A 115,343-nucleotide genomic window follows, 5' to 3' on the forward strand; every position below is an offset into this window, starting at 1 on the left:
ATTCTACACACTGTATTGAAATATTTACTAGTCGCCGTCGCAATGATAGATAACGAAATACGCTTTCTTACATAGACTTATCCAGCGAAGGCGCGTCCAGTGTTAGCCGAAGCGATAAGACTGAAAGTGGTCTCCTTTCTGGCTTATCGCGGGAGGCATCCACAAAGCGCCGAAGCAGTATTAGCAGGATCTCTATCTCATTCTATAAAAAAACGAGCCTCTCGGGACTATCCCAGGAGGCTCGTTTTTTGCTTATACTGACTCGACAACGCCCCATTGGTCGATGGCGCGTTTCAAAGGTTCTGACGTTTTTGCTGCTTCTACGAGAGAGACTTGTTTGACACTTGCGTCAATCGCCGCCCGGAATGCCTTGGCACCTTGCGTCGGTCCATCTGGATGGCCAAATATTCCGCCCCCGGCATTGACGACTAGATTATCTCCGAAATCCTTCAGCAATTGCGGCACCATGCCTGGGTGAATTCCAGCAGATGGTACTGCAAATGTTTTTTCGAAGCCATTGTCTTCTATTAGCGCGTCATTGATTGCCAACGCATCGAATTTCGAAATTGCGACATTGCCATAGGGACTTGGGAACAAGGACAGATCTCCGCCAATAAGTCGCGTTAATTTCCCTACCAATAACGAGTAAGAGAATCCGCCACCTGCTTGTCCTGCTAGAACGCCCGATAATGCCGAATGCGCAACAATTGGCAAACCGATATTGTTATTTTCACGCAGCGTTTGAAGTGCATCTAGCCCATACGCATGGACGTTGAATAATAACGCGTTCGCGCCGAGCGCTGCCGCCTGTTCTGCCTTGTCATGAAGCTCATTCGTCCGTCCCGACAAGTTCACTGCATACAATGCCCGATTTCCTGTTTTATCATAATGCCGATCGATAATGTCTTTTGCTGTTGTAATTCGCTTGTGAAACGGTGTTAATTCATTCTCAAAAAGAATTTCATCGTCTTTGATGAGATCGACGCCGCCTGCTAGCAGTTCTTCTAGTTGAGCGGAGAAAAAGGACAGATCCCTTCCCATGACTCCTTTGAAGATGGCTTTCAGTAATGGGCGATCCATCACATTCAACTGCTCTCGAATCCCTTTTGTACCGAATCGTGGTCCTGGAAATTGTGCAAGCAATTGTTTGCCAAAATCCAAATCGATTAATTCATAGCCTTCAAAAAAAGAAAGCTTGCCGTAGACAGTCGTGAAGATCGCGGGAAGATCTGCCGAATAGTTAGCGGATGGGTAAAAGATTTTCACCGTATCCTTCACTTCCCCTTTTTCCACAGAAACGACTTCACCTTTATGGTGCTTCAATTGCTGCTGTTCAAGATGCGGAATGTCTGTCCAAGACCCGATTGTGAGCCCAAGTGCATGTTGCTCCGCTATTTTTTCTTGCTCTGGATGTGTCGGAAATAGATAAGTGGCTGTAACTCCCATTAAAATTCCTCCTTGTGACTACTGTCGATGAACCAGCTCTCCAATTCTTCAAGAGAGCGTATTGTATTGCGGTTAAGTATCAAATACTTCCCGAGCTCCAACACTTTTTTCCTTCTGGCCATACGTTTTCCTTCATCTTCTTCATAATTTAAATCGTCAATTTGTGCAATGCCGATAGAGCGGCGGACCAATTCGCAGCCTGCATACCCTAGCATATCGGTAAAGTTCTCATCCATTACATGCGTCAGGAAGCCGTCGAGTTGTGTATAAGGCTCATTGGATTCTTCTCTCCAAACTTGGGCGAATGTATCGGCGTATGCATACCATGCTTCCCGCGCTTGTTCATAGCGCTTCGTTTGAAATTCAGGGTGTCCGATTCCATTTAACAACAAGCTTGCGATAAAATGCCCCATGTCAAATCCGAACGGCCCAAAACAAGCAAACTCGGTATCGAATACAACTGTTTTATCTTCTCCCATGAAAATGGCACCACTATGTAAATCGCTATGGATGAGCGCATCCGCTTTCGTCATGAACTTATGTTTTAATTTCGCCACTTCCAGCTTTAACTGGTGGTCTTGACTTAGAAATAATACATCATTTTTCAAGCCTTCTTCAAAGAAATTGCTGTCATGCATATTGTATGGACAATCGAAAGAGAGTTCTTCCGTCATTTCCCGCATTGCCGGATTTGTAAAAGAAGCATTCAACTCTTTCTTTAGTTTTGGATCCAGGTAGAAATCGGACGTATAAAAAGTGGTTTTCGCACTGAATACACCTATGTCTTTCGCAAATACGGTAGATTCCGTCCCATTATTCAAAGCCGTGCGCCCCATTTCCATCGGATGCATGTCTTCCATCACAACAATTGCCATGATTTCATCCAAAAGATGCACTTTCGGAACAGAACCGGGAATGATGTTATCGTATTCCTGTAATACTTTCGCTTCGAGAACGACCCGATCGATTGGGATAGGCATTGACTCTCCTACAATCCTCGCGTAAGGTACAGCCTGCTTGAGTATCAAGCTCTTCTGTTCTCCCGTTAATCGATAAACATGATTGATCTTCCCATCACTTACTTCCGTCACAACAACTTGTTCTTGTTCACTAAAGAAGCCACGCTTTTTAACATACTTCACAATTTCATCTAATTCTAAGAATGCATAGGTTGCCAGTTCCTGTTGACTACTTGATATATTCATGTTTTATCCTCCTTCTGCATCGTCTATGATGATAAAAAAACCCCTTCAGTTAAGAAGAGGTTTTTCACACAACTTCTTATCTTTCAGCATAAATGCTGTAAGAATTAGCACCGTGCTCAATTGAGTCGGTTGCCGGGCTTCATCGGGCTTTTCCCTCCGCCTGCTCCTGATAAGAGTATATTTATTATTTTTAATTACCATTAGATTCGCACAATGTTATATGAAATTATAGCATGCCTCTTACTAATTGTCTATGTAATTGAAACCCATCAAATAGTTAAAACACTGGCTACATATTACTATTTTCTAAACGTTTTGTAAATCAAGAGATTCAGTTATCTAAATTGTAGTATAATTAATGAACGAATAAAATATGTGGAGGCTTTAACTATAATGAGTGAACAACCTAATGAGTTACATAAAAATGAAGAACTCTCAACATTACAAGCGGAAGAATTTGATGTATTAATCATCGGGGGCGGCATTACGGGGGCTGGAATTGCCTTGGATGCTGCGAGTCGCGGCATGAAAACAGTGCTTGTGGAAATGCAGGATTTTGCTGCTGGGACGTCCAGTCGTTCTACAAAAATGATTCATGGCGGCTTGCGTTACCTGAAAAACCTTGAAGTGAAGATCGTTGCGGAAACAGGCAAGGAACGGGCGGTCGTCTATGAAAATGGACCCCATGTGACGAAGCCTGAGTGGTTGCTTTTGCCGATTTATAAGGACGGCTCCATGGGTAAATTCAGTACCTCCATCGGATTGCGCGTCTATGACTTCTTGGCGGGCGTGAAAAAAGAAGAACGAAAGAGTATGTTGACCAGAGAAAGAGCGTTGCATGCGGAGCCTAAACTCAGGGCTGAAGGGTTACTTGGGGCTGGTCGTTTCGTTGAATACCGATCGGATGATGCGAGACTGACGATTGAAGTGATGAAAGAAGCTGTCAGTCAAGGTGCTACTGTATTCAATTATACAAAGGTGACTGATTTTATTTACAATGATGGAAAAGTTACAGGCGTATCCGTGGTTGACCAATTAAATGGAAAAACTAGTGAAATACGGGCAAAAACAATAGTAAACGCCGCCGGTCCATGGGTGGATACATTGAGGGAGAAAGACAACTCCTTGGATTCAAGGGAAATTCGTTTGACGAAGGGCATTCATCTCGTTTTTGACCAAAGTGTATTTCCTTTGAATCAGATTGTTTACTTTGATACGCCAGATGGTCGGATGGTGTTGGCGATCCCACGGGATGGGAAAACGTACGTCGGGACGACAGACACTGATTACAAAGGGGATATGGTTCATCCCCGAATGACCGTAAGCGACCGCGATTATTTGATGGACGCAATCGCTCTCATCTTTCCGAAATTAACCATTGCGGCGAGTGATATTGAATCCAGCTGGGTTGGGCTACGGCCTTTGATCAATGAAAAAGGCAAAGGGGCATCCGAAGTTTCGAGAAAAGATGAAATTTGGGAGTCCGCTTCGGGGTTAATCACCATCGCTGGAGGAAAACTGACGGGCTATCGAAAAATGGCGGAGACGATTGTAGATGTCGTCGCATCAAAACTCAAAACAGATACAGGAGTATTATTTTCTCCGTCCAGCACGAAGAATATGCCCATTTCAGGCGGACACGTCGGAGGTTCCCGAAACTTTGAAACGTTCATGTATCGGAAAATCAAACAAGGCATAAAACTCGGATTGGATCAGGAAAGAGCTCAGTCCCTCGTGAAAAAGTATGGCTCAAATGTAGATATCCTTTTTGATTTATTACAGAAAAACGAGCAGGCAGCGCAAGATTCTGGGCTACCCGTCTACCTCTTTACGCAAGTCCTTTACTCGATCACAGATGAATTCGTCCGTACACCCGTCGACTTTTTCTGGCGACGTACGGGCGCATTACTGTTTGACATTCAATGGGTGAACGAGTGGAAAGTGTCCGTCATCGAAATGATGAGCAAAGAGCTTGGTTGGAGTGACGCGCAGAAAGCAGATTTCCGTGCTGATCTTGAAAAGCATTTGCATGATGCGACTGTTCCGGTTGACGGGGAATAGTGTAAATCGGATAGTTCGATATTCTTTATTCGGCTCCATAGTTCGTCACCTGCCTTCCTAAGAATATTCTACCGAAAAGAACAGGTGTTCGCATGGCAATGTCGCTTTAAAACAAAAAAAAGAAAGCCAATTCATCCCACGACTGAAGTCACGGGTGTTCTTGGCTTAATCATAAAATGGTACAATCCTCGAAAGTTAGAGTGAAAAATTCTAACTCTCGGGGATCGATACAACCTCTGCGTTTTTCTGTACAATTTTATTGTCTAAAGGTATGCGATTTACCTATTCAGTTCTTCAACTTAACAACAGAACTACAATACCCCTACATACCAAAACCTAAGCCGGCCACACAAACAAATGAACAATCGTTACCATAATCGCACACGTAACGAACAGCAAGATGACTAGTGGAATCATAAATCTTGCCCATTTCAGCCAGGAGATTCCTGCAAGTGCCAACCCGGCCATCAATCCGCCGTTGGTAGGGTAGAAGGCATTCGTAAATCCATCGCCGAATTGGAAGGCAAGGACAGCAGTTTGTCTGCTGATTCCAACTAAGTCTGCGATTGGCGCCATGATTGGCATCGTTAATGCTGCTTGACCGCTCCCGGAGTTGACTGGCAGGTTGATCAGGAATTGAACAAAGAACATCCCGACAGCTGCCACGCTGGATGGGAATTGACTAGCTAGATTCGATAAGCCGAATACGATGGTGTCGATGATATTCCCGTCGTTCAGGATCACTACAATCGTATAAGCAAAGGACACAGCGAGCGCACCTTCCATTAAATCCTTACATCCGTCTGTAAAGGCGGACGCCATTTCACTCGGCTTCATCCTCGAAATGATTCCAACGACCACTCCCATTAATAAGAACAACCCTGTAATCTCTTTAAAGAACCAGCCATAATTGATAATGCCAAAAGGTAAGGCGACGAATGTGGCTGCCAGGACTAATAAAATGACAATATGCTTGTAAGATAAACGGTTTTCGATCGTCACTTCATCGAAATTTTTATGTTGGTCTTCAAAGTATACGAGACTTCTGGTTGGATCCTTCTGAACTTTTCTTGCATACAGCGTAAGGTAGGTAGCACCAACGATGGTAAGAATAATCCAGCAAACGATCCGTACCTCCATCCCTGAAAACAGTGGCAAACCGATAATTCCATGGGCGACCCCAACATTATACGGATTTAAAAATCCACCCGAGTATCCGATTCCGACACCTAGTATCGGCACTGCAACCGCAATAATGGAATCAAAACCTGCCCGTAAAAGCAGCGGGAGCAGGATAATAATATAAACCATTGCTTCGGAACCTAGTCCGAAACTCGCTCCGGCTAATGAAAAAATAGTGAATAGAATCGGAATCAGGATAATCTCTTTCCCGTGCATTTTTTTAATGAGATGATAGAGGGCCGTTTCAATCGCCCCCGTTTTGCCTAAAATACCGAATACGCCACCGGTAATAAACAGCAGGAATAGTATGCCTGATGCTTGGGTCATACCGTCATAAAGGGAATTGAAAAACTCCAAGAACCCTGTTGGATTCCCTTCTGTCTGTTGGTAGGTACCGTTCACGACAATCTCTCTACCATCCTCATTTGTCGTTCGTTCATATTGCCCGGCCGGCACAAGATATGTGATGAGCGCGGCAAAAATGACCATACAAAACAAAATCACAAGAATGTGTGGCGGTTTTTTAGGTTGTTTCTTTGTTTTTGCTGTATTTGTCTGAAGCTGTTTTTTCTCTGCCATATAACTAACTATCCCTTCTGACTGAAATATCTATGCTAGATTTTTGGCGTAAGCACCAAGGTCTTGAATCACATGACATGTACATACAATCCCGTTTAAAAAGTTATCGATTTTTATATTTTCATTTGGGGAATGATTTCGTTGGTCGAAATTCGCATAAGGCACGATAATCGACGGTATCTTCAAAATTTTGGTCCATACATAAACCGGAAGCGAACTCCCCAAACTTGGTTGGATAATCGGATCCTTCTCGTACGCATTCGCTACCGCATCCGTTACGACTTGGACAATCTCGAGGTCTGCAGGTGTCCTGGACGGTTCCATGGATACTAAATGTGTCACTTCAACACCTGGATCGTGCTTTTTGATGTGGTTTACGATTTTGTTGAACACATCAGCAGGATCCTGATCCACGACAAGACGGATATCTAACTTCACGGAAGCAGTAGAAGGGATGATGGTCTTCACGCCTTCACCAGAATACCCGCTGGAGATTCCTGCGATATTGAACGTCGGTTCCATTGTCAGTTTATGGTAATAGGTTTGTCCGTCCATATCAAGCTGCGGATAGCCGATTTTTTCACCGATATCTCCTGCGTCAAAAGGAATGATTTTAAGCAGCTCTTTTTCGGTAGCTGACGGCTTTCGGATGTTGTCGTAGAATCCTTCGATTAACACGGTTCCATCTTTATACCGCATCGTCTTCAGCAAATTTATTAATCTCCAGGCAGGGTTAGGCACGATATTGCCAGTATTGCCGGAATGATTATCCCATGCTGCTTCGCTCGCCTTTATTTCGAGTTGGAGTGAGCCTCTTGCACCTAATAAAACAAGCGGGGCACCACTGTTATGAGCAGAACCATCTGCTGTGTAAACGAGATCTGCGCTTAGAAGTTCTTGGTTTTCCTCGACAAACGCGGCTAAATGAGGACTTCCGTTCTCCTCTTCGCCTTCAAAGATAAATTTTATATTAATCGGTAATTCTTCAACTAGCTCCATATACGTCTTCACACCAAGCAGCGTAGCCATTAATTGCCCCTTGTTATCTCCAGTGCCCCGGCCAAAGATTCTTCCATCACGGATTGTCGGTTCAAAAGGTGGAGAAATCCAGTCTTCAATCGGGTCTGGAGGCTGGACGTCATAATGTCCATAAAAAAGGACGGTGAACGCATTTTCGTCCTTGATCATCTCGCCGTAAACAACCGGGTGTCCGTTTGTCTTCTTGATGGTGGTGTTGATCCCGATTTCCTCCATTATATTTTTAAGAAGTTCGGCACATTCAGTGATTCCGTCATTTTGCGTGCTGATGCTTCTTTGGCGTATAAGTGTAAATAGTTGTTCCAAATACTCCTCTCTTTTACTTTTCAGGAGTTGTGGAAGCTTTTCAAGTGACATTTGAAGTTCCTACTTTCTTGAATATAGCGATAATAAATTGATAGGTTTATTATCTGTTACTTTACTTTGCTAAAGTAATAAAATAATAAAGTAATTATATCGGAAGGTGTGCTTTTAGACAAGTGTTTTTAAAAGCCCTATGTCTGAAGCCTGCCGCTGTATTTGAGAAACGATTAATTTCCACTGAAACAGAGACATCCAATACCGATGCTTTAATGCAGGAATTCATAAGAGGAGATGGAAAAATTTACTTATAGAAACAAAACGCTGAATTATTTCCAGTCTTTTTTTTGTTGAATAAATACCATATCTTTCAACTCTAATTCCCTTCAATTTGACTTAGCAGCGGTTTTAACACGATATTTTCACCTTACAATAATTATTGTAGGTCGTGTAATTCGTGTGTCGATTTGGTTGTTGAAATAGTTGCGATTTGTTTTTAAACGTTGATGCATAGGCATTTTAAAGACCGCAAATTCATATGCGAATTAGCGGTCTATTTCGTGCTTTATTTTGAATTTCGCACCACAGAACTGAACGGGTTAGGGACATTCCGGAGAGGGCTATTTTTTGATTCGTTTCACAGGCAGTTATGCTTTAACCTACAACGCAAACTTGGTTTTTCCCATTCTCTTTTGCCTGATAAAGTGCGATATCTGCAGAATTGAATAATTCCTTAAATTCCACTACTGTCCCTTTTCCGTTATCAGCCACACCAATACTTGCAGTAATTGAAACGAACTTCCCTTCGTTTTCCACTTGAATCCTTCTAATCGTTTCCGATAGCTGTTCAGCTTTCTTTTTCCCGGCTTCCAGTGAAATGTTTTTCAGAATAACGACGAATTCGTCTCCGCCAAATCGACTCATTAAGTCCGTTTCTCTGAAAACCGTTGAGCTATATTGACTAATCTGCTTCATAACAGCGTCACCCACCAGATGTCCAAATTCATCATTAATGAGCTTAAAGTTATCGATATCAAATGCGATACATACGATGCTTTCATTGTTCCGTGATGCTTTTTCAAGCCACTCATTCGTAGTACTTTCCAAATAGCAGCGATTGTAAAGTCCTGTCAAATAGTCCGTGTTGGCTCTCTTTTCAGTGATGGAAAGACCATGTTTAACTTCAAGCTTAAGTGCCGCTAACGCTAGTCCACTCTTAGTGATTTCATTGAGCACGGTGATGTATTCTTTTTGAACTTCATAGCCAAGTAATTTGTCATCCATAAGCTCGCATAAGTCGCATCTTTGTTCTTGTATATCTTTCAATAAATTAAAATCATCATAGCTTGCTGCTAAATCCTTGGCAGTGGTGTATGCATCAAACGCTTCCCTTAATTGGTTTTGCGCAGCAAACCATTTACCAAGTAAATAATAACATTGGGCCTTTTCCCTGATAAACGAGTCTAAAATTGGATGGTTGATCATCTCATCTACCAGTAGTTTCGAAGTTGTTAAATCCCCCAGTCCAATATAAGCATTTGCCATGTTTAATGTGACCCTTAGTTCTAAAATTGGGCTTGCCGGTTGATGTAATTTCGCCATCTCAAGTCCGATTTCAGCCATTTCAAGCGCTTCTCTATAGTTTTCTTCGACGATGCATATATGACTGTAATTGCTATATCCGTTGCTAACTAGATTGTAATGTTTTAATTTCTTACCCAAATGAATGCTTTTTTCGAGTGTTGCTTTTGCATTACCGTAGTCTTTGTTATAGGCATGGAGTAAATAATACATATTATATGAATGCAGTTGGTCTGTTTCATTGCCATATTTAGTACATAGTTCTTCGTGAGCCTCGATACTGTTAAAAGCTTCGGTTAAATCGCCAATCGAGTAGTAGGCGGCGGCTGAATACGCATGAGCCGCGAGGACAAATTTAAATTCATTTAGCCTAAGCCCGTTTTCCAACAGATGGCGGCACCCCTCGATTGTTTCTTTGTACTTGCCTTCAGCCCTTAAAGTCGATACGTTTTCGAGTAGTAAATCTAAGTCTTTTTTCTCCATAGCCTTCTCCTACTTGTCGAATTTTATAGTTTTTTGTAGACTTTGTCCTAATTTATTTCATAGTTCCATCGTATCATATTGTGGGATATTTTAGTAGTCCGTTATAGTAGTTATTTTAATCTATTGAATAATCAAGTGACTGTTTCTTTAGATTAAAAACTCATTATTGAACACGGTATGGACAGTGGTGAATAAAAACAGCTCCATTCCACAATTAAAACTGTGAATGAAGCTGTTGTTATTGTTATTCTTATCGCTCACACGCGATTAAATCTTTATCGCGATCACTTTTTTTGTTCAGATCATATAAAGCTTTGGATACGAATGGAGCGTACTTTGTTTTGCCGCCTACATTTTTAACAGAGGCTGATTTTGCCACGCCGCCTTTATACACCTTGTTCAGTTCAGTGCAATTTTTGTAGCTCACTGCTTTCGGGCTAGCTGCATCTACTTGCAACGCTTTAAATGAGAAACTGATAGCAATTGCGAGTGTAAGTATTGCTGTGAGTATCTTCTTCAAACCATCGACCCCCTATTCCATAATTCTATATTATCAGCTTTCAAGGTATATAGAAACCCTGATAAAGGAAATTCGATATATTTCTGGAAATTCCCTACTTTTAACTATACTTTGACGTCCAATACCGTCTTAAAGCACGATTATAGAATTCCCGGTTTGTTGGACACTTCCCTGTTAGTTCGACACTTCACCAATCTCTAAACTCGCCTTGTCATCAAAAAAAGAGCTAGCGTCAAATACAAATTGTATTTGATGCTAGCTCTTTTGGATTAACGATTATATTTTCTTTTTCTCTGTTAATTCTTTGTCGTCTAATTTGAATTCATCAGCGACATCATCGACGATGTCTTTCGTTGAATTCTTGAATTCTTTTAGTGTTTGTCCAACAGCTCTTCCTAATTGAGGCAATTTAGCTGGTCCGAAGATGATTAACGCAATCACTAAAATTATAATTAAACCGGGTACACCGATGTTTGGCATGAGTTGTTCCTCCTTTGAGTTGTGGTGCATTTTATTCAGGTACGTACATCAGTATACCACTTTTTCCACCTCTTGAGCCTAAATTTCCTCTTCTTTCGCCCATTTTTTTAATGACCAGCTGAACAGCAGAGCACTGATTTCAAATAAATGGAGGAATGGAATAACAATTAGAAAAATGGAATTCGATTATCAGGGATACTATGAAGTTCACAGCCACACTATTTAGTCGCTTTCTCAACTCCGTTAAATGTTCAATAAGCGTATACTTTCTTGCACGCTTTTCATCATCCATCTAACCATTTCAAGGTTTAATGTTTTCAATATATGGTAACTATAGTTTTATTTCACAAAAAAGACTTGAATTCATACTAATTAGATACCAAGTGTAGTAGAATGAGAGTTGCTTAGACCCACCCGAATAGTATAATGCCAGTATTGATTTGTAAATAATACGACGCTTACTCGTAAAAAGTATAGAAGAATGTAATGACTACCTATATTGAAGGGCTACAATTGGGGATTCAGACATCTCATCTATTTTTTGTCGAGGTGCTTTATTATGATCTCTAGGACTGGGAAAAAGTACATAATTTGTGCTTCATTGTTTAGTTAGGTAAAAAATTAGTTGTCGTTTTAACACTTTGAATTTGGAGGTTTTATCATGTCAGAAAAAGAAAAAAAGTCCTTTGAAGGTAAAAAGTCTTCGAGACGCTCATTTTTAAAGAATTCAGGATTAACGGTAGGCGGACTTGTTTTGGGTGGTGCTGTTGGTACCCTGTTGAGCAGCGATACAACAACAACCACAACAGCAGTGAAAGACTCAAGCACGCCTAAGCAGGCAGAAAACCTACATGTCGCTTTAATGTACTTTACGCCTGAGCAATACCGAACTACGGAGGCCGCAGCGGAAAGAATTTTCCCTAAAGATAAAAACGGTCCTGGTGCTAAAGAATTATTAGTTGCTTATTACATTGACCATCAATTAGCAGGTGCTTGGGGAATGGGCGCAAAAGAATACACATCAGGCCCCTTTTACCCAGGAGAGCCGACTCAAGGTTATCAAGGTCGCCAAAACAGACAACAAATTTTTGAAGTAGGACTAAAAGGTCTTATGGATCAAAGTGTGAAAAAATACGAAAAAGCTTTCGAGAGACTTTCAGCTGAAGAGCAAGATGCAATTCTTACTGACTTTGCTGAAGGAAAAGTAGAGTTAAAAGGAACGACTTCTACTGCCTTTTTCAACACTTTACGGTCTGCAACAATTGAAGGTGCATACTCAGATCCTTTGTATGGCGGTAATGCAGGTATGGAAGGTTGGAAGATGAAAAACTTCCCTGGTCACCAAATGAGCTTCTTAAATATTATTGAAGAAGAATTTGTAGTAGTAGAACCGATGGCATTAAACTCTCAACATAATCACTAATCAGACGTACCCAAAGATAAATAGCCCAATTAGAAATTTGTGATCATTTAGAGCTTTACGATTGAGGAGGAAATAGTAATGGTGAAAAAATTACCTAAAACAGATGTAGTTATTATTGGTGTTGGTTGGTCCGGCGGTATTATCGCTTCCGAGCTAACAAAAAAAGGACTTAAAGTAGTTGGTTTAGAAAGAGGGAAAGACCGAAAAACAGAAGATTATTACATGGCGCATGACGAACTTAGATATGCGGTTCGCCATGAAATGATGCAAGACCTTTCAAAAGAAACAATCACTTTCCGTAATCATGACAAAATGCGTTCTCTACCGATGAGACAATATGGTTCGTTTTTACTTGGCGTAGGTGTTGGTGGTTCAGGAGCACACTGGAATGGTCAGAACTTCCGTTTTCTTCCTTATGATTTCGAACTGCGAAGCAAAACCATTGAAAAATATGGAGAAGGTAAAATTCCAGCTGACATGACGATTCAAGACTGGGGTATTACATATGATGAAATCGAGCCCTACTACGATCAATACGAAAAAATGGCAGGGATTTCAGGAGAAGACAATCCTTTAGGCGGGAAACGTTCAAATCCATTCCCGACTCCTGCGATGAAAAAAACACAAGCTATGCAATTGTTCGATAAAGCAACAAAAAACATGAAGCTTCATCCATATGTTCAACCGTCTGCCAACCTATCAGAAAACTATACAAACCCTGATGGAATTTCCAGAGTGGCTTGTCAATATTGTGGATTTTGTGAACGCTTCGGTTGTGAGTACGGTTCAAAGGCAGACCCTAACGTTACTGTAATACCGGTAGCAAAAGAAACAGGGAACTTTGAAATCCGAACGCATTCAGAAGTACGCCGTATTGTACACACAGGCGGTAAAGCGACTGGCGTAATCTATACAGATATGACAACTGGCGAAGAATTTGAACAGCCAGCAGATGTTGTTGTATTAACAGGCTATGTCTTTAGTAACGTTAGACTTCTTCTACTTTCAGAAATCGGCAGACCTTACAATGCAACTACGGGTACTGGCGTAATCGGTAAAAACTATGCCTACCAAATCAGAAAAGGACGCGCAACTGGATTCTTTGACGAACAAAAGTTCAATAACTTTGCAGGTGCAGGCGGCCTAGGGATGATTGTAGATGATTACAATGGCGATAATTTCGACCACACTGATTTGGACTTTATCCACGGCGGGATGATTATCCTTGGGCAAACAGGACAAAGACCTATTGCCAATAACCAAATCCCATCGGGTACTCCGACTTGGGGTGCAGAGTTTAAAGAAGCTTCGTTAAAATATACAAATGCGTCGTTAACGGTTAGTGGCGAAGGAGCTTCAATGGCTTACAAACAGCATTTCCTTGACCTCGATCCTACTTATAAAGATTCGTTTGGTGATCCATTGGTTAGAATTACCTTTGACTTTGAAGACCAAGACCGTGCGTTGACTAAGTTCTTAGCAGAGAAATGTGAAGCTATCTTAAAAGAAATGGGCGCAGATCATATAGATACGAGTAAAGAGCTTGGTCCATATAATGTTGCTGAATATCAGTCTACGCATAACACGGGCGGCGTAATCATGGGCGCGGATCCTGAAACTTCTGCGGTCAATAACTATTCTCAGATGTGGGATGTAGACAATCTATTCGTTGTCGGTGCTTCTTCATTCCCGCAAAATGCTGGATATAACCCAACAGGTACAGTAGGTGCTTTATCGTACCGTGCTGCGGAAGGGATTCTCGCGTTCTTCGAAAAAGGCGGTCAATTGGTCGAAGGTAAAAGCGAAAATCAATTAGTCTAATGTTATAATTGAATGAGGCATTTACGATTGTGATTGTATTGTTCAATTTTAATGGTTTGGCAAAACTCTATCTCATTTTCGTTCATCCTATCATCTAGATAAGGAGGAATTACCATGCCAAGTATCGGCTTACCGGGTTTAATACTCATTTTAATACTAGCTCTCGTCATCTTCGGTCCTTCCAAACTACCTCAATTGGGGAAAGCTGTTGGACAAACGCTAAAGGAATTTAAGACCTCTACTAGAGATATCATCAATGATGAAGAAAAAGACAAAACGAAGTTAGATGCTAGTGAAACAGACGTTGAAAAGAAAATCTAATATAAATGGCCAGCTATTCTTTGTGAATAACTGGCTTTTTTATATTTAATAAGGCGTGAAAATCTAATTGATGCTATAGGGTGTTCGCTGGAGTTTCCCATTATTGATGGAGTTGTAATTCAGAGTTTACATTTTAGATCGCTTGACGCTTTGGGGATGCCTCTCGCCATGAGCCTGGATTGGCGCTTCGCATCCAGTCTCATAGCTTCGGCTACCCCTTTGCCGCGCCGGCGCTGGAGTTTCCCATTATTGATGGAGTTGTAATTCAGAGTGTACATTTTAGATCGCTTGGCACTTTGGGGATGCCTCTCGCCATGAGCCTGGATTAACGCTTCGCATCCAGGCTCATGACTTCGGCTACCCCTTTGCCGCGCCGGCGCTGGAGTGTTCCATTATTGATAGAAATTTCATTGTAGAAAGATGCACTATGGGCTGCAGGTCTTATCCCTGATAACGAAATGTGCTTTTATATTAAGAACTAGTTGATTGTAGTGAAGAGCGGCGACTCCAGCGGGAACAGCGCGAGCTGAAGACCCCGCAGGAACGCAGTGACGAGGAGGCTGAAGCCGTGCCCGCGGAAAGCGTCCGCTCGGAACGGAAATCAACGGGATTGAAGGAAATCCGGCCTTTTCAGTGCCCCGGCTTAGCGCGGGAGGCATCCACAAAGCGCAGAAGCGGTATTAGCTGGATTTCTGATTCTATCCATTTCTCTTCAGGCTTTCGTTGAACACTTCGAAGTGTTGGTTGGAAACCTCCTTGTTGATTGGACACAAAAAAACCAGACAATCCCCAAATTGTCTGGTCTCCATTTAACGAATTACCCGATTCGTACCCCACACAGCCTACCTAACACTTAATCATCTACAGCTAATCTTACTTAATTTTAACTCCATCAAATTCATAAACCGCAACCGTTCCTGACATTTCGTGTGTGGCTGCTAGTAATGCGTTACCTGTTGGGCTTTTGGAAGCTGGGATGAATCTTAAGCCTTCTGGCGCTACATCTCCTGCAACCTCTTTCGTGAAGTCACGGCTTGTCATAAACGTTACATACTCAGGGCTTGATGGATTCGTAAGATCATAAACCATAATGCCGCTGATGCGTTCAAGCGCGATGAATGCATACATTTTTCCATTGATTTCTCCAGTTGTTACCGATTCCGGTTCTGGGCCTTTACTGTTACTGCGATCATCTACATCTACATTGCTATTACTTACGTTGAAGTATGGTTTTAATCTCGGGTCATTTGCGATGATTGATTCGAAATCACTTCCGCTATCAAATACGAGTTCCATTGTTTTTGCGTTAAAGATAGAGAAGCTACGTCCGCCGTACCCATAAAGCGCTTCGTATTCTCCAGCTGCATTTTTCCCATCTTCAGTCGTAATTTTAAAATCATTTAGTGTCGTTAGGTCAAATGCATCTAGCTCTGCTTGTGTATAGCCTGCATAATGCTCTGCTTTTAATTTAACTTTATCAATAATTTTATCTACTTTTTTATCTTCACTGAATCCTTCATAGTCACGTGCGTCCCCTTCGTTCGGTGTGATGATGTACGTATCTGCACCTACAGTGAACGTTTCAATGGCATCCGGCATATAGAAAGATAGGATTGGTTGTTTCTCGAGTTTTACTTTGCCATCTTTGAGCGCATCTAGTTCGTTTCCAGCTGCTGAATAATCTTTTACGCCTAACCCTTTAACATTTAGGATTTTTCCCGCTACAAGGTCAACTGTTGCAATTGCATTGTTTTCTTGTAGGGATACGTAAGCTGTTTTGCTGTCAGCAGAGACGGTTACATATTCAGGCTCTAATTGTGCCAAGTACGATTTGCCTTTTCCTTGATAAGACATCCGAACTTTATCATCTAACATGGCCTCTGTAAATTTTAGTTCTGTATGCGTATAAGTTGCTACATCAATGATCGAAATAGACCCTTCTGGATCAATTAAATCACTTGTTTTTTCTGCATTATCAGCTGGTTCTCCTTCATTTGCAACAATTGCTTTCGTCCCGTCAGGCGTGAATGTCACCATGTCTGGCAATGCGCCGACTTGAACAGATTTTACAAACTTCCCGTCTTTCGTTGCAAAGATGATGTAGCCTCGTTCTGTTTTCGGATCGCTTACTGCAGAAATCGCGATTAAATCTTTCGTTGGATGTGAAGCAATGCTCGTAATATCAGCTACACCCTCAACGCCAAAGCTTGATAGTAGAACTCTAGTCGTTTCTGTAATGCCTGTTAATGTACCCGATTTTAAATTTTCAAATGAAACAATGTCAAAACCTTTTACTGCACCATTTGTGACGAATGCTTTTTTCAGGTTTTCATCATAAGCTAAAATTTCTGTCCCACCTTCGCCTTTAAGGCTGTCATAACGGGCAACTTGAGAGACTGTTAACTTTTCAGGGTTCGTGTTATAAAAACTTGTGATTGCGTCTACAACTTGTCCCTTAACGTCTACTATTCGACCTTCACGTTCAGTTGGGATTTTGTCGCCTAGGGATACTAAGTGCTCCCTTAAGTTTTCCCAATCTGAAAGACCAAGATCCGTTACACGACCTGCTTCATAAGCTTTTTTAAGGACGTCATATCCGTCTCCACCTTTTGCTGTGAAGGCGTTTGTTGCTACTGTATATGTCTTAGTGTCTTCTAGTTTAGTGTACGTACCGTCTTCATTTTTATAGGCAATTGAAACGACACGTTCTCCAGCAGGTTTAGAAGAATCGAATTCTACTTTCGCACCTGATACATGAAGGAAACCGCCATTTTCTTTTGGATACTCTTTAAAACTAATTTCAAATGCCTCTTTTAATTCTGCACCCGTAACGTCCATAGTCGCTAGTGTATTACCAAATGGAAGCACAGTGATTACGTCCCCTACTGTGATTGGACCGGCATCTATCGCAGATCTAATTCCCCCACCATTTTGGAATGCCATAATTACTTTTTTATCTTTTACATAATCTTGCGCTTTTGCAAGCATGCCATCCGTAATTAAGTTCCCTAGAATCGTTTCACTCGCTCGTACACTTGTGCCCGGCACATAACCTTCATCAGATGTTCTTGGACTTATTAGTGCATTTTTAAGTGTTACGCCAATTTCCTCTTCATTTACAGCTGCAATTCGATCTTTATAAGGTTTTAAGAGCTTAACTGCCTCAGCATTCTCTTCTTTGTCTTTAGTCGCTATCAATTTACCTGCATGTCCCACTACGTCACCGTTTTTATCAAATTCAATATCTAACGTACCGAGGTAATCTGAATACTGATACGCTTGTACAATAATTGTTTTGTCTTTCGCTGCGCCTTTTTCATCTTTGTCCACAACGACAGGTTTGTCTAATTGCGTATGGCTATGTCCACCTACAATTACGTCAATCCCGTCGACATTTGCAGCTAGTTCTTGGTCATTGTCCATCGCGGCATTATCATCAAAACCAATATGTGTCAGTGCAACAATTTTGTCGATACCCATTTTTTCAAATTCAGCAACCATTTTTTCTGCATCCTCAATATAATTAGAGAATGTAATTTCTCCTGGACTTGCAAGATTTTTCGTTTCCGCAGTTGTCAGGCCAAAAATACCGACTTTTTCTCCGTCTACTTCTTTGACAATTCCTGCGTAGATATTGCTGTTTTCAGGAGTTGCTGAAACTTTCGTATTGAACAATCCATCAAACAATGGATCTTTTGAGAAATCTACGTTTGCGGATACAAACGGGAAGTTTGCCGCTTTAATGAAATCAGCCAATGCTTTATGGCCTTCCGCTGATGAACCAAGGTCAAATTCATGGTTACCGAATGTCATAGCATCGACTTTCATTAAATTCATAAACGCTAAGTCTGCTAAACCTTGGAATTCATTGAAATACAAAGTACCAGAGAATACATCTCCTGCATTTAACAACAATGCATCCGGTTTAGCTGCGCGTACTTCATTTACTGCTGTAACCAGTTTTGGTGCTTTGTCCGTATTCGCGTGTATATCATTCACGTGCATCAAAGAAAGGTTAAACGTTTTTCCATTGCCTCTAGTGGAAGCCGATTCACTTCGAACAATAAAGGAAGCCATTTGCCCTCTTGTAACGAATGCATTTGGTTCAAATCTAGTAGGAGTGGTTCCAACTGTGATTTTATTGTCGATCAATGCTTGGACATAATTTGCGTACCAGTTTTCAGCTCTGACATCTGTAAATGGGCTCTTCGTAAACTTGACGTCTTCTAGATTAAATCCAATACTAATCATCTTGGCGATATGCGCACGTGTCAGTGGCCCGCCAGGCTTAAATGTCTTATCGTTATACCCTTCTACAATGCCAGCTTCAACAAGTGCAGCAATTGCTCCGTAATACGTGTCAGTCACTTTAACGTCTTTGAATCCCGGGTTTTTCACATTCTTTGTATCCAATTCAAGGGTTTTCGCTAAAACGGTAGCGAGTTGTCCCCGCGTTACGGCCTGATTCGGTTTATAAGTGCCATCGCTGTATCCTTTTACGATCCCTCTAGAAGCCAAACTGATAACTGCGTCATAGGATCGATGACTTTTTATATCTTTTACATCAGAAAATGTGGGAATTTTCACCTCATCGGCTTGTGTGTATACCGGTGCAGCTACTGCAAGTGTTCCCGTTGCTACCGCTACAGCTAACGTCGCTCCGAATGCTTTTTGATATGAATTCAATTGAATAGCCTCCTAAAGTTCTATGTATTGTAAGGGTTGATTTAGTCCTTTTATTAAGGTTACCATTCTAAAACCTCTGAAATGTTAAGTGATTATTAATGTTTTGGTAGATTGTCAGTTTAGTGTAATGAGTGTTAGTTTTATGTAAATTTTTGCGGGTTTGGGGATTTTGTTGATCAGGGTTTGGGCGGTCGAGCGGTGGATTCGAGCGGGGCGCGAGAGGCTAGATAAAAAGCGTTGGCTTATAGAAATAATTTTTGGTATATTTAAAACAAACCGCTTGGTATGTTGACGGTAATACAACGAATCTACAGGTAAGCACCTTTCAAATAACTTCTTAAAGGGGGATTTGGCAGATGAAGCAATACAAAAGTATTTTAGTAGCTATAGACGGTTCAATTGAGGCCGACTATGCATTTCGTAAATCCATTGATATCGCCTATCGAAATGAAGGTTCACAATTACACATCGTTAACATTATAGATACAAAATATTTCGGAGCACTTGATAAAGATATCGCTGAGCAAGTCAGAGAAAAATCAAAGGAAATTTTAGATCGCTACAAAGCACGCGCTGCAGTTGCTGGTGTTAAAAATGCAACGTCCATTATTGAATATGGTTCACCTAAAACGGTAATAACAAAAGAGATTGCTAAAACAGTGAAGGCCGACTTAATTATTTGTGGCGCTACGGGGCATACGCCAGTAGAGCGCTACATAATCGGTTCGGTATCTGAAGCAATCGTCCGTTCAGCTAAATGCGATGTTTTAGTCGTACGTACACCTGCGAATTGAACAAAAAAATGGCTCAGACTTTTGATAAAAGTCTGAGCCATTTTTTTAAACGTTTTGTGTTTTCGCTTGAACTGCAGCTTTTCTATCCTGCGCTGCGTGCATTTTAACCATTACAAAGCGTGCAATTGGCTGGATAACTAAGCTCTCTAAAAATAGAGCGATTAAGAAGTTACGTGGCCAAGTTTGTAGGAAGTGAGCAACGAAATCATCTCTAAAACCATTTCCAACGATATCTCCAATAATTGTCATTGTGAATGACATACCCAATACTGTAAAAATCGTACGGAACATGATGCGAGCAGCAAAACCATCTGTTGGTGAAACGAATTTTGACGATAAAAATTCTGCAAAACGACCGATTGCGACAGGTTCAATAATCATAACGATCACCCAAATAATAGGTAACGTAACTAACATGCTCATTGCAACTTCTTTGTTGAATCCTCCAGCCGAAAGGATTATGTTGATTGATCCTATTAATAATACGGATAGTGTTACGATAATTGCGCCGAATAACGCGCCCTCTTTAGCGTTTTTGGGTAGTCTGTTTTCTTGATGCATAGTTTGATTTCTCTTCCTTTCAAAATTCGTATTGGACCTACTCTAAATACAAAAGCAAATACAGTTATGAACTTAACGCAAATCAATGAAGCTGCCGTAAATGCAATTTACACTAAACATGCACTCCGTTTAACAACCCAATCGTAAAGAGCTCTGTCTACTTTATCTGTTTACTTTTAAAATGCTCGGCAATAATGTCGCAATTGTTTTCAAAGGTATTGCGGATTTTTGCGTTAAACAAAGCATCATTGCACCCTCAATCGAAACTGTCAGCAACAACGCGCAAGCGGAAGCCGATTCATTCGAATAGCCTTCCGTTACAAGTTTCTCATAGTAAAGCTGTTGAATGTTTTCATATAGAGCACTACAAGCAGTGCGGACTGGCTCACTCATCGTTGCCATTTCACTGACAATGCTGCTAAATGTATAGGCGATAATGGTGCCGTCTCTTTCAAAGTTGTGAACTAACTTATCAATCATTGACAGTATCGCGTCCTCCGTTGCTTCATGCCTACTGAAAATAGCCTCAATATCTGTGGTAATGACTTCGTTTAAACCGTGTAAACAAGTAATCAATAATTCTTCTTTTCCATTTGGAAAATGATGATAGAGTGCTCCTTTTGTAACGTTACAGGCTGTTAAAATCTCATTAAGTCCGACACTTTTATACCCTTTTTGTTGAAAAAGGGTCGTCGCCGTATCAATTAATATCGATTTTGTATCCATAATTGATGTATTCCTCCCTACATACCAACTGGTCTGTTTTAATTATAACAAGTTTTCAACCTGAATAAAAGTTTTCAGTTTTATTAAATTTTAGAGCGCCTTATTTAGTGAATGTCGCTGCATCCCTGAAATTCCATACATCCAAAAAACCAGACAAATGCCACTTTGTCTGGATTCAACTTTTTCATTATTCAATTGCAGGCATAACCTTTTCTCTCCTAAAAATGAATACTACTCCTCGTCGAATACTTACCTTTTTCTCACGAAAAGCAAAAACAGGACAAGCGCACCACTGCTACAAGTCATAATTATTATGCCCATCGGCCACGCCGTTTGGTCCCCTGCTATTCCTACAAGTGGCGCAACGATCGCCCCACCGATAAATGGAAGCAGTCCCAGAAAGGCTGAAGCACTTCCAGCCGCTTTTTCTTGGCTTTGCATGCCGAGCGAAAATGCGGACGTTGATACCATTCCGACACTTGAAACGACGAGGAAAAGCGCTACGGTCATTGCGAATAAAGAAAGGTCATTTGACACAACGATAAAGAGTAATATACTTCCTGTGAATGACAATAAAACCCCTGTAAAAAGCAATTTCACTTCGTCAACGGTGCTTGCTAATCTACCTGTCACTTGTGCGGCGATGATAATGCCTAAACCATTTAGCGCAAACAACATGGAAAACTGTTGAGGTGTGACTTCGTAAATGTTTTGCAGGACAAAAGGAGACCCCGCTATGTATGCAAACATACTCGACATGATCAAGGCTAGTGTGCCCGATATCCCCAGAAACACACGGTCTTTAAACAAATTCCCGAATGTCTTGACGACCGCCAACATGCTTCCCTCAGACCTTTTTTCTTTAGGCAACGTCTCAGGGAGAAAGAGCGTAACTGCCAAAAACATAAGAAGACCAATTACACCTAATATGATAAACACGGCGTTCCATGATGCGAAATTTAAAACGAATCCACCTGAAATGGGCGCAAGAATCGGTGCTGCCCCGTTTACAAGTGCCAGTAATGCGATAAACTTCGTCAAGTCTTTACCAGAATACATATCCCGTGCAGACGCCCGTGCGATAACGATTCCCGCCGCACCTGATACCCCTTGGATAAATCGCAACCCGATAAAAACCCAAATCGTCGTACTGAATGCACACAAAACAGAGGCAGTCGCGTATACGATTAGCGTAAATATGAGCGGTTTGCGTCTCCCCCGAATATCACTCAATGGACCGAAGATCAGCTGTCCGACGGCAAGCCCTATTAAACACGCGGTCAAACTTAGTTGTGCAAGCGATGTTGAGGTATGTAAATCAGTTGCAACAATCGGAAGCGCCGGCAAATACATATCCATTGAAAGCGGTCCGATGGCAGTAAGGGATCCTAATAAAAGGACAATCCAAAACTTATGTAACTTTACTTCTTTTTTCACTTTCGCCATACGAGATTGACACTTCCTTCTTAATTCGATCTTTGTGGGATCCTATTTCTGTATTTCTAGTAGGCTTTTATTCACCTAGTTGATTAGTTGACTAGTAATCTAGCCATTATTCTGATTTTAATTAAGTATAGCATAAGTTGGAAGCCATGGATTTGGGTGGTTGGTGAGGGTTTTCGGGTGGTCGCGCGATAGATTCGAGCGGTACGCGTTGGGGTTCGGGCGATCCCACGGAGGATTTGGGCGAAAAAATAGAAAACCCTCTCAAGTCTCAAAGGACTCAAGAGGCATGTAGTTGTAATGAAGAGCTGAAATAAGTACCTGCTATTAAATCTCCTTCGTCGACACGAGCTCGTGGACGCGCCATTCGTCTTGAACTTTTTTCACTAGGGAGACCGTTGTAAACTTTTTACTTTTGGAGCCTGGATGACAAACTCCTCTGTTGTTGTAACCTGCCATGTGTCGATACCGGCTTCTTCCACCTTTTCCACGATGATTCCATTGGCCGCTTTTCGTTTTTTTGATACAGGTTGTTTAGGTACAACCGTATCTTTGTGAAGCCTTGTCCCGCAATTTATAATTTATCTACTTGCAAATCTATTCTTCAATAAACCACCAATTGCGAAGCAAATCGACGCCATCACAAATGTAATTAGGAAAGAAGGCAAGATTGAGGAATAGATGGTAATGATTGTACTTTCTTGCTCGGCAAGAACTTCAAGCTTGATTCTGCTAGCTACACTTAATACCGTCATGACAAGCGCATAAATTCCACCGAATAATAGGATTTGCTTTATTTGTGACTGGTTCGTTTTGAATAGACGGAAACCCACATAGATGAGCAATACAGCCGGCAAAAGGAAACTCAGTTTGATAAGCATCGGAAGCGTTCCATCCGTCAAAACCAATGTATTTAACATATCTCCAAGTTCATAATCGGCCGCAATCGACTTTTGAATGCTCTTTGCGCTACTGAATAGATTAATTGCGATGGAATGGGTTCCATTCAACAAGTCCAGCTGAAATGCTAGCGGGTTGAAATGAGCCAAGTGCATAATCCAAATGGATGCATGTGTTAGTACTAATGGTAATACCACTGCAATAATGGAGGCAGTTCCAATACCTTCGAGTTCACTCATATCCATTACGGAAATCCCAACTATTGAAACGACAACGAAAATGACTGCTAAAACCAGCATTGAATACACCGTATACTGTACATACTGCGGTTTCGCATGTAAAAACACGAAGATAGTCTTACCGTAATACGTCAAATAGGCCGATAATCCCGTAACGATCAGTGACAATAAAAGTCCGGTTAGTAAAGCATCAAAAAAGGAAAATTTCAATACAGCTTGGATTGACAGACTATCGTCGTAGATCCCATTTGCACCCATACGGAATTTCACTCTTGAGTTTATAGCGTTAGCCACTATAAAAATCGTGTAAATTCCTGAGAAAATAATAAGCGGTTCAACCAATGACGATTTCGATTTTCTTGACAAATACCCTAAAACTGCCCCTACAATGAGCAGAATCACAATTGGGACAATCAAACCGGCGAGCAACAGATTTTTCTGTTGGAAAAATACTAGCATTGATTCGCCAAACGAATTGGCTTCCAAATCAAACTTCGTATTTATATTATGAAGTAGCGTTACAAACGTTGTGATGCCGTAAATTGTAGGTATCGATACTGACGTACCTGATTCTGCCCTAATTTGCTCTTCAAGAAAACTTAAACTCCGCAACTCTTTTGCTGATACCACTTCGCCTTCTGTCTCTTCAATGAAGTCTATAAACTGTTGTTCAGCGAAGTTCATGACAGCCCCGGCACTTACAAGAACGAGAACAATCGCTAGAACCGCTGCAATCAAAGCATTCTTCACATTACTTTTCGATAAAAAACGGCTCGAATTGAACGTCGGTAAATCAAGCGTCCGCGTCGGATTTTGAATCGCTTGGATGACACTTTGCGTAGAGTTCAAACTAATACCTGATAAATCCCCCCCGCAATGAAGGCAATACTGTGCAGATGAAGCAACTTTTCCGCCGCAACCCGCACAAAACTCTACTTTCGACCGATTTGCTTTGCCGTTTAATTTTGTATCCAATATGGCTCCGTCTGCCGTACAATAATTATTGTAATTGGGATAATTTGTCCCACATTCATTACAAAACAATCCGTTTCCCCCTATCCTTGGATGACAGTCCCGCAGCATGGACAAAATGCTGCAGATTCCGGAATGTCCTCATTGCATCGCAAGCAGACCTTTGTCTCTTCTTCGACCTTTATTTCAATATTGACTGCATTTCCACAGGAGCCGCAAAACTTATCGCTTGGTTGAGCAGGGTTTTTACAATTCGAGCATAGATTTGATTGACTTGCTTCAACCTGGAGTTGTTCAAGATTTTTGGATAGCTCATAAATCTCTTTATCAACCTGTTCGATTTGCGAGGAAATTCCCGCGAAATCTTCATCGTGCACAAGACCGAATCGCACTTTTTTATGAATGCTGTTGCCAATTTCCACGATGCTCTCCAATCGTTTTTGTCGCAACTGATCGATTGCCTGACGGAGCTGGCTCGCTTCTTGCACTGTCTGCATCTTTTGTTTACCTTGTTGCAGCGTATCTTGTAGTTTGTTCAATCCGCCGCCGATTTTTGTTTGTATTGTACTCAACAAAACTTCCCCCTCGTTTAGTATTTATCTCGATTGGTGTCTTTGATATGGATTTCTACAATCTCAAATTGACCGGATGAAGTCTCCACCAGATCATATTCTTTGAGTCGATCATAGGCGGTCGTTTGGCTAAGGTGGTTTTCAAATAAGAACGTTTCACGGACTTGCAACTTTATAAGATCGCCTTCCACTATGCCACCTGTTACTTCATTCGTCATAAATTCATACCAATAATACGTACTATCCGCTCCCACAATAAATTCTTTCAACTCACCATACGCTTTCCCAGATGGTTGTAAATAGGATTCGATATAGCCGAAACTTCGGTTATTGAGTGCGTCTTCATAGGCATTTCGGAAATTGATATAACTCTCGGAAGCTTGGCCAATCAACTCTTTATTTTCTTCTTCTTTTTCTGCCTGTGCCGCTTTCACTTGTTCTTTTTCATGGGCTTGTTGTTCCGTTTTTATAAGCGAAGGAAAAGTGAAAGAAATCAAATCTCCAGGCTTTCCACTGACCTTTTCGGACGCTTCCGTTTTATCGCCTTCGATTTTCCGAACAGCATGGAACGTAGCCCCTTTTCCAAAAATCGGCCCAATTGTCCCTACCTCCTGAATTGACTTTTTTGTAGATTCCCCATTCACATATAGGATGCTGTCTGGCGATTGACCATCAAATTCGATGGAATAGGCTGTATTCAGTAAACTGAACGTCGCTGTTTCTGAAAATAGGGCACGGTCGATTTTAGCAGTACCTTGTGACGCAAAGAAGGTATTTTTCCCATTCAGTGTCACTGTGTACTCGTCCGGCAATACTTTATTGATGGTAATCGGTTTGCCATCAAGCGGAAACACCTCACCGGCAAGGGTCAACGTCGTATTCGTAAGATCCGTATCAATCACCAAAGACTGCGACACCGGTTCAATCAAAGCTCTCGGGTAAAAATAAAGCCATGTATCATGCTTGATGCGAAATACTTCGATTCCATGATCATCCAGCACAATTTCCGTCAACTCCGTGTCTTTCACTCGTTCAACAGCATCAGACAACTCCGCGTAAAATTCGGGCAAGGAGTCATTATTTAAATTCTTCGTAAAGCTTCCTTCTACATAAAGAACACCCTCAGGAACAGTCAATTCTGCAAATAAGACCTTACTATTTTCATCGATGATTGAATTGTAAATACTTTCCAATCGTTTCGCACTGTCAGTAACATGAGATAAAATAAAATGAGTGCCGATCGACAACGCACATACCACTGCAATGATTGAAAGCAGAACTTTCGTTTTCAATGACATGGGTTTCCGCCGTTTTACCTTGTGTTCTGTTGCTGTAACTGAAGTCGAATCTGATACAGGCGTCCCGCATGCTGAACAAAAAACAATGCCCGGAGAAAGCTCTTCCCCGCACTTCTTACAAAACTTTTGACTCACATACTTCCCTCCTTTCTTTATAGTAGTTATTGAATGATTACAATATTCACTATAGTCAAACTTTATAGTCTTGTGAAGTCAGTTATAAGAATATTTACCTATTACATTAGGAGCCTATAGTCTCCCTCTGACAATAGATTTTGTAATTGGATGACCATTGTTTTAAATAAGCTGAAGTAGAGAGGAAATAGTTGGGTACCGATTTGGGACAGTCACTCAGTCTATTCTGTAGCTATTGTGATAATACCCCTATTTGGACATCAAAAAAAAAACAGCTTCCATGACTTGTAAACCAGTGGAGCTTTATTTGCTATTATCAACTGAGGAAATGGAGTTTTCTAGTTTGTTTTCACAATTATTATAGAAATATTCACCTTCTAACTAATTACTCAAATGACTTAATATAATCAACATTATATTTTTCAACTCACCAAACATTTCAAAACAATGTCCACTTTCCCTCCCTTTTACTCTATATAGAGGATGAAAGGAGGTGATAACATGGCAGCAACAATCGAATTTCAACAGGCGTCAGGTCGCGTATTCTTCGACGGTGGTCTAACAGAGGACGGCAAGCTAATCCGCAAAGCGAAGACATACCGCTACATTAAGGTAAATGCGTCAGCGGAGAACTTGTACCAAGCGCTGGAGCAACTTGGTCGACTCTCAACTTTGCCGTTCATCGGAGCGGATATCGTGGAAACATCGAGTTTGATTAATTAATTTACCAATTAACTAATCGGGAAAGGAGGAATAAAACATGGCTAAAACACTACAATTGAACTTCAACACAGCAAGCGGAAAAAGGGTGAGTTTGTCGGTGGATGAACCCCGCGCAGATTTGACGCCACAAAGCATCGAGGCAGCGATGCAAGAGATCATTGCTGCGAACGTATTTGAAATTAACGGCGCTCCACTCGCAACAGTTGTTAGCGCTCGGGTTATCGAGCGTAATGTGACAGAACTTGTAAACGGCTAACAAGTAACAACGACCGGTTCACCAGTTTTCGGACTGGGGACCGGTTTTTTTTATGTTAAAAGAGGGGAGGAAACGAGATGGAACAATGGATGAGTCTCATACAGGAAGTCGGTTTCCCGATATTCGTATCATTCTATCTTTTGCACCGGCTCGAAACAAAACTCGTCGCGATCCATGATGTGTTGGTTTCATTAAAAATGCAGTGAAACTTAATCATCTCTCATCAATAGAAAATTGAGTTGGGCTACTTGCTCGTGCTGTAGAGTTTGGGCGGTTGTAAACCATATTCGGGCGGTCTGCCGTCCGGATTGAGCGGTTGCAATTTATATTCGGGCGGTCCGCCATAAGAGGTGGACCGTTGTTGACCATAATTTAAAAAAGGTGGGAATTAATGTTTATTAAACCATGCGAGGGGCGTGTCACATCTTCTTTCGGTTACCGCATCCATCCGATTACGCATTTTCGAACGATGCACTTTGGTGTGGATTACGGAAATACGCCATCAAACAATACAATTGTTGCAGCAGCTGCTGGGAAAGTTACTTTTTCTAAGTCTACAAATGGTTATGGAAACACGGTTATGATTGTCCACTCAATCGGTGGAAAGACGTTTGAAACCGTGTATGCACATCTTCGTTCAATTGGTGTCAGAGTCGGGCAGACAGTCAAACAGGGCGAACGTATTGGTGTGAAAGGGTCGACTGGGAATAGTACAGGAATCCATCTTCATTTCGAGGTCCACGTCGGTCGTTGGAATAATAAATTTACGAATGCCGTTGATCCGTTAAGTTATGTTTTGAATCATGAGGTGAAAAAAATACAAAGCTTGCTTGTCAAAGTAGGTTACAAGATTGCTGTGGATGGACTTAACGGGCCCACTACAAAGGCTGCGGTTATGTCGTTTCAGAAGACTTCCGGCCTTGTTGTAGACGGAATTATTGGGAAGTTGACGACAGCTGCACTTGCTAAAGCGGCGAATGATTATGTGGTGCCGAGGTAGAGTAAGCGTGAAAGAAGCCCGATTTCTCATTTAATGTGAAATCGGGTTTTTCGAGGATTCTGGGATATGTTTGTTGAATACTTTCATGGGTTGGTTGGACACTTGGCCGAGCTGGTTGGACCTTCACAGAGTTTGTTGGAAACTTCCCCTTATTGCTCCCGCGCTGTTTATTTCAACCGACTCACGCGACCAGTAACAAATTGCAACCAGCCATAAACCCCAATTTTGACTGTTTCCGAAACCGCGGAATCTTTGCTTGGATCCAAACAGACAAAGTCAATATGCTGAACGGCTTCATGCTTGCCGATTGTAAGCAAAGCATCAAACAGTTCTATCGCCGTCATCCCACCTGGTGTAGATGCCGGAACGCCCGGCGCAACGGATATATCCAGCACGTCCATGTCTACAGTGACATACACGCAATCTACTTCCGTAGACAGTTGTTGAAGTGATGCTTGAATTGTTTCAATTATGCCTTGCATGCGAGCTTGTTTGAGAGTCACCATTTGAATATGATGCTGCTTGGCATAGTCCACGAGCGGCTTTGCATTATAATAGCCGTGCAACCCGACGTTGATGATATGCTCTCCCTTAACTACGCCGCCCTCAATCAGTTGCCGAATTGGCGTTCCATTCGCTGGACCTAATTCTGCAGGATCCCGTACATCCAGATGCGTATCCAACTGTAAAATTCCGATTGTTCGCTCTGGATGAACATCCTTAATCCCTCGAATCGCGCATGCTGTCGTCGAATGATCTCCGCCAATCATGCAAGGCAACGTACCCGGATAGCTCGTTATAAGAGAGGCCGTTGCTTCTTGGATACGTTGGTGAGATAACAGGATATCCGTCGTATGCATCTCTACATCACCCGCATCTGCAACCCGAAAAGCACTTAAGTCGATATCTTCATCTAAATTATAAGTGGCGAAGCTTTTCCACATTTTTCGAAATTCATTTGGGTACAAAGAGGCACCCGAGACACTAATTGATGACCTAGAAAGCGGCGCACCATATAGAATGAGATCCGGTTTACCTTCTCCATCGTTTAGTGGCTGAACCCATTGATGAACATGTGTCACTTCTTGTCCTGCTACATTCCACGACCATTCTGGTGGTTGAAGCCATCTATTCATTCCCCCACCACCTGCACGCCTTTTTTCCATACGGACTTTACATGATTCACGCCAAAGAAGTACTGGATTTCTTGATAGTTTTTCGCATCCCATAGGACGATATCCGCTTGTTTACCCACTTCAAGAGAACCCACCTTGTCTTCACATCGAATGGCACAAGCTGCATTATACGTGGCCGCTGTCAATGCTTCAGCAGGCGTCAGTCGCATAGATATACAAGCTAAGTTCATGACAAGTGGCATGGACGTTGTTGGAGATGAACCGGGATTGCAGTCCGTAGAAATGGCGACAGCAACGCCTTCATCAATCATTTTTCGCCCGTCTGCTGCTTGCTCACGCAAATACAGCGCGGTTGCAGGAAGCAGGCAAGCAATCGTGCCCGCTTTCGCCATTGCCCGGATTCCTTCATCAGATGCTTTCAGTAAATGTTCCGCCGAAATGGCACCGACCTTTGCTGCAAGCTCTGCCCCACCGTATGATTCAATTTCATCGGCATGGATTTTTGGAATTAATCCCAAACGTTTACCGGCTTCCAATACGCGTTCTGATTGTTCAGGTGTATAAACGCCTTTTTCACAAAACACATCATTAAATACAGCAAGCTTTTCTTCGGCAATCACGGGCAACATTTCATTTATGATTACATCGACAAATTCGTCTTCCCGCCCTTTGTATTCAACCGGAACGGCATGCGCACCCATAAAGGTCGGCACGATATCGATGGCATGTGTTTCCTGCAATGTCTTCATGACACGGAGTTGTTTTAACTCCGTCTCCAAATCCATTCCATAACCGCTTTTCCCTTCGACTGTCGTAACCCCGTGTTCAAGGAACAAATCGAGGCGTCGAGTCGTTTGTTCGATTAAATCCGCTTCCGATGCAGCGCGCGTCATCCGCGTTGTCGCATGGATGCCGCCGCCTGCATTCATAATATCCATATATGTTGAACCTTCTAAACGCATCTCAAATTCACGTTCACGACTGCCTCCGTAAGCAACATGCGTATGGGGATCCACTAACCCAGGCGTCACTAGATGGCCCGTAGCATCTACAATTTCCGCCTCATGTAAACGGTCTGCATAGCGCTTTTCAAGATCGACTGTTAATCCAACCGCTTGAATAATTCCGTTTTCGATCCATAAACTACCGTCTTGCAGTATGCCAAGTTCGGACATCGCTTCTTTTGAGCGAGGTCCTTTCTCGGCGGAAGTGAGCGTCGCTAGCTGAGCTGCATGTTTAATAAATAGCGGTTTTGTCATTGTGGATCATTTCCTTTCGCAAGCATTGGAATGTTTACGCCTTTTTCACGAGCCGTTCGTTCAGCAATTTCATATCCAGCATCCGCATGGCGTGCAATGCCCATTCCTGGGTCTGTCGTCAATACGCGCTCAAGTCGAATTTCTGCTTCTTTCGTTCCATCTGCCACAATAACCATTCCTGAATGAATTGAATAGCCCATGCCAACACCACCACCGTGATGCAATGAAACCCATGTTGCGCCGCCCACTGCATTGATCATGGCATTTAAAATCGGCCAATCCGCAACGACATCTGATCCGTCTTTCATCGCTTCTGTTTCACGGTTCGGAGAAGCAACAGATCCTGAATCCAGATGGTCGCGACCGATGACGATCGGTGCACTTAATTCACCGCTTGCTACCATATCATTGATGATTTTCCCGAAGCGTGCGCGTTCTCCGTAACCAAACCAACAAATGCGAGCTGGTAGTCCTTGGAATTCAATTTTGTCCTGTGCCATTCGAATCCAGTTGCATAAGTGTTCGTTATAGCTGAACTCACGTAAAATCGCTTCATCTAATTTATAAATGTCTTCCGGATCACCTGATAACGCAACCCAGCGGAAAGGACCTTTCCCTTCGCAAAATTGCGGACGGATGTAAGCCGGAACAAACCCTGGGAAATCGAATGCATTTTCTATGCCTTCGTCTTTCGCCACTTGTCGGATGTTATTGCCATAGTCAAATGTGATTGCCCCTTTGTCCATCAAGTCAAGCATCGCCTGAACATGTACAGCCATTGATGCTTTTGACTTATTCACATATGCATCCGGATCATTTGTACGCAGGACCTCAGCGTCTTCTAAAGACATGTTTGTAGGGATGTAACCGTTTAATGGATCATGTGCGGACGTTTGGTCTGTCAGCACATCAGGCGTGAAATTGCGTGCAATCATTTCAGGTAAAATTTCTGATGCGTTGCCGAGCAAGCCAATGGATAATGCTTTTCCTGCTTTTTTAGCTTCCTCGGCCAGACGGATGGCTTCATCCAATGAATCCGTTTTCACATCTGTATAACGCGTTTCAATGCGGCGATCAATTCGAGTCTCATCCACTTCGATGCCGATACAAACGCCGCCCGCCATCGTCACTGCAAGCGGTTGTGCGCCACCCATGCCGCCAAGTCCTGCTGTTACAGTAATCGTTCCTGCCAAACTACCATTGAAATGCTTTTTCGCTAGCTCTATGAATGTCTCGTATGTGCCTTGCACAATGCCTTGTGAACCGATGTAAATCCAGCTTCCCGCTGTCATTTGCCCGTACATCATTAACCCTTTTTTATCGAGTTCATGGAACGTCTCCCAGTTGGCATACGCCGGAACGATGTTGGAATTGGCAATGAGAACGCGTGGTGCATCGGTATGTGATTTAAAAACAGCGACCGGTTTACCCGATTGAACAAGTAACGTTTCATCATTTTCTAGCGCTTTCAGTGATTTTACAATCGCATCAAAGCTTTCCCAGTTCCGAGCAGCTTTCCCGATCCCACCATAGACAACTAATTTATCGGGATGCTCTGCCACTTCCGGATCCAAGTTATTCATCAACATACGAAGAGCTGCTTCTTGTCCCCAACCCTTTGTATTCAATTCTGTCCCTCTGTAACGAATTACTTTTTCTGACGGAACCGCTTTCATAAATAACGCCCCCCTGTTCTGTTGTATTCATTATATACTAAAAGTTCAGTTATCTTTTATGGTATGTTAACTATTTTAAGTTTAATAGCTCAATAAGGGTTTGGTTGGACACTTTTTGGGGTTGGTTGGACATTTTACGAGGTTGGTTGCACACTTGCTGATCATTGTTGGACACTTCGATGGTTTCGTTGAACACTTTTAGGGGATGGTTAGACATTTTACGAAGTTGGTTGCACACTTGCTGATCATTGTTGGACACTTCGGAGAGTTTATTGGAAACCTCTCCGTTTGTTAGACACTTTCCAGGGGGGGGGCACACTTGCTGTGCTTTGAGTTCATAAAAATCTTTTGCTACACGTCATTTCATGTCTTGCATGGCTTGAAGATTGACTCGATCCATGAAGTCATGAATCACTTGATCACCATTTTTTCCACCACCAAGTTTTAGCATGGCACGCCCTACAAAATTGATGCCACGGTTCGAGCCCGAGTAAATCAAATTTGTCTGTGTTTCACTTACTTTTTCCAATGTAAATCCTAAAGTCATTTCAAATGCACGTGCCAGCTGAAATTGAATTCGCTTATGCTTTCGATTGACTGTGTCCTCAAATTCCGTAATTTCCACCACATACGTTTCTTTTCGTTTTCCTTCTTCATAGGTTTGATTGTAAGTTGAGCCTGTCATTTCAGGTTTTTTTTCAATCCAGCGATTCTCCAATACTTTTGGCATAATACGTGTTGCCTGTTCTTCTTCAAATAGAGCCCAAATCACGTCAATTGGTGCGTCAATCAGTCGTTCTTCTCTCCAAATCATTCGTCTTGCTCCTCTCTCCCAGTTCGGATAAATGCTTCAATATCCAAGATCTTTTGTTTTTTTAATTCCATCTCAATCTCTAAACTTTGTTTCTTTTTCAGTAAAAGTTCTTCCAAATGCTCAAACGACTCATCGCGCATGACATCTTTCATTTCCTGAATGGTACAGCCGAAACTTCGAAGTTTTTGCAACAACGCTGCCAGGAAAAATGAACCGTCGTCATAATAACGGTAGTTGTTGGATGCATCCACGAATGCAGGTTCCAGTAATTGTTCCTGCTCATAATAGCGTAGGGTTTCCTTGCTCAACCCTGTCATTTCGCTGAATTCGCTTATTTTATACATGTATTGCCTCCCCTACTAAAATCTTAAAGGATAGGGTGCACCACTGAGTCAATCGAAATATTGCAGAAAGTGTTTCCTGAACGAACATACAAGTTTGTCAGACAGACAATTATTTTGATTATTTTATAATGAAATTGTAGCGTATATACCAGGTTTTTTCACGCAGAGGTACCTAAAACACTTAAAATAATTGTTTATCTCCTTCGGAAGGGGTTGGACGCTAGCTGCTTTGTTGGATACTTCGACGGTTATGTTGGACACTCCCTTGTTGGTTGGACACTTTTCGGGTTGGTTGAAGACTTTACGAAGTTCGTTGGACACTTTCCGGGCTTGGTTGGACATCCTAGTGAGCTACCCTAAACTAATCCATTATCATTACTATTTCTTCCTGCCGCGCGGCTGCGCGCCTCCCTCAATCGCCACTTCATAAGGCTCCGGCATACCCTAAATCAGTACCATCTATGTCAAACAAAAAAAACGCCCCATGAGGACGTCCCTTCTAAACACTTTATGCCTACAGTGATTTGTTTTTGATATATTCCATACCTTGTGGTGTAATCGCTAAAACCAGATTATCCGAACCTTGCCCGCTATCCACGGCATATTCCTTTTCGATCAGTTGTTCAATCGCCAGTTTGCTATTGACATCTGCTTGTACCATTGCTCTGGGCAATGTATAACTTCCTCCATTATTCGCAAAGTGATAGTCGTAAAGACTCTGTAACAGTACATCCGCGAGTTTATTGCCTTCTTCATTCATCATGCTTAAATCCACTCCTTTCTATACACAATTCGTCAGAAGAGATAGGTATCCTTCACGCAGTATCCGCCTACTAAGCATGTGCGCGCTCCGCAAATCGCCACTTCATAAGAATAAGGCATACCCTAATCCTAATCTATTTCAATCAATGAAACAAAAAGAACGCCCCATGAGAATGTTCCTTTTAAATGTATACTGCCTCCAGTAAATTGTTTTTGATATAATCCATACCTTGCAGTGTAATCGCTAAAACCAGATTATCCGAACCTTGCCCGCTATCCTCGGCATATTCCTGTTCGATCAGGTATTCAATCGCCTGTTTGCTATTGACGTCTGCAAGTACAGTTCTGGGCAATGCATAACTTCCTCCATCATTCGCAAAGTGATAGTCGTAAAGACTGTGTAACAGTATATCCGCGATATCATTTCTTTCTTCATCCGTCATACATTAATCCCTCCTCTTTACATCATCAATTCGACAAAAGTAATCAGAATCCTTCTTTAATTAACTAATAAATTTCCGTTCTCTGTGTAGTTTTGATAATGAACTAGTTAAAATCATATCCTATTCATATAGATTAATTTTACAAAGGGGATATTCATGATGAGAAAAAGGAAAAGTAACAAGCTCTTACTTTTTGTTCTCATATCCATATGTTCTTTACTTGTGTTGATAGGCTCTATTAATTACCTGTTTTCGCCGAGCTACAAATCTAAAAAAGTAGTAGAAGCGTTTTATATGCATGAACAAGTAGGAGACTTTGGTGATTCATGGGAATTGCTTCACCCTTTGATGAAAGAGAGATGGAGCAAATCACAGTTCATGACTGACCGATTACATGTTTTCGTTGGCCATTTTGGTACCGAAACTTTTCAATTTACAATAAATGAAAATAGTAAAATCAAGGGTTGGACAATGACTGAAGAAGCACAACCATTTGATGTCGCTTATAAATTTATTGTCATTCAAACCTATGAAGGTAAATATGGAAAGTTCGGCTTCCTACAAGAAGTATATGTCGCAGAAGATGAAGGTGAGTGGAGGATACTGTGGGATTATCATTAACACACAGTTTCCGCCAACGCGGTAGTATGTCCCATTTCCCCGCTCTAAATTTCAAGTTTTTTAATGTGTTTGCCTACTTCTAACAAAATTAAATAAACTATTTTCAAATTCTTGTCCACTTTCCCCTACTTTTCTTCTATCTAAAGAATAAAGGGGACATTCTTTATGAAAACTTACCTTTCTGGGTACGCACACTTCACAAACAAACACGATTTAGATGCAGCAACTAGGTAACATGTACTCAATCACTGGAATGAAATGAACCAAACTGAGCGGGCTGTTCTCGATATGATCCGTCGTTACTCTGTTAAATATGGTGCTGCACATTTGAAACACGAAACCATCGAAAAGGCCATTAAGAAATCCAACGCAACTGTACGACGCGCCATTCGCAAGTTAGAAAAGCTTGAAATCATCGAACGTATTCACTATATCCGCCCTGTCATGAGCGGTCTAGGCGCTAACATTTATGTCATTAAACCTACTAATGACCAGTCGAAATTGAACACCCCGAAGGTTGACGAAAAGCCTTCTGTCAGTAAGGCGGAACCTGCTAAACCACAAAACGAAGCTTTTCTTTCTAAAGCGTTAAGTACTAAAGATCTTAAAAGAACGTCTCCTCCGGAAATTGTGCCCACTACACTTTTTGGGAAGATGAAATCTCTTCTTTCTTCAACAATCGGAGAGAGTAAATTGGCACGCAATTTTTATGGTATCTACCGAAAACAGTCCCTGCAAATGCTGAAATTCAGTATTCACGAAGACAAAGGGGATTTGTTCGAGCAATTGGCCATGCAAGCACTACGGATTTCGATTCAAACAACAAAGCTTAAAAACATTAGGAATCTACCTGGCTATTATTCAGGCGTCTTGCGCGAACTCATCGACAAGGCTTTGTTTAGTGAGGCATTTATGGATTATGACGTGCCATTTGAGGGGTTTTTCTATCGGTGAAATAAATAGTTGAGGTACGTTTTCTGAGAATTCAAAGTGCATCGGAAATTTGAGGAGATGAGTTGAACACAGGATGCGAATAGTTGGCATCTACGGGGTTTGGTTGGGAACTTAGCTGAGTTCGTTGGACAGCTCTGGGCTTTTGTTGGACAACTCCTAGATTTTTCTGGACCCACGGGGTATGCCCAATCAACCCTTGGATTCAACAACATAAAAGAGAATAGATACGTATCTATTCCCTAGTCTATACGTATTTAATTGTAGTGAATTGAATAAACAACATCACGCACAACTACCTAAATGATTCCCCCTCACTGATCACTATACAATTCTAGCGCTCTCACTTATTTTGCTTTTCTATCATTGAAACCATTTTCTCTATCATATAATTCCTTCTCCTGATTCTTCAAAGTGCTTACGCTCATCAGTGTGTGGAGGCGTTGGTATTGCTTTAGTATGATGTGTTTCGAGATTTTAACGGTAATGGAAATCCCCGGCATGAATGTGATTACTGATTGGCCTTTTGCCACTTCTTCTACGCTAATATGATGATTAAATATAAAGACACAATCCGGACATTCTGATGATTTTGTCGGAAATACACCAATTTCGTTAGGTACTATAATGAACGGCGGTTTCCTTGAATAATTCAACAAATCCTTTGCAAACTCTGTACGTCCCTGCCACGATGAAAAATTATTAATGCACGCCTTATTGAGTAGATCTAGTGGTTTTAACTTGGAGTAATATGTACCATGCGTTGTAATAATTTCACTTTTATTTTCCCCAATGAAAAATGATTTAACTGCCAATACTGTTCGGTTAATTAAAAAAGAATCACACATTCTCAAATAAGAATCCCCCTTTTTACCTGTTATATATGTATGATATCATTTACTCATAAAGATTCAAGCGCATTTATCTAAATATGATGAATAATGTAATTATTATGTGTTAAATGTCATTTTCCGCTAACGAAACATCACGTATGGTCCCCAAAACGTCCTAAACGCTCGTTGGATTCCCTATTTCAAATGAACTACGATGGACTCACCCGGGAATACAAAGCACCGTGCACGGTCTGGAAGGCCGCACAAATGATGACTTTTGAGGACGTTTTGGAGCAGTATGAACCGATGATTTCTGCATCTATCCGCAAATTGAATATTCAACGCAACCATGACATTTTCAGACAGGCGGGAAGAGTCGCTTTATGGCAAGCGTGGAACCGCTTTGACGAAGCGAAAGGGAATTTTACGCCATTTGCCTATCGAAGTATACGGGGTGCCATATTGGATGAATTAAAAATGGAAAACGTATTTGAAGAGAATACCATGCAGACAGAAGAAGAGCCCTTGGCCTATCTAAAGGCGTCCGAAATCGCTGTCCAGAAAGGAGCACTGGATAGACTTAAGGATGCACTGGACGAATTGCCCCCTGCCGAGCAGGAACTTATTCAATGGCTATTCATAGAAGGAGGTACGCTTACAGAATGTGCTGAGCGGTTTGGAATTTCGGTTGAAGGGGTTAAGAAACGAAGGCACCGAACGCTGGCGAAATTGAGACTTGTATTAGCATAGAAAAGTGCAAGGCGCCGCACAGCTCCGACAGGCATAAGACGGGTCGGCGGAGCGGCGTTCTTTGCCCGGGAAGGATGCAGTTCAATCCTTCCTTAGCCGAACCGACTTATGACCCGAGGAGTTTGCGCCTGGAGCTAGATCACAAGAAAAGCGGTAGGCGCTTTAAAAAGGATGGCAGTCAAAAAAATAATTTCATTTGTTGTCCACTTTCCCGTAGTTTTTGTCTATGTATAGGTGAAGGCATCGTTCGTCAAGGCAAGAGACGTCTTGCTGTCGCTAGAAAATACTCGTTAATAGGTAGAAATGTGTTTGTCGCCTAGGCAAGGCGCTTGCACATTTCTACTTCATTTACCAAAGGAGGATCCCTAATGAATTTATTAATCAATGAGGCATCGCTTCAGGTAATTCCGTCGCTTGCGATGCAAGTGGGATTAAACGCGGCTATTTTACTACAGCAACTGCATTTTAGATCGCTCATCTCGCCAAATGTGCGGGATGGGCATAAGTGGGTTTACAAAAGATACGAAGAGTGGAAAAACGACGAGTTCCCATTTTGGTCTGTAGATACGATTAAAAGAACGATTCATAGACTGGAAGACAGCGGCTATATTATTTCGACTGCATCGTACAATCGGAGATTCGAGCGGATTACAACCTTACACAGGCACCCGAAATTCATGAGATTAAATGTCGAGGAGGGTCGGTATTTCCCAGGAAATCATTTCATCTGTCACATTATCTGCAAGCCAATACATTATAAAGTCGGTACCTGTTATGTTAAATAATTGTTTGTGTGCAACAACCAACAATTCACCTAAAAACACAAAAGAGATTAGATAGTCAAGTACCTACCTAATCTCCCGTTCATAAATATGCAATTGCGGTGAATCCCCCGAATACCCCCTTGCATAGGTACCTGTAATTTATCGGGGAAACATCATCAAACAGATTGGACTTTTGAAGATAATGATGAGAACTTTCCTGAGAAGTATGTAAGTGCATCACATTCAGTGTATTCGAAGTTCAAAACCTCACCTACAAAAAGAACATGGTCGCCACCATCATATTCTTTCCACGGAGCACATTCAATATAAGCAAGTGATTCTTCAAGGCGTGCTGTATATTCTCCCTCAACCCATGTAAACGGCTCTTCTTCCTTTGGGCGTCCGGCAAAATGCATGGCCACATCTTCTTGTTGATCATTTAAAATATTTATGGTGAATGCATTATTTTTTAAGTGTTCCATTGCCTTCGTTTTTCGGTCAACAGACACTAACACTAAAGGCGGATCTAGTGATACCGAAGTAAATGAGTTCACAGTAAATCCATGATAACCATCTTCGGTTTTGCATGTGACTACGGTAACACCAGTTGCAAAACGTCCCATACAGTTTCGAAATTCTCTAACATCCATAAAAAACCCTCCTCTAATTTGTAAGTTCAATATATTAACTAAGTTAATCAAGTTTTAGCTAGGGCAAATTCATTTCTGCCTAACAAATCGTAAGCTTGCTTCGTTTCTTTATGCTCAAAAAGTTTTCGTATTCTTGTTGAAGAAATAACTTCTCCTTTTGGACAAGTAACGACAGGATGCTGATAGGCATTGAACGCATTATCCAAGTCTTCAATTGAACCGCTTTTGCCTTTGCCAAAGTTGAACCCTGGCCCAACCCAAATTTCCCTAGGATTCACATCATTTAGCTCATCAATAAAGTCCTGTGCGCTCCTCGCCGCATAAGCCTCATCGAACGAAGCAAAAACCGTATAAGAGACGCCTAATGCTTCAAGAAAGCGTTTCTTTTCCGACAATGAAGTTAGCATTGACTGATTTTGAAAATAGACCTTAGGCGGTGGATCAAACGTATAAACAACAAGGGGCACCCCGTAAAGATTTGCTTGTAACTTCGCTTTTTTTATTAACGCTTGATGCCCACGGTGAATACCATCAAAAGCCCCAATTGTGACAACGGAGTTTTCTAGTTTAAGCTGATTTTGTTGAAATATCCTCATTTAAGTACCTCACTTTCTATTAAATGTATTTATTCCTTTTCCGCAAATTATAAATAGATATAGGAGTAACTCTAAGAGGATAATCAACGAGAAATAAGAGGTAACCAGGAACATTCTACAATGCTCCTGATTATTTGCACTCTTTTTATTCCGTACGCATAACAAAGTTTAAAGATGCTTCAACATGACTACCTTTATCTTCAAATTTTGTTAGAAGGTCCAAGCGAACACCATCCGCTACGTCATTTTCGAGCCATTTATCATCTTCCGAGAACACCTGAGTAATAAGGGTTTCATGGCCCTCAGCTTCAAACATTAAGTGAAGATGTGCGGGACGCATCGGATGCTGGCCAGTGTAATCCAAGAATTCTCCTGTTGGACCGTTCGTTGGAATCGGGTAAGGTAATGGAACAATCGATTTTATTTCAAAATCTCCATTTTCATCCGAATAGAAATGGCCTCTTAAATTATATTTTGGTGCATCAGAATCGAAAGCAGAATAGGTTGCAGAAGCATCATTTTGCCACATTTCAACCCGCGCATTTGCAAGCTTCTTGCCGTCCACATTACTAACATTTCCCTTGAAGAGCAGGACTTCGCCTTCTTCGTTAGGACGCTGCGTCAAAACCAATGGCTGTCCGGCCTCTACTTCTAGTAAAGGTGATCCTTCAATGAAATAAGGCCCCAAGAGTGAAGGTTGTGTTCCCGGCTTCTCCGTGTACATCGCTCTCAACACATGGGTTTCTAGGAAAACATCCGCAAAAAGAGGAAGTTCCCCTGTCCGTCCGAGTCGATCAGCCCAATTTACGAAATTTGTGTATTCTTCGTGATTTAGTTTCGCTTCTTTCAAAAACGCTTGGACATGTTCAACAAACAAATCGAATATCTCTACTACACGTTCATTCTTTTTAGTCGCCTCTTTTTGCATGATTCGTCTCCCCCTAATTAGTATTGGAATAAATAGAAAGTATATTTATTTATTTATTTTTTATTATAAGCATGTACGTCATCAGGATTGATCCAAGTAGGATTTACCCAACCGTCTAAGTCATAATCGTCCATACATCGCTGAGCAAATTCCTCAAACTCTGCAGCTTGTCCGGATTTTTGAGCCATCGTTAAGTTTTCTATACGGATGTTTTCATTGTTTCCGGAATAGTTACGCTCATACAATTCGTGACGTCCTCCGTATTCGCTACCAATTGCATCCCAAAGCAATTTGATAACTTTAATTTTCTCTTCTGCTTCAATGCCATTCGAACCTCGGTAAAGCTTATCAATAATTGGACGCAATTCTGAGTTTTTAAAATCCTGTGCACTAGAAGGTTGGACAATAAGGCTTCCAGCCACTACTGTCTCGATAATGTCTTTCACCCTTGGCCAACCATCCGACATAAATACACGGTATGCCAGTCCATAATCTAAGTTAGGTAATTTAGAACCATTTGCACCTTCATCTGGATTTAAGGCCATCGCATCACTTATTGCCCAGAACATATTCCGATAAGCAAGTACTTCTCCGATATTGGCTTGGACACCGCGGAATTTATCCGTCCCGTTCCCTTTTAAAGCCTTGATTAATAAACCTGAGATGAAATCTAACTTTACAGCAAGTCTTGTCACACCATGAAACGATAGACGATGCAGGAATCCACTTTCCGGGAAGAAGCTATTTGCTTTTTCAATATCTTTGTAAACAAGTACATTTTCCCACGGAATGAGCGCATTCTCAAAAACAAGTACTGTATCATTTTCATCGAAACGGCTACTAAGCGGATAATCAAAAGGACTTCCTGTAACCGCTGCATTATTTTCATATGAAGGTCGGCAAATTACTTTAATTCCTGGTGTATCCATATCCGCAATGAAGACGAGCGCAAACTCTTCACTTGGAACCGCAAGTGCACCATAATGTGCAACAAAGTTATAGTTTACGAGTGCTGAACCAGTTGCTACCATCTTCGCACCGCTTACTAAGATGCCCTCTTCCGTTTCGCCAACACAATGGATAAATACATCCTTCACTTCATCCATCGGCTTGTCGCGATCAACCGGAGGATTTATAATTGCGTGGTTGAAGTACCAGTTTTTTTCTTGTGCTTCTTTATACCATCTTCTTGCATTGTCTGCATATTTACCGTAATACTCTGGATTAGAGCCAAGCGTTGCTAAAAACGCAGCTTTGTAATCTGGTGATCTACCCATTTGACCGAATGTCATTTTCGCCCATTGCGCGATTGCATCACGTGTTTTGAATAAATCTTCCGGTGTATAATCCGGTTGGAAGAATCGTTGCGTGAATCCACCATTTCCAGTATCAGTTTCTCTTGTTAATATATCTTTATATTCTGGGTCATGTAATGCGTCATATAAACTTGCAATTGAGCGAGCACTATTTCTAAATGCGGGATGTGTTGTAACATCGTCAACTTTTTCACCGTGGAGCCAAACTTCCCGTCCATCTCTTAAACTCTCCAAATACTCGGCGCCCGTCATAGGTAATTTTACTGCCTGTTCTTGTTTTGTAGTCATCTTTCATTCCTCCTCTTAAATAATGTAACCGCTTACTAACTACATCTTACAGCCTATTCCAAATACTCGGAACTGCAAAAATACATCAACATTAACGTTTCAACTAGCAGAATTTACTGAACACTGGTGAATTACGAGATATCAGATTTCCTTCTAAAAACAAAAGCGCAGGCACCATAGTCTGAATGCCGCCTTTCAATTTATCCGAAAAGTAGTATTTTATAATTTCTTAGGCCATAAAAAAAAAGACGAATCGGCAACCGATTCGTCCCTTAGACTTTATTCATTACTTGTAACACAAAATAAATCCTTATCGCAAGCTGACATTTAAATCGACCAGATCCCGTTTTCAAATCAACGCCACTCAGCAATTCAATTCTTTCAATCCGATAACGAACTCCCGCTATTGATAAATGCAATTCATCGGCTGTTTGCTGTAAATTCCCATTGTTGTCCAAATATGATTTTAGAGTGATGAGTAAACTTCCTTGGTTTTCATTGTCGTATTCCACTAATTCTGCGATTGTTTCCGAGTAAAACTTAATCAATTCTTGCTGATCGGACCCTTTGAGAAACATCATAATGGGTTCCAGTTCTTTATAAGCGGCCTGTCGACTACCGATCGGGTACGTTAATTGAACAAAATCGCATATATGAGTCGCATCCAAATAACTTTTACCCATCATTCGAATCGTATCAACAGGACGACCAGAACCGATATATACTTTTATGTCTGATAAACTTTCGCTGATTTCCTGAAGTAGATTGGAGGAAAATTCATCAATATGTTGTTCCTTAGACTCTGGAACAATCATAACGACATATCCATCTTTCTTAAATACATCAAAATGGGCATACCTTTTCGTGAGAAAACTTAGTATTTCCCTTACCTTTTCTTTTGGCAAAACGGTAATGGCAATAACCTGATTAGTCTCGCCCGGTTTAAAACCAAAAATAGAAGCTTGCCTTTCTAACGAAGCATCATCTATTAATTTATTATCAATAATTTCGGCAAAAAAATCTTCTCTTTTTCTCCATAAAGATTCTGTAATTTTACGCTGGTGATACATTTGAATTGTAAACACCATTAAGGAGCGGTTTATGATTAATTCTTCCCTTCGATCAAGCTTCTTATCACCGATGACAATCAGTTTACCTAATTCGACTTTTTGACTTTTCAAACCAAATGACTCGAAATAAAAGTTATCTTGCTTCATTGTAAAGGCCTTACTTTTTATCCAACTATCGTATGCTTCCTCATCCTCTTTACACATAAAGTATGATGAGTAAATCTCGGTTAAATGATTAATAACGATGCTACGCCCTAGGACATTTCCAATCATATCCGTGATATGATTGATATCTTTGTCTTCTAGAAAAAGATCTGTTAATTGATTTTGCACTTTTTCTGACTCGATGATATCTGCATTAAGCTGCTCAATTTCCTTATATATGTCTTCCAAGACCGCCTGCAAAGATTCTGTTTTATAATAGCGTAAGTCCTTCATGTGGACTTCATCGCAGTGTGCAACTGTTTGTGCAATGAAATAACAATCTGTGTCACCTTTCCCCCGGCATTTTTCCTCATAGGCGACAACTTCTTTTCCAAAAATCTTTGTAAGATAACCACTCGCGTAGCCCATTAGCGTCCAGCATATCGCCTCACTATCAACACCTTGTTGAGCAATATGATTTCCCACTTCAAACGAGTTTTTCCAATAACCTGTTAAGTATAATTTATCCTCTTCTATTTCCAAAACATCTGGCTCTACAGTTACAACTCCTTCTAATGTATGCATTGCTGGACCTGCCAACAATAATTCTTTTGTCGATTTCCAGTCATATTTTTCCCCAAGAGACTCTGCCGCCTTATTGCCACATGCCCAGCCATATCGCATGAGAAATCCTTTTGCGCGCTCTTTACCAAGTGTATTAATTAAATCCGTACGCAAAATTCCTAATGCCTCCACGGAGATTAATGCCATTCGTTTATCATGGAGATTAATGATGCCTGAACGTGGATTAACATCAAGTAAATTTTGCAAAAGTAACTGATTGGCTTTCATCGTCATCCTTTCCCCCTCCTTTTTTCAATCCCTTTGTTTTGATGGTCTGGATGCACCATCAATCTTTCAACATAACAATTCCCTTTTTCTTCGTATCCTCTGACCGAACCGACTATTTTATCGTTTATTGTAGCTTTTAAAATGGTCTTCCTCTGAAAGTCTTCTTCGATCTGATCAAATGTTTCCGTAAGTGGTGCAATTTGAGAATTATTATATATTTTGGCCTCGCGTAAATAAGCATTTTTTTGAATGTCTAGAATCTCTTGTGCATCAGCTTGAATCGCTTACAATAAGAAGATGATGATGATAATATACTAACAAGTTTAACATAATTTTAAAATCTTGTTTCTAATCAAAAAAATGATAATGTATATGGAATTCATATACATTATCTCAGTTATTTTGACACCAATTCCAACGGTAGGACAGTTTGTATTTCCAGTAGATACACTGCACAACGGAACCCCATATGGCTAGTTGAGCTGTCTAAAGTATTGTGTGACCGAGCCGCTACCCTGTATCGATTACAATAAGCTTTGTGACAGAGGTAACTTCCACCTCTAATAACTTTTTGATCATCTTTTTGGGCGACCCTTTGGATTGATTAGCACTTCCTGCATAGGTACCTGACACTAGTGCAGTTTAATTTAATAAGCACTAATTCAATGTTAAAATAAGTTAATTTTTACAGAGGGGGAGAAATTGTGAGATTACATTACAGTGAACGAACAATAGAATTTGAAACAGCTTATTTTAGAGATAAGACGCTTCTTCGTGGCAAATTCGATGCCCTGGATATTAACAAGATGTTCGGCTTGTCCAAATGAGATACAGTGAAGCTAAGGTCAAGAAGCTCACCAGCAAGAAATTGTATGAACGGCTAACGCTGCTGAACAACGAAAAGTCACTTGACACCAGATCAATCAACGTCATCCTGTCGGAGATTGCAAAGCGAAACCTTGCGGAGTACGAGGCGGGAAAGATCGAGGCAGAGGTGGAGAAGTCCAAACGCCACACCGTCATGGAAACGACGGACATTCTCTACCTCGAAATCAAGTACAACGAGGACTATCTCGCCAAGCCGGAATCCGAGACCGACCCGTACGAGCGCAAACTCCGGTCAGCCATGCTTGAAATGGTTCAGAAGGAACTAGGACGTCGGACAAACTAGGCCAATCGAGCAACGGAGGTTCCTGTCTCAAAGAGAAAGCCACCTTTGTGTTTGTGTGCATGTACAATAAAAAACAAATAGAGATTAGATAGTCAAGTACCGATCTAATCTCCCGTTCATAAATAGGTACTTGTAGTGAGTTGTCAGGGTATGACCTTGAACAGGTACGCGAAATTCAAACATGTAGCTGTTTTGTTATCAATCTTCTTTTAGTCCAAATCAATGTAAATATCAAAAATAGCTCAAATGCGTTCGTCACTGCTCCACTATCTACATTGATAGGTATCGCACTTCCAATAGTCATAACAACGGCACCTATGAAGAAAACTGGCCATTTCGTTTTTTTCCATAAGATCGCACTTGCCACAATGAGAATTAGTGTAACTAGCAACACCATAATAGGAGGACCTGTCGCTTCTTCTACATTTGAATAGCTGACGACGCCGTATTCTTTCACTACTTCAAGTTCCAACCCGATAACTTCTATCGAAAACTCTAATACGATTAAACCAATTGTATAAAGAATACCTACTAGTACTAGCCACTTTTTCTTTGCCCATTCAATTCCACTTTCCCGTAACGCACCGATTGAATACATAACAAGCAAGGGTGTTATTAAAGCATGTAAGCAAAAACGAGAGAAGTTTAAGCTTTCTAGTAACTCTCCTTCACCAATCCACTTACCTGTTGCCAGTAGCAAATTATCATAAATAAGCGGCAATATTACTATATAAATAACACTAGTCCATCTTGCTAAATCTTGTTTTCTAATGCCGTATAATCCCCAGATCAATAATATCGTGTATAAAGCTGCATAAAGAAAATATAAATATGTGTCCATTTAATTTACCTCCTATCTATTCCATTCCAAATCCCGATTGCTTTAACCAGAAAAGTAATAAGGGTACCCATTATGCAACAAACAACAATATACAATTCACCCAATCATATAAAAAGCCAAAAGAGATTAGATAGTCAAGTACCTATCTAATCTCCTGTTTATAAATATGTGTTGTAGTGAATTATTGGAATAGTTTCGTGCACAGGTACATGAAATTTATTGATTGTGATGAATGTAACGAGGTTGTTACGTAGCACGCGGAAACAGGAGACCCATCATATGCAGTAAATAAAAAGAGGACTAGGTATTATCAAGCCAGAATCAATTTCTTTTCCCAAGCACCCCGGTGATGGTGTTACCAAAATGAAGCAATCAAGCATGATAACTAACATATAGAAGCAGAACCTGGGAAAAAAACTGACTTTTAATTTAAAAGGGGATAATGTAACGGTTTACAATATACCTATTATTTTAAGCAGTATGACGATTACAAGAATTGTAATAATAAGACCTAGAATGTTTCTCAAGGATATCCCTCCTTTAGAAATATTGTACCATGGACATTATAACTATAAGTGTTTTTTATGGAACTTATTTCAAATTTAAATGCTAGTGTAATGAGTGTTAACACCCACTTCGGCCATAAGGCGAACATAGAATTAGGTGAATTATTGGTTGTTTTTTTGTTGCACACAAAAATTTCGAACGGCAGCTGTTTTGAGATCTAGATTATTTCCTGTACTGCGGTCACTTGGTTCTCTGGAGGAGAAAACTATTTTAATTATAAGCCTTAAAGTATACTACCAATCTTTTAGCAATATACTTACTTAACTTTTCAAAATGAGGGGGACTTAATATATTTGGCCTTTATCGTAAAAAAACGGCGGTTGTGGAAAATATTAAACTCGTTACATTATTAGACTTGGTGAAACATGGTGATAAAGTTAATTTAAATATTAAGAATGAAGATGCGTATGAAGGAGAAGTACTCTTAGCTAAAACAAGAATCCTTGTGTTTGAAGGTGTAAGTATTAAGTTTTCCGAATGGGCAGAATGGACTGTTACCATTGTTTTAAATCATGATAATAAGAATTTTACGGTGTATAAATCAGATGGTCTAAAAATAGATTGGAATAATGAAACGATTGATTATGCCCATAATCATTCTTATCAGGATATAGAAGTAGAATGGAATCACAAAGGGGAATGGTGTGATTATATTTCATCGACCGTCCATGATTTAAAGTTCAAATTAGAACAACACAGAGATGAAACCAAACTCCGAGCTAAACTTGAAAAGGATAGACAACATAAATTAAACGTAGCAATAGATAATGAACAAAAAGAATACTTCAAACGTGTTTTCGAAAGTAAGTGAATCAATTTCATTAGAAATAGTACCTGTGCATCAAATGAAGACGAACAATTCAACTAATTGTATAAAAGCCAATAGAGATTAGATAGTCAAGTACCTATCTAATCTCCTGTTCATAAGTATGTAATTGTGGTGAGTCGTCTGAATGGTTTCGTGCACAGGTACCTGAAATTAAGCGGTCGGACAAGAACTTCGGACGGTTTCACTCGATATATGGGCGGTCGGAAGCGACATTCGGGCGGTCCAACCCGATATATGGGCGGTCAGCCGCGAGATACGGGCGGTCCAACCCGATATATGAGCGGTCAGCCACGGGCTTCGGGCGGTCTCTCTCGATATATGGGCGGTCAGCCGCGACATTCGGGCGGTCCATATCCAATCTCCTGTTCATAAATATGTATTTGTAGTCCTGAACGGGTACCTGAAATTAAAATCCTCAATACCTCATATACTCTTATTACAAAGTATTTTTAACTAAGAGGAGGTACGACATGGACGTATTTGTGAGACCCGGAGATTCGATTTGGAATTTCAGCCAGCTATTCAAGATGCCTCTTCAACTGATTATCGACTCCAACCGAAACATCAATCCACTAATACTTACGGTAGGTCAGCAAATTCAAATTCCTGGATTTGTTGCTATCAATTATACAATCCAAACAGGAGATTCTCTATGGTTGATTGCCCAAAGACAAAATCTTCCTTTGTATACACTTTTTCTTGTCAACCCTAATCTTGAACCGAACCGCCTGCAAGTCGGACAGATAATTAAAATTCCTAAAAGGATTACCTGGAGGCTTATCAACGGGAAACAAAACTATGATTACGACATCATGATGAATCATATCAGAAGGTTACTAGCCGTTTATCCATTTTTGCAAACCCCTCCTATCGGGAATTCCGTTTTAGGACGAGAAATACCAGAAATCTTGGTAGGTAGTGGAACTAAACGAGTTCATTATAATGGTTCATTTCATGCGAATGAATGGATTACTACCCCTATCATTTTGACCTTTTTAAATGATTATCTGCTTTCCATAACGAACCAAACGCCTATCCGCGGCCTTAACACATTCCCTTTTTACCAGCAAACGACATTATCCATTGTTCCGATGGTCAACCCGGACGGCGTAAATTTGGTGTTAAATGGTCCGCCTGCAAATGAGCCATGGCGAAGCAGCGTTGTTGAATGGAATAATGGTAGCTTGGACTTTTCGGAGTGGAAAGCCAATATAAGGGGTGTGGATCTGAATGATCAATTTCCTGCCAATTGGGATTTGGAAAGAGCCCGTAATCCTAAGAATCCGGGTCCAAGAGATTATGGTGGTGAAAGTCCTTTGTCCGAACCTGAGGCTATTGCGATTGCGGACCTGACAAGAAGACGGGATTTTGCAAGAGTACTCGCTTTTCATACACAGGGAGAAGTAATTTTTTGGGGGTATGAGAACCTTGAACCTCCTGAATCTGAAGTTCTTGTTAACGAGTTCAGTAGGGTCAGCGGATACGAACCGGTTCAAACAATTGAAAGCTACGCTGGATATAAGGATTGGTATATTCAGGAATGGCGGAGACCTGGATTCACAGTTGAACTTGGTTCAGGAATAAATCCGCTTCCATTAGACCAGTTTGATGAAATTTATCAAGAGGCGTTAGGGATTTTTCTAGCAGGGTTATATGTATGATTAATTAATAAGTTTCGACCCTTATTAAAAATAAAAACACGCAAAGCAACCGGATTCCCGCTTGATTTACGTGTTTTTTAATCCATTTATTCAATTCCAAATATAACGATAAATTTTGCAGTATTATATTACACCGACTCATTTGTTTAACCAAAGTACTTTTACTTCTTCTATGACTCTTTCAAGTGAATAAATTCTTGTTAGTAGTAGCTAAATACTTAGCATATTGAATCGTGTTTATTGCTAAATCTAATTCACAATTAAATATTATTGGGGGCCCGGGCCGCCAATTCACTTCAAACAACCATAATCTCTGGTTTTCATCTATTCCAACGTCGATTCCTAGTTCATCGAATACAACACCATCGTATAAAGTGTCAAAATGGTTAGAAAAGCTTAATGAGAAGTTCTCAAGCGTTTTTTTAACATTGAACCAGTCATCATTAAACTCTTTTTGTAAAAAATGATCAAGATAAGCAGTATAACCGCCACTGCCTAAATTTGAAGTAATGCTTCCCAAAGGACCTATACGAGGAAAAATGGATGTTATGACCCATCTGCCTTCTCCATTTTTTTGGACATGCAAACGGAAATCGTATACTTGGCCAGATTTTATCTGACTTGAAATAAACTTTTGAACTAAATATTTTTGTTCCTGAATTTTAAATAATGCCAAGTCCAGCAACTCTTGTTTCTTATAAATCGAGATTTTTCCTGCTTCATTAATTTTGTATTTTTCATCATCTTCTTTTTCAATGAAAAGGATGCCTTCGCCTTGGTGTCCCGACAGAGGTTTCATGACGATTTTGGGATGTAGATCAATTATCTTCACTAACATTTCGACATCAGTCAATTCGAATGTTGGAATCAGATATTGTTTGAAATCCTTACCTTTCCTAACCCTTTTATAGACACCCATTTTATCGCCGACAGAATGACTAGTAAATGGAATCCTCTTAGACAAATAATCTACGGTTCGCTCCCCTTTTTCAGTCAAGGGATAACTTGCATTATATATGACGTCTGGAAATGGATATTCCTTGTCAATCCATTCGCCATTTTCATAATATTTCCCGATGATTGTTTGGTTTTTAATATTAACTTTAGCTGGAGTAAAGTAAAAAAACTCCACGCCTTCAGCCTTGGCCACAACTGAATAGGCATATGCCTTTTTTACTTTACGCGGATCTTTCCTATGATGCAGCATCCCAATTAATGTCATTTTTTTCAACTCCCCTTATAAAAGATGTCCCTTTAAGAAAATTAGTAGAAAGGACTATCAGTACTTCTCATTCCATTAACAAGTAAAATCCTTGTAAATCCTATAATATAATTTTCATTCTTTTTATATTGACAATACTGATATGACTTTCGTTTCTACCACTTATCTCCAACAGTGATACTTTGACGATTTACAAATTTAGGACTTATACACTGAATACTACAAAAACAGCGTATTGATACAATCACTTTACTATTTGTTCTTTCTAATCGATAAAGAGTGTCTATTGTGTCGTTACAATTTCCTTCTATATCTAGTGGACGTAATAGCGATAGTTGTGCAGAAGAGTTTGTCAAATCTTCAATTCGGAAAAAGCTAGTTCTAAATGGGATTTGTAAAGTTGAGGTAGTGCCAAAGGAAAAATACGGTTCAAAAGTTGCGGAGGAATATAAAATAATTGGGACAATTTCCGGAAGGATACCTTGAAATATTGGTAATTCAGCCTTGTTCTGAGTTTCAATAATCGCCTTCAAAGTAGATTTTACACAACAAACCAATTCACCTTCATTCTTTTTTCCATATTCATTATTAATCATAATTTATTCACTCCAATAGTTAAATTGGCTCTAAATAAAAACGGATTTCCTTTGCAGCTTCCTTAGCGATTCTCATTGCTTCTTCTTTATATTCTGAAGAAGCCAGCACATATCCATAGCGATCGCCCATGGATAAAGGCGGGTGTAAAACCTTCCCTTTTTTTGGTTTAATAAAAACTTCCTCTATTCCCGGCAGCCTGGAACAGCGTAGTTTTCCTGTCACCTTTATTAATGTCCCCGTTGAGTCACTCGTTAAATAATGCGCATAAACAAACCGAGCAAATTTTTTTTCAAGGTTGGGCTCTTGTCCTAAAAATATTTTTATTGTTTCTTCAACTAAATTAATTCCAAATCCAGTTTCAATTATTCGATTCATTGCCCCCCCTGATATCCGAGGGTTTATTTCAATTAGTTTCCAATCATTATTCATCAAACGCATTTCTATATGGCAGGATCCATTTTTAAAATCAAACTGTTCCAAAACCAAACAAACCGTTTCATAGATTTTATTGTAAAAGACTATATCCATATCTCCCAACAAACAATAACCGGTAACAATAAAATGATTGAAAAACGTTATTTCCTGTTCAACCACTGCCACGATATGTACTTTTCCATTGTACACACAGGCTTCAATTAAATATTGAGGACCTTCTAAATATTCCTCTATCAACACCTCATTACTACCTTTTTTTAATAACCTATCTATGGACTCTGCTAATTTTCTATCATCTTCGACAAATAGCACATCCTTAGAGCCAGATGAAACGGGTGTTTTTACAATCAAAGGATATAGCCCTTTTTGTTTATCGATAAAGTCTTCCAAGGAATCATTTTTTCCGTACCTTGTAAAATAGGGGGATACCGGAAGGTTTTTTAAAAGTTCACGCGTTAAAATCTTATCTTCCATCTTTACTAAAGGGTCGGGGGACACTGAGGTCAATCCAAATTCTTTTGATAACTTCGCAGCTACATGGACAAAAGGGTCTATAAAACTTAATATAGCCCCTACTATTTTTCCTTGTTCTTGTATTTCTCTTATTTTCTCCGTTACTAAATCGTAGTCTGATAACTCCATCAAAATCATTTGATGAACATCGGGAAAATCAAGTCTGTTCTCAAGGAAAGTTTCTCTGTCGGTTAATAACACAGTAAAAAAACCAAGCCTTTCAGCAGCTTTTATCGCTTCCCTGCTTGACCCTGATTTATTACCACCAATAAAAATAATTGTTTTCATAGCTGTTCCTCATCCTTCCAAGTGACTTTGGCGCCCTCTTTAGTCTCTGTAAATATATACTATTCAACAAAGACTTGATTTGTTTGGTCTACCTTCGACAACTTAGAAATTCATTAATGATATTGATTTACGTTCTTTAACTAAAACATCGCTATCGCAGAGCAAATCGGTAAGTAAGTCTGAAAGAGGTACCTGTGAGGCACAAAGACGAACAATTCACATAATCAAGTAATTATACAAAAAGCGAGGAAAAATCGCATAAGTGATGATTTACTTTGTATTATTATAGAATTGTATTGTAATTACTGAATAGTGCCGGTCACAGGTACCTAAATTCAGATCAAATCCGTGAGATAGGCGAGCACACCCGTTTCGCATGCGCGTTTTATTGCATAAATATATATAAAAAATGCAGTTCCAATATTAGGAACTGCATTTCCTATGATTTTACCACTTATTTTGCAGTAGTAATGGTTTGTACATTTTCATCGCCTCGAACCTCAACATTGCTTCCTTCAATAATAACTTCTTTTACTTCAGTTCCTTTAAAGTCAACGACGACTGCACGGTCTTTTTTCGGTTTAATGGTTACGGTTTGATTCGTAAACCCTTCCCCGTGGAATTCTGCATATTCACCTGTGAACACAACACCATTTTTAACGTTTGATGCTGCATCGAGTGAAACTGATACACTTGGATCATGGATTATTAGTTTTCCAGTAAAGTAATCCTGATAATCATATACTTTTTCAGGAGTAATCGTTTCTTCTTCCGTTTCGTTATTTACTGAAGTAATGAATTCCATATCCCAGTAAATATCAGAACTAGTTGCACGGTCCTGATGTACCTCTGCTGCTAATACGTTTGTACCTTCAACTAAATGAGCTAAATCTGCTGCGTCTAATGTAAATGTTTCATATCTACTTTCATCAGCAACACTTGATCCCGTTAAATCTTGAAGGTTGAAAATTCACTAGTTGCGACTGTTCCGAATACAAAACCCGTATCTGCACCTGTCATAGCTCCGTCTGTTTCAACTACTCCAAGTACAGTCGGCAAGATTATTTCAACGGCTTTACTCTATGAATTGAGCATTTTAAGGTCTGTTACCATGAATAGTGCAGTAAAAAACGAAAAATCAGCCGGTTCCATATTGGCTGATTTTTCGTTTGTGTATTTATGTGGTTTATCCAATTATCGATCATTCATGAAAGATTATGGAGTAACTACGATACTAGTAGGGAGTCTGCTTTTTGTGTGATAAAAACTGGTTTAGTCATCAGTTATTATTTTACAGGAGGAGCTCCCTTTTTGCATTTTCCATACACTTTGGAGGTCTACCACTATTAATTGTAAGTATTTTTACAGCTATGCAACGCTAGTGGGTACCCGACACTACGTCTAAACTCTGTATATCATTTTCAGCAATGTGAATGTCCGAAGACTTGTTGGTTAATCCAATTGAAGGTTCATTCAATGCAGTACAACCAGCTAATGAACCTCCCACGACTGAAGTCACGGGTTTCAGGGTTAGTGCTATCGCACATTGACCACTTGAGGCTGGGAACACACAGCCGCTATACCGTTAGCGAATGCTTTCGGCACTACTTTTCTTAGGATGTTTGCTGCACCATTCACATCTGCATTTATTAATGTTTTACTTTTTGTACGGTAAATACCGCGTTTTAATCTTTTTCCACTGAATATTTGTTTGACATTATTCCCCGATTTGTAGGTTGGAATAATGTCATCATCTAGAAAACTAGCCTGTGATGTGTAGCTTTCTTCAGTTACAATCACCGAAATGCCCTCAGCATTCGCTTTGTAAGTGATTAATTCTATTAGCAGAGAGTGTGGCACTTGGACAAAGTTTTGATTATTTCTTTTCCCTAATTCTTTTTTTGTTTCCAACCCACATTTTTACCGATGACAATCGTATCAATGTTATTTTCCACCGCTATTCGCACGATATTGAAACTAACTTTATGGAAAAAGTCTTTGATTTGTCTGTGTCTTGCGGAATCTAATTTTACTAATTTTTTGGAATGGAATTTTCCTTCTTTTGGTTTTTGTCCGTTACGAAGAGCAGCGTAGTAATAAGCACGCATTTTGTTGTACCACTGATTGATAGATTTAACTTTACCACCTTTAAAAAGGACCGGAACATTTTCTGTATTAAAAACTAGCGCTGCAATGTTATCAAGACCTAAATCAATGCTCATGCATCGTTCCGTTTTTGCGGATAATTGTTTTTTTGTCTCGATTAAAAACACTAACTCAACGGTAAAACAATGGTGCTTGGGTATGATTCTCACTTGTTGAAACTTACCGTTGAAATTTGCTAACTTACCGATATTTATTTTTCTTTTGGTTTTTGGAAAGCTCAGGAATTTACCGTCTTTAATTTTGCATATTTGATTCGAAAGAATTGATTCTTTCTTACTTCCTTTTGGTAGGTAACCAGGAATAGAAGGTCTTCCTGTATATTTCCCTGGATTCTTTTTGAAGTCTTTCAAACTTGCGAAAAAACTAGTCCAATTTTGCACGACATTTCTAAGAACTTGTTGATTTATCTGACCTGGCAATGAATAATAGTCTTTTTGTTTAATTGTTTTAAATAGACAATCCAGAAAATTGTAACCTAGGAAGGATTTTTCTTTTGAAGGTAACTTAAATAGTATTTCCTTTATTTCTTTTTGTTCGTCTTTTGGTTTCATTTGTTCTTTTTCTAATTTCTTGCTATATGCTTTTTGTTGATTTACATTCATTCCATCAATGTTATCAAGGATTGTGTTCATTACTTCTTGTTGTAAAGGTTGTAATACACCTTCATTGTTTAGAGTAGTATAAACTTGCCTGATAAAGAAGTTTGTTGTGTTATACAAGTTATTACTATTTAGACAAAGTTCATCGAAATAAGAATATATTCTATGTCCTTTTTTAATGTTGATTTGATAAGTTCGGTAATCTTTTTTCAGTTCCATATTTTCTCACCACCCTTCGTAAGAACATTCTACCAAATAGAACACCAGTTCGTCACGCGATAACACTTCATAACGAAAAAGCCAATTCATCCCACGACTGAAGTCACGGGTGTTCTCGGCTTAATCATAAAATTATCGAAAATACTACGAATACTTTATCAACAAGTATTTTATCCTCACTCCCCCGTTTCTTTAGTATTTATCTAATAGAAAACCATATTCACCTCTTTATACTGGTGAGTGCTATTGTCGGGTTGCGGAACGAGCCAAGTTTTTCAGATCGAAGAAGAAGCGACTTTGAAAAACATGTGAATAGATTCGAAGAAACAGTGAATATCATCTTGTTTAGTCTGTAAATCAAAACGGCGTCCTTCATGAACTTTTATATACACATATAAATTCGGAAGGAATGATTCGATTGTGTGGAGAAAACTGTTCACTGATGCATCTATGTTTGTTTTCTTAACGGAAGTTTCAATCGTAATTGGGGCCTTTAACGTTATGAAGTAAATCCATCGCCTAGACTCGATACAGAGCCGTCCCTCGCCCTAGAAGATTCCTATCAATTACTGAATCGAAAGCGATATAAGTGCCCTTCAAGCGGTTTAGATAACAACGCATATTTGCTATAAGTTTGTACAAGCGGAAGGTGAATAATATTCTAACCCTACTATCTTTATCCTCACACAAAAACGACAGAGAAGGGTAGCATCTGCATCCCTTTTCTGTCGTTTTGCCTGTACTATTGATTCTAAGTTATTTTGGGGACCTGCTTCTTCGTTGACTTAATGCATTACACTCGAGGCCTACGCGAGGTAGGTCACGGACTTAACTTTCCGCTACTTTTGGCTGAGTAACATGTTTTAATTTCGACACCTGGAACTTATACGTTATAGTTAGCAAAATAAACCAAACAGGCGTTACGAACAAGGCAACACGAGTATCTTCCGCAAGTGCAAGAACAACAAGAACGAACGCTAGGAAAAGTAGGATTGCGTAGTTGGCAATCGGGTAAAGCGGCATTTTAAATTTGCTTGCTTTCGCTAGCTCTGGTCTTGTTTTACGATATTTCATATGGCAGATAACCGTAATTCCCCAAATAAAGATGAAACATACTGTAGAAATACTTGTAATTAGCGTAAATACGCCTTCTGGCATAACATAGTTCAAAATAACAGCAATTAGAATAACGATACTTGAGAAGTACAATGCACCGGCAGGTACTTTACGTTTATTAAGTTTTGCTAAACGTTCAGGTGCATATTTGTCTTTAGCAAGTGAGTACATCATTCTGCTTGTACTAAACATAGCACTATTACATGCCGAAGCAGCGGATGTCAGGACGACAAAATTGACGATACCAGCAGCTGCAATGATTCCAACCCCTACGAAAACTTGAACGAATGGGCTTTCTGAAGGCTTGACTGCAGTCCACGGATAAATACTCATAATGATAATCAGGGCGCCAATATAGAAGATAATAATCCGAATAGGGATATTATTGATGGCTTTTGGAATAACCTTTTCCGGATCCTTTGTTTCGCCCGCCATCAGACCAACAAGTTCAATCCCAACAAACGCAAATACTACCATCTGGAATGAGAGAATAAATCCACTGATGCCATTCGGGAACATTCCGCCGTGGCTCCATAGATTTGTGAAACTAGATGGACCTTCACTCGTTGAAAATCCTTTAATAATCATAACCGATCCAATTACGATTAATCCTAGAATCGCAATAACTTTAATCAATGCGAACCAGAACTCCATTTCACCAAAAAGCTTTACAGTTGCAAGGTTCATAATTAACAAAACGACTAGCGCAATTAACCCCGGCATCCACTGTGGTATTTCAGGGAACCAATACTGGGCATAGAGACCAACAGCTGTTATATCGGCCATTGCGATTGAAATCCAGCAAAACCAGTAGGTCCAGCCAGTCATAAAAGCTGCCATATTCCCTAAATAATCTTGTACAAAGTCCACAAAAGTATTATATTTCAAATTGGATAAGAGTAGTTCTCCAAGTGAGCGCATAATCAAAAAGCAAATTATACCTGTAATCAGGTAAGCAAATAAAATTGAAGGTCCTGCTAGATGAATAGACTTTCCTGCTCCTAGAAATAATCCGGTTCCAATTGCCCCGCCAATTGCAATTAGTTGTACGTGTCTATTTTTTAGGCCTCTTTCCAATTGTTGTTCCTGCATAAAATGTTTCACTCCTTAATTTTCAGGTTAGTAATAACGAGTCTTCTAATCATACTTTCACACTTCTGTCATTTTCATAATAAAGCGCTTACATTTTTAATAATTGTAAATACATAATAGACCGCCGATTAACAATTTTCCTCATAGACTATGGTGATGTACCCTCCTATTTACAATTTACCACATTTCACCACAAAAAAGGGCAGAGGAAATATAGGTGTTCACCTATACTTCCTCTGTCCTTTTACCTGAGAGTGTAACTCCTTTGGTGGCACATGGCGCTCTCCAGAGACGCGTCCTATTATGGTCCTTTTACCTGAGAGATTGATTCCTGTTTTTCGGAACTTGCTCCTTCGGTGCTAAACAATACGTTTAGTCTCTCCCATAATATTCATCCGCTACTATTCGATTAATTAATATAATAAACCATAGAAAGGTAAAAGTCTAGTCAATATTCTGAATTTAATCATTATTTCGCCTCATGCAGCATATAGGGACGTACTGCTGCTCTCTGACTATGCCAAATCGATGCTTTCCACTATCTTTTCAAAAAAGCGCACAACTTCAAACTTTCTAATTGTCAACTCAGCAATTCGTTTGTCACGTTCTTCGATTGATCCGCTAGTTATCGTTGGAGGAACGCTTACTACTAAGTAATTGCCCCCGATTGATGAACTGCAATACAGATTATGACTTACTAAAAGTGTCACTCACACCATTCTGACAATTAAACGGCTGGTTGAGGTTTGAATAGTTTAAGGGACTGGCAAAGTATTTATAAATCAATCAAATCGAGGTCTTACTATCTAAGCTTTTTTGTTATCTAATAATAATTTAGTTGCAAATGCTCCAGCTCCTAATGCAACTGCTGTAACGATAGTGAAAAAACCTGTTGCTTGATTTCTGTCTTTTTCTTCTCTTTCGTTATTATTCTGCCGTTGTTTTTCTTTTTCTTCTCTCATCCTATTCATAATATCTTCTCTTTGCTTGTAAAGACTAGATTTTTCTTCTGGATCTTTAGTTTCACTAATTTCTTTATTAATTGAATTTAATGTTTCTGAGAGGGCAGCATTGTATTCCGAGGTTGATTGTTGATCAGCTATAGTTATATCCTCACTACTTTTTCCAAACTTCAGGGCTTCTTTCGCTAAATCAGCAAGAGTTTTTTCAGCTTCAGCACTTGCTTTAACCGTATCGTTTTCAGGAATTTTTTTTTCATTTTTTTCTTTCATAGTATTCTCCTTCTCTTCATAATTTAAAGCTGTTTTTAAAGCACCACTCACGCAATTAATACAAGTTCTATTCTAATACCATTATCGCTGCACTGGAATAAAAAACGCAAATACTAGTATTCCCAAACTGCTAAAGACGGCATCTGTTTGTTTATGAAATGCTTGTACATCTAATTTATTAAAAAGGACGGTTGCTATTAGTAGAATTACTGCATTTACAACCAATGCTGTTAGAACACTCAGCAAGTTATGGTGGAAACTAGCAGAGAAACAAGTATTGTAAATAACACTATTGTATTCAAAACATCCCCCCCCCATAACTTAATAATTTGGCCCGTTTGCGGAAGACTGACCTTACTGAAAACCAATCAAATTTGTATAACGAGCGCGAATTTCTTGATTACAGAAAATATGATTTTTCATCTTAAATCTTCCAGAAGTTATGTAGTGGTAAAAACAATGTCAAGGGTGGTACATTTCCTTGGCTGTAATCATCCACTTCTGCAATTATCTGAATAGCGTCTGAATTGCACGGTGCACAGGCATGGATTTTCAGGCTCTCACGTCCGCAAACGGTGGCTCAAAACTCCGCACAGCTGGCTCATTTCTGTCCGCAATACTCAACAACTCCATTCATTCACTTCTATAATTGTCTGAATAGTGTCTGAAATGTGCGGTGCACAGGAACGCTTTTCCGCAGGCATCATTTTTCATTTTTTATTCCACCTCTATCTTATATTTAGGATTTAGGCCTTCTATTTCATCCTTGTTAAACTCTATTCTTAGCTGCTCGGATAACTCTCCAATAAAATCAGCCATTTTAATCGAATCATTCTCATTTCCTCGACGATATCCATATTCTAAAATACGCTTGAATTCTTCTTGTAATTCTACCGTTGTCATGCGACAATACTTCCTTCCCTTTTCACTACATGTTGTATTAATTAATAACCTTTCCATATATTGTAGTACACTTTCACTAAATATAATGTCGAAATTAGTCGTAATCTATTAATTTAATGTTAATTTTGATATAAAAGATCTTGAACTGGATATGGACATGAGATAGTGACACGTGTGCCAGATTTCAGAGCCACTTCGGACAAATTCTAGGGACATTTTGAGACTTAAGAAAGGGCATAGGTGGGGTGAAATGAAAGGTGTCTCAACAAGATCAAAAACACCTGAAACATTGAATTAACAAAGTTTCAGGTGTTTCTTATTGAATCTACATTTTAAATTATATCCCAGGAGGATGTTTTCAAGAGCGTTTTAACCCCAACTCAACAAAAGGTGGTGGAAAATTGGATTGAAAATGAAAAAACCTCCAGCTACATTCGGCCAGAGAACTCTTTTCATTCAACTCTGCAATTGTTTGAATAGTGTCTGAATAGCGTGGTGCACAGGCATCGATTTGATATATGAGCGGTGGCAGCGATTTTGGGTTTTTGTATGTAATTATTGAAATCCCGTATATAATCATGACTATGAAGGATCCATTTCCTATGAGCTTGAATTTGAGCTACTGGGCAGACGAGCACACAAACTGCAGCTAGAACAATACATACGTATTATAGGGGGAACACGGGTGAGTGGAGTAATAATTGTTGCCATCGGCGGAAACGCGTTGGTTAAAGGGAATGGCTTTGATTCAATTCAGGATCAATATGAAGTAGTGCAAAAAACGGTTATTAATATTGCCGATATGGTGGAAGAAGGCTATAAAGTTGTCGTTACACACGGAAATGGACCACAGGTAGGTTTCGGTCTTCGAAGGTCTGAAATTGCACGCGAACAAGAAGGAATGCCTTTAATCCCGCTCGTTAATTGTGTAGCGGATACACAAGGCGGGATTGGCTATCAAATTCAACAGGCATTAACAAATGAATTTGCAAGAAGGTGTATTGATAAAAAAGTTGCTACTCTTCTAACTCGGGTTGAAGTAAGTTCAGATGATCCCAACTTTAAAAATCCAACAAAACCTGTGGGATCATTTTATACCTTTGAACAATCTGAGCTTATGAAGGCAACACATCCGGAATGGAAATTTATTGAGGATTCCGGAAGAGGATACCGGCGTGTGGTACCATCCCCTAAACCAATTAATATACTTGAAAAGGATGCCATTAAGTCCCTCATTGACTCAAATTTTGTTGTTATTGCAGTGGGTGGTGGTGGAATCCCTGTTGTACAGCGGGAAGATCATACATACGAAGGCATAGATGCAGTTATCGATAAAGACTTTGCGACAAGTCTGTTAGCGGAACAAATTAACGCAGATACGTTAATTATTACAACGGGTGTATCAAGGGTCTGTATTAACTTTGGTAAACCCAACCAAAGAGAACTGGAGATCATTACAATTTCACAGACAAAGCAATATGTACTTGAAAACCATTTTCCTGAAGGGAGTATGCTGCCTAAAATTGAAGCAAGCTTAAGCTTTTTGGAGGAGAGCGGGATGAGAGTTATCATTACGAATACCGAAAGTTTAAAAGACGCAATCAATGAAAAAGCAGGGACACATATCATTAAATGAGAGCTTTAAATCGTATACACTTTCTTCAAGCTAAGACGAAAATAGATAATCGGAGGTTACGGGCATGGATAGAAGAAAAAGATTTGAAGCATTATTTGCAAATATAAATCAATACAATGCAGGTGATAAGGGAATTACAAGAATTGCTTACTCCAACGAGGAGCAAACATGTACCCATGCTTTTATGCGGATGTGCAAGGCTGAAAATCTTGATATACGCATGGATTCTTGTGGAAATGTTATTGCCAGACGGGAAGGAAAGATTGAAGGGCTCCCTCCTGTTGCCATGGGCTCTCATTTAGACACCGTTTACCAGGGCGGGAAATACGATGGTGTGCTGGGCGTCACAGCTGCATTAGAAGTGATTAAACGCCTAAATGAAAAAAAGATTGAAACGAACCATCCGATTGAAGTGATTTCATTTGCGTGCGAAGAATCATCCCGTTTTGGTGTATCAACAGTTGGAAGTAAAGCGATGACAGGCCAATTTGAAAAAGATAAATATCGACATTTGAAAGACAAAGATGGCATTACATTAGAAAATGCACTATCTTATTGTGCACTTGATATTAATGGCATCGATCAGGCAAGTCGAGTGAATGAGGAATTTAAAGCTTTTTTTGAATTGCATATCGAGCAAGGTCCAGTATTAGTCAATAATCATAAAAAAATCGGTATTGTTACAGGAATTGCCGCTCCGGTTAGGCTAATTGTTAGAATAACAGGTAAAGCATCACATTCAGGCACGACCCCTATGAATATGAGAAAAGATGCTCTTCTTGGGGCAGCAGAAATTGCATTGGAACTTGAAAAAGTCGCGAAGGCAGAGGAAGACTTTGGTACTGTCGCTACACTAGGCGTTATGGAGGTGTTCAATGGGGCTATGAACGTCGTGCCAGGAGATGTGGAATTGAAAATTGATATGAGATCCACTTCGTTAACATCAAGGCAACGCGTGCAAGATCATTTAGTGCAAACGATAGCTTCCATTAAAGAGAATAGAAAACTCGAGATAGAAAGTATTGAAATTAGTTCTGAGGAGCCTGTACTTCTATCCCCAGAAATTAACAATGCGCTAGAAATGGTTTGTAAGGACAAGAATATTCCCTATCAACTCATGCAGAGTGGGGCTGGCCATGATGCCATGAACATGACTCGGTTATGTCCTGTAGGGCTTCTTTTTGTTCCATCCGTAGACGGAATCAGTCACCATCCAAATGAATACACAGCGATTGAAGATATCTTAATCGGAATTGACGTATTGGAAGAGGCAGTTCTTCGTTTTGCAGTAGTCGAGTAACCGACCTGGTACCTGCAACAAAAACAACGAACAATTCACCCAATTGTATAGAAGCCATTATAGATTAGATAATCAAATACCTATCTAATCTCCTGTTCATAAATATGTAATTGCAGTGAATTGCCGGAGTAGTTTCGCGCACAGTACGTGAAATTTTCCCCGCTCTCCATTTCGATACTATATCAGTATGATGGATAATTATTTTGTACAAGCGTGGTAAAAATTATTTGTGGAGAACTGCTCACTTTAGTTTATCGTTTACACCCCTTTCATTCACCTTCCTAATTGTCTGATTAGTGTCTGAATTGTGCAGTGCACAGGCATCGCTTTTACTGCCTACGTACAAGCAAGTTGTGGAAGAGGATACTTAATTGTTTGTGTGCCTGTGCAACAAAATACAACAAACAATTCAACCAATTGTATAAAAACCCAATAAAGATTAGATAGTTAGGTGCCTATCTAATCTCCTTTTAGTGAATTATCAAAATAGTTTCTTGCACAGGTACCTGAAATTTTGCAGTACCTGTGTATTAAAACAACAAATCATTCAACTCTCCAACAAAACTAAATCATCCTTCGTAATTTCTTTTTCGAGCGCAAGCCTATTTTGTTTATTGCTCGCCACAGCCATTCGATAATCGACTTTACGCGTCATTTCTCTCGCTATTTTTTTTGCAAGACCGGCATTTCCGAAATGACTATCTCTACGCGCATAAATCTCTTCATAGTGACGAACTAATGCACGCTTTGCTTCATCTGTTATGCCGTACCCTTTACTATAGAGGTCGGTAATCTCCATTAATTCCTTTGGTGTATAATCTTCAAAATGCAACGTTAGTCCGAAACGTCGACGGAGTCCGGGGTTGCTGTCTAAGAAACGATTCATTTCTTTTTCGTACCCTGCGGCAATTAATAGGAACTCGCCTTGTCGATCGGACATTTTTTTCAGCAACACTTCCACTACTTTTTTCCCGAAGTCATTCTCTCCACCACTCGCAAGTGTGTACGCTTCATCAATAAATAACGCACTACCCATCGCTCGTTCAATCAGCCCGGCTGTCAGCTTCTCCGTTTCACCAATATGACTACCGACTAAATCGCTGCGATCTACTTCAATCAGATCGCCTCGTTCTAATAATCCAAGCGCTTGATAAATACCAGCGAGCACACGACCGACCTCAGTTTTACCTGTCCCCGGTTTACCAATCAACAGCGTGTGGTTCATCAATTTCTCCGTAGAATGATTTTCTCGTTTGTAGTATCTCATTAATTCAATCATTTTATCTATTTCAGCCTTCACAGAACCAAGGCCGATCAACTGATGGAGTTCTGCACGTTTATGGGCGAGTAGTACTTCATCGATTGGAACTTCGTACGTCTTCACTCCATGCTCTTGTACCGCTTGTACAACGTCTTGTTCTTCAAACATCGTCAATACCTTTTCCGTCCACTCTTCACGCGGAAGTTTCGCAATTCTCATCGACTGAGCAAGCCCGATTTGATCGAATAGTATACGTGCCATTCGAGCGTTACTAAATGTTTCATCGCGGATACGATAACGTTCCACGAACTCCTCATAAACTGCTTGTTTGGCAGCAGGAGTGAGCACATAGCTTCCTTCACACTGGCTTAAGAAGATTTGAAGCAACTCATCTGGTGTATAGTCTTGAAAGTGAATCTTTTCAGTAAAACGATCTTTCAATCCCGGATTAGACGCTAGGAAACGGTTCATTTCTTCGGTATAGCCTGCCGCGATGACAATGAATTCACCGCGAGAATTTTCCATCGCAGGAAGCAACGTTTCAATTACTTTTTTTCCGAAATCATTACTAGAATTGCCCCCTGCTGCAAGCGTATACGCTTCGTCTATAAAGAGGACGCCACCCATAGCTTCCTTAATAATTACTTTCGTTCGTTCTTCTGATTCACCAACATGCGTTCCAACGAGATCTTCTCGCTTCACCTCAGTTACGTGGCCTGTCTTTAATAAACCTAGTTCCTTAAAAATCTTTCCTATAAGCCGAGCGACTGTCGTTTTACCAGTACCCGGATTACCTTGAAAGACCATATGAGGCGCTACCATCGGATTAGCTTTCATTCCACGTTCTAATTTGAATTGATTAATGTCGCTTACGTTTTTAAACTCCTGGATTTTGTTTTTCACATCTTCCAGTCCAATAAACCCGTTCAAACCATTCATGAAAACATCCATCTGATCAGTAGGTGATGAATCTACAGTAGAGGAATGTCCAGCACTGCCGCCTAATTTACTAGTGATTGGTGGAACCTGCAAGTCCGTATCGGTGAGCACAGGAACACTGTCATCCCAACGAACTAAATCTCCTGCTTGGTTGTTCTCAAAAGAACAGTCGTTAAGAACCGGAACCGAACGCTCGAGTCTCAGTCCAGCCTTCTTTCCATTCATCACTTGCACCCCAGTGAATACAGCATCCGAACAATCTTGCAAGATGATTTGATCATCTTGATGACCATGTACTCGAGTTACCGTCACTTCAGTACGCTCCACCCGACTCAAGACGATTCCTGACGATTTACCGTCATAGATTTCACACTCCGTTATAAAGACTTCTGCAGATTCCGTTGCTCTTATTTGTGGCCTTTTATGATTGAACAAAATTGACCGTTCTAATGAAATAACTACTTCAGGACCTGCAAGTATGCCGTTCTTATCGCCACTCGATATTCTACAATCGGTAATTTCTGCTTTAGCCGCAGCACTGAGTACAACGTTGGATCCCTTATGACCGAAGATGATGCAATTGGCTGCCGTCAACTCGGATTCTTTCACAAATATCCCTGCACTATCCCCACTCTTTACTTCGGTCGCCGACAGAATTACTTCCGATTGTTCAGAAGCAAAAACCTGTACACCACTATGATGGCTAATAAGAGAATCCGAAATAGTCACTTGACTACTTGTCACGGAAACGCCTTTATTGTTTCCACTCTCAATTTCACAACCCAGAATCGTGAACACGCTTTGAGTAAACGCAGAGAGTTGCGTCATCTGATTGTACTTCACTTCAGATTCGATGAGTGTACACGTGGAATTTCTGGACACAATTCCTCTAGACTCACCCGAAAGGATCTGTGTTTTTGTAATCGAGAGTTTGCTTTGTTCGTTACAGGAAATTTGGTCTCCTTTTTGGTTTTTAAACTGTGAGTCGGATAGCTCAACTGACGAACCACTGACGTTCATTCCTTCAGCCTCTCCATTTTCAAACGTACTTGCCTCGACTTCGATATGGGATCCATTCGTAAATGCGACATGCTCCAAACTTTGGTTTTTAAAGACACAATTTTTCAGGACACCCTTAGATTGATCACAATAGATTCCTTGGACATGTCCAAAATAAAAATTCGTACTTTCTACGTCCATAGAACTGTCTTGTTCCAAACGAAGTTGAACCCCGCGATTTCCGATGAATGAACTTTTGGTGATTGTGGCTCGACTCGTTTCATACAAGCAAAGGCCTTCTTCTTGCCCACTTAAAATTCCGGAATTCGTTAACGCGACTTCTCCTCCCGCGCGCACACTAATTTGTGCAGACTTGATCGTGTCTTCTACTATGCATTCGAACAAAGCCAAACGCCCTAATACCTCAATCCCTTGTATGTTTTTTTGAAAGATCGAATGCCCTGCGGATACTTTTGCAGCTGCATCAACTCGCATTGCAACTCCTTGAATCTCATAGAAAAGACAGTGGTGAAGCGTTACATCTCCTGATTCGATATGTAAACCATAGTCCACTGGACCAGTGCCTCCTCCAATACTGATCGATTCGATACGCACTTCTTCCGTTGTCGCGATACGAACACTTCCTGTTAGACGAACTGTGCTTGCTTCACCTTCTGAACTTCGAAGAACGAGCAGCTTATCGATTGTTACATGTTCATCATAAACACCTTCATCAACTTCCACTGTATCTCCTGGTAGAGCTGCCTCTACTGCAACCTGAATGGTTTTGTAGTTGGATCCTTCACGCTGAGACACTTGAATAATTGCCACGTATCTTCCCACTTTCTATTAGTTTCGTCAAGAGTACCCCTTTTTCAAATTCGATAGAAATTAAGGAGGGGGTGAATTGATGCTTTTTTGTTTTCGTTGTGAATCGTAAGAATGGCTCCTTGAACATATGTTCGATATAATAGATATAAGGAGGTGAATTATTATGTCTTTAGAAAAAGATTTACCAAAAAATTATAAGACTCATCAAATTTGGATTAAAAAAGGACATCGGTTGTTTCCTTACTTTCAAGAAATGACTCAAAACGCTAAAAATATGCACAACACAACGAACTTTTATATAAGGCAGGTTTATACTGGATTAACCCAAGATAAATCACTCCAACCTTTACAAATTGAAGTTTTGAGCACGATTGAAGATAATTTATTTAAAATAAATGAAGTTCAGACGGCTACTTTTTACAAGAAAAATGCAAAAGAACAATTAAAGCCTAAAGAAAAACGAAAAGAAGTGAAGTGTAATTTATTTGAAAGGCCTTCACAAGAGCAACCCTATGTTGATTACAATTTTTTGGACGCTTTATTTAAATTAATTGGTCAAAAGGATTATCGTTCACTACCTGCACAGTCGAGCCAATCTGTTATGAAGACTGTTTTCCAAAATTGGAAATCATTTTACGCTAGTTTAAAGGATTACAAACTGAATCCATCCAAATACAAAGCAACTCCCAAAATACCTACTTACAGTCGTGCGTCCATGAAAGAAATTACTTTCACAAACCAAGATTGTGTCATAAAAAATAATCAGTTTTTAAAGTTCCCAAAGACAAAGGAACAATTGACCATTGGAAAATTGGGTTGTGCTGATGGTAGGTTGAAACAAGTTCGTGTGATTCCAAAATACAACCAATATGTTGTTGAATTAGTAATGGAAGTCCCTTCCAAAATAATTCAATTAGAAGATAACGGTAGATTCACGAGTATTGATTTAGGCATTGATAATCTTGCAACCATTGTGACTAACACGGGTCGTAGACCTCTTTTAGTCAAGGGCAAAAACGTCAAATCTGTCAATCAATATTTCAATAAACAAAAAGCACATTTCCTTGGCATTTTAAGACAAGGAAAACAACCAAATCAAGGCTTTTACACCTCTAAACAGTTGGAAAGATTACATCAAAAAAGACATTTGAAAATCAAAGATATATTTCACAAAGCAAGCACCACTATCGTTAAAATCGCACTGGAAGAGAAAACGAACACAATCATCATCGGTAAAAACAAAGATTGGAAACAACAAATCAATATCGGGAAACAGAATAACCAATCATTTGTTAGTGTTCCACATAGCTTGCTTATCAACATGATTGACTATAAAGCTGCGCAATATGGAATTAATGTTGTTTTAGCTGAGGAATCCTACACCTCCAAAGCTAGTTTTCTTGATGGTGACGATATTCCCACTTATGGCGAAAGTGATACGAAGAAACCGTTCTCTGGTAAGCGTATTAAAAGAGGTCTGTATTGCTCGGGTCGAAATTTGTTAATCAACGCTGATGTGAATGGTGCCGCAAATATTTTGAAGAAAGCATTGTATAGGTCAACAAAAGAAACTGATTTCAATATTGAAACAGTGAATGTTTGGAACCCAAAATCAATTGTTATATAAAAGAAGTCCCTACGGCAAGACCAATGGGATAGAGGGTCTGGGCGTTAGTAGACCGCCAATGTGACAGCCCCACTGCTCGTTAATCGTTTAGGTTCGCTTAGATATTAAGAGAATACATCGACACGACAGAAACCCCTTCCTCAAAAATGCGTTAGCATTTTAGGCGGGGGAGCATTCATCATCAGTTAAGTATACTAGTAAGCCTAGGGACAGAGTAAAGAACTGCTTGTGAACAAGAGTAGATGCCTGTGCAAAAACCAACAACGAACAATTCACCCATTTGTATAAAAACGCAAAGAAGATTAGATATTGAAGTAAATACCTAATCCACGTTTTATAAATATGTAATTGTAGTGAATTTCCAGAGTGGTTTCTTGCACAGGTACCTGAAATTTTGAGCGGTCGGCCGCGGGATTCGGGCGGTCCTTAACGATATATAAGCGGTCATGGTTCGTTGTTTTTCATTCCATACACTGCACGCTAACTATATCTGAAAATGAAATCCTTTCAGGTCCAAAGGGGTTATCGAGCACAATACAGCTAGACTGCACATCAATTACTTCTACTATGGCTCCGCGTGTCATAATCTTTCCGTCCTTCCAAGTCTTAATCAACGTTTGGCATTTGCGTTTATACGCTACTTCGATTTCTTCCTGGATAGATTGCAAATCCCACTCACTGAGCTCCGGGCATTCAACATAATGCTCCTGATCCATCCAATTTCTCAATTCTACAATATGCTCCGGCAACATCAATGCCGTCCATTTCATATTTCCGCGATCTCGAATCATGCTATACCTCCCCTTACTTATGTCCGCCAACCAATTTAGAGCGTCCGATTGCGGTCCCGTCATCCGTTAGAGACACAGCCCTCAATATAGCTGTGGATCCATACTTATTCCGAATGCTATCCATAACTGCGCCTAACTCACGGTTTCTCAACTTATTCCCATCGAATAAACTCAACTGCATGGATGTTTCATCTTCTAGATTGGTAATTGAGATACTAATTTTCCGTACGGGACGATCATCATAAAATTTGTCGAAAAGAGCCACACATGTCCGGTAGATTTTCATCGTATCGTTTGTAGCTTCCTCGATTGATAACGACCGACTAAATCCACCACCCAAAGCATGCTTGCTATATTCTATCCCCAGATGTACGGTCCTGCCCTCTTTCCCAGCCATCCTTGCACGACGAGATACATCTTCACACATTTCTAGAATGACCACCAGCACAGACTCCCGGGTTACATAATCCCTATAAAGCGTTTGACCCTTACCATAGCTCTTCACTTGACCTTCCAGCAAAGGTGCGCCCAACTCAGACAGGTCAATTCCCCAGGCGTGATGATAGTATTGATTTCCCATTACACCGAACTTCTTCTCAAGCCGTTCAAGCGAAGTGTGCGCAAGATCGCCAACTGAGAAGATACCCATATTATTCAAAGTTTTCTCCGTCTGTCGACCAATTCCCCACATTTCACTCAACGGTGCAACAGGCCATAGCTTCGACGGTACATCCTCAAATTCCCACTTCGCAAAACTTGTTTTCTTCGCTTCTAGATCAAGCGCAAGCTTCGCCATCAACATATTCGGACCCATTCCAACTGTGGACGGTAAATTTAACGTTTCAAGTATTTCTGCTTGTATTTCTTTAATCGTTTCTACCGGATCGCCCCATAGCTTCTCAGTACCCGATAGATCTACAAAAGATTCGTCCACACTGTAAACGTGAATGGCTTCTGCTGGAACATATTTGTGGAGGATACGAGTAATAGACATAGACATTTCTAGAAAAAAGGCCATCTTCGGTTCGAACAAACGAATATCGGGGTGATCCGGAATTTCAAAAAGCCTCGTTCCCGTTTTCACTCTAAATCGCTTCTTCATCGGGGGTGATGCAGCCAGCACAACACTCCCCTTTTGTTTGAAATTACCGACCACCGCGATAGGAACAGTACGGACATCCAAATTGTGTATCGACGCCATGCAACTAGCGTAGAAACTCATCATGTCGATACAGGCGATTTGTTTGTTTGGAAACGCGCTGTAGTCCATCATATCTAAGACATCATTCCGATCCATCGACTTAACCAATTCAACACGCACATCTGTTCCCTCCTCTTTTAATCAGTATACGGAATGTACGTTCGTATTACAACGGCAAATAAACACTTAACAAGAGTTACCAGAAGTGAGCTCTTTGCTAAGCGTCCGACTTAAAATCGGTACCTATTTATGAATACGATGCAACGCCAGTGGGTACCTGAATTTAATTTCAACTAAAAAAAGTTCTTTATTGCATATATAATACTTTCTTCCACATCGTCAATATTATCCAATTAAATAAATTTTATTGCCTGTTTTTCATTATAGTTCTTTGTTAATACTAATTCTAAACCACCATTATTATTCGTAAAGTTTGCCTCACGATAATGGGTGTTACTGTTAGGACCATACTCCTTCTCAATTAACCTTCTAAAATGTCCTTGGGTTAAACTTGCATTTGTATTACAATCGGTTGCACTAGTCACATTGTATCCCCTCGTCTATTAGTGGTCGGTACCTGCGTATCGAACAATTTAAAATCAGTAACACGCAATAACACTTAATTCGCGAAATTATACAATAATTTAAACGGGATTAGATATTAAAGTAAATACCTAATCCACACCTTATTAATATATAATTGCAGCGTATCGGATAAAATCTCACAGCCCCTACTTTGTCTTAACATATCCACAACGGTTGCAGCGATTTGAGTAATAACTCAACCGATGATACCCTGAAAACTTACACTTCCATTTCCCAATCCATTTCCTCACGAGAATCCTCCTTTATCTAGCTGATATAAAGCTGTATTATATTTATTTCTAATGCCTAATCTATAAATTCTGTATTTTAGATATAATTGAATTAAATAGCTAAGGTCGATATAAAAACAACCATTGTTGTGATCGAGGTACGCACTAAAGTCGATGAAGGGTACCTATGCTAGACACAACACAATGGCAATCGATCACACACTCGAATAAACAATCGACTGGAAGAGGGTGGAAAAGCCATCACAGCTTTGGATATACCCAGAACCCGCTCCACCAACTAACTATACGTACCGGATTTCATCTTCATTTTTCATTTTCAACTACCACATTACTTTCGATTGCATCCTCAGATGATAAGAACTGCTGTAGCGCCTGTTTATTCTTCTCAAGGTCAATACTAAGAACGGCTCCTGCCGCCACACGTTCATCTTCATAGGAATTCGCAATTGGGATCCGTAACGTCTTCATATCGGATTTCCCGGGGAGTAAACCTTTCCCCATTTTAAATAGTGTCTGCTTGTTAATGTTAGTATCAATATAAGGTTCCATAATGCCGAGTAGCTTTGGTAAATTTAGTAGTGTATGAAAACTAACAGCTTGGTCCTTCACTTTTGAGAGCACTTCTTGTTGCCGTTCCACTCGCCCAAAATCACTTTGATCATCATTACGAAAACGAACATATTCTAATAACTCGTCTCCATGTAAAACTTGTTTGCCTGGTTGAATTTTCGTTCCTGCTCCGTTAGCGATTGGAGAGGGTATCTCAACCTCTATCCCATCAGGGGCAATCACATCTATAATTTCCGGAAAACCAGTAAAGTTGACAGTTGCATAGTATTGCACATCGATATCAAAGTTTTGCTTAATCGTTTTCCTTACAAGTTCCGGACCGCCGAAAGCGAATGCAGCATTGATTTTTTGTTTCCCATACTCGGGTATATCCACATACGTATCTCTCATGATGGAAACTAATTTTATGTCATCGGTCGTTTGATTGTAATGCGCGATCATTAACGTATCTGATCTTCCGTTTTCATCCTTGTGGGCATCACTTCCCAATAAGAGAACATTCATCTCGTCAGTTTGCAGCTTCGCACCTTTAAACTGCTCAAATGTCGGAGGAACTTCAATCTGATCCAGACCTTCACTCGCGAGTGATACCCCGCTCTTGTATTGATAGTGCCAATACAGTATCCCGGCTCCGATCATACATATAATTGCTAAAGATGAGATTCCTAGTATTTTTCTTCTTCTGCTACTTTTCATAAATAAGTCCACCTACCCTTGTCTGAGTATTTTTCTGGGCTACCACTTCGTCGAATACGATTAAAATAGATCGGCGGGCTTTATTGTCCATAGAAGCAAGATCATTGGACACACAAATCTTTAAAGGGAAAGGCTACTCATTTATCCCTCAAATCCTCAAGGGTGTTAACATTATCAATATCACATGGTTGTTTGCATTTGGATATCCAGTAGATTTCCAAACACCCCTTCTTTTTCTCGCGCTAGTTGGTTATATTCACCTGCTTGAATAATCTCGCCCTCCTTCATTACCAATACCTGATCCGCGTTACGAATTGTAGATAAGCGGTGGGCAATCACGATAATGGTCATCGTTCCTTTTAACCTCTCGATGGCACCTTGAATTTTCGCCTCGTTCTCTATGTCTAATGCACTTGTTGCTTCATCTAACACTAAGATTGATGGTTTCCTTAGTATGGCCCGAGCCAATACAAGTCGCTGCCTTTCTCCACCCGATAGTCGAATTCCTCTATCACCTATAAGTGTATCTAGCCCTTGTGGAAGCTTTCTTACAAATTCAGCGGCTGCGGCGAACTCCAAAGCCACCCAAATGTCCTCTTGGCTTGCATCGGAGTCAATGATCATTAAGTTCTCTCGAATGGTTGCGTTAAACAGAAATGGATCCTGCGGAATATAACTAATCGATTTCCTCAATGAAACTAAGTTATCCTCGGTAAGTGGATCATGGTCAATGGTGACCACTCCCTGATCCGCTTGATTTAAACCCATTAATAGATCAATTAATGTACTTTTCCCGGCCCCTGATGCGCCTACTATAGCTGTCATACGGTTAGCCGGTATGTGCACGTCTATTTTTTTCAGCGCATACGTATCTTCATTTTGATTGTATTTAAAGGAAACATTCCGACAGTATAATCCATGTTTTATCTCGGCTGGCTTAACATTTTTATAATCTGTATTATGCAGCTCTCTCTCTTCCAAACATTCATTTTGTAAATCCAATAGTGCTTTAAAAGATGGAATAGTGGCTCCTAATTGCTCTAAATTAGATTGAATGCTCGTTATCCGTGGCCATAACCTTGAGAAAATTATCATAATCAACATGATTTGTGCTGGTTGGGCTGTGAACATTTTGATTGATAGAAATACAAAAGTTACAATTAAAAAGGCAGAGACTATTTTAAAAATCATTTGCGAGGTTGTATTTACAGTCGTTAATTGAATCCGATTTTGCTCCATCCTTTTAGTTAAGGAGAAAAACCAATTCAAATGAGGTTCCTCTAATGAATTACTTTTAATATCCTTAATGCCGTTAAAGTGATCCGTGATGCCCGCTAAGTAGGTTTGTGTTAACTCAACTGTTTCCTTTCCTAATGATTGAGACCTTCTAATAAACTTTTTGGAAAAAAGGATAAGAATTAATCCGAAAAGTAAAATAAAACTCGTCATTTTTACGGATAAATAAAATGCTATCGCGATTTGAATGCACGTAAAAATGAGCGAAGATATAAACTGTAAAAACAAAGAAATGCCTGCACTTACGTTAAACATTTCATTTGTCATGATATTAATAATGTCGGATTTCCTTTTTTTGAGATAAAATCCCCAATTAGCTTGAAGCAAACTTCTATAGGTTTGTTCTTTTAATTGTCGAATAAAACCTTGTTGGATTTTCGCACCTAAGATTGTTTGATTTCGTTTAAAGATACTTTGCCCCACCATTAATAATACGTAAACGCCCAATATGATAATGAGACTGATATTTTCAGGAATTCCTGAAAACAATTCAGTCATCCAACTTAAAAATGAAATTTCTTCTGTGCTAACATCCAATATGCCTGTTAAACCAATCAGTGGGATTATTAAAAAGATCCCTGCACTTTCCAATAGGCCAATTAACATCATACAAATAAGATTGATATAGAGAAATTTTCCTGAATAATCATGTATTTGTTTTGTAAAGTGCAAGAGATACTTCAAAGTTAGATCCTCCAATCGTAAGCCTTAATCCCATGTTTCACCTACATTTTGTAATGACAACAAAGCCTGTTTATTCGAGGCAAGAATTCTAGAGGATGGGAGAAGCGCGGGAGTTTATAAAGATACGGAAAACTTTGGAATGGGAAAAGCAATTCAACGAACTTTTGAGCCGGGATAGAAAAGGAATGGTTTACAGCGCCTAAACCCAATATGCAGCCCAAACATCTTAATAGTGAACGATTCACTAGTAATCAATATGACCTGTCCAACATATGCAGATATAAAATGGATTAATGATCTTTACATCACCAGAAACATGATCCATGTTATTCTTCCAGCCTATTTCCGTTAGTTTCTTTGGCGAATTTTGCAACAACCGTAAACCTTTCCATCACTTCAGCACCTGATACATAAAAGGGCCCACTACGTAACCAGGCATGTGCAATAAGTTGTCCCTTTTCATCTTTTGCAGTTCCCAAGTAAAGAGTGCTTTCAATATTTCGCTTTTCGAGCATTTTCATGCCAGCAATTGCCTTGACAAGACATTGACTTTCCCAAAAAGTATAGCGACTCATAAGTTGAATGGCTTTAGATATGCGCGCTAATTCCTCTTTGTTCGATGTAAGTGGAGAAAAAGACGTTTCTTTCATTTCTTCACCGAGGGAAGGAGCCACTTTAGAAAACGGAATGCTCTTCAGGTAACGTCCCCTTCCTAAATGAAAGTAAGCCTCAATAAGGAGTAATTTGGTTTTCATATTTAATCTTAAAAATGAACGAACGCTTTTTAACATGCTCATTGTTTCCTCCCAAAGTGACAGTCATAAATCTACTAGTTTTCGTTGATCAATCCTTCTTCGAGCAATTGAGTTAAAAAGGCATTAACTTGTTCTTCACACTGCGTTCGTTCAACGTCATAGCGTGACTGTAAGGTAGTGACTACCGCTTCAATTGAAATGGGTTCTTTTATGAGGTCCCATATCTCCCCGCCTAATGCCCCTAGATTATAATATTTCCCACTTTGAATGCTTAACATCACTTTTTCGCCATCCATATCACTTACGATGTTTCCTGGTTGTTGACTAAATAGAGAATTATTTATGCCTTTTTGACTAGTAACCATATACGTTCTCCTCCATCTTTAGTGTAGTTAAAATAAGTTCGACTAACTCATTAGCCGTAAAACGTGTTGTTGGTCGGCTAATATGATGAAAATCTATTTTATTCATCATTTTAGAAGATATATCAAAATGCCATTCCATTAAACCAGAACGTTGTATAAAGAAATTGCGATAGGTGTGGGTATACAATTTATAAAACCGTTCCAGGTTTTCAATCGGTTGAATGTTAATTTCCTGATGATCCCCTTTGACTAACTCGAATATCCCGGCAAGTGGTAGGGATTCGGTAGCAAACTGCGATTCAACAGGAACGGCGAATTTTGTTTCTCTAACAAAAAGCCGTTGATAATTCGTAGATTCCATTCCGAACTGCTCTAAGCTTTCCAACCATAATTTTTGTTGTGGATAAGCTGGCGTTACAATTGGCACATTCGCATGATTCAAAGTTACCGGTATCACATCATCACTTAACAATTGATAGCCCTTTTTTAAAAATGCAGAAGCCAGGGTAGATTTCCCTGCACCGGAATCACCTACAATGGCGTAAGCCTTTCCATCTATAGCAATCGCACTCCCATGTAACGGAAGGATTTTTCGTTGCAATAAGATGGCACCCATACAGGTCCCAAGAATATAAAGGCGGATTTCATCTTCATCGGATCCATATATTGGGGAGACGACGATTTTACGCCCCTGTTGAATCAAAAAAAATGCTGTTTCAGCTACATGAAACAGAAGCCAATCTTTTTTAATGACAAAGTCTTCTTCGGAAACCGAATGCTCAGCCCATACCGCCGAGAGGTCCGCTCGTTCAATAATAATATCGGTTGCACTCCCCACTCCACTAAGTTGGGGTAATTCCGGTAAAGGAATTTCGCTTGAAATCGTTAATCCAAACGCTCTGAAAGCAAAGTTCTTTTTACTAAGCATATAAATAATCCCTTTCCTTACCCGGTATTTCAACAAAGTACCCCCTTCGTATAGTCAAATACGAAGACAGATCCTTTTACGAATGAAGGTAAAAACAAAAAGCATCTCCCACTAATCAGGTTAAGCCCCTATTCTCCATAGGATAGGGGGCTTAGACCATAACCACCTATAGGATTCCATATGTATGAAATCCAAACAGATTTAGATTGACGGAGATCATGAAACAAACAATCCATTTCGCTTAACTAAAAGTTAATTTCCCTCTTGGAGTGTTATCTGGAAATGCAGCATCAGTGTACTCACCGTCGGCTCCAAGCATTGTCTCATTTACATTCAGCACTTCTAATTCAGGTTTTTTCCATTCCTTTTTCATATGTATCACCTCCTTTCAATCAAACTTTTTTAAGAACCGATAAACAATTAAAGCACGCATTAAAAATTTATAGTCAGGATCGGTGGCATATTCAGCCACCGGCGGTTGTTCAAGCTTAACTAAGGCCGCCTGTAAAGCTCGTCCATCTAAATACTCTAAGGCTCTTTGATCGGAACGAAGCTGCTGCACTTCCGCTCTAAATACATCCCAATTGGGAGTCATACGATGAATCCAATCAACCCCTTGGACGCCTCTAATACGCTGATTTAACCGAACCTGATCTGGTAAATAATTTTCTGTCGCTCTCCGGATCAGTGCACGATCGACTCCTTGTTGGACGTATTGACTTTCAGGAAGCGATAAACAAAATTGGATGACACGTAGATCATTGGTGGGGTCCCGTTTCCATAAGGAGTGACGTAAAGAAAGTTTTGATGCAAGGGTGCTACCAGAATTCCATTGAAAGACATCTTCAAAGTGCTTTTTTCTCTCTGCAAACATATCCGCTCTGGCATACCAACCCGTATGATCAATCCCATATCTTTCAAATGTAGAATAAACATCCATCTTTTTAGCAAACATAGGATTGATGAGATCCGGAACTTTATAGGATGTGCCTCCTGGAATGAGTCGATCAATAATAGGTAACCCCATTCTTGCAATAGTCTTCAAGTTATCTAATCGAGACCCCCCCACCTTATTCCGATAGTGAAGCAATTCTTGATAGAGTTGAACCCACTTCAATCGCTTGAAAAGGAGAGAATAATACCCCAAAGAAGATCCCCAAGAAACTGTAAAATTCCCTCGATCCCCATTCAACAAGACAGCAACATCTGCTTCCTGCGCTTTTTCAAACATCCCTTTCAACCAGAATGAGTTTTCAAAAAATTTGTAAGGCATTTCTAGAATATCAAGAAAGTCATCGATTTCGGAATATGAGTCTTTCCCTTTAAATTCACAGTAATGATCGGTAATCCCCCCGACATAATCGACTGTGGATTTAATATAGGGCCTTTCATCTGCTTGTAAATGTTTTGGTGTAAAGTCCTTAAAATCATCGGGAGGAATATAACTAAATGTATGTAACGGTTTGTTTTCCCTTTGTAGCTCCCTTGCGGCAAAGCCAACAACAGCTCCTGAATCTAGGCCTCCACTCAACTGTGACCCAACGTTTCGATGTGTCCTTAAACGTGAGGTCACAGCTTCCTGAAAGACACTTTGAAAAGCTTCGACATATTCATCATTTGACTTTAACTTGAGTGTCTTTTCTTTAGTTACAAAAGAATATCGATTAAGTGTAATCTTATTTTTCTCTATCAAAATGCTATGCGATGGTGGTACTTGTTCGATATGTTGATAGGGTGTTATGGCGGAATCAACCGCATCAACCATTCCAGCTATCGCTAGATACTGCGCCAACCATTGTTCATTTAGTTTTTTTTCAACAAACGGCAATACGAATAAAGGTTCAATTGTTGTACAGAACGCAAACTTGTCATAGCTTTTGTGATAATACAGCGTTCGACTTCCCGAGAAATCCCTAGCCCCGAAAAGCCTTTGTTGTTTCTGATCCCAAATCATAAAGGCAAAATCACCTACCAAGTATTTTGGGACGTCGTCCTGCCATTTATAGTAAGCACGTAAAATGAGTTCACTGTCTGTGATTTGCTTTTGATACGATGGTTCAATTTGTAATCTCCCAAATAATTCTTTTCGATTATCAATAATTGCATCTGAAGTAATGACACACTGTCTTTCATAATCGTAAAACGGAAGCTGTTCTCCTACAGATTCAGGGGTAATCCATTGGGCGTGACATCCGAGAAAAATATTTTCCGAGTGCCATGTTTGAATCGCATCAGCAGGGTACTTCTGTAAAGCCTTCATCAAATCACGGCCCTGCTGGATATGTATTGGCTCTCCATTTAAATGATAAATACCGGTTATAGCACTCATATTCCTCTCCCCCTTCCTCGTTTAGGCAATTATATGTTTTTTTATGTACCCTTTTAAAGATAACTAGACAGTATGGTATCTATCGACATAGCGCCGATCATTCACGCCATACTTTGCCACTCTTATTTCAACGATATTCCAATCAGAAGTCATTTATTCATTTGCCCTCAGCAAACCATCATATTGATCCGTCCTCAACATGACCTTTGTGCTGTTTTGCGAAACATTAGTATTTAAAAAATCACCAATCGATACATTAAAGTAATCCGATATTTTTTTATCGTCTTGGTACTTGGAAAGTATGCCGCATCTTCTATTCTTGAGAGGGCTGTTCAACCAATACCGATATGTATCTTCGTTTCTTCTTGAGGAATACCTTAAACTTTGTTAGTCAATAATTTAAGTATTCTACCACATAACCCTCTTTTGTTTCGTATTACAACACATTGTATCTTTTTTTATTTATCACGTCAACCCAAAGTGCGAGTTTTTTATACTTCTTTTTTCTTTTCTTAATAAATCAACAGACTTTCGACAGGGATTACTAGTACATTCGGCTTAATATGACAAATTTCATTGTTTTCCGCAATATTATTCTATTACTTTTCATGTTCTTGGTTTATTATGTATGTAGGTACCTTTCCAATTTAATTCGTGATTTTCCTGCATCCCAGAGAATCGGGGTAATTATGTTGTATCGTTTAATCACAAATGGAATAAAATGGATATGGATGTGATTTTATTTGAACAAATTTGGAAATCGAATACATCAACTACGTAAGGAAAAAAAATTAACTTTGCGACATTTAGCTGAAAGATCGAGCTTAAGTTATTCCTTTATCGCTTCTTTGGAAAAAGGTAGGTATAATCCTTCTAGGGAATCCATTTATTCTCTTTCAACTCCACTGGACGCTGATATGGATGAGCTACTCATGCTTGCGGGGTTTCTCCCGGAGCAACACGAAACGGCGAAGCAACGGGTCGAGAAGTATGTCGGTGATCATCCAAAATGCGCAGAACAATTTGCAATGGAGAACATTATGAAGATGCCGGTGACATATCAAGGCCTCGAACTCCAAAATGCCGATAAAATAGCACTTATTGCTTTTCTACAAACCATGTCTGGATTAAGGGAATCCGAATAAGTATCTTATTTTATGCCCCATAAAAAAACACTTTACTTGTAAATGGTGCAATCCATAAAATACAAGAGAAGGTGTTTTTTTTCGGATAATAATACTTCCTCCAGCACCGTATTATGAATAGACCCCTGATGCCTTTACAGATCCCCTATTTTCATCAAAAGAGTGACTAACCGCATGTATATATAATTAAGCCAAATGGTTTTTTCTAAAGAATTCATTTGACCAATTGAACGAAACGGAAAAACAGATTCAGGTTCAATCGGAAACGTGTATGCATTTCCAAGAAAGTAATCTTCACATATAATTACAATAGGTATAAAGATTCAATCCAGTAAATATTTTATATCTATTAACAACAGGTATAAAGAATCGTTGAAAGAAATTCCTAAATGTAGTTTAATTATGGTATTAGATTATTTTCCCTATTCACACTTTAACTGGGATGGGAGAAATTCTCAGTCATCTAGTTGAGCTTCGTAAATTCTACCCGGATAAAGAAAGATTTTCGCCTTGAATAAGGCTTATGTCAAGCATGAAATTGCAAATGCCATTCATACACTCGTTAAAGCAATAGAGTTACATATTGCCGTACTTAATCGATAGAAGTTGGTGATGACAATCAAAGCTTATATGGTGAATGACTATTACATTTTTACCAATTACAATGAATTATCTTCCCATATTCATGATGTCGTTCATTTTGCGAAGTCAATGGTACAAGATAATAGTCATTCCTTCTCGATTATTAGTGGAAAAATACATCGGGATAAGATGCTGTTCGTAAACGACAATGGTGAAACTATTCCCCTAGCATATGAAAAAGAAGATGATCTTTACTATTCAGCATTACGACAATTGATTTAACGGTTATTACTCCAATTTCAACTAAATTTGACTTGCGGTAGATGAATGAATTTCATTACCGCTTTTTCAAATCCACTTTTCAGTTCAGTTCATTACACCAATAATAATCGGCAATCCAAATATTCATTTTTTCCTTCTAGCACTAATGGCAAAACCATAAAAGCAACGATCGTTATCTCGATGCACCAAAACAAATTAGGCGCCCATTTTATTCGCTAAGAATAAAATGGGCGCCTAAATATTGAGCTTATTTGACATGATACAACCTTTTTCGAATACCCATTACTATCATTTATTTCCTTCTAGTATATTCGTAAACTTACTAGACCTTCTCAATAACCATAATAAAGGCCGTAACGGAAAGTATAAAAAGTAAAGAGACTTAGGTAAATTCAGTAACTTGATATCCCTGGAACTCGGACGAAATAATTGTAAAACAAAAATGGCTTTCTGGATATTGGTTTTCACTGAGTATTCATAATGCATGAATGACATTATATGAGCCTTATGAATCCTTTCATTATTATCTAAAAGATCTTTGGACGATTGATTAATCATGAAATGACCCTTGTTCACAAGATAATATATTGACAGTCTAGCTAGTTTTCTTGAACGTTTTTTTGCTGTAAGTGGTGCTAACTCTTCAGGTATTTGGGTGTTAAATAGCTGAGACGATAAAATGAGCGCTTGGCCTACTAAATGACGTTCATATTTCACCATTGATGGAACGTCTTTATTCCTTATGATTTGGTCAATATCAGCCAACCACCGAAGACGAAACCACCCATGCTTGGCCCCATGACCAACAAGGAATAAAAATAAATCCTCTTCTCCAAGGAAATAGACAGGGTAGCTTGTGAGCGTACTAAGCCTTTTTCTCTCCCACAATTCATCAAAACTAGGCTCTTTCGCCGGGGGTGGATAGATTCTCCAATGAATTTCAATTTGAATTCTCTTTTGAGAATGGTAATAACATACATGGTGAGCTCTCCACATGTCCATTTTAAATGTAGTATGCGTCTCCTCTTTTTCATATCCACAAATTAATAATAGTTCTTCAGTTTTGTTAACATCCAATTTGGGTACCAAAACATCTAAATCTTTGGAGGTCCTGAGGGAAATATCGCCAAATATCGCGTCTGCAATTACCGGACCCTTCAAAAAAATAGACCGAATCCTATTTTCGGTAAATATTTTACTAATCCGTTCCATTTCCCCACTTAAGTTAAGCATTTGAAACGTATTTGCCTTGTACTCTTCGGACAAGGTATGAAGTACATGTAAAGGGATTAATTTCTCATCCATGTTACTCAGTTTTGAATAAATCAATGGGTAAATCCGATGATGCCTGACCAATTGAAGGAATAACTCCCAGTCAATTCCTGTGAGAAAGTCATCATAGTGGCTTCCTAGATATCCGGATTTTTCTGATTGCATAATTTGAAGTAATAATTTTAATTCCTTTGGAATAAACGACTGATCAAGATTATAATTGTTATCCATTACCCGTTTCCTCCTTTTCCATAGTTTTTTGACAAGGGGCGCATCTTCGAGTAGTTTCTATGTACTGTCATCTTTCAAATAGTAACTTGTTATAATTCGTTTATTTGGATTCAATTTCACACACAACTATGAATCTACTCTCAATACACCGCAAACCTTTTCCTATTCATCCCAATTCGACACATAAATGAGATTACCTTCTTTTATTTTCAACTTTGCAAAATAAAATAGTGATTTGTAAAGTTATGTAGGTTAAACCACGCAATATAGGAACAAAGATCAGACATTCACGCATAAGTGGTAAATGCCTGTCGTTTACTGGTACATTTATTGTTATTCGTTCGTAAAAAACATGTCATGGATGGTACATTTCATTGGCTATAATCATACCTGAAATTAGTTTATATACAGGCACCCAAAATTCTATCAATAAAGGCACATGAAGCCTTAGGCTTCGCCAATAAGTAACTAAGTATTCAGTTTATTTATTCCAGTCAAATAATAGCCTCAGTTGTATAAGCTACAACTGAGGCATAATAGTTAAATAATATTAATTAATAAGACCACACAACAAAAGTTATTCTCACTAAAATTCCAGACTATCGTAAGCCCGAACTATAAAAAAAGCACACTTCTTTGGCGTGCATGACAAATAGCCGTCTATGACGATTTTTCAAATCGAATAGGCGGCTTATTTTATGGCTTGCTGCATGTTGTCTGGATCACCTTTGACCAGGGTAAATACTGATCCAAAATTTTGGGATTCTGATGGATATCCAAATTTGGCAGATCTATCAGTAGCTTCTTCAGGTATTCATAGAAATCGATGCCATTACTTTTTGCTGTCTCTGCGAGACTCAAACAAATAGCGTTTGCGTTTGCCCTTGCCCCAGCCTCACTAACGGAATGCATCCAATTTTTTCTCCCGATTACATTGGGACGAATGGCATTTTCGGCAGAGTTATTGTCGATTTCAATCCGACCATCAAACAAAAATGCTTGTAATCCGTCCGCTCTCTTTAAGGTATATTCTGCCGCTATCGCGAGTGCACTTTTACCAAAGAAGGGCGACGTATCTATCCATTGGAAGAATTCCTTCACAATCGGCTTCGAATATTTCTTCCGCATTTTTCGGCGTTTGCTCGGAGATAAGTGTTTGAACTTTCGTTCCAACTGGTATAATTTATCGCAATAACTTACACCGAGTTGTCCGTTTTTGCTATCCGCTTTTAACCAATAACGTCGAACATGAGCCCAACAGTTGGCAAATGTAACATTTGCCAAGTTCCCATAAGCAGAATATCCATCACACACCATCGTCCCCTTGAATCCCTGCGTGAAAGTTTCTAATACTGATCTCGCACGAGATAATGAGCTTTGGAATAGCGTAATGACGGGTCCCTGACTTGGCACCGTGCGATACACCCAATTATAGGCGTTGGTCTGACCCGACTTTCCATCGGAACGACGGATAATTTGAGCGTATGTTTCATCTACATGCAGAACGTTTTTTATCATCATCCATTCTTTCATTCGATCATAAACCGGCGACGCGAATGACCCAGTTCGATAGATTCTTATCATTGGTCTCCAAACCATAACGAATCCATTCCTTCACCTGACGGTAAAGGGGGAGATACTGCACAAATTTATCATAGATCACTTTAGCGAGTACACTTGGACCGGCAAGGCTCCGTTGGATAGCTGAATAAGGAGCTTTTCCCCGTTTCATTTGTGCGGGCTGGGAGACATCTCGTTTACATTCATTGCATTCATATGTATGCTCTACGTGTTGCACTTTCATCATACTGGCTGGGATGAATTTCGCCTCTTCACGGGCTACCTTACTTCCTATTTCCGTCATTTGATGTTGGCAACAATTACACAAAATATTTTCTGGATGATGATGGATGACATCTACTGCCACATCATTACGCAAGGAATCGTTCCTCTTTTTCTTCGATTGTTTTCGAACAACAGTATAGGAAATGGTCTGTTGGCTTTGTCCTTCTGTGTGCTCAGGTTTTGTAAAAGAAGATTCATCATCAAACAAGGATCCTTGCCCATCGGGCATCTGGTATTTCGATTTCTCCGTTTTGGAGCCAAATAACATCTTGGTTAAATGTTGCACCTGTTGTGTAAGCGCCTCAATTTGCTTTGAAAATTCTTGATTTTGCTGATTCGAATGGGCCAATTGCTCTTCTAGTACCTGAATCAATTTTCCCATCTGCTTTTCATTCTTAGAAGAAACATCTGACATCACATTCACCACTTTCCGTTCAACTTCATTTTTATTAGTATAACGGGTTCGAGCAGTGAAATAAATATTAAATTTAAAATACTCCTTTAGGCGAAGAGCGAATAGCTTTTGGCTGTTGGATGGACAAACCTTCTAGCAGCCATCGAAGTTCCTGTTGTGACAGGTTCCGAACTTCTAGTTCGTTTTTAGGCCACTGCAACTTTCCGCTATCGAACCGTTTATACAGCATGGCGAAGCCATCTCCATCAAAGTATAAACATTTATATCGATCCTTGCTTTTTCCCGCGAACAGAAAAATGGAATCGCTGTATGGATCCAGCTCAAATGAGTCTTGAATCAGCGTGGCAAGACCGTCCATGCCTTTTCGCATATCCGTTTTCCCACAAACGATGTAGATATTTTTCACACTGGTATAATCCTGCTTCATAGATGCTTCAACTCCCTCAATACCGTTTTGGATGATGCGCTCTTCCAGTCCGTTATAAAAGAAGATTTCAGTGGTACCGGTTTTGATTTTGCACATACCGGAGGTATTCGAGGTCGCATGGGAGAATCCATCTTTGCTATCAGGTTGGAGTGTGACGGGGACAATCGTTAATTTTTCTTGAGACATGAAACAGCACCTCCTAAAATTGATACATTGATCGTACCAAGGAGGTGCTACGTTTGGATATGCGTTATTTGATTGGGGGCTTACAGACTATCAACACGATCCAATATGTCTTCCACCAAAACTTCTATAGCTGCTTCCGCCTCTTCCGCCGTATCCTTCCGCACCCCAAAGTAAAACTTACACTTCGGCTCAGTCCCAGACGGCCTAACACATACCCAAGAACCATCCTCAAGTAAGAACTTTAAAACATCCGCTTTTGGCAAAGTCAATTTCTCAATCGTTCCATCCCCAAGGCGTCTTGTCCCCGCTTGATAATCCTCAATAGCACTAACAGCAACACCAGATATGGATAGCGGCGGATCCTGACGAAGCGCTTCCATAATCACTGCAATCTTCTCTTGTCCATCTTTCCCTGTAAGCGTTAACGACTCCAGCGCTTCCCGGTAATGACCAAGCTCATCATATAGCTCCATTAAGCCACCGTACAACGATTGTCCAATAGACTTATAATAAGCTGCCATTTCCGCAGTCAACAACGCAGCCTGGACTGCATCCTTATCCCGTGCGAATGTGCCTATCAAAAAGCCGTAGCTTTCTTCGTAACCGAATAAAAATTGATGTTCGCCACTCTTTTCAAATTCCTCAATCTTCTCGGAGATATACTTGAAGCCAGTTAAAGTATCAATTGTAGGAATCTCGAATTTTGCTGCGACAGCACGACCGAATTCCGAAGTGACAATCGTCTTCATAACGACTCCGTTTTCCGGTAGAGTAGCTTTTCGTTTTTTCTGCATAAGTAGGTAGTGTAATAAAAGTGCGCCAAGCTGGTTCCCGGTGAGCAATTCATATTCCCCATCCTGGTTTTTGACTGCCACGCCAAGACGGTCTGCGTCCGGATCTGTCGCTAGTAACAAATCGGCACCTTTTTCTTGTCCAAGCTTAATGGCTAGTTCAAATGCATTACGCTCTTCTGGGTTAGGATAGACCACCGTTGGGAATCGGGAATCCTGTACAGCTTGTTCTGGCACAACATGTACGTTGTTAAATCCGAAGTTATGAAGCCCTTCAGCAACAGGTACAAGCCCTGATCCATGGAGTGGTGTAAAGACGATGGACATGTCCTTCCCATGCGCTTCAATAGCCTCTGTATCCTCCCTCAATGTAAGAAGACATTCTTGATAAGCTTCATCAATCTCTTCCAATATATAAGTCAGCATTCCACTTAGAAGTAGCGCTTCCTCGTTAGCGGTTTGAATAGCAAACAAGTCTTCAATCTCTACCATATGTTGAACAATTCCGTCTGCTGCATCCGGCGGTAGTTGTCCTCCGTCTTCCCCGTACACTTTAAAACCGTTATACTGTGCAGTGTTATGACTTGCTGTTATGACGACGCCTGCAAATGCATTCAAATGTCTCATTGCGAATGATAATTCAGGTGTTGGTCGACTTTCTTTGAACAAGAAAACGCGAATGCCATGCTTCCCTATTGTTTTTGCGGTTTCTAAAGCGAAGTCATACGAATAGTGACGTGTGTCATAGGCAATCACAACGCCACGTCGCATATCGTCTTCTCCAGACGCAATGATATGCTGAGCTAGTCCTTCCGCGACGCGACGGATAGTATACACGTTCACCCGGTTAGTCCCTGCTCCCAGCAACCCACGCATTCCACCTGTCCCAAACGAAAGATATTGATAAAACCTGTCTTCTATTTCTTCGTTATTATGCATAATGAGTTTTAGATCATGCTGCAACACATTTGGTATTGAACTTTCTCGCATCCACTTCTCAAAAACATGCATATATGTTCCCAAGATTAAAACCTCCTATTCATACAATAAAAATTTCCCAACAATTCAACGCCTCTTTCTTATATACCTCGATATCTAGAGAGCCGAATGGTTTCACAGCTAGACTACAAGGCACAAAAATAAAAACCAAAAGGAAAAAAGAAGGAGAATGGACCATTACTCCCCATTCCCCTTCTCAAACCGCCATGAATCCCGACACATCGAAACAAGATCAAGTTTAGCTGTCCAACCAAGTTCTCTCTCAGCCTTCATAGCATCGGCATAACACGAAGCAATATCCCCTGGTCTACGATCCACTATTTCATAAGGAACTTCCATACCATTAGCCTCCTCAAATGCTTTCACTAGGTCTAACACACTTGTGCCACGACCTGTGCCCAAATTATAGACATTAACACCATCCGTCAAATGCTCGATTGCCGCTACATGCCCAGCAGCTAAATCCATGACATGAATATAATCACGGACACCTGTGCCATCAACTGTTGGATAATCATTACCAAATACACGTAGCTGCTTAAGTTTCCCTTTTGCCACTTGCGTTACATAAGGCATTAAATTATTTGGAATACCATTTGGTGCCTCGCCAATTAAGCCACTTTCATGCGCGCCCACTGGATTAAAATAACGTAGAAGAGTCACTGCAAAACCAGGATTAACGTTTGCCATATCCGTTAAAATACGCTCACTCATCGCCTTCGTTTCACCATAAGGATTCGTCGTTGGCAATAAGTTCATCGTCTCCACAAACGGCACCTGATTATCTCCATAAACCGTAGCAGAAGAACTAAAGACAAATCGTCCGACATTAAACTTCAAACAAACCTCAGCCAGCACCATAGTACTCACCAAATTATTCATATAATACATTAACGGTTTCTCTACCGATTCACCTACAGCTTTCAAACCAGCAAAATGAATCACACCATCAAATATATGACCTTGAAAAATACCTTCTAATGTGGCTTTATCCGTTACATCGATTTCATAGAAGATAACTTCCTTACCTGCAAGTTTTTGTATTTTATCAATAGAATCACGCTTACTATTACAAAGGTTATCAGCTACAATCACTGAATGACCCGCTTCAAGTAAAGCCACACATGTATGGGAACCAATATATCCAGCACCGCCGGTTACTAGGATGTTCATTATTAAGTCTTTCCTCCTCCATGCATAAAGGGTCTTGGAATACCTCAGTATTCATTAGATTTAAAGAAGCTTTACATAAGCTCTTCAAGAGTACTAATAACCTTAATAGCTCCAGTTCTACATAATAAATCCTGCTCTTCAGATTGAACTGTAAAATTACTCATATAAATAAAGTCTAAATCATACTGTTTAGCAGTCCTCATATCAGATAATGCATCGCCAATAAATACAGCTTTTTTATTAGGATTATTATTCAAAATAATTGAAGTACACTCTATTTTAGTCTTTGGAGAACCATAAATTGCAGTGAAATATTTACTCAAATCCCTACCACTCAATGCTTCATTTAATTCATTTTCATCACTTCCAGATGCTACATACAGTTTTTTATTTAAATTGGACAACCCCAATAATAAATCTTCACACCCAGGAGTAATTTCTGCGAAGCCATATATTTCTTTACAGATATTCGCATATTTTGATAAAAAATCGTGATATTTTTCTTCTTGAAAAGACTCTTTTGCAAAGTCATTTAAAAATTCTCTAAATTTCACATATCTCGAAACTCCAAATGAGTTTTTACAATAGGCAACAAACTCTTCTACAATATCTGATGGGTAGTTTGCTACAGCCTTCCCAAAGGCTTCACTTTTTAATAGATTCACATCTATAAGCACTCCATCACAATCAAAAATAACAATATCATAACGTTCCAAAATTTGTGAGTCCATTTACCTTACCTTCTTTACAAGTATACTTTACTGCTATACATTAAAAAATTATATACTAGCTAGCTTTGCATTAAGTAAACATTCTGCAATGTCAAAATCCTCAAGCCAGTCGATGTCCATGCCTTCAATTTTATCTAATGGATATAATTTAGGTACATCCCCAATTCTATCTTTATTCTTTGAGTATATATCTGCACTTGATAAAAAGACTGCACTATTCACCTCATGTAACGGGGGAAGTGTTTGAGTTCTAGGCCATTTTTCAACACTACGATCATAATTAATTGGACCATTCTCTCCCCATACAAAACTTTGAATAAGTGAAGTAGTCATTAAAGAATCATACTCTTGTTTAAGGCTTTCTTTATAAGAAATAATAATCTTTTTATAAGCATCAGAATTTAAGAATGGTGAAGTTACGTGAGTCCATAAAATATGACCATCATTTATAAGAGTCCGAGCATGAGTAATTAAATCGTCTGTACTTGTTTGGCTTGAAGATAAATCCTCTTCTCTACGATGAATAACCAAATTTTTAATCCCTGAAAGCTCAGCATACTTAATTATCTCTTCATCATTAGTTGACAATATAATAGTCTCAATTTCTTCTACTTCGCTCAACTGTTTTAATTTTATCTCTAATAAACCATTGCTGTAAGATGAAAACGGACGAATGTTTTTATTTTTCACCCTTTCACTTCCTTTACGACATGGCAAAAAACAGGTTATCTTCATTTCACATACTCTCCTATCAATTGATATACACTGGTTTTCTCAATTTGATATCTTGTTGGTGTTATTGCAACAATTGAACGTGCTTGTTCACTGTTGGCATACAATTTTAATAACTCATTCATTTCCACATTTCTACTATCATCTGAGCTATATCCGTCAAATCCAGCTAATAATATTCTTGTTGCATTTCCGCTAGTTGCAATAGATAAGGCATAAGCAATTACTAAAGCAGTTGGTACTGTGCAATAATTTTCATCGAAACTAAATGTGTTTTCTTCACATTTAATACCGAAATCTTTTATTTCTTTTTCTTTAAAAGCTTCAATTATTTTTTCATCTAACATTGATATCGGTGTAGCAAGTGGTTGTGGTAGTCTTGCGTGTATATTATAATCCGCCATTAATCTTACAGGATGACAAGCAGCTCTTATATCTATTAAATCCGCTTCAATATACTCTTGAGTATTTAATGCTATAACATATGGTTTGGCAACTCTAATATACTCTTCTAAAGCTTCTTTATGCTTAATTATTCCAGGACCAGTCCCTAAAATAATTACTTCTCGATTAGAAATCTCAACAGCAGGATTCCATGTACCAACTGGTTCGCCTGCAAAAAAGTTTCTTGCAGCTTCTAAAGTATCAAAATTAAACTTTTTCCCACCTTCTAATTTCAGATGATCAATTACAGATAATATATCCTTTTCATCATATCGAGAATCATTTATCATTTCCTGGATATAAGTCGGATGTATACCATACTTACCAGCTAAATAATAATAAGTATTTGTTCCCCATCCATATTTCTGTTGCATCGGATGAAAACTTTTCCGTATTAATTCTAATAAGGGTGTTATATTGATTGATTGATTTCTATAATTATCTAACTCGATTACAGCATACTCAGTCTTAGCATTCCCCGGACCTCTACCCATACCAGTAACTGTTCCGTCAATCCAAGTCACACCTTCTTCTACAGCTCTCATAGAATTAGCAAGAGCATGTCCCATATTATCATGTGTATGTATTCCCATTGGACCTTTCCAAACCTCACGGATAACTTGGATGATTTTAGATGCTTTTTCTGGATTTAAACTACCTAAGCTATCTGCAAAATATAATACATCTAGAGAATAGTCATTCGCTAAGGAAGCCAAATTCTTAATCTCATCAACACTCCGATCAGCAACCTGCATAAGATTAAAACCAACAATATACCCCTGCTCCTTCAACCAGTTCGAAGCAGGTAATGCTTTCTCAAATTCATGTACATGGCAAGCTACTCGAACTAAAGATACAGGTGATTTAGATGCTGGTGCAAATAGTTTCGATAAGGCAACTTCGACACCCTCGGGATGATTTACTAAATCACTAGCATTTACCATTACACCTATATTAAGGCCTTTTGGAATTTCCAAACTTTCAATAAAATTATCCGTAGTATATGCGCAAGCTCCTTTAAAGCCCTCTTTACTAAATCCACGGAGTCCTAGCTCTACGTAATCTATAGAAATTTCATCCATTGCTTTTAAGTAATCTTGAATTAAATTAATTTCAAAATCCCAAGAATTATAATAACCACCATCACGTAAAGTGCAATCTAGTAATTTTAATTTATTCAATATTCTCGCCCCTCTATTTCCGACTTTCATCTATGAGAATTAGATCACTTACAAAAATCAATCATTGATACTTCTTCAGCCAATCAAACCCTAAATATACTTTCTCATCAACAAAATTAATACCATTTATTGAGGAGGAACTTACAGTAATAGCTTTTTTATATTTAATTTTTGAATTAAAGTTTAAAATTTCCGTTGGTATATTTTTATCCATGACTTGTACATTATTAAAATTATCTCTGTAATTAAAATTATCTCTTGGATGTGGTTTAATGACAATATTTAAGTCTTTACAGTAGATATTAATAATTTCTTGATATACTTTTCTCTGTATCTCTTCAGTTTGAACCATTGAATCCTCAAATAGTGGTTGGCTCAGAATAAGAACAGCATCATCATGCGTAGATAGTTCTACTTCTTTACTTACAAAGACCATATATATTTGTTGCTTTTGTTCCTCAGTCAGTGCATTAAATATTTCATTTTTATTTTTCACTCTTATTTTTTCTTTAGGAATTTTCATTCCATCTCTGTCATTTACTTCTACAACTCTGGAATATTTAGATTTACCAAAAGAATATTGAGTTTCTAATATAAAACCTAATATTCTTTTTATCAACGGCTTATGATAGTCTATTTTCACATAATTATCTAATACCTTATAAGAATCTTTTGCATCTTCTAGCAAATTGTAATAGATTTTATTTACTCTTAAATAAGATCCTAAATGACTCCAGTCATTAAAAATATTCACTTCTTTATAAGTATTCTTTTTTAATTCGAATGTTGGTTTAATCATTTTATTTAATCTATAACTGGAAAATAAACTCCCTATTTTCCCAAACTTGTTGGTATTCCTATAATTATTATAGTATTTTTTTTCACTAAACATATATACATTTTTTAATATATCAGTTTCTTTTAGTGTTTCAATTAGTTTTTCATATTCTGGAATAGTATCACAAATAACGATATCTGCCTCTACTTTATCTTTAGTTACCTCTTTGATTAAAGAAATTAATACGTGGTAATAAGTAAAACACAAATAAATTCTTCTACTTTCCATTTTCATCACCCCTTTCTCTTTAATTTATTAATTAGAAAGCTTCTCTCTGATTTATTAAGTAAAACCATTCCATTAATTAACAGACCAATCCCTGATGTTATTCCTGCAAAAACAAAAAGTGACAACCAACTACTAATATTAAACATAGAATTAATACTTAATCCAACAATTGTGATAATAACAAATCCTAAAATTGATTTGATAATCTCGGGGAAAAACGTATGCCATTTAAGTCCCAAATAATTCGCTCCAAATGGGGCTGTAAAAATTAAATTTCTTATTATTCCTAGTATGCTACTCACTCCTGCAATTGCATATATACCAAGGTTTGTTGTGTTAAGTAATATAAGTACAATTAAAACATTTATCACTCCCGTTAAAACTAACACCATTGCGTTTACTTTTACTTTATTTGTTACTGTAAAAATTCCGTATATGCTATTTATAGATCCACTTATTACAAAGACTGATACCGACAAAATCGATAAAATTTGTAACGTTTCTGAATTTTGATTTGGGACCCAAAGTCTAAAAAATTCCTCTCCGAATACTATTAAAATTGCTATAGGTATATTCGTTATAAGCCCCAATAATTTCATAGATCTTTTAATAGAAATTACTAATTCTTCTATGTTTTTTTTTGCATATAATATTGTAAAATCGGGCATAAACACACCCGCTATTGTTCCAATTAATGTCGCTAAAACCATTGGAACTGTATTTGCAACTGCTAACATCCCCATTGCAGATGCACTAATAAAAATATTAGAAAGCAACAAATTTAAGCCCTGTAAAAGAATATTTCCAAGATGTATAATTGAATTCCATATTCCTGACGAAAAAAGTTCAAAAACTGCTTTCAAATCAAAATATTTTTTATTTATCTTAATTTCAGGTAAAAATTTCTTCATATAATAAAAATTAAATAAGGATATATAAAGTACTACTATTAGCGCAGAAAATCCTATATAAAAAACTGCTGGGTTGAAAAATACAAATAGTAATATTAGTATTACTGATTTAATAATATTAGACTCTATTGCTCTAAGAGAACTCAAATAAAGTCTATTCGTTGCGAAAGTAGAAACACTAAACGAAGAAACCAATAGACTAATAAGGAAATTTACAAATAGAAAAGAAACAAGAATCCTTACATCTACTAGAATTCCACTTGGGACTGACACAATTTTATCTATATAGAAAATACATAGCATTGCAGGAATAACCATTATCCCAACTACTATACTATTGGCCATTATTACAGATGTGAAATATTTATTAGCTGCATTCCAGTTATTTTGATGTATCTCAATAGTTATAAATCTTCCAGCCATTGAGTTCAAAGCAATAGTTATCAAACTCGCAAAATTTATAATGTTAGTTCCTAATTGTACAAATCCATATGCCTCTACCCCAAGCGACTTAATAATATATGGAGTTAAAAAAAAACTAATCCCAATATTAACAATAAACGCTACAATACTTGCGGATAGATTTATTGTAAGTTGTCTTTGTCTGTTCATATTATTTCTAAAATTCCCTTCATTTACCGATACCCCCATTAGTCTGTAAAATACTTATTTTACTATAACTAGATTAACCGGGATTTCGAACATCCTATGAATAGTACCTGTTTAGAATTTAGATACAGTTTTTACACATCGGAAATTCCTGACTTTTTGGTGACAAGAATAATTATTCCAATCTTAAGAAACTAGTTCCGAAATATTAATATTTTATCTCTCATTATCCATTTTGTTTTTATGAATATTTTAAAAATACAAGTGCATGCTTTGAATCCAATTATTTTACAAATCAAAAAAATAATCTTATTTTTATAACCTTGAGCAAAATTTAAAATCCTATCATTATCTTTTAATAAATTAATTATCTCTTCTTTTTCATTCTTATTTAATAATCCTGTAAATCGAATTGACTCGAAATATAGATTGGCAAAATTTTTTAACAAACTTACTTTTAAATCATCACTAATTTCATATTTCTTTAATTTTTCGTACCAAAATATAGATATATTAATACGGTCTTTAATATTTTTACTAGTGAAATTTGAGGTTATCTGACCATCACGTTCAAGTCTATATACATAAACTGGTTTATTATAATATTTCACGTATTTAGCTTTCAGAAAAATTTGAGGTGTCCATAGCACATCTTCATAATTTCTTCCTACCTCAAAAAAAAGATTGTTTGAAATAATAAAATCCTTTTTCACCAAATAAAGTACTGCAAACCAATTATAATATTTATTATTACTAAAAATATATTTTAAACACTCTTTTCCGTTTATACCATCAATTTCATTACTACTAATTTTTATATCAGATTCTGTATAAATATCTTTCTGTTGATAAAAGCAACGATTTTTAAAAAAAATGAAGTCTAAGTATGAATTCCCCTCTATATAATTCACTAAATCGCTCAAGAAATCTATTCCCCAATAATCATCCGAATCCAAAAATATTAAATAGTCACCTGTAGAATTTAGGATTCCAACATTTCTTGCTTCAGATAAGCCACCATTTTTTTTGTTAATAAGTAGAATATTTGAATATCTTTCCTTATATTCATTACAAATTAATTCACTATCATCAGTAGAACCATCATTGATTAATAATATTTCTAAATTTGTATAAGATTGCGCTAAGACACTTTCGATACATTGTTTTAAATAATTTTCAACATTATATACTGGAATTATAATACTTATTTTCATATAATATTTCCCCTTATTGACATCTTAGTCTACGTCAGTATTTTGAACAAAAAAAGTTAAACCTGCCTTATATTCAAATCTACTTAAGTAGTGGCTAACAACCACGGATGATGTTCCTGAAAAGGTAGTAAGGTTAAGCGAGCTAAACAGAAATCCAGATCACTTTGCTTTACAGATAGCTTACTGATAACACATCTTTCCGATTTGTTGAAAATCTTTATTTTGAGAATAGGACAATTATTTATTAAAAATATACCAAGATTCAACGCCTTAGCTAGTACCAATTTCATCCTTTTAAAGTTGCTACGTGACCTTCATGAAGAATTTATTACATAAACTATTCTTATAATCTCCGTCCTGAATGAAATATCTAAGTAGAGATACTAAGTGAAAGGTGGCTTCGCCCTTGCTATTCCAGTAAGTAAAATCTGCTCACTAACAGCTTTTGTTTTACCTTAATAATAGTAGTAATGTAAAGTGCAGTTTTATAGCAATTTTCTATTTACAAACGGGCCTTTATTAGTATCGTAGTGCTAACAAGATTATAATATGCTAGCGGATTTTCTACAGATTCACCTTTCGTTTTAACGTCATCTAAGTTATCTACTTTTAATCCCTACTAAATAAATCCCTCGTATACACTTTTTCTGCAACATCTTTAATATCATCTGACAGCCTATTTGCTACAATTACATCTGAAACTTTCTTAAACTCTTCTAAATTAGCAAACACTCTAGAATTATAGAAATTCTCTTCATTGAGAGCTGGCTCATATACAACAACTTCAATACCCTTCGCTTTAATACGCTTCATAACTCCCTGTATAGCTGATTGTCTAAAATTATCAGAATCCGTTTTCATAGTAAGTCTATAAATCCCTACAATTTTTGGACTTCTTTTAATAATCATATCTGCAATATGATCTTTTCTAGTTTTATTTGCATCAACAATCGCCGTCATTATATTATTAGGAACATTCTCGTAATTTGCTAATAACTGCTTTGTATCTTTAGGAAGACAATAACCACCATAACCAAAAGATGGATTATTGTAATGTTTACCTATTCTTGGGTCTAACCCAATACCATCGATAATTTGTTTAGTATCTAAGTCTTTTACCTCGGCGTAAGAATCTAGTTCATTAAAAAAAGCAACTCTTAAAGCAAGATAAGTATTGGCAAATAATTTAATAGCCTCGGCTTCAGTTGAGTTTGTAAACAAAACATCTATATTTTCTTTTATAGCACCTTTTACAAGTAAATCAGCAAATATTCTAGCTTTATTGGATTTTTCACCAACTACAATTCTTGATGGGTGCAAATTATCATAAAGAGCGTTTCCTTCTCTTAAAAACTCTGGCGAAAAAATAATTTTATCTGTTTTGAATTTCCCCTTTACTATCTCTGTATAACCTACAGGAACCGTTGATTTAATAACCATTGTAGCTTCTGAATTAACAGATAAAACATTAGCAATTACGGCTTCAACGGTTTTTGTATCGAAATAGTTTTTTTCCGGATCATAGTTCGTCGGTGTGGTGATGATAACATACTCTGCATCTTTAAAAGCTCTATTATTGTCTGTAGTAGCTGTCAAGTTTAAATCTTTTGTAGCAAAATATTCTTCAATCTCATTATCAACTATTGGAGATCTTCTATTATTAATCATATCGACTTTATCTTGGATAATATCTAAAGCAATAACTTGATTATGCTGAGCCAATAATATTGCATTGGATAAGCCAACATAGCCTATTCCTGCTACTGTGATTTTCATTTTTTACCTCTCCATTACATTAAATTTATTAAATTGATTTTATTATATTTTATAAATACAGTAGTAGCTATTAGAGCCCATTACTATGTCAATGTTGACATGAATGTCTTGATGCAAGTTAGCTTTTCTCATGAAAGTAACAAACAAAAATAAAGCAACTTGTAAAATGAAATGCAACAGTAAAAATTAACGGAAAACAAGAACATCCACAGATAAACCGTGTATGATTAGGTCGACTAGAACACAATCTATACGGAGGTTTATACATGGCACAATCAAATTCTACCTCATCTAAACGCTCGTTTACGCATCTCACTACCTTTGGACGTGGAAAAAATGCAGCGCTCGATGCAAAAGAAAAATCCGAATCCGCCATTGCCAAATCCATCAATCTTAACCGAAGCACCATCCACCAAGAACTGAAGCGCAGTACATTGACACAAATGAAGTCGGATCGAAAGACTTTCGAAGCCTACTTTCCAGTGACCACTAAAGCGAAGTACGTAGAAAACCGAAAAGCCTGAGGTGCCAAACTTAAGCTAGACGACACAATCGAATTCATTCAGTTCTTTGATACAAAGACTTTGAAGGACAAGAGGCCACCCGATGCAGTCTGTGGATTTCGAAGCTACACGATCTAGTTGATAAGTAACCGGTCTGCACAAAACGGTATATAATTACATCAATATCGGCTACTTCAAGGTGGAAAATATCGACCTACCGATGAAAGTTCACTTTAATACGAAAAGAGATGAATTCGCGTAAACAAGTACGTTCTAGGACGGGGTATCGAAGAGCGTCCTGGTGAAATTGATGAACGGAAAGGATTTGGTTATCGAAAAAAAGTCAAGATGATGCTTTGTTGACATTGACCGAACGGAAGACGCGAAAAAAATCATCATTCGGATCGACGGCTAGGACAGTGATTCTGTGACGCGGGCGATTGATGGACTGAGCACGCAATAAAGCGCAAACTTTGCACAGGTGTTCAAAACCCTCACATCTGATAACGGATCTGAATTCGCTAAGCTTGTTGAGTCGGTCTCAACAGAAAATACCGATGTCTTCTTTACGCACCCGTTAACTTACCTGCGAGCGCGGAACGAACGAGTGTCACAACGGACTCATCCTCCGGTTCATCCCCAAAGGGAAAGCAATCAGTTCTGTTTCGGAAGAGACGATTCGCTATGCTGAGAACTGGTGCAATAATCTACCAAGGAAAATCCTAGGCTACCATAATGCCAGAAGAGCGCTTTTCAGATGAACTTGCCAACATCGTCTGATTCATGGTATATAGGTATTTTCATGTTTTGTTGCATTTAATACCACAATCTAAACAAATAAAAATAACTAAATATATTGCACTAAAAGCTGGACACCTTATTTCTTTACTAACGTTCTTATACAACCTGAAATTAAAACTTATTGAAGGAAACATTTAATAGTATTGCAAATCATTTTATTTCTCTCTTGTATTCCAGTATGTTAAATCTGCTCACTAATAGCTTGCCTATTATTGAGAAAGTCATTGGCTTGCATCAGTAGAACTTTATCTTGATTAACTTCTTTTTTCTATGGTTCCCTCATTTATAATCATGATAGTCTATTTGGATTTCCCATTCAGTTTAAATATAACCCCTGTATTAATTCTACTGTATTTTCAATAGAATATCCTTTCTCAAGAATTTTTTCATATCCTCTTTCTTTTCTGACCATTTTTGATTTTAGAATGATTTCCGCCCATGTGGAATCATCTTTTAACAGTGAAATGAATTTAACTAAACCCATATCCATATCCGCCTCTTTCGGAACAGTATCTGATACATAACATGGGAGACCTATAGCTTGAGCCTCAATTAAGACTATGCCTAATCCTTCGAATAAAGATGGGAATAAAAATATATCAAAACAGTTTAAAATTTCAGGAATATCATCTCTTAAACCCAAAAACTTTACATTTTTCTCAATATTAAGATCTTTAACCTGTTTCTTGATATCATCTTGCAAATCTCCTTTTCCTACTAAAATTAAATAACAATCTCTTTTAATTTCTATCATTTCATTAAATATCTCAATAATAAATTTGTGATTCTTCTGATCGTTAAATCTACCAATATGTCCAATAACAAAAGCATCAACAGGAATATTTAATTTATTTAATAGTTCTGTTCTATCTTTGTTAATATTTTCAAACTTATTTAGATCAATTCCATTATTAACTTGAACAACTCTTGGATTACTAATATCTCCGAATAAATCAATACTTGCTTCTCGACTACAACCTAGAAGATGATTTGAATTTTTCAGCATTTGAAATCGCATAAATTTTCTATATATATTTCTCGGCAAAGAATCCTTTTTCCCATCGCTTATATTATGACTGTGACAGATAATGTTTTTAACTCCAGAGCGATTTGCTATTTTTGCATTTATTCCTGAAAAGTAATGAATGTGACTATGAACTATATCAAATTTATTTTCTTTTATTAATTTTTCAAAACCTTTAATATAGCCGTAAAATCCACCGAACTTTTTGGGTCTTGGTATAACATAAATATTCCCCCCCAATGATATAATCTCATCATCAAAATCCCCTTTATCAGTTGATGACACTAAAAAATCAAATTGAAATTTTCCCTTGTCTATTTTTCTATAAATATTCATTATTAAAGTCTCTGCTCCACCACGGTCCATTTTTCTACTAAAGCAATGTAATATTCTTTTCGTTGTCATTTCAATAATCCTTTCAAATCTGAGATATACTTTATTCTACACTCATTATCCCTGAATACATCTGCAGCCCAGTTAAGCATGTAATCCCCCTGCTCTTTTCCATCATTGGTTTCAATTTCACAAAAATTTTATCTGATCTCACTAGTAGTTTATACAAGAACGAAAATATTTAATAGTTCTCTCAAATGGTGGATTTATAATATTTAATGGATTCGATAAATTATCAGTTGAACATCACTAAATTTTATAATTATTTTACATATATTTATTATCTAATTATATATGACTCTTAATAATCTTTGCGGGCACTCCGGCTACTACACAGTTTTCCGGTACATCATCAATTACAACTGCTCCAGCAGCAATTATAGAATTATTACCAATATGAATAGGTCCCAAGACCATAGAATGCACTCCTACAAGAACATCATCTCCTATAGTAGGTACTTCTACATGCTCTCCTCTACCGCCTATTGTTACACCATGCAATACCTTGCAGTTTTTTCCTATAACAGCATTTGGATGAATTACAATGCCTAATCCATCATGGGGAAAAGTCGTTCCTTTCCCAATATTCGCCTTATAAGGTATATCGCATGAGAATATTATTCTAATAATCGCCCTAATTAATAAAGAGATTATTGACATTTTCTTTAAATAAAAGAACCTTTCTATTCTATATAACGTGTATATTCTATCCAATTAGAAACCTCCTCATTCATTCCAAAAGAATTTAAATGGTATTATTCTATTCCATTCTGGTCTATAGTATAAAATTATTAAATTATAAACTAAGGTTAATACGATAATACAATACTTCACAAATAATGCTTCTTTTTCATTTTTTATATTGTTTATAACATTAGGTATATAAATGATGCTGAATATCCAGAAATATATATACATTCGATCTATCATTGATGCCTTAAAGGCTACTACTGATATTGCAAAGGCAATCAACATAAAATAAGAAAGTGTGTGTTGTTCATTATATTTAACATTAAAAGTATCATTTATTTTTATTTCACTTCTAGTCTCTTTTGTTGATATCGAGTATCGGTAAAACACACCAAGTAAAAGAAATACAAGAATAACTAACCCATTAAGATAATTCGCGAGATTATTTGAAGCAAATTGAGCTGAGAACTGATAATGCGAATAATATTCAGGTACAATTTTAAATATCAACGAAATTAAAGGTTCAAACAAGAAATACATTATTCCAGTAGATAATAATATAATATAAATACCTTTTCTATTAAATTTTATTAAAGAAATTGGATAAGCTATTAAAAATAATACCGCACTACTATGAAACATAGTTGCAAATAAAACTAGAAAAATAAACTTTAATGGTTTTCGTTTCTTTATATAAAAGTAGCTTGAACAAACTATTATTACTGCAATTGTCTGCCTCAAACCACTCAAGAAGAAATAATATAATCTAAGTGAAACAAGAAGATAAAAACTCATCCATACTATAGAGGAATTTTTTATTATAAATATGCCTATGCCTACCATTACAATAAAAGAAGTAATAATAAATAAGAATTGATAATCATAAAAAAACAAAGAAATAATTTTATTATAAATTACATATCCTAATTCAAATCTTGTTGGATTGTAGAATAAATTACTGAAATCTCCGATATATTGCAATTGTTTATATAAATCAATGTAGGTTATGGTGTCATTGCCAATATCAGCGCCTTTAAATGCCATTAATGAAAACAAAACACAAGAAACAACAAAACAATAAATTTTATTCCGAAGTTTAATTTCAACTCCACTGAGTAAAAACCAAAAAACTATAATATACATCATCAAACAAGCGTAAAAAATCATAATTTAGTTTCTTCCATTCATATTAATATAAATATTTTGTACTCTTTTCGCCTCTTTTATTATATCAAAATCAGACGATTTTATTATTTCGTGAAATTCAGACCTCTTATTATTAATTATTTTTCTTTGTAAGGCATTATTCCATTTATTAACTTCCAAATCTAAGTAGGTCACATTTCCTAAATCAACCTCTTTTGTTATACTACTTGACAAAAAGCATGGCAAACCTGATGCTTGTGCTTCAACAGCAACAACTGGTAAACCCTCTTTCAATGATGGCAAAACAAATGCATCAAAACACTGTAATAACTCGTTAATATCCTTTCTAAATCCTAGAAACAATACTTTATTCTCAATTTTTTTAGATTTTACTAGTTCTAAACTTTTTTTAATAGTATCTCCATCTCCTACTAAAACAAGGACAAAATCATCGCTGTATTTGCAAATATTATTAAATACTTCTATTAAAAATGCATGATTTTTTATTTCATTAAAACTAGCAACATGCCCAATGACATATTTATTTGTAATTTTTAATTTTTGTCTGTAGGTTTCTCTAATTTTTATATTGAATCTATATTTATCTAGTTCAATAGCATTTCTGATTATCTCAATTTTTTTATTCTTCATGAATTTTTCACCATATAAAAATTCACCCGCTTTTTCTGAACATGCCCAATATTTATTTGCATATCGCTTAAGATTTAAACATAGAATAGAATTAATAAAACTTTTAAGCTTATTGCTAGAAAACATTGTTGAATGACTATGAACAATTCTATTTGATATTTTATATTTTTTAGCAAACCGTAGATTGAAAAAATTAGTAGTCGGAGAATGCAGGTGTACAACCTCGTATTCGCTTGCATGTTTTTTAAAGAATTTTTTTGTTTCATAATTAGACTTACATACAGTTTTTAAAGATAAAGGTGATTTTATATGATAAATATTTCCACCCATTTTTTTTATTTCATCTTCATAAGATATTTCAAAGTACTTCATTACCAAAAAATCAAATTGAATTATTTCCCTGTTAATATTTCTATATAAATTCATTACAATTGAAGATACTCCACTTTTAATAGCCAAATTATCAACAACATGTAATATGCGCATAAATCCACTTCCTCGATTAAAATTAATATCACGAAAAAATCATAATCTATTCTTTATTTAGGCAAAACTAACCAATCCCCCATTTGCTTTGCAAAACTATCTGGTTTCATTATTTGATAGCCAGAAGCATGATAGAACGTTAATTCACCAAAGTAAATCTTTTCATCAAAATAATAGAAATCTACTCTTACTGCAGGAAAGTCTTCTGATAATTTTTCCGCAATTTCAACCATTTCTTTAAGCCTTTTTGGTTTTTGTACATCATAATTTTGCTTGTTTGGGTATGCTATTTGTGCATCAATTCTATTCCAATGTTTATCGTAAATATTTCTATAATAATTTGAGTTTTTAACTCCTTCGATAACTGAATCGATATCTATAGATATCGATCTTACTATTCCGTTAAAACAAAAAAACCTATAATCCTCCGGTGGATTACCAGTACTAGGCGTAAGTAACTTCTCACAAATAATTTTATTTTCAACATCCTTGTAAGCCCATTCTCTTCCATATGCAAAATAGTCTAGTTTTATCCATTTCTTAAATCTTCCTTTTATTTTCTTTATTTCTTTTTCAGTTTTACCATGGCAAATATAATTAAAACTAGACCCATTAGTCAATTTCATAATGAAGTTGTTTGGCAATTGATCAAAATCCACTTCATCAATATTTTTATAAACACCGATTAGTGGGATAAGTAGCGATTCACCAAATGTCGGGATTTTTTCCTTTACATAGTCTCTTACAGCATACTTGTCCACACATGTGTTTAGAATTGGATTCTGGTAGTACAGCTTTAACCATTGTATTTTTTCATTATATGTAACTAGATTTCCAAATTTTATTTCTGAGCCTGTTCTTTTTTTATACTGTTTTTCTATAAATTTCTGATTGTCTATAAACTTAGTGCTAAACATTGCTAACTTTAGACTCAAAACTTTTAATCTGTAGGCTATCTCATCATTTTTTTTTATATTATTAATAATTCTTTTTTTAAATTGTCTATTCATATTTTTGCCCTCTCCACCTTACTTAATTCTCATAATTTTAATAAACACCCAGTAGCTTATGTGGAAGATTGAACGAATAATTGAAAGTTTTTCTATCTCTCTGTATAAATACCAGTGATACTTTATTAAATCCAGCTTATTACTAGATATCGAATTACTTCTTAATCTATACTTCATTAAAACATCTGGCATCCCATAAATATACTTCTCTTTCTTCAACATCTGGAGCCAGAGAGCATCATCATTTCGTTTTCTGATATTCGGGACAACAAACTTCCCCAATTTCTTAACATTGTACATAACGGACGAATTACCAACAGGACAGCTTAATAATACACCATTGTAATTCGTTTTAGTTTTTGTTTTGATAATTTTTTTCAGAGATTTCCCTGCTTCATTAATCTGCTCATAAGCAGTACACGAGAAATAATAGCCGTTATTTTCCATAAAGGATAACTGCCGTTCCAGTTTATCTTCGGTCCATAAGTCGTCACTATCTAAAAAGGCCATATATGAGCCGGTTGCCAATTCCATTGCTTTCGTTCTGGCTACAGCAGCCCCTGAGTTTTTTTCTAGTAAATGGTACTTGATTCGATTATCTTGTTTAATATATTCTCCTACAATTTCTATTGTATTGTCGGTAGAACAATCATCAACGATAACCATTTCCCAATTCCGATAAGTTTGTTTTAATACGGTCTCTATTGTTTCTGATATAAATGCACCACTATTATATGTAGGCATTATTATAGAAATTATATCCCTCATCACATCTCTACCTCATTCTTATTTTCAGTAGTTAAATCATTTACAGAGTTCTCACTGATCTTATCTCTCTTAATAACTGCAAAAACAGTCTTTATCATCGTATTAATATCACTAAAAAAATTAAATCCTTCTATGCTCTTTAAGTTAAATTTCATCTTCTCGGATAAAACATGATTAACATATGTCTCTTCAGCATCATCAGCATTAGCTAAAAGCAGTTCTTCATTCTTGTACTGAATACTTGCTTCAGAAGTAACTCCTGCTGGTAGTAGTAATGTTGCCATCATCTCATCTGTATACTTCTCAACATATTTAACTACTTCAGGTCTAGTTCCAACAAAGCTCATATCCCCTAAGATAATATTAAGAAGTTGAGGAATTTCATCAAGTCTTGATTTCCTTAAGAATTTTCCAACCTTCGTAACTCTATCATCATTTTTTGTTGTTACTTGAGTACCAATCTTATCTGCATGGTTTATCATGGTACGAAACTTATAAATCCTAAACTTTTTCCCGTATTGTGTTATTCTTACTTGACGAAACATAATAGGCCCTTTAGAATCTTTCTTAATTGCAATACTTATAATAAAGAACACAGGAAATAGAATAACGATAGCTAGAATAGCAATTACTATATCGAATACCCGTTTGGTAAATAGGCCAAATCTTTTCTTATATAAATGGTCATAATACTTTTTCACACTATCATTTTTCATATTACCAGGTAAGTCTTCCCACTTTATTAGTATCACTTTTCTACTCCTCTATTTTGCATTCACCAGTCTACTTCCCATTAAAGAACTTCTTCCAGCACCATCTTCAAACTCTTATTCACATACTCCACATCTTCGTCACTCAACAAAGTATGAAGTGGAAATGAAATTTCATTAATATATTGCTTATAGGCATTAGGATAATTCTTAATATCAAAACCTAAATTCCTATAGGCCGTAAACATAGGCAATGGTTTGTAGTGGACATTACACGCAACCCCAACTTCTGCCATCTTAACGATTATTTCATTTCTCTGGTATTCATTAATACCAGGTATCCTAGCTAAATAAAGATGTCCTGAGGAAGTAAAGTCCTCACCATAATGCTGCAATCTTTGAACACCTAATGGTAAAAGAGCTTTGTCATACATCCCAATTATCTCTTTACGCCTTTTCATTAGACCCTCATATCTATTTAACTGCACCAAGCCAAACCCAGCCATTATATCAGTCATATTACACTTATAAGCAGGATAGATAATGTCATACTCCCATGCACCAATTTGTGTTTTTGCCAATGCATCTTTAGACTGGCCATGAAGACTATACAGCATATATTGTTTATAAAGCCATTCATCATCTAATCCTAGATCATTTTTCCATACGACAGCACCACCTTCAGCAGTTGTCAAATTCTTGACTGCGTGGAAAGAGTAGCAAGTAAAATCGGCAACTTGTCCACATTTCATACCTTTCCTTTCAGCACCAAAAGCATGGGCAGCATCAGTCATAATAATTACTCTATTAAATAACGATTGAAGTTCATTATTATCCCTAAATAATTCTTTTTTACTCTCTACTATCTCGTATATGGTATCGTAATCACACATTTTCCCACCTATATCGACAGGTATAATCACTTTTGTCTTATCTGTAATGGCATCCGCAAGTTTTGAATAATCCATCTCAAAAGAGTTTGGGTATGTATCAACTAGTACAATTTTCGCCCCTACATGATCTATAACAGAGGCAGATGCTGTATATGTATATGCTGAAGTTATGACCTCATCTCCAGGTCCTATTCCTAAAATGCGAAGAGTAAGTTCCATTGCAGCTGTTGCAGAATTTAAGCAAGCTGCCTTATTTGTACCAACATATTCAGCTATTCTTTTTTCGAACTCTTTTGTTCTTGGGCCAGTTGTTATCCAACCAGACTTCATTGCTTTTGTTACTTCTTCAATTTCTGCATCGGTAATATCCGGGGGTGAGAAAGAAATATTTCTTAATTTATTATCAATCATTTCATTTACCTCGCTTTATTAAAATTTGGTTTTAGAATTGAAAAAATTTTTAGTAGTTTAGTACTTGATTGGATTCCAGAAGTGTTCTTGTCCAACAAACTACTAATCCTCTAAAGAGAAATTACATCTAATTTATATCCACATCACATTCTTCATCCAACCATATTATCCTAACGACTAGGTTTATATTTCACCCCATTTTAGATACGAATGAATGTTAAACATTGTATTCTAATCCTAAATAGCGAGACTTCACCCCATCTACACAACACAACCCCCCTCGCCCATCAAACAAGAACGAGCAAGGGCCCAAAACCACTAACTACCTAACCAACCTCTTCTCCATCAATTCCTCAAGATAAACCATCAACTCATCCCGAATTTCCGGATTCTGCAAAGCAAACTCAATCGTAGTAGTAATAAATCCTAACTTCTCTCCAACATCATACCGCTTACCTTCAAAATCATAAGCAAACACACGCTGAATTTTATTCAACTGTTGAATCGCATCCGTCAACTGAATTTCCCCACCTGCTCCAGTTTCCTGCTTCTCTAAACACATGAAGATTTCTGGAGTGAGCACATATCGACCCATAATGGCAAGATTCGATGGAGCTGTTCCCTTCGCAGGTTTCTCCACAAAGTTTTCAACCGCATACCTTCGCCCCGTTTGCATAGAAGGCTCTACAATGCCATAACGATGTGTTTCATTATCTGGTACAGTTTGTACACCAATTATGGACGCATGCGTTTCATCATACTGATCCATAAGTTGTTTCAAGCTCGGAACTTCACTTTGCACGATATCATCTCCAAGCAACACTGCAAACGGCTCATTCCCAATAAACTTACGTGCACACCAAACAGCATGTCCAAGTCCTTTCGGTTCTTTTTGACGTATGTAATGGATGTCTATATTTGATGATTGTCTAACCTTCTCTAATAAATCGAATTTTTCCTTTTCAATAAGGCTTTCTTCTAATTCAAAGTTATTATCAAAATGATCCTCAATCGCTCGCTTCCCTTTTCCGGTAACGATTATAATATCTTCAATGCCGGATGCAATTGCCTCTTCAACGATGTATTGAATGGTCGGTTTATCGACAATCGGTAACATTTCTTTCGGCATGGCTTTAGTCACCGGTAAAAATCGCGTTCCTAAGCCGGCTGCTGGAATGATTGCTTTTGTTATTTTTTTCACTAAAATGCGCCTCCTACTTAATTTTTTGCTTCTGTTAATATTCCCGGACACTAATTGTTTCTAGAGTAATATCCTCTTTTATCTTTTCATACCCCGGCTTCTCCAACAACTCAAACATATTACTCTTATACAATTCCACGCCTGGTTGATCGAACGGATTCACACCGAATAAATAAGCACTCATCGCACAGGCTTTTTCAAAGAAATACACCAAGTATCCAAATGTATAAGCGTCCATCTTAGGTATCTCAAACACCAAGCCTGGTACGCCGCCTTCTATATGTGCGTCTAATGCACCTTCAAATGCTTTGCTGTTCACATAGTCGACCGTTTTTCCAGCTAAATAATTCAAGCCGTCTATATTCTCTTCATCACTTTCGATTAGCAAATCACAGATAGGTTCTTTTACTTTAATGATTGTTTCGAACAAATTACGTTGGCCTTCTTGAATGTACTGACCAAATGAATGCAAGTCTGTCGAGAAGTTGGCGGAGGCAGGGAAAATCCCTCTACGGTCTTTCCCTTCACTTTCGCCAAATAACTGTTTCCACCATTCTGCAAGATAATGCAAGCCTGGTTCATACGACACGAACATTTCAATGGCCATGCCTTTTTGAAACAGGATGTTGCGGATCACCGCGTATTGATAGGCTGCGTTCTCTTCCAGCAACGGGTTTGTTAACTCGTTTTGTGCATGCATGGCACCCGCCATAACGCTGCGTATGTCTGTTCCGCTTGCTGCAATCGGCAAAAGTCCAACAGCGGTCAATACTGAATAACGGCCTCCGATGTCATCTGGGATAACGAATGTTTCATACCCCTCTTTATCGGCCTGTTTTTTTAAAGCGCCCTGTTGTTTATCTGTTGTCGCATAGATTCGTTTTCTTGCTTTTTCTTTTCCATATTTCTCTTCAAGCAGCTTTCGGAAAATCCGGAAAGCGATTGCCGGTTCTGTCGTCGTACCAGACTTTGATATGATGTTTATAGAAAAGTCCTTCTCTGCTAAAAACTCAATGACATGTGTTATGTAAGTAGAGCTAAGGTTATGACCAACGAAAATGACTTGAGGATATCCTCTTTTGTCGCTAGGCAGCATATTGTTGAAGCTATGGTTCAGCATCTCAATGGCTGCCCGAGCGCCTAAGTAGGAGCCGCCGATTCCAATCACAAGAAGAACGTCACTCGTTTCTTTAATATGGAGGGTACTTTCTTGAATACGTTCAAATTCCTCTTTGTCATAGTTTTCAGGAAGGTCTACCCATCCTAAATACTCTCTATGAACACTAGATTCGCTGTGCATTTCTTGATGGATGGATTTCACTGTCTGTTCCAAGAAGGAGAGTTGATAACTCCCGAAAAAAGAACTTGCTTTCGAATAATCAAACGTTATATGCGCCAATGCTTCACCTCCATATAGTGATTTACTTAGGTGTCGTTGCCAAGAGCCACCCGCCGTCCATTTTAAGCAGTCGTAACTTCCTTCTTAACCACGGGTATTTTACGATTAGCTAACCCAACAAGCGTTTCCTTCAGCTCTTGATTATCCATCTCAAGCACCCTACTCAAAACAAACTCCATCTCAAGCGCACTAACCGGTTCCGCCTTCCCAACAAATATCTTCGGAAAGACATGCTCACTCTGCCGTTCATTGTCATTCAACAGCTCTTCAAACAATTTCTCCCCAGGTCGAATCCCCGAGTACGCAATCCCAATCTCATCTTCACTATACCCCGACAACTTAATCAGGTTCTTCGCGAGATCCACAATCTTCACAGGCTCACCCATATCTAACACAAACACTTCTCCACCAGCTGCAAGCGTTCCCGCTTGAATAACAAGCCGCGAAGCTTCAGGTATTGTCATAAAATAACGTGTCATTTCAGGATCCGTAACCGTTACTGGACCCCCTCTGGCAATCTGCTTCTTAAACAAAGGAACAACACTGCCACGGGACCCAAGTACATTGCCAAATCGCACTGCGGCGAATTTTGTTGTGCTATCCTTCGCCAGGTTCTGCACAATCATTTCAGCAAAGCGCTTCGTCGCACCCATGATGTTGGGTGGATTGACTGCTTTGTCGGTCGATACCATAACGAAGTGTGGGACACCAAATGTATCTGCTGCCTCTGCGACATTCTTCGTACCGAAGATGTTATTCTTCACGGCTTCCATTGGGTTTGCTTCCATTAAAGGAACATGCTTATGCGCAGCTGCATGGTACATGACGTCTGGTTTGTATTCGCTGACGATATCAAAAATGCGCATGCGATCTTGCACGTCCGCAATAATTGGAATGATTTCGATATCAGTTGAAACTGTTCGACGCAGTTCCATGTCTATATTGTAAATCGAACTTTCACCATGTCCTAAAAGGAGTAAGCGACTCGGTCTAAATGCACTCACTTGCCTACAAATTTCAGAACCGATGGAACCGCCTGCACCAGTGACAAGTATTGTTTTACCAGTTAACTTGTCCGCGATGGCTTTCAAGTCGAGTTGGACTTCATCTCGGCCGAGTAAATCTTCAATCTTGACGTCTTGCATATCCGTGACGGATACCTTCCCAGTCATTAAGTCTTCAATGCGTGGAATGGTTTGTGTCTTGACACCCGTGTCGATACACACTTTCATCAAATCAGCCATTTGCTGTTTGGTCATGGAAGGAATCGCAATGACGATTTTCTCTATATCATGTGTTTCGACAAGGCTGGGAATTTGTTTCGTGCCCTCCGCTACCTTTACATTGTAAATTTCTAAGCCGTGTTTCGCTTGGTCATCGTCTACAAAAAGGACTGGTTTCATGCCTGAATCAGGGTTTTGCGACAGTTGACGCACGATCATGCTGCCGGCTTGTCCCGCACCAATGATCAGTGTTCGTTTGGCATCTAAGTCTCCATGGCGATTGAACGTATCCCGGAAAACGCGCCATGACAACCGCGATGCCCCGATGAGCAAGATGTGCAGCATCCATGTAAGGGCCAGTGCTCTCATATAGACATCTTGCATCACGGCAATTTGCACAAACGCGACGACGATGATTGTTAACGTCACTGCTTTGAATATGGACTTCAATTCCCCGATAGACGCATAAGACCATGCTTTGCGGTAGAGTCCGTAATACCACGCGAATGTATGATGTGCAATGAAGATTGCAATGACACTGATGAACAACATTTTGTTTGTGAAGATGTTGATGTATGGATGCAATATATAATAACCAATATAGATGGATGACAATACGATTAGTGAGTCAACAATGACTAGTAGACTCATTCTTTTGTTCATGGACATTGACATTGCAGTGATTTCTCCTTTCACAGTAGTTTTATATGTAACAATAGAGTAATAAAGAATCCTACCTATAACGCTTGGCGCTAGGTATTCCACCCACACTAAGCCGGACAGGAAATCACTGTCCGGCTTAGTGTTTCGTCTACCCCAGTAGCCGCCTTCGCTTCAGATTATGTAGATTTATTAGTTCGACTTATCTATTAGAGACTTCATGACTGTTACTATATACTTATTAGTTTACCATTTCTATCGCAACTAATGATATCATCTTATCAACTAATATGCCACCACTTTTTTACAGGGAATTCTTCAGGTTCCAGTAAAAATAAAGGCTTGTTTTGTAAAATACGTTCATTGTTTTCTAGCAAGATGTCTGCAATGTTATGTAGCTTCTTTTTATCCATATAGTCAAGCCCGCAATTGTATAGTAATGGCCTCGTTTTCAAATTGTGGACGTCTGATCCGTAAGTGTGGATTAAGTTTGCCTCCAATAATTGGATAGACAATTTTTGCACATTCTTTCCAAAATGCCCAGCAACACTTCCTGCTGTGATTTGAGCTAAAGCCCCGTGTCTAACCAACCGCTCAAGCCGTTCGGGTTTTTCCGCGATCGCTCGATTGCGTTCAGGGTGCGCAATAATCGGGATGTAGCCTTCACACAGCAGGGCCTGAATCATATTCACGGTATATGCAGGTACCGTTTGTGACGGAAGTTCAAGTAGCAGATAGCGCGAGTTCGCGAGTGTTAGCGCTTCTTTAGTTGCTAGTTTTTCTAAGAGGTCATCGCATAGTCGAACTTCTTGACCTTTATGAAGGGTAACAGCTATTTTAGCCGCCCGAAGTGTGTCTTGTAGCAAACCAATCTGACTTTCAATTTCAGCGCGCGATACGTGGAAGTGCGGACTGAATGCATGCGGCGTGGCAATCATGTCCGTAATCCCTTCTGTTGCTGCCATTTCCACAATTCTTAATGTATCTTCTATCGTCTCCGCGCCGTCATCGACGCCGAATAGAAGATGGCTATGCATATCGATCATAAAATCTCTCCTTTTATTAAGTAGCATAAGTGACAGGTATCCATAAGCAATACCCCGTTCCCGAAGTTTCTACTCAAAAAGGAAAAAGAGCAAAAAGATTAATTAATCTTTTTGCTCTCCATTTCCGTAATATTGGTAATAATAGTGGTCTTTTTCCAAAACAAAATTATTCAGCACAGTACCAATGATATTGGCATTCGATGACACCAATGCCTCTTTAGCTTTGACAGCACTTGCTTTCTCAGTTTCCCCCGAATTGAGCACAAGGATTGTACCGTCGCATTTGTTTGCGAGTATCTGTGCATCGGCAACAGATAGAAGCGGAGGCGCGTCGAAAATGATGATGTCATAGCTGTTAGCGTATTCTTCAATCAGCGCATCCATCGTATTGGAGCCTAGCAATTCCGCAGGGTTCGGAGGTATCGGACCGCATGTGACCAGGTCTAGCCCTTCGATTTCCGTATGGACCAGGACATCTTGCAGGTCCCACTTCCTAGTTAATAAGTTGGATAATCCAGTCGAATTTATCGTGTGGAATGTGTAATGCATTGTGGGTTTGCGCATATCCGTATCAATGAGTAGGATTTTTTTCCCCTCCTGCGCAAAGACGATGGCTATGTTTGCAGCGCACGTCGACTTGCCCTCCCCAGGAGAGGCCGATGTGATCAGCAGTGTTTTTATATCCTTATCCGGCATTGAGAAGTTGATGTTGGTCCGGACCGTGCGAAATTGTTCCGAAACGATTGACCTCGGATTCACACTGGTCACAAGTTTACGCGCAACCGCTTGTACGGACTTTTTTTTCTTGTTGAACATGACGGTCACCTCTTCTTCCTTCTACTTTTTAAGGCACCTTTATCGCCTGGTACATCTTTTTCCGAAATTACGCTTACAAGGCCGAGTATCGGCAAGCCTAGCAAATCTTCTACATCTTGCTCCGTCTTCACTGATGTATCCAAGTATTCGAGCAGGAATGCAATCCCTACACCTAGCATCAGACCAATCACTGCGGCAATTGCCATGTTGAGTAGTGGATCTGGTTTAATGGGTGATGGGTTTTCCGCAAGGACTGCCGGCGATAGGATGTTAACGTTATCGACATTCATCAACTTTTGGATTTCGACTTGGAACACTTCAGCGGTCGTGTTGGCAATATCCACCGCAACATAGGCTTCAGGATCTTGGACGCTGATGTTCAGTACTTGTGAGTTTTGCTCACTGTTCACTGAAATTTTAGCAGCGAGTCCAGCAGGCGTTGTATCAAGGCCTAGATTGTCAATCACTTTCGACAGGATTGCTGGCGTTTTAATGATGACGTTGTATGTACTGATGAGTTGTAGATCCGTTTGAATGTCCTGGGTGCTGAATTGTTGTGTTTCTTTTTTCTCTTGATTGACCAGGATTTGTGTTGTTGCTTGGTAGATCGGCGTCAAATAGAGGTAACTGACAACTCCGGCAATGGTTACAGCAACAATGATTGCGCTGATGATCAACACAAGCCGTTTCTTCAGTGTTTTGACTAATTCTTGTAAACTGATTGTTTCTTCCATGAATTATAGTTTCCCCTTTACGTTTACATTGTAGAACTTTGCCCTAGTATATCATAAAGGGATTTATTTTTGTAACAATTATCCACAATCTTTATGGGATATTATAGCTATTCTAAAACGTAAGTAAAGAGGTGCAGGTATGAAGAGTCAATCCATTTTAGTAATTGTTCTTTCCGTCATTTGTGTGGGACTCCTTTGGTTCAGCGCTTCGACTCGGCAAGAAAAAGTCCGAAGTGCAGGGGCGCGTAGTGGTCAGGGGACTGAAGATTCACAGAAAGCGCTTGAAAGTGATGGGGTATCGGCTAAAAAGACGTCACCCGTACAGAAGTTGAGTGTAGAGGACATACGGGAGATTGGCGCGACACTTGATGAAGGAACGCTTGAGGTGATTGTTTCCCGCGCAGAAGCCGGTGAATCTGTCCAGATGCTGATTGTTGGTTCCGATGCGATTGCGGGTGCAGCGGATCGGTTTGCGAGTGTGCTTGGAGAGGTGTATGGCGATTTAATTGGCCTTGATGTGTCGACGTTTACTATGACGTCCGAACAATTTGTCGCGGAGGTACTTGAGAGCGGGGAAATTGATTGGGATTCGGGTTATGACATTGTCCTGTACGAGCCATTCACGTTGCACAATAACGGTATCGTCGTCATTGAAGATGAACAGCAGCATCTACTTGACGTGCAGGCGCTCGCGGAGAGTCATGTAGCGGATGTCTCTTTCCTTGTGACACCGCCCCAACCAATTTACCAGGCGGGTTATTATTTGACGCAAATTGCGGCGCTTGAGAAGTTCACAGCGGTGCGCGGGATTCCTTATTTAGATCATTGGGCTAATTGGCCGGATACGGGGTCGGATGACTTGTTGACGTTTGTTGATGATGCGCAGATTCCTACTGAGATTGGGGTTGCGGCTTGGTCGGATGCGTTAATTGCGTATTTTGTGGGTGGAGAATCCGCGGAATAAGTTGAAACCTAAAAATGCGAGAAAAAAAGCAGGAGCCCGCTGAGAAGCGGCTCTTGCTTGTTTCAATTTAAAGACCGATTGCTTTGTTCAATAGACTGTCTCTTCGTTATGGATGATTTGATAGCGCCAATTGCCTTGGTGACTTCGCCTTATCAGTCCCGAAAGCGGTTGCTGTTTGTACTTTTTTTCTGGAATAACGATGTACTCGCCACTGATTGACTTGACGTAACAGGCGTTTTTTCCTGTGAAGCCACTGATGTAGCCGGTGGTTCCGCAAGGTGTTTGCACTAGGTCATTCAGAAAAAAACCTCCGGATGCCTTGGTATTCTTCGCGTTGCGCTTACTATCGGTGTTCGGCAGCTTCC

99 protein-coding genes, 3 pseudogenes and 2 riboswitches (1 of these 104 cut by a window edge) are annotated in these 115,343 nt (G+C 38.8%); of the genes and pseudogenes, 25 read left to right on the plus strand and 77 right to left on the minus strand.

What is annotated here, in order from left to right:
- Positions 1-252: 252 nt before the first annotated feature.
- Complete coding sequence (locus AC1TO4_RS03505) at positions 253-1,446, minus strand: 2,3-diketo-5-methylthiopentyl-1-phosphate enolase (protein ID WP_482104174.1); 1,194 nt, start codon at positions 1,444-1,446, stop codon at positions 253-255.
- Positions 1,446-2,651 (minus strand): S-methyl-5-thioribose kinase, encoded by a 1,206-nt coding sequence (gene mtnK / locus AC1TO4_RS03510; protein WP_482104175.1) that lies wholly within the window; start codon positions 2,649-2,651, stop codon positions 1,446-1,448. The genes AC1TO4_RS03505 and mtnK overlap by 1 nt, the downstream gene beginning before the upstream one ends.
- Before the next feature lie 73 nt (positions 2,652-2,724).
- Positions 2,725-2,827: riboswitch (SAM riboswitch) on the minus strand.
- Positions 2,828-3,041: 214 nt separating this feature from the next.
- Here mtnK and AC1TO4_RS03515 point away from each other — a divergent pair.
- Complete coding sequence (locus tag AC1TO4_RS03515; protein WP_482104373.1) at positions 3,042-4,712, plus strand: glycerol-3-phosphate dehydrogenase/oxidase; 1,671 nt, start codon at positions 3,042-3,044, stop codon at positions 4,710-4,712.
- A 336-nt stretch (positions 4,713-5,048) separates the two neighbouring features.
- Here the strand turns inward: AC1TO4_RS03515 and AC1TO4_RS03520 are convergent, their stop codons facing one another.
- The 5 genes from AC1TO4_RS03520 to tatA (AC1TO4_RS03540) form a co-directional block, all read right to left on the minus strand.
- On the minus strand, positions 5,049-6,473 hold the full coding sequence (locus tag AC1TO4_RS03520; RefSeq protein ID WP_482104176.1) for a YfcC family protein: 1,425 nt from the start codon (positions 6,471-6,473) through the stop codon (positions 5,049-5,051).
- Positions 6,474-6,503: 30 nt separating this feature from the next.
- On the minus strand, positions 6,504-7,868 hold the full coding sequence (locus tag AC1TO4_RS03525) for a M20/M25/M40 family metallo-hydrolase (RefSeq protein ID WP_482104177.1): 1,365 nt from the start codon (positions 7,866-7,868) through the stop codon (positions 6,504-6,506).
- A gap of 597 nt (positions 7,869-8,465) precedes the next feature.
- A complete protein-coding gene (locus AC1TO4_RS03530; RefSeq protein WP_482104178.1) occupies positions 8,466-9,875 on the minus strand; it encodes a GGDEF domain-containing protein in 1,410 nt (469 codons plus the stop codon).
- Between the two features lie 250 nt (positions 9,876-10,125).
- The gene (locus AC1TO4_RS03535; RefSeq protein WP_482104179.1) at positions 10,126-10,395 is read right to left on the minus strand and encodes an excalibur calcium-binding domain-containing protein; all 270 of its coding nucleotides are present in this window, start codon (positions 10,393-10,395) and stop codon (positions 10,126-10,128) included.
- Positions 10,396-10,671: 276 nt separating this feature from the next.
- On the minus strand, positions 10,672-10,875 hold the full coding sequence (tatA, locus tag AC1TO4_RS03540) for a twin-arginine translocase TatA/TatE family subunit (RefSeq protein ID WP_482102415.1): 204 nt from the start codon (positions 10,873-10,875) through the stop codon (positions 10,672-10,674).
- A 661-nt stretch (positions 10,876-11,536) separates the two neighbouring features.
- On the opposite strand from tatA (AC1TO4_RS03540), the gene AC1TO4_RS03545 reads away from it, so the two are divergent.
- From AC1TO4_RS03545 to tatA (AC1TO4_RS03555), 3 genes are all read left to right on the plus strand, one after another.
- Complete coding sequence (locus AC1TO4_RS03545) at positions 11,537-12,298, plus strand: gluconate 2-dehydrogenase subunit 3 family protein (protein WP_482104180.1); 762 nt, start codon at positions 11,537-11,539, stop codon at positions 12,296-12,298.
- Between the two features lie 78 nt (positions 12,299-12,376).
- Positions 12,377-14,119 (plus strand): GMC family oxidoreductase, encoded by a 1,743-nt coding sequence (locus AC1TO4_RS03550; RefSeq protein WP_482104181.1) that lies wholly within the window; start codon positions 12,377-12,379, stop codon positions 14,117-14,119.
- Between the two features lie 114 nt (positions 14,120-14,233).
- Positions 14,234-14,440: a twin-arginine translocase TatA/TatE family subunit gene (gene tatA, locus AC1TO4_RS03555; protein ID WP_482104182.1), complete on the plus strand. Its 207-nt coding sequence runs from the start codon at positions 14,234-14,236 to the stop codon at positions 14,438-14,440.
- Positions 14,441-15,313: 873 nt separating this feature from the next.
- On the opposite strand, the gene AC1TO4_RS03560 is transcribed toward tatA (AC1TO4_RS03555), so the two are convergent.
- Positions 15,314-19,126 (minus strand): choice-of-anchor I family protein, encoded by a 3,813-nt coding sequence (locus AC1TO4_RS03560; protein ID WP_482104183.1) that lies wholly within the window; start codon positions 19,124-19,126, stop codon positions 15,314-15,316.
- A 356-nt stretch (positions 19,127-19,482) separates the two neighbouring features.
- On the opposite strand from AC1TO4_RS03560, the gene AC1TO4_RS03565 reads away from it, so the two are divergent.
- Positions 19,483-19,920 (plus strand): universal stress protein, encoded by a 438-nt coding sequence (locus tag AC1TO4_RS03565; RefSeq protein ID WP_482104184.1) that lies wholly within the window; start codon positions 19,483-19,485, stop codon positions 19,918-19,920.
- Between the two features lie 45 nt (positions 19,921-19,965).
- On the opposite strand, the gene AC1TO4_RS03570 is transcribed toward AC1TO4_RS03565, so the two are convergent.
- From AC1TO4_RS03570 to AC1TO4_RS03595, 6 genes are all read right to left on the minus strand, one after another.
- Entirely contained in the window at positions 19,966-20,481 is a 516-nt protein-coding gene (locus AC1TO4_RS03570; RefSeq protein WP_482104185.1) for a DUF2798 domain-containing protein, read from the minus strand.
- Positions 20,482-20,643: 162 nt separating this feature from the next.
- Positions 20,644-21,207, minus strand: coding sequence for a TetR/AcrR family transcriptional regulator (locus AC1TO4_RS03575; RefSeq protein WP_482102403.1), 564 nt, complete (start codon positions 21,205-21,207; stop codon positions 20,644-20,646).
- 249 nt (positions 21,208-21,456) lie between these two features.
- Complete coding sequence (locus AC1TO4_RS03580) at positions 21,457-22,653, minus strand: multidrug effflux MFS transporter (protein WP_482104186.1); 1,197 nt, start codon at positions 22,651-22,653, stop codon at positions 21,457-21,459.
- A 578-nt stretch (positions 22,654-23,231) separates the two neighbouring features.
- The gene (locus tag AC1TO4_RS03585; RefSeq protein ID WP_482104187.1) at positions 23,232-24,833 is read right to left on the minus strand and encodes a hypothetical protein; all 1,602 of its coding nucleotides are present in this window, start codon (positions 24,831-24,833) and stop codon (positions 23,232-23,234) included.
- Positions 24,834-24,844: 11 nt separating this feature from the next.
- Positions 24,845-25,333: a zinc ribbon domain-containing protein gene (locus tag AC1TO4_RS03590; protein ID WP_482104188.1), complete on the minus strand. Its 489-nt coding sequence runs from the start codon at positions 25,331-25,333 to the stop codon at positions 24,845-24,847.
- A 17-nt stretch (positions 25,334-25,350) separates the two neighbouring features.
- The gene (locus AC1TO4_RS03595) at positions 25,351-26,766 is read right to left on the minus strand and encodes a TcaA NTF2-like domain-containing protein (protein ID WP_482104189.1); all 1,416 of its coding nucleotides are present in this window, start codon (positions 26,764-26,766) and stop codon (positions 25,351-25,353) included.
- 501 nt (positions 26,767-27,267) lie between these two features.
- Between AC1TO4_RS03595 and AC1TO4_RS03600 the strand changes: the two genes are divergently transcribed.
- The 4 genes from AC1TO4_RS03600 (at position 27,268) to AC1TO4_RS03615 (ending at position 28,745) form a co-directional block, all read left to right on the plus strand.
- Positions 27,268-27,489, plus strand: coding sequence for a DUF1659 domain-containing protein (locus tag AC1TO4_RS03600; RefSeq protein ID WP_482104190.1), 222 nt, complete (start codon positions 27,268-27,270; stop codon positions 27,487-27,489).
- Between the two features lie 37 nt (positions 27,490-27,526).
- On the plus strand, positions 27,527-27,745 hold the full coding sequence (locus AC1TO4_RS03605) for a DUF2922 domain-containing protein (protein WP_482104191.1): 219 nt from the start codon (positions 27,527-27,529) through the stop codon (positions 27,743-27,745).
- Between the two features lie 77 nt (positions 27,746-27,822).
- Complete coding sequence (locus AC1TO4_RS03610) at positions 27,823-27,951, plus strand: YvrJ family protein (RefSeq protein WP_082786727.1); 129 nt, start codon at positions 27,823-27,825, stop codon at positions 27,949-27,951.
- 185 nt (positions 27,952-28,136) lie between these two features.
- Entirely contained in the window at positions 28,137-28,745 is a 609-nt protein-coding gene (locus AC1TO4_RS03615; protein WP_482104192.1) for a peptidoglycan DD-metalloendopeptidase family protein, read from the plus strand.
- Between the two features lie 167 nt (positions 28,746-28,912).
- Here AC1TO4_RS03615 and AC1TO4_RS03620 read toward each other — a convergent pair whose 3' ends face one another.
- The 7 genes from AC1TO4_RS03620 to AC1TO4_RS03650 form a co-directional block, all read right to left on the minus strand.
- Positions 28,913-29,881, minus strand: coding sequence for an agmatinase family protein (locus AC1TO4_RS03620; RefSeq protein ID WP_482104193.1), 969 nt, complete (start codon positions 29,879-29,881; stop codon positions 28,913-28,915).
- The gene (hutI, locus tag AC1TO4_RS03625; RefSeq protein WP_482104194.1) at positions 29,878-31,140 is read right to left on the minus strand and encodes an imidazolonepropionase; all 1,263 of its coding nucleotides are present in this window, start codon (positions 31,138-31,140) and stop codon (positions 29,878-29,880) included. Before hutI ends, AC1TO4_RS03620 begins: the two co-directional genes overlap by 4 nt.
- Complete coding sequence (gene hutU, locus AC1TO4_RS03630) at positions 31,137-32,816, minus strand: urocanate hydratase (RefSeq protein ID WP_482104195.1); 1,680 nt, start codon at positions 32,814-32,816, stop codon at positions 31,137-31,139. Before hutU ends, hutI begins: the two co-directional genes overlap by 4 nt.
- Before the next feature lie 358 nt (positions 32,817-33,174).
- Complete coding sequence (locus AC1TO4_RS03635; RefSeq protein ID WP_482104196.1) at positions 33,175-33,630, minus strand: SRPBCC family protein; 456 nt, start codon at positions 33,628-33,630, stop codon at positions 33,175-33,177.
- Positions 33,627-33,974 (minus strand): MerR family transcriptional regulator, encoded by a 348-nt coding sequence (locus AC1TO4_RS03640; protein WP_482104197.1) that lies wholly within the window; start codon positions 33,972-33,974, stop codon positions 33,627-33,629. Before AC1TO4_RS03640 ends, AC1TO4_RS03635 begins: the two co-directional genes overlap by 4 nt.
- A 514-nt stretch (positions 33,975-34,488) precedes the next feature.
- On the minus strand, positions 34,489-34,737 hold the full coding sequence (locus AC1TO4_RS03645; protein WP_482104198.1) for a hypothetical protein: 249 nt from the start codon (positions 34,735-34,737) through the stop codon (positions 34,489-34,491).
- Positions 34,738-34,918: 181 nt separating this feature from the next.
- On the minus strand, positions 34,919-35,179 hold the full coding sequence (locus AC1TO4_RS03650) for a hypothetical protein (RefSeq protein ID WP_482104199.1): 261 nt from the start codon (positions 35,177-35,179) through the stop codon (positions 34,919-34,921).
- Positions 35,180-35,473: 294 nt separating this feature from the next.
- Here AC1TO4_RS03650 and AC1TO4_RS03655 point away from each other — a divergent pair, with 294 nt between their 5' ends.
- Both AC1TO4_RS03655 and AC1TO4_RS03660 read left to right on the plus strand, forming a co-directional pair.
- Positions 35,474-35,800 carry a hypothetical protein gene (locus tag AC1TO4_RS03655; RefSeq protein ID WP_482104200.1) on the plus strand — a complete coding sequence of 109 codons (327 nt, stop codon included), beginning with the start codon at positions 35,474-35,476 and terminating at the stop codon, positions 35,798-35,800.
- 258 nt (positions 35,801-36,058) lie between these two features.
- The gene (locus AC1TO4_RS03660; protein WP_482104201.1) at positions 36,059-36,754 is read left to right on the plus strand and encodes a helix-turn-helix domain-containing protein; all 696 of its coding nucleotides are present in this window, start codon (positions 36,059-36,061) and stop codon (positions 36,752-36,754) included.
- 344 nt (positions 36,755-37,098) lie between these two features.
- On the opposite strand, the gene AC1TO4_RS03665 is transcribed toward AC1TO4_RS03660, so the two are convergent.
- Positions 37,099-37,599, minus strand: coding sequence for a competence protein ComK (locus tag AC1TO4_RS03665; RefSeq protein ID WP_482102480.1), 501 nt, complete (start codon positions 37,597-37,599; stop codon positions 37,099-37,101).
- A gap of 252 nt (positions 37,600-37,851) precedes the next feature.
- Between AC1TO4_RS03665 and AC1TO4_RS03670 the strand changes: the two genes are divergently transcribed.
- On the plus strand, positions 37,852-38,334 hold the full coding sequence (locus AC1TO4_RS03670) for a sigma-70 family RNA polymerase sigma factor (protein ID WP_482104202.1): 483 nt from the start codon (positions 37,852-37,854) through the stop codon (positions 38,332-38,334).
- 368 nt (positions 38,335-38,702) lie between these two features.
- Positions 38,703-39,119, plus strand: a complete 417-nt coding sequence (locus AC1TO4_RS03675; RefSeq protein ID WP_482104203.1) for a hypothetical protein — start codon at positions 38,703-38,705, stop codon at positions 39,117-39,119.
- Positions 39,120-39,274: 155 nt separating this feature from the next.
- On the opposite strand, the gene AC1TO4_RS03680 is transcribed toward AC1TO4_RS03675, so the two are convergent.
- The 7 genes and pseudogenes from AC1TO4_RS03680 to AC1TO4_RS03710 all read right to left on the minus strand — a co-directional run.
- Positions 39,275-39,748 (minus strand): flavin reductase family protein, encoded by a 474-nt coding sequence (locus tag AC1TO4_RS03680; protein ID WP_482104204.1) that lies wholly within the window; start codon positions 39,746-39,748, stop codon positions 39,275-39,277.
- A gap of 47 nt (positions 39,749-39,795) precedes the next feature.
- Positions 39,796-40,344 carry an FAD synthetase family protein gene (locus tag AC1TO4_RS03685; RefSeq protein ID WP_482104205.1) on the minus strand — a complete coding sequence of 183 codons (549 nt, stop codon included), beginning with the start codon at positions 40,342-40,344 and terminating at the stop codon, positions 39,796-39,798.
- Positions 40,345-40,489: 145 nt separating this feature from the next.
- A complete protein-coding gene (locus tag AC1TO4_RS03690; protein ID WP_482104206.1) occupies positions 40,490-41,272 on the minus strand; it encodes a dioxygenase family protein in 783 nt (260 codons plus the stop codon).
- Between the two features lie 53 nt (positions 41,273-41,325).
- Positions 41,326-42,876, minus strand: a complete 1,551-nt coding sequence (locus tag AC1TO4_RS03695; protein WP_482104207.1) for a 4-hydroxyphenylacetate 3-hydroxylase family protein — start codon at positions 42,874-42,876, stop codon at positions 41,326-41,328.
- A 272-nt stretch (positions 42,877-43,148) separates the two neighbouring features.
- Positions 43,149-44,948: a XylR N-terminal domain-containing protein gene (locus AC1TO4_RS03700; RefSeq protein ID WP_482104208.1), complete on the minus strand. Its 1,800-nt coding sequence runs from the start codon at positions 44,946-44,948 to the stop codon at positions 43,149-43,151.
- Positions 44,945-45,223: a GNAT family N-acetyltransferase gene (locus AC1TO4_RS03705; protein ID WP_482104374.1), complete on the minus strand. Its 279-nt coding sequence runs from the start codon at positions 45,221-45,223 to the stop codon at positions 44,945-44,947. The genes AC1TO4_RS03700 and AC1TO4_RS03705 overlap by 4 nt, the downstream gene beginning before the upstream one ends.
- Positions 45,224-45,339: 116 nt before the next feature.
- A pseudogene (locus AC1TO4_RS03710) lies at positions 45,340-45,513 on the minus strand (SUMF1/EgtB/PvdO family nonheme iron enzyme); the annotation flags it as partial.
- A 133-nt stretch (positions 45,514-45,646) separates the two neighbouring features.
- On the opposite strand from AC1TO4_RS03710, the gene AC1TO4_RS03715 reads away from it, so the two are divergent.
- Positions 45,647-45,769: a hypothetical protein gene (locus AC1TO4_RS03715; RefSeq protein WP_482104209.1), complete on the plus strand. Its 123-nt coding sequence runs from the start codon at positions 45,647-45,649 to the stop codon at positions 45,767-45,769.
- Positions 45,766-46,113 carry a hypothetical protein gene (locus AC1TO4_RS03720; protein WP_482104210.1) on the plus strand — a complete coding sequence of 116 codons (348 nt, stop codon included), beginning with the start codon at positions 45,766-45,768 and terminating at the stop codon, positions 46,111-46,113. Before AC1TO4_RS03715 ends, AC1TO4_RS03720 begins: the two co-directional genes overlap by 4 nt.
- Positions 46,114-46,288: 175 nt before the next feature.
- Here the strand turns inward: AC1TO4_RS03720 and AC1TO4_RS03725 are convergent, their stop codons facing one another.
- Positions 46,289-46,954 carry a hypothetical protein gene (locus tag AC1TO4_RS03725; RefSeq protein ID WP_482104211.1) on the minus strand — a complete coding sequence of 222 codons (666 nt, stop codon included), beginning with the start codon at positions 46,952-46,954 and terminating at the stop codon, positions 46,289-46,291.
- Between the two features lie 889 nt (positions 46,955-47,843).
- Here AC1TO4_RS03725 and AC1TO4_RS03730 point away from each other — a divergent pair.
- Positions 47,844-48,332 carry a hypothetical protein gene (locus AC1TO4_RS03730; protein WP_482104212.1) on the plus strand — a complete coding sequence of 163 codons (489 nt, stop codon included), beginning with the start codon at positions 47,844-47,846 and terminating at the stop codon, positions 48,330-48,332.
- A gap of 488 nt (positions 48,333-48,820) precedes the next feature.
- Positions 48,821-50,011 (plus strand): M14 family metallopeptidase, encoded by a 1,191-nt coding sequence (locus AC1TO4_RS03735; RefSeq protein ID WP_482104213.1) that lies wholly within the window; start codon positions 48,821-48,823, stop codon positions 50,009-50,011.
- 181 nt (positions 50,012-50,192) lie between these two features.
- Here the strand turns inward: AC1TO4_RS03735 and AC1TO4_RS03740 are convergent, their stop codons facing one another.
- The 4 genes from AC1TO4_RS03740 to AC1TO4_RS03755 all read right to left on the minus strand — a co-directional run bounded on the left by AC1TO4_RS03740 (position 50,193) and on the right by AC1TO4_RS03755 (position 53,871).
- On the minus strand, positions 50,193-51,233 hold the full coding sequence (locus AC1TO4_RS03740) for a YheC/YheD family endospore coat-associated protein (protein WP_482104214.1): 1,041 nt from the start codon (positions 51,231-51,233) through the stop codon (positions 50,193-50,195).
- A gap of 155 nt (positions 51,234-51,388) precedes the next feature.
- Positions 51,389-51,829: a CotY/CotZ family spore coat protein gene (locus AC1TO4_RS03745; protein WP_482104215.1), complete on the minus strand. Its 441-nt coding sequence runs from the start codon at positions 51,827-51,829 to the stop codon at positions 51,389-51,391.
- Between the two features lie 19 nt (positions 51,830-51,848).
- Positions 51,849-53,066: an ATP-grasp domain-containing protein gene (locus AC1TO4_RS03750; RefSeq protein ID WP_482104216.1), complete on the minus strand. Its 1,218-nt coding sequence runs from the start codon at positions 53,064-53,066 to the stop codon at positions 51,849-51,851.
- Positions 53,067-53,520: 454 nt separating this feature from the next.
- The gene (locus AC1TO4_RS03755) at positions 53,521-53,871 is read right to left on the minus strand and encodes a hypothetical protein (protein WP_482104217.1); all 351 of its coding nucleotides are present in this window, start codon (positions 53,869-53,871) and stop codon (positions 53,521-53,523) included.
- A gap of 150 nt (positions 53,872-54,021) precedes the next feature.
- On the opposite strand from AC1TO4_RS03755, the gene AC1TO4_RS03760 reads away from it, so the two are divergent.
- Positions 54,022-54,327: a hypothetical protein gene (locus tag AC1TO4_RS03760; protein ID WP_482104218.1), complete on the plus strand. Its 306-nt coding sequence runs from the start codon at positions 54,022-54,024 to the stop codon at positions 54,325-54,327.
- A gap of 275 nt (positions 54,328-54,602) precedes the next feature.
- Here the strand turns inward: AC1TO4_RS03760 and AC1TO4_RS03765 are convergent.
- The 5 genes and pseudogenes from AC1TO4_RS03765 to AC1TO4_RS03785 all read right to left on the minus strand — a co-directional run bounded on the left by AC1TO4_RS03765 (position 54,603) and on the right by AC1TO4_RS03785 (position 60,393).
- A pseudogene (locus tag AC1TO4_RS03765) lies at positions 54,603-56,050 on the minus strand (RNA-guided endonuclease InsQ/TnpB family protein).
- A gap of 828 nt (positions 56,051-56,878) precedes the next feature.
- Entirely contained in the window at positions 56,879-58,258 is a 1,380-nt protein-coding gene (locus AC1TO4_RS03770; RefSeq protein WP_482104219.1) for an amino acid permease, read from the minus strand.
- A gap of 294 nt (positions 58,259-58,552) precedes the next feature.
- Positions 58,553-58,653, minus strand: a riboswitch (glycine riboswitch).
- Positions 58,654-58,773: 120 nt separating this feature from the next.
- Positions 58,774-58,968, minus strand: a complete 195-nt coding sequence (locus AC1TO4_RS03775) for a hypothetical protein (RefSeq protein WP_482104220.1) — start codon at positions 58,966-58,968, stop codon at positions 58,774-58,776.
- 96 nt (positions 58,969-59,064) lie between these two features.
- Entirely contained in the window at positions 59,065-59,490 is a 426-nt protein-coding gene (locus AC1TO4_RS03780) for a hypothetical protein (protein WP_482104221.1), read from the minus strand.
- Positions 59,491-60,207: 717 nt separating this feature from the next.
- Complete coding sequence (locus tag AC1TO4_RS03785; RefSeq protein WP_482104222.1) at positions 60,208-60,393, minus strand: YwzD family small protein; 186 nt, start codon at positions 60,391-60,393, stop codon at positions 60,208-60,210.
- Positions 60,394-61,078: 685 nt separating this feature from the next.
- Here AC1TO4_RS03785 and arcC point away from each other — a divergent pair.
- Both arcC and AC1TO4_RS03795 read left to right on the plus strand, forming a co-directional pair.
- Complete coding sequence (gene arcC / locus AC1TO4_RS03790; protein WP_482104223.1) at positions 61,079-62,029, plus strand: carbamate kinase; 951 nt, start codon at positions 61,079-61,081, stop codon at positions 62,027-62,029.
- Between the two features lie 64 nt (positions 62,030-62,093).
- Positions 62,094-63,329, plus strand: coding sequence for an allantoate amidohydrolase (locus AC1TO4_RS03795; RefSeq protein WP_482104224.1), 1,236 nt, complete (start codon positions 62,094-62,096; stop codon positions 63,327-63,329).
- A 547-nt stretch (positions 63,330-63,876) separates the two neighbouring features.
- On the opposite strand, the gene AC1TO4_RS03800 is transcribed toward AC1TO4_RS03795, so the two are convergent.
- Positions 63,877-67,359, minus strand: a complete 3,483-nt coding sequence (locus AC1TO4_RS03800; RefSeq protein WP_482104225.1) for a right-handed parallel beta-helix repeat-containing protein — start codon at positions 67,357-67,359, stop codon at positions 63,877-63,879.
- A 163-nt stretch (positions 67,360-67,522) separates the two neighbouring features.
- Here AC1TO4_RS03800 and AC1TO4_RS03805 point away from each other — a divergent pair, with 163 nt between their 5' ends.
- Positions 67,523-68,986: an RNA-guided endonuclease InsQ/TnpB family protein gene (locus AC1TO4_RS03805; RefSeq protein ID WP_482104226.1), complete on the plus strand. Its 1,464-nt coding sequence runs from the start codon at positions 67,523-67,525 to the stop codon at positions 68,984-68,986.
- 461 nt (positions 68,987-69,447) lie between these two features.
- On the opposite strand, the gene AC1TO4_RS03810 is transcribed toward AC1TO4_RS03805, so the two are convergent.
- The 10 genes from AC1TO4_RS03810 to AC1TO4_RS03855 form a co-directional block, all read right to left on the minus strand.
- Positions 69,448-69,777: a YolD-like family protein gene (locus AC1TO4_RS03810; protein WP_482104227.1), complete on the minus strand. Its 330-nt coding sequence runs from the start codon at positions 69,775-69,777 to the stop codon at positions 69,448-69,450.
- A 13-nt stretch (positions 69,778-69,790) separates the two neighbouring features.
- Positions 69,791-71,047, minus strand: coding sequence for a Y-family DNA polymerase (locus AC1TO4_RS03815; RefSeq protein ID WP_482104375.1), 1,257 nt, complete (start codon positions 71,045-71,047; stop codon positions 69,791-69,793).
- 284 nt (positions 71,048-71,331) lie between these two features.
- On the minus strand, positions 71,332-71,523 hold the full coding sequence (locus AC1TO4_RS03820) for a hypothetical protein (RefSeq protein ID WP_482104228.1): 192 nt from the start codon (positions 71,521-71,523) through the stop codon (positions 71,332-71,334).
- A 594-nt stretch (positions 71,524-72,117) separates the two neighbouring features.
- Positions 72,118-73,080 carry an LCP family protein gene (locus tag AC1TO4_RS03825; RefSeq protein WP_482104229.1) on the minus strand — a complete coding sequence of 321 codons (963 nt, stop codon included), beginning with the start codon at positions 73,078-73,080 and terminating at the stop codon, positions 72,118-72,120.
- Positions 73,081-73,260: 180 nt separating this feature from the next.
- Positions 73,261-75,060, minus strand: a complete 1,800-nt coding sequence (locus AC1TO4_RS03830) for an ABC transporter ATP-binding protein (RefSeq protein ID WP_482104230.1) — start codon at positions 75,058-75,060, stop codon at positions 73,261-73,263.
- 326 nt (positions 75,061-75,386) lie between these two features.
- Entirely contained in the window at positions 75,387-75,857 is a 471-nt protein-coding gene (locus AC1TO4_RS03835; RefSeq protein ID WP_482104231.1) for a lasso peptide biosynthesis B2 protein, read from the minus strand.
- Between the two features lie 32 nt (positions 75,858-75,889).
- The gene (locus tag AC1TO4_RS03840; RefSeq protein WP_482104232.1) at positions 75,890-76,180 is read right to left on the minus strand and encodes a lasso peptide biosynthesis PqqD family chaperone; all 291 of its coding nucleotides are present in this window, start codon (positions 76,178-76,180) and stop codon (positions 75,890-75,892) included.
- Positions 76,170-77,108, minus strand: coding sequence for an aldolase (locus AC1TO4_RS03845; RefSeq protein ID WP_482104376.1), 939 nt, complete (start codon positions 77,106-77,108; stop codon positions 76,170-76,172). The genes AC1TO4_RS03840 and AC1TO4_RS03845 overlap by 11 nt, the downstream gene beginning before the upstream one ends.
- A 241-nt stretch (positions 77,109-77,349) precedes the next feature.
- Positions 77,350-77,481, minus strand: a complete 132-nt coding sequence (locus tag AC1TO4_RS03850; protein WP_482104233.1) for a paeninodin family lasso peptide — start codon at positions 77,479-77,481, stop codon at positions 77,350-77,352.
- Positions 77,482-77,496: 15 nt separating this feature from the next.
- A complete protein-coding gene (locus tag AC1TO4_RS03855; protein ID WP_482104234.1) occupies positions 77,497-79,437 on the minus strand; it encodes a lasso peptide isopeptide bond-forming cyclase in 1,941 nt (646 codons plus the stop codon).
- A 743-nt stretch (positions 79,438-80,180) separates the two neighbouring features.
- Here AC1TO4_RS03855 and AC1TO4_RS03860 point away from each other — a divergent pair.
- Both AC1TO4_RS03860 and AC1TO4_RS03865 read left to right on the plus strand, forming a co-directional pair.
- A complete protein-coding gene (locus AC1TO4_RS03860) occupies positions 80,181-80,582 on the plus strand; it encodes a helix-turn-helix domain-containing protein (protein ID WP_482104235.1) in 402 nt (133 codons plus the stop codon).
- A gap of 612 nt (positions 80,583-81,194) precedes the next feature.
- Entirely contained in the window at positions 81,195-81,446 is a 252-nt protein-coding gene (locus tag AC1TO4_RS03865) for a hypothetical protein (protein WP_482104236.1), read from the plus strand.
- Between the two features lie 288 nt (positions 81,447-81,734).
- On the opposite strand, the gene AC1TO4_RS03870 is transcribed toward AC1TO4_RS03865, so the two are convergent.
- The 12 genes and pseudogenes from AC1TO4_RS03870 to AC1TO4_RS03925 form a co-directional block, all read right to left on the minus strand.
- Positions 81,735-82,949 (minus strand): nucleotidyltransferase domain-containing protein, encoded by a 1,215-nt coding sequence (locus tag AC1TO4_RS03870; protein WP_482104237.1) that lies wholly within the window; start codon positions 82,947-82,949, stop codon positions 81,735-81,737.
- Positions 82,950-83,645: 696 nt separating this feature from the next.
- A pseudogene (tnpC, locus tag AC1TO4_RS03875) lies at positions 83,646-85,209 on the minus strand (IS66 family transposase).
- A 73-nt stretch (positions 85,210-85,282) separates the two neighbouring features.
- Positions 85,283-85,822, minus strand: coding sequence for an IS66 family insertion sequence element accessory protein TnpB (tnpB, locus tag AC1TO4_RS03880; RefSeq protein WP_482104238.1), 540 nt, complete (start codon positions 85,820-85,822; stop codon positions 85,283-85,285).
- Positions 85,823-85,902: 80 nt separating this feature from the next.
- On the minus strand, positions 85,903-87,624 hold the full coding sequence (locus AC1TO4_RS03885) for a phospho-sugar mutase (protein ID WP_482104377.1): 1,722 nt from the start codon (positions 87,622-87,624) through the stop codon (positions 85,903-85,905).
- A gap of 165 nt (positions 87,625-87,789) precedes the next feature.
- Positions 87,790-88,785, minus strand: a complete 996-nt coding sequence (gene galE, locus AC1TO4_RS03890; protein ID WP_482104239.1) for a UDP-glucose 4-epimerase GalE — start codon at positions 88,783-88,785, stop codon at positions 87,790-87,792.
- A gap of 71 nt (positions 88,786-88,856) precedes the next feature.
- Entirely contained in the window at positions 88,857-89,516 is a 660-nt protein-coding gene (locus AC1TO4_RS03895; protein WP_482104240.1) for an HAD family hydrolase, read from the minus strand.
- 48 nt (positions 89,517-89,564) lie between these two features.
- Positions 89,565-90,251, minus strand: coding sequence for an acylneuraminate cytidylyltransferase family protein (locus AC1TO4_RS03900; RefSeq protein ID WP_482104241.1), 687 nt, complete (start codon positions 90,249-90,251; stop codon positions 89,565-89,567).
- A complete protein-coding gene (locus AC1TO4_RS03905; protein ID WP_482104242.1) occupies positions 90,248-91,873 on the minus strand; it encodes an aldolase catalytic domain-containing protein in 1,626 nt (541 codons plus the stop codon). Before AC1TO4_RS03905 ends, AC1TO4_RS03900 begins: the two co-directional genes overlap by 4 nt.
- Positions 91,874-91,934: 61 nt before the next feature.
- Positions 91,935-92,939 carry a polysialyltransferase family glycosyltransferase gene (locus AC1TO4_RS03910; protein WP_482104243.1) on the minus strand — a complete coding sequence of 335 codons (1,005 nt, stop codon included), beginning with the start codon at positions 92,937-92,939 and terminating at the stop codon, positions 91,935-91,937.
- 5 nt (positions 92,940-92,944) lie between these two features.
- Entirely contained in the window at positions 92,945-94,462 is a 1,518-nt protein-coding gene (locus tag AC1TO4_RS03915) for an oligosaccharide flippase family protein (protein WP_482104244.1), read from the minus strand.
- Between the two features lie 191 nt (positions 94,463-94,653).
- Complete coding sequence (locus AC1TO4_RS03920) at positions 94,654-95,673, minus strand: glycosyltransferase (RefSeq protein WP_482104245.1); 1,020 nt, start codon at positions 95,671-95,673, stop codon at positions 94,654-94,656.
- Between the two features lie 609 nt (positions 95,674-96,282).
- Positions 96,283-97,449, minus strand: coding sequence for a nucleotide sugar dehydrogenase (locus AC1TO4_RS03925; RefSeq protein WP_482104246.1), 1,167 nt, complete (start codon positions 97,447-97,449; stop codon positions 96,283-96,285).
- A gap of 266 nt (positions 97,450-97,715) precedes the next feature.
- On the opposite strand from AC1TO4_RS03925, the gene AC1TO4_RS03930 reads away from it, so the two are divergent.
- Complete coding sequence (locus AC1TO4_RS03930) at positions 97,716-97,973, plus strand: hypothetical protein (RefSeq protein WP_482104247.1); 258 nt, start codon at positions 97,716-97,718, stop codon at positions 97,971-97,973.
- Positions 97,974-99,069: 1,096 nt separating this feature from the next.
- On the opposite strand, the gene AC1TO4_RS03935 is transcribed toward AC1TO4_RS03930, so the two are convergent.
- The 14 genes from AC1TO4_RS03935 to AC1TO4_RS04000 form a co-directional block, all read right to left on the minus strand.
- The gene (locus AC1TO4_RS03935; RefSeq protein WP_482104248.1) at positions 99,070-100,182 is read right to left on the minus strand and encodes a glycosyltransferase family 1 protein; all 1,113 of its coding nucleotides are present in this window, start codon (positions 100,180-100,182) and stop codon (positions 99,070-99,072) included.
- A 276-nt stretch (positions 100,183-100,458) separates the two neighbouring features.
- Positions 100,459-100,884: a serine O-acetyltransferase gene (locus tag AC1TO4_RS03940; protein ID WP_482104249.1), complete on the minus strand. Its 426-nt coding sequence runs from the start codon at positions 100,882-100,884 to the stop codon at positions 100,459-100,461.
- A 12-nt stretch (positions 100,885-100,896) separates the two neighbouring features.
- Positions 100,897-102,027 (minus strand): EpsG family protein, encoded by a 1,131-nt coding sequence (locus AC1TO4_RS03945; RefSeq protein WP_482104250.1) that lies wholly within the window; start codon positions 102,025-102,027, stop codon positions 100,897-100,899.
- A 3-nt stretch (positions 102,028-102,030) separates the two neighbouring features.
- Positions 102,031-103,143 (minus strand): glycosyltransferase, encoded by a 1,113-nt coding sequence (locus AC1TO4_RS03950; protein WP_482104251.1) that lies wholly within the window; start codon positions 103,141-103,143, stop codon positions 102,031-102,033.
- A gap of 53 nt (positions 103,144-103,196) precedes the next feature.
- Complete coding sequence (locus AC1TO4_RS03955; protein ID WP_482104252.1) at positions 103,197-104,153, minus strand: ATP-grasp fold amidoligase family protein; 957 nt, start codon at positions 104,151-104,153, stop codon at positions 103,197-103,199.
- 18 nt (positions 104,154-104,171) lie between these two features.
- Positions 104,172-104,921, minus strand: a complete 750-nt coding sequence (locus AC1TO4_RS03960; RefSeq protein ID WP_482104253.1) for a glycosyltransferase family 2 protein — start codon at positions 104,919-104,921, stop codon at positions 104,172-104,174.
- Complete coding sequence (locus tag AC1TO4_RS03965; protein ID WP_482104378.1) at positions 104,921-105,637, minus strand: sugar transferase; 717 nt, start codon at positions 105,635-105,637, stop codon at positions 104,921-104,923. Before AC1TO4_RS03965 ends, AC1TO4_RS03960 begins: the two co-directional genes overlap by 1 nt.
- 77 nt (positions 105,638-105,714) lie before the next feature.
- Positions 105,715-106,935, minus strand: a complete 1,221-nt coding sequence (locus AC1TO4_RS03970) for a DegT/DnrJ/EryC1/StrS family aminotransferase (RefSeq protein WP_482104254.1) — start codon at positions 106,933-106,935, stop codon at positions 105,715-105,717.
- 322 nt (positions 106,936-107,257) lie between these two features.
- Positions 107,258-108,136 (minus strand): UTP--glucose-1-phosphate uridylyltransferase GalU, encoded by an 879-nt coding sequence (galU, locus tag AC1TO4_RS03975; RefSeq protein ID WP_482104255.1) that lies wholly within the window; start codon positions 108,134-108,136, stop codon positions 107,258-107,260.
- A 34-nt stretch (positions 108,137-108,170) separates the two neighbouring features.
- On the minus strand, positions 108,171-109,535 hold the full coding sequence (locus AC1TO4_RS03980) for a glucose-6-phosphate isomerase (RefSeq protein WP_482104256.1): 1,365 nt from the start codon (positions 109,533-109,535) through the stop codon (positions 108,171-108,173).
- A gap of 62 nt (positions 109,536-109,597) precedes the next feature.
- The gene (locus AC1TO4_RS03985; RefSeq protein WP_482104379.1) at positions 109,598-111,427 is read right to left on the minus strand and encodes a polysaccharide biosynthesis protein; all 1,830 of its coding nucleotides are present in this window, start codon (positions 111,425-111,427) and stop codon (positions 109,598-109,600) included.
- 272 nt (positions 111,428-111,699) lie between these two features.
- Complete coding sequence (locus tag AC1TO4_RS03990) at positions 111,700-112,464, minus strand: tyrosine-protein phosphatase (RefSeq protein ID WP_482104257.1); 765 nt, start codon at positions 112,462-112,464, stop codon at positions 111,700-111,702.
- A gap of 102 nt (positions 112,465-112,566) precedes the next feature.
- Positions 112,567-113,280, minus strand: a complete 714-nt coding sequence (locus tag AC1TO4_RS03995) for a CpsD/CapB family tyrosine-protein kinase (protein ID WP_482104258.1) — start codon at positions 113,278-113,280, stop codon at positions 112,567-112,569.
- A gap of 5 nt (positions 113,281-113,285) precedes the next feature.
- A complete protein-coding gene (locus tag AC1TO4_RS04000; RefSeq protein WP_482104259.1) occupies positions 113,286-114,014 on the minus strand; it encodes a YveK family protein in 729 nt (242 codons plus the stop codon).
- 139 nt (positions 114,015-114,153) lie between these two features.
- On the opposite strand from AC1TO4_RS04000, the gene AC1TO4_RS04005 reads away from it, so the two are divergent.
- Positions 114,154-114,978, plus strand: a complete 825-nt coding sequence (locus AC1TO4_RS04005; RefSeq protein ID WP_482104260.1) for a hypothetical protein — start codon at positions 114,154-114,156, stop codon at positions 114,976-114,978.
- Between the two features lie 87 nt (positions 114,979-115,065).
- Here the strand turns inward: AC1TO4_RS04005 and iscB are convergent, their stop codons facing one another.
- Positions 115,066-115,343: the 3' end of an RNA-guided endonuclease IscB gene (iscB, locus tag AC1TO4_RS04010; protein WP_482104261.1), read on the minus strand. Its footprint extends 1,012 nt past the window's final position; only the last 278 of its 1,290 coding nucleotides appear in the window; the start codon falls outside the window, past its right edge — the gene reads right to left on this strand; the stop codon is at positions 115,066-115,068.

Source organism: Sporosarcina sp. Y838 (genome assembly GCF_056786515.1).

Bases quoted from the DNA above. Each gene is read 5' to 3' on its own strand.
- AC1TO4_RS03505 (WP_482104174.1), bottom strand. From the start codon at position 1,446: ATGGGAGTTACAGCCACTTATCTATTTCCGACACATCCAGAGCAAGAA.
- mtnK (WP_482104175.1), bottom strand. From the start codon at position 2,651: ATGAATATATCAAGTAGTCAACAGGAACTGGCAACCTATGCATTCTTA.
- AC1TO4_RS03520 (WP_482104176.1), bottom strand. From the start codon at position 6,473: ATGGCAGAGAAAAAACAGCTTCAGACAAATACAGCAAAAACAAAGAAA.
- AC1TO4_RS03525 (WP_482104177.1), bottom strand. From the start codon at position 7,868: ATGTCACTTGAAAAGCTTCCACAACTCCTGAAAAGTAAAAGAGAGGAG.
- AC1TO4_RS03530 (WP_482104178.1), bottom strand. From the start codon at position 9,875: ATGGAGAAAAAAGACTTAGATTTACTACTCGAAAACGTATCGACTTTA.
- tatA (WP_482102415.1), bottom strand. From the start codon at position 10,875: ATGCCAAACATCGGTGTACCCGGTTTAATTATAATTTTAGTGATTGCG.
- AC1TO4_RS03545 (WP_482104180.1), top strand. From the start codon at position 11,537: ATGTCAGAAAAAGAAAAAAAGTCCTTTGAAGGTAAAAAGTCTTCGAGA.
- AC1TO4_RS03550 (WP_482104181.1), top strand. From the start codon at position 12,377: ATGGTGAAAAAATTACCTAAAACAGATGTAGTTATTATTGGTGTTGGT.
- tatA (WP_482104182.1), top strand. From the start codon at position 14,234: ATGCCAAGTATCGGCTTACCGGGTTTAATACTCATTTTAATACTAGCT.
- AC1TO4_RS03565 (WP_482104184.1), top strand. From the start codon at position 19,483: ATGAAGCAATACAAAAGTATTTTAGTAGCTATAGACGGTTCAATTGAG.
- AC1TO4_RS03570 (WP_482104185.1), bottom strand. From the start codon at position 20,481: ATGCATCAAGAAAACAGACTACCCAAAAACGCTAAAGAGGGCGCGTTA.
- AC1TO4_RS03575 (WP_482102403.1), bottom strand. From the start codon at position 21,207: ATGGATACAAAATCGATATTAATTGATACGGCGACGACCCTTTTTCAA.
- AC1TO4_RS03580 (WP_482104186.1), bottom strand. From the start codon at position 22,653: ATGGCGAAAGTGAAAAAAGAAGTAAAGTTACATAAGTTTTGGATTGTC.
- AC1TO4_RS03600 (WP_482104190.1), top strand. From the start codon at position 27,268: ATGGCAGCAACAATCGAATTTCAACAGGCGTCAGGTCGCGTATTCTTC.
- AC1TO4_RS03605 (WP_482104191.1), top strand. From the start codon at position 27,527: ATGGCTAAAACACTACAATTGAACTTCAACACAGCAAGCGGAAAAAGG.
- AC1TO4_RS03610 (WP_082786727.1), top strand. From the start codon at position 27,823: ATGGAACAATGGATGAGTCTCATACAGGAAGTCGGTTTCCCGATATTC.
- AC1TO4_RS03615 (WP_482104192.1), top strand. From the start codon at position 28,137: ATGTTTATTAAACCATGCGAGGGGCGTGTCACATCTTCTTTCGGTTAC.
- AC1TO4_RS03620 (WP_482104193.1), bottom strand. From the start codon at position 29,881: ATGAATAGATGGCTTCAACCACCAGAATGGTCGTGGAATGTAGCAGGA.
- hutI (WP_482104194.1), bottom strand. From the start codon at position 31,140: ATGACAAAACCGCTATTTATTAAACATGCAGCTCAGCTAGCGACGCTC.
- hutU (WP_482104195.1), bottom strand. From the start codon at position 32,816: ATGAAAGCGGTTCCGTCAGAAAAAGTAATTCGTTACAGAGGGACAGAA.
- AC1TO4_RS03635 (WP_482104196.1), bottom strand. From the start codon at position 33,630: ATGATTTGGAGAGAAGAACGACTGATTGACGCACCAATTGACGTGATT.
- AC1TO4_RS03640 (WP_482104197.1), bottom strand. From the start codon at position 33,974: ATGTATAAAATAAGCGAATTCAGCGAAATGACAGGGTTGAGCAAGGAA.
- AC1TO4_RS03645 (WP_482104198.1), bottom strand. From the start codon at position 34,737: ATGATGAATGAAGAAGGCAATAAACTCGCGGATGTACTGTTACAGAGT.
- AC1TO4_RS03650 (WP_482104199.1), bottom strand. From the start codon at position 35,179: ATGACGGATGAAGAAAGAAATGATATCGCGGATATACTGTTACACAGT.
- AC1TO4_RS03655 (WP_482104200.1), top strand. From the start codon at position 35,474: ATGCATGAACAAGTAGGAGACTTTGGTGATTCATGGGAATTGCTTCAC.
- AC1TO4_RS03660 (WP_482104201.1), top strand. From the start codon at position 36,059: ATGAACCAAACTGAGCGGGCTGTTCTCGATATGATCCGTCGTTACTCT.
- AC1TO4_RS03665 (WP_482102480.1), bottom strand. From the start codon at position 37,599: ATGTGTGATTCTTTTTTAATTAACCGAACAGTATTGGCAGTTAAATCA.
- AC1TO4_RS03670 (WP_482104202.1), top strand. From the start codon at position 37,852: ATGATGACTTTTGAGGACGTTTTGGAGCAGTATGAACCGATGATTTCT.
- AC1TO4_RS03675 (WP_482104203.1), top strand. From the start codon at position 38,703: ATGAATTTATTAATCAATGAGGCATCGCTTCAGGTAATTCCGTCGCTT.
- AC1TO4_RS03680 (WP_482104204.1), bottom strand. From the start codon at position 39,748: ATGGATGTTAGAGAATTTCGAAACTGTATGGGACGTTTTGCAACTGGT.
- AC1TO4_RS03685 (WP_482104205.1), bottom strand. From the start codon at position 40,344: ATGAGGATATTTCAACAAAATCAGCTTAAACTAGAAAACTCCGTTGTC.
- AC1TO4_RS03690 (WP_482104206.1), bottom strand. From the start codon at position 41,272: ATGCAAAAAGAGGCGACTAAAAAGAATGAACGTGTAGTAGAGATATTC.
- AC1TO4_RS03695 (WP_482104207.1), bottom strand. From the start codon at position 42,876: ATGACTACAAAACAAGAACAGGCAGTAAAATTACCTATGACGGGCGCC.
- AC1TO4_RS03700 (WP_482104208.1), bottom strand. From the start codon at position 44,948: ATGACGATGAAAGCCAATCAGTTACTTTTGCAAAATTTACTTGATGTT.
- AC1TO4_RS03720 (WP_482104210.1), top strand. From the start codon at position 45,766: ATGAGATACAGTGAAGCTAAGGTCAAGAAGCTCACCAGCAAGAAATTG.
- AC1TO4_RS03725 (WP_482104211.1), bottom strand. From the start codon at position 46,954: ATGGACACATATTTATATTTTCTTTATGCAGCTTTATACACGATATTA.
- AC1TO4_RS03735 (WP_482104213.1), top strand. From the start codon at position 48,821: ATGGACGTATTTGTGAGACCCGGAGATTCGATTTGGAATTTCAGCCAG.
- AC1TO4_RS03740 (WP_482104214.1), bottom strand. From the start codon at position 51,233: ATGACATTAATTGGGATGCTGCATCATAGGAAAGATCCGCGTAAAGTA.
- AC1TO4_RS03745 (WP_482104215.1), bottom strand. From the start codon at position 51,829: ATGATTAATAATGAATATGGAAAAAAGAATGAAGGTGAATTGGTTTGT.
- AC1TO4_RS03750 (WP_482104216.1), bottom strand. From the start codon at position 53,066: ATGAAAACAATTATTTTTATTGGTGGTAATAAATCAGGGTCAAGCAGG.
- AC1TO4_RS03755 (WP_482104217.1), bottom strand. From the start codon at position 53,871: ATGGAATTCATTACTTCAGTAAATAACGAAACGGAAGAAGAAACGATT.
- AC1TO4_RS03770 (WP_482104219.1), bottom strand. From the start codon at position 58,258: ATGCAGGAACAACAATTGGAAAGAGGCCTAAAAAATAGACACGTACAA.
- AC1TO4_RS03780 (WP_482104221.1), bottom strand. From the start codon at position 59,490: ATGAAAGAAAAAAATGAAAAAAAAATTCCTGAAAACGATACGGTTAAA.
- AC1TO4_RS03785 (WP_482104222.1), bottom strand. From the start codon at position 60,393: ATGACAACGGTAGAATTACAAGAAGAATTCAAGCGTATTTTAGAATAT.
- AC1TO4_RS03795 (WP_482104224.1), top strand. From the start codon at position 62,094: ATGGATAGAAGAAAAAGATTTGAAGCATTATTTGCAAATATAAATCAA.
- AC1TO4_RS03805 (WP_482104226.1), top strand. From the start codon at position 67,523: ATGTCTTTAGAAAAAGATTTACCAAAAAATTATAAGACTCATCAAATT.
- AC1TO4_RS03810 (WP_482104227.1), bottom strand. From the start codon at position 69,777: ATGATTCGAGATCGCGGAAATATGAAATGGACGGCATTGATGTTGCCG.
- AC1TO4_RS03815 (WP_482104375.1), bottom strand. From the start codon at position 71,047: ATGGACTACAGCGCGTTTCCAAACAAACAAATCGCCTGTATCGACATG.
- AC1TO4_RS03825 (WP_482104229.1), bottom strand. From the start codon at position 73,080: ATGAAAAGTAGCAGAAGAAGAAAAATACTAGGAATCTCATCTTTAGCA.
- AC1TO4_RS03835 (WP_482104231.1), bottom strand. From the start codon at position 75,857: ATGAGCATGTTAAAAAGCGTTCGTTCATTTTTAAGATTAAATATGAAA.
- AC1TO4_RS03840 (WP_482104232.1), bottom strand. From the start codon at position 76,180: ATGGTTACTAGTCAAAAAGGCATAAATAATTCTCTATTTAGTCAACAA.
- AC1TO4_RS03845 (WP_482104376.1), bottom strand. From the start codon at position 77,108: ATGCTTAGTAAAAAGAACTTTGCTTTCAGAGCGTTTGGATTAACGATT.
- AC1TO4_RS03850 (WP_482104233.1), bottom strand. From the start codon at position 77,481: ATGAAAAAGGAATGGAAAAAACCTGAATTAGAAGTGCTGAATGTAAAT.
- AC1TO4_RS03855 (WP_482104234.1), bottom strand. From the start codon at position 79,437: ATGAGTGCTATAACCGGTATTTATCATTTAAATGGAGAGCCAATACAT.
- AC1TO4_RS03865 (WP_482104236.1), top strand. From the start codon at position 81,195: ATGACAATCAAAGCTTATATGGTGAATGACTATTACATTTTTACCAAT.
- AC1TO4_RS03870 (WP_482104237.1), bottom strand. From the start codon at position 82,949: ATGGATAACAATTATAATCTTGATCAGTCGTTTATTCCAAAGGAATTA.
- tnpB (WP_482104238.1), bottom strand. From the start codon at position 85,822: ATGTCTCAAGAAAAATTAACGATTGTCCCCGTCACACTCCAACCTGAT.
- AC1TO4_RS03885 (WP_482104377.1), bottom strand. From the start codon at position 87,624: ATGCATGTTTTTGAGAAGTGGATGCGAGAAAGTTCAATACCAAATGTG.
- galE (WP_482104239.1), bottom strand. From the start codon at position 88,785: ATGAACATCCTAGTAACCGGCGGTGCTGGATATATTGGTTCCCATACA.
- AC1TO4_RS03895 (WP_482104240.1), bottom strand. From the start codon at position 89,516: ATGGACTCACAAATTTTGGAACGTTATGATATTGTTATTTTTGATTGT.
- AC1TO4_RS03900 (WP_482104241.1), bottom strand. From the start codon at position 90,251: ATGAAGATAACCTGTTTTTTGCCATGTCGTAAAGGAAGTGAAAGGGTG.
- AC1TO4_RS03910 (WP_482104243.1), bottom strand. From the start codon at position 92,939: ATGGAAAGTAGAAGAATTTATTTGTGTTTTACTTATTACCACGTATTA.
- AC1TO4_RS03915 (WP_482104244.1), bottom strand. From the start codon at position 94,462: ATGAACAGACAAAGACAACTTACAATAAATCTATCCGCAAGTATTGTA.
- AC1TO4_RS03920 (WP_482104245.1), bottom strand. From the start codon at position 95,673: ATGAAAATAAGTATTATAATTCCAGTATATAATGTTGAAAATTATTTA.
- AC1TO4_RS03925 (WP_482104246.1), bottom strand. From the start codon at position 97,449: ATGAAAATCACAGTAGCAGGAATAGGCTATGTTGGCTTATCCAATGCA.
- AC1TO4_RS03930 (WP_482104247.1), top strand. From the start codon at position 97,716: ATGGCACAATCAAATTCTACCTCATCTAAACGCTCGTTTACGCATCTC.
- AC1TO4_RS03935 (WP_482104248.1), bottom strand. From the start codon at position 100,182: ATGACAACGAAAAGAATATTACATTGCTTTAGTAGAAAAATGGACCGT.
- AC1TO4_RS03945 (WP_482104250.1), bottom strand. From the start codon at position 102,027: ATGATTTTTTACGCTTGTTTGATGATGTATATTATAGTTTTTTGGTTT.
- AC1TO4_RS03950 (WP_482104251.1), bottom strand. From the start codon at position 103,143: ATGCGCATATTACATGTTGTTGATAATTTGGCTATTAAAAGTGGAGTA.
- AC1TO4_RS03955 (WP_482104252.1), bottom strand. From the start codon at position 104,153: ATGAATAGACAATTTAAAAAAAGAATTATTAATAATATAAAAAAAAAT.
- AC1TO4_RS03960 (WP_482104253.1), bottom strand. From the start codon at position 104,921: ATGAGGGATATAATTTCTATAATAATGCCTACATATAATAGTGGTGCA.
- AC1TO4_RS03965 (WP_482104378.1), bottom strand. From the start codon at position 105,637: ATGAAAAATGATAGTGTGAAAAAGTATTATGACCATTTATATAAGAAA.
- AC1TO4_RS03970 (WP_482104254.1), bottom strand. From the start codon at position 106,935: ATGATTGATAATAAATTAAGAAATATTTCTTTCTCACCCCCGGATATT.
- AC1TO4_RS03985 (WP_482104379.1), bottom strand. From the start codon at position 111,427: ATGTCCATGAACAAAAGAATGAGTCTACTAGTCATTGTTGACTCACTA.
- AC1TO4_RS03990 (WP_482104257.1), bottom strand. From the start codon at position 112,464: ATGATCGATATGCATAGCCATCTTCTATTCGGCGTCGATGACGGCGCG.
- AC1TO4_RS03995 (WP_482104258.1), bottom strand. From the start codon at position 113,280: ATGTTCAACAAGAAAAAAAAGTCCGTACAAGCGGTTGCGCGTAAACTT.
- AC1TO4_RS04000 (WP_482104259.1), bottom strand. From the start codon at position 114,014: ATGGAAGAAACAATCAGTTTACAAGAATTAGTCAAAACACTGAAGAAA.
- AC1TO4_RS04005 (WP_482104260.1), top strand. From the start codon at position 114,154: ATGAAGAGTCAATCCATTTTAGTAATTGTTCTTTCCGTCATTTGTGTG.